This window comes from Clostridium sp. 001 (assembly GCF_019056555.1).
Lineage (GTDB): Bacteria > Bacillota > Clostridia > Clostridiales > Clostridiaceae > Clostridium_B > Clostridium_B ragsdalei.
The window spans coordinates 3,344,233-3,459,575 of record NZ_CP020473.1 but is presented as its reverse complement, the minus strand read 5'-3'; the positions used below and the strand labels follow the sequence as shown (position 1 = coordinate 3,459,575).

The 115,343-nt window shown below is 31.1% G+C and carries 93 protein-coding genes, 1 other RNA gene, 2 pseudogenes, 5 riboswitches and 3 other annotated features (1 of these 104 running past the window's edge); of the genes and pseudogenes, 27 read left to right on the top strand and 69 right to left on the bottom strand.

The window, feature by feature from the left end; genetic code table 11:
- Positions 1 to 629 precede the first annotated feature (629 nt).
- The 8 genes from B5S50_RS16090 to B5S50_RS16055 form a co-directional block, all read right to left on the bottom strand.
- A complete protein-coding gene (locus tag B5S50_RS16090; protein WP_217302327.1) occupies positions 630 to 3,494 on the bottom strand; it encodes a DNA topoisomerase IV subunit A in 2,865 nt (954 codons plus the stop codon).
- Positions 3,495 to 3,571: 77 nt separating this feature from the next.
- A complete protein-coding gene (locus B5S50_RS16085; RefSeq protein WP_065077696.1) occupies positions 3,572 to 5,521 on the bottom strand; it encodes a type IIA DNA topoisomerase subunit B in 1,950 nt (649 codons plus the stop codon).
- 165 nt (positions 5,522 to 5,686) lie between these two features.
- Complete coding sequence (locus B5S50_RS16080; RefSeq protein ID WP_065077697.1) at positions 5,687 to 7,060, bottom strand: sensor histidine kinase KdpD; 1,374 nt, start codon at positions 7,058 to 7,060, stop codon at positions 5,687 to 5,689.
- Positions 7,051 to 7,710 carry a response regulator transcription factor gene (locus B5S50_RS16075; RefSeq protein WP_065077698.1) on the bottom strand — a complete coding sequence of 220 codons (660 nt, stop codon included), beginning with the start codon at positions 7,708 to 7,710 and terminating at the stop codon, positions 7,051 to 7,053. Before B5S50_RS16075 ends, B5S50_RS16080 begins: the two co-directional genes overlap by 10 nt.
- 190 nt (positions 7,711 to 7,900) lie before the next feature.
- On the bottom strand, positions 7,901 to 8,674 hold the full coding sequence (locus B5S50_RS16070; RefSeq protein WP_065077699.1) for a lantibiotic immunity ABC transporter MutG family permease subunit: 774 nt from the start codon (positions 8,672 to 8,674) through the stop codon (positions 7,901 to 7,903).
- Position 8,675: 1 nt separating this feature from the next.
- Positions 8,676 to 9,437 (bottom strand): lantibiotic immunity ABC transporter MutE/EpiE family permease subunit, encoded by a 762-nt coding sequence (locus B5S50_RS16065; RefSeq protein WP_065077700.1) that lies wholly within the window; start codon positions 9,435 to 9,437, stop codon positions 8,676 to 8,678.
- Positions 9,438 to 9,442: 5 nt separating this feature from the next.
- Positions 9,443 to 10,150: a lantibiotic protection ABC transporter ATP-binding protein gene (locus tag B5S50_RS16060; protein ID WP_217302326.1), complete on the bottom strand. Its 708-nt coding sequence runs from the start codon at positions 10,148 to 10,150 to the stop codon at positions 9,443 to 9,445.
- 145 nt (positions 10,151 to 10,295) lie between these two features.
- The gene (locus B5S50_RS16055) at positions 10,296 to 11,444 is read right to left on the bottom strand and encodes a DEAD/DEAH box helicase (protein WP_065077702.1); all 1,149 of its coding nucleotides are present in this window, start codon (positions 11,442 to 11,444) and stop codon (positions 10,296 to 10,298) included.
- Between the two features lie 337 nt (positions 11,445 to 11,781).
- Between B5S50_RS16055 and cooS the strand changes: the two genes are divergently transcribed.
- Genes cooS through B5S50_RS16040 form a run of 3 tightly spaced genes read left to right on the top strand, consistent with a single transcriptional unit; the run spans position 11,782 to position 15,395 of the window.
- Positions 11,782 to 13,662, top strand: a complete 1,881-nt coding sequence (gene cooS, locus B5S50_RS16050; RefSeq protein ID WP_065077703.1) for an anaerobic carbon-monoxide dehydrogenase catalytic subunit — start codon at positions 11,782 to 11,784, stop codon at positions 13,660 to 13,662.
- Between the two features lie 18 nt (positions 13,663 to 13,680).
- Positions 13,681 to 14,136, top strand: coding sequence for a 4Fe-4S dicluster domain-containing protein (locus tag B5S50_RS16045; protein WP_217302325.1), 456 nt, complete (start codon positions 13,681 to 13,683; stop codon positions 14,134 to 14,136).
- Positions 14,133 to 15,395, top strand: coding sequence for an NAD(P)/FAD-dependent oxidoreductase (locus B5S50_RS16040; RefSeq protein WP_217302324.1), 1,263 nt, complete (start codon positions 14,133 to 14,135; stop codon positions 15,393 to 15,395). Before B5S50_RS16045 ends, B5S50_RS16040 begins: the two co-directional genes overlap by 4 nt.
- A gap of 790 nt (positions 15,396 to 16,185) precedes the next feature.
- Here the strand turns inward: B5S50_RS16040 and leuB are convergent.
- From leuB to B5S50_RS16020, 4 genes are read right to left on the bottom strand one after another with little or no spacing between them, the layout of a single operon-like run.
- Positions 16,186 to 17,250 (bottom strand): 3-isopropylmalate dehydrogenase, encoded by a 1,065-nt coding sequence (leuB, locus tag B5S50_RS16035; protein ID WP_217302323.1) that lies wholly within the window; start codon positions 17,248 to 17,250, stop codon positions 16,186 to 16,188.
- Complete coding sequence (gene leuD, locus B5S50_RS16030) at positions 17,247 to 17,741, bottom strand: 3-isopropylmalate dehydratase small subunit (RefSeq protein ID WP_023162956.1); 495 nt, start codon at positions 17,739 to 17,741, stop codon at positions 17,247 to 17,249. Before leuD ends, leuB begins: the two co-directional genes overlap by 4 nt.
- The gene (gene leuC, locus B5S50_RS16025) at positions 17,741 to 19,006 is read right to left on the bottom strand and encodes a 3-isopropylmalate dehydratase large subunit (RefSeq protein ID WP_217302322.1); all 1,266 of its coding nucleotides are present in this window, start codon (positions 19,004 to 19,006) and stop codon (positions 17,741 to 17,743) included. The genes leuD and leuC overlap by 1 nt, the downstream gene beginning before the upstream one ends.
- A gap of 28 nt (positions 19,007 to 19,034) precedes the next feature.
- Complete coding sequence (locus B5S50_RS16020; RefSeq protein ID WP_154104948.1) at positions 19,035 to 20,570, bottom strand: 2-isopropylmalate synthase; 1,536 nt, start codon at positions 20,568 to 20,570, stop codon at positions 19,035 to 19,037.
- Positions 20,571 to 20,669: 99 nt separating this feature from the next.
- Positions 20,670 to 20,868: a binding site (T-box leader), on the bottom strand.
- Between the two features lie 50 nt (positions 20,869 to 20,918).
- Positions 20,919 to 21,112: a binding site (T-box leader), on the bottom strand.
- Between the two features lie 265 nt (positions 21,113 to 21,377).
- Here B5S50_RS16020 and B5S50_RS16015 point away from each other — a divergent pair.
- The gene (locus tag B5S50_RS16015; RefSeq protein WP_065077711.1) at positions 21,378 to 23,492 is read left to right on the top strand and encodes a methyl-accepting chemotaxis protein; all 2,115 of its coding nucleotides are present in this window, start codon (positions 21,378 to 21,380) and stop codon (positions 23,490 to 23,492) included.
- Between the two features lie 41 nt (positions 23,493 to 23,533).
- On the opposite strand, the gene cutA is transcribed toward B5S50_RS16015, so the two are convergent.
- The 10 genes from cutA to B5S50_RS15965 all read right to left on the bottom strand — a co-directional run bounded on the left by cutA (position 23,534) and on the right by B5S50_RS15965 (position 36,059).
- The gene (gene cutA / locus B5S50_RS16010; RefSeq protein ID WP_065077712.1) at positions 23,534 to 23,869 is read right to left on the bottom strand and encodes a divalent cation tolerance protein CutA; all 336 of its coding nucleotides are present in this window, start codon (positions 23,867 to 23,869) and stop codon (positions 23,534 to 23,536) included.
- Positions 23,870 to 23,958: 89 nt separating this feature from the next.
- Positions 23,959 to 24,828 carry a DUF1002 domain-containing protein gene (locus B5S50_RS16005; RefSeq protein ID WP_065077713.1) on the bottom strand — a complete coding sequence of 290 codons (870 nt, stop codon included), beginning with the start codon at positions 24,826 to 24,828 and terminating at the stop codon, positions 23,959 to 23,961.
- A gap of 442 nt (positions 24,829 to 25,270) precedes the next feature.
- Complete coding sequence (locus B5S50_RS16000; RefSeq protein ID WP_217302321.1) at positions 25,271 to 25,795, bottom strand: FmdE family protein; 525 nt, start codon at positions 25,793 to 25,795, stop codon at positions 25,271 to 25,273.
- A 410-nt stretch (positions 25,796 to 26,205) separates the two neighbouring features.
- Positions 26,206 to 27,633 (bottom strand): transglutaminase domain-containing protein, encoded by a 1,428-nt coding sequence (locus B5S50_RS15995; RefSeq protein WP_217302320.1) that lies wholly within the window; start codon positions 27,631 to 27,633, stop codon positions 26,206 to 26,208.
- A 21-nt stretch (positions 27,634 to 27,654) separates the two neighbouring features.
- On the bottom strand, positions 27,655 to 28,098 hold the full coding sequence (locus tag B5S50_RS15990) for a GNAT family N-acetyltransferase (protein ID WP_023162949.1): 444 nt from the start codon (positions 28,096 to 28,098) through the stop codon (positions 27,655 to 27,657).
- Between the two features lie 44 nt (positions 28,099 to 28,142).
- Entirely contained in the window at positions 28,143 to 29,333 is a 1,191-nt protein-coding gene (locus B5S50_RS15985) for a cation:proton antiporter (protein WP_217302319.1), read from the bottom strand.
- A gap of 46 nt (positions 29,334 to 29,379) precedes the next feature.
- Positions 29,380 to 29,438, bottom strand: a sequence feature (sodium ion sensor (DUF1646 type); this cis-regulatory element may regulate processes involved in with the transportation of sodium ions).
- A gap of 78 nt (positions 29,439 to 29,516) precedes the next feature.
- On the bottom strand, positions 29,517 to 31,220 hold the full coding sequence (locus B5S50_RS15980; RefSeq protein ID WP_065077145.1) for a methyl-accepting chemotaxis protein: 1,704 nt from the start codon (positions 31,218 to 31,220) through the stop codon (positions 29,517 to 29,519).
- 21 nt (positions 31,221 to 31,241) lie between these two features.
- Positions 31,242 to 32,252 carry a galactose ABC transporter substrate-binding protein gene (locus tag B5S50_RS15975; protein ID WP_254306611.1) on the bottom strand — a complete coding sequence of 337 codons (1,011 nt, stop codon included), beginning with the start codon at positions 32,250 to 32,252 and terminating at the stop codon, positions 31,242 to 31,244.
- A gap of 70 nt (positions 32,253 to 32,322) precedes the next feature.
- A riboswitch (cyclic di-GMP riboswitch) is annotated at positions 32,323 to 32,406 on the bottom strand.
- A gap of 96 nt (positions 32,407 to 32,502) precedes the next feature.
- Positions 32,503 to 34,344, bottom strand: a complete 1,842-nt coding sequence (locus tag B5S50_RS15970) for an ABC transporter ATP-binding protein (RefSeq protein WP_065077147.1) — start codon at positions 34,342 to 34,344, stop codon at positions 32,503 to 32,505.
- Between the two features lie 5 nt (positions 34,345 to 34,349).
- Positions 34,350 to 36,059 carry an ABC transporter ATP-binding protein gene (locus B5S50_RS15965; RefSeq protein ID WP_242872087.1) on the bottom strand — a complete coding sequence of 570 codons (1,710 nt, stop codon included), beginning with the start codon at positions 36,057 to 36,059 and terminating at the stop codon, positions 34,350 to 34,352.
- A gap of 203 nt (positions 36,060 to 36,262) precedes the next feature.
- On the opposite strand from B5S50_RS15965, the gene B5S50_RS15960 reads away from it, so the two are divergent.
- Both B5S50_RS15960 and cls read left to right on the top strand, forming a co-directional pair.
- The gene (locus tag B5S50_RS15960; protein ID WP_065077149.1) at positions 36,263 to 36,649 is read left to right on the top strand and encodes a hypothetical protein; all 387 of its coding nucleotides are present in this window, start codon (positions 36,263 to 36,265) and stop codon (positions 36,647 to 36,649) included.
- Positions 36,650 to 36,711: 62 nt separating this feature from the next.
- Complete coding sequence (gene cls / locus B5S50_RS15955; protein WP_023162942.1) at positions 36,712 to 38,235, top strand: cardiolipin synthase; 1,524 nt, start codon at positions 36,712 to 36,714, stop codon at positions 38,233 to 38,235.
- Positions 38,236 to 38,243: 8 nt separating this feature from the next.
- Here the strand turns inward: cls and B5S50_RS15950 are convergent, their stop codons facing one another.
- The 3 genes from B5S50_RS15950 to B5S50_RS15940 form a co-directional block, all read right to left on the bottom strand.
- Positions 38,244 to 39,605, bottom strand: coding sequence for a Na+/H+ antiporter NhaC family protein (locus tag B5S50_RS15950; protein ID WP_217302317.1), 1,362 nt, complete (start codon positions 39,603 to 39,605; stop codon positions 38,244 to 38,246).
- A 180-nt stretch (positions 39,606 to 39,785) separates the two neighbouring features.
- Positions 39,786 to 39,974 carry a hypothetical protein gene (locus B5S50_RS15945; protein WP_013237552.1) on the bottom strand — a complete coding sequence of 63 codons (189 nt, stop codon included), beginning with the start codon at positions 39,972 to 39,974 and terminating at the stop codon, positions 39,786 to 39,788.
- A gap of 46 nt (positions 39,975 to 40,020) precedes the next feature.
- Positions 40,021 to 41,202 (bottom strand): MFS transporter, encoded by a 1,182-nt coding sequence (locus B5S50_RS15940; RefSeq protein ID WP_217302316.1) that lies wholly within the window; start codon positions 41,200 to 41,202, stop codon positions 40,021 to 40,023.
- Positions 41,203 to 41,314: 112 nt separating this feature from the next.
- On the opposite strand from B5S50_RS15940, the gene B5S50_RS15935 reads away from it, so the two are divergent.
- On the top strand, positions 41,315 to 42,640 hold the full coding sequence (locus B5S50_RS15935) for a PLP-dependent aminotransferase family protein (protein WP_217302315.1): 1,326 nt from the start codon (positions 41,315 to 41,317) through the stop codon (positions 42,638 to 42,640).
- Between the two features lie 177 nt (positions 42,641 to 42,817).
- Entirely contained in the window at positions 42,818 to 44,635 is a 1,818-nt protein-coding gene (locus B5S50_RS15930) for a serine hydrolase (protein ID WP_217302314.1), read from the top strand.
- 325 nt (positions 44,636 to 44,960) lie between these two features.
- Here B5S50_RS15930 and B5S50_RS15925 read toward each other — a convergent pair.
- Both B5S50_RS15925 and B5S50_RS15920 read right to left on the bottom strand, forming a co-directional pair.
- Positions 44,961 to 45,248: pseudogene (locus tag B5S50_RS15925) on the bottom strand (sensor histidine kinase); the annotation flags it as partial.
- A gap of 22 nt (positions 45,249 to 45,270) precedes the next feature.
- Positions 45,271 to 45,951, bottom strand: coding sequence for a response regulator transcription factor (locus B5S50_RS15920; protein ID WP_217302312.1), 681 nt, complete (start codon positions 45,949 to 45,951; stop codon positions 45,271 to 45,273).
- 232 nt (positions 45,952 to 46,183) lie between these two features.
- Between B5S50_RS15920 and B5S50_RS15915 the strand changes: the two genes are divergently transcribed.
- Complete coding sequence (locus B5S50_RS15915) at positions 46,184 to 46,672, top strand: DUF6803 family protein (RefSeq protein ID WP_065077157.1); 489 nt, start codon at positions 46,184 to 46,186, stop codon at positions 46,670 to 46,672.
- 84 nt (positions 46,673 to 46,756) lie between these two features.
- Here B5S50_RS15915 and B5S50_RS15910 read toward each other — a convergent pair whose 3' ends face one another.
- From B5S50_RS15910 to B5S50_RS15890, 5 genes are all read right to left on the bottom strand, one after another.
- Positions 46,757 to 47,494, bottom strand: a complete 738-nt coding sequence (locus B5S50_RS15910; protein WP_065077218.1) for an ABC transporter ATP-binding protein — start codon at positions 47,492 to 47,494, stop codon at positions 46,757 to 46,759.
- Entirely contained in the window at positions 47,475 to 48,479 is a 1,005-nt protein-coding gene (locus B5S50_RS15905; RefSeq protein ID WP_217302311.1) for an ABC transporter substrate-binding protein, read from the bottom strand. Before B5S50_RS15905 ends, B5S50_RS15910 begins: the two co-directional genes overlap by 20 nt.
- Before the next feature lie 11 nt (positions 48,480 to 48,490).
- Positions 48,491 to 49,243, bottom strand: coding sequence for an ABC transporter permease (locus B5S50_RS15900; RefSeq protein WP_217302310.1), 753 nt, complete (start codon positions 49,241 to 49,243; stop codon positions 48,491 to 48,493).
- A 17-nt stretch (positions 49,244 to 49,260) separates the two neighbouring features.
- Positions 49,261 to 49,995 (bottom strand): TatD family hydrolase, encoded by a 735-nt coding sequence (locus B5S50_RS15895; protein ID WP_217302309.1) that lies wholly within the window; start codon positions 49,993 to 49,995, stop codon positions 49,261 to 49,263.
- A gap of 62 nt (positions 49,996 to 50,057) precedes the next feature.
- A riboswitch (TPP riboswitch) is annotated at positions 50,058 to 50,160 on the bottom strand.
- Between the two features lie 58 nt (positions 50,161 to 50,218).
- The gene (locus B5S50_RS15890) at positions 50,219 to 52,069 is read right to left on the bottom strand and encodes an LTA synthase family protein (protein ID WP_217302308.1); all 1,851 of its coding nucleotides are present in this window, start codon (positions 52,067 to 52,069) and stop codon (positions 50,219 to 50,221) included.
- Positions 52,070 to 52,248: 179 nt separating this feature from the next.
- Between B5S50_RS15890 and B5S50_RS15885 the strand changes: the two genes are divergently transcribed.
- Positions 52,249 to 52,815 (top strand): hypothetical protein, encoded by a 567-nt coding sequence (locus B5S50_RS15885; RefSeq protein WP_217302307.1) that lies wholly within the window; start codon positions 52,249 to 52,251, stop codon positions 52,813 to 52,815.
- A 3-nt stretch (positions 52,816 to 52,818) separates the two neighbouring features.
- Complete coding sequence (gene rlmD / locus B5S50_RS15880) at positions 52,819 to 54,171, top strand: 23S rRNA (uracil(1939)-C(5))-methyltransferase RlmD (protein WP_217302306.1); 1,353 nt, start codon at positions 52,819 to 52,821, stop codon at positions 54,169 to 54,171.
- A 78-nt stretch (positions 54,172 to 54,249) separates the two neighbouring features.
- Here rlmD and B5S50_RS15875 read toward each other — a convergent pair whose 3' ends face one another.
- The 5 genes from B5S50_RS15875 to B5S50_RS15855 all read right to left on the bottom strand — a co-directional run bounded on the left by B5S50_RS15875 (position 54,250) and on the right by B5S50_RS15855 (position 59,608).
- Positions 54,250 to 55,329, bottom strand: a complete 1,080-nt coding sequence (locus B5S50_RS15875; protein WP_065077164.1) for a branched-chain amino acid aminotransferase — start codon at positions 55,327 to 55,329, stop codon at positions 54,250 to 54,252.
- A 17-nt stretch (positions 55,330 to 55,346) separates the two neighbouring features.
- Entirely contained in the window at positions 55,347 to 56,759 is a 1,413-nt protein-coding gene (locus B5S50_RS15870; protein WP_065077165.1) for an APC family permease, read from the bottom strand.
- A 51-nt stretch (positions 56,760 to 56,810) separates the two neighbouring features.
- Positions 56,811 to 57,737: a ketopantoate reductase family protein gene (locus B5S50_RS15865; protein WP_154104933.1), complete on the bottom strand. Its 927-nt coding sequence runs from the start codon at positions 57,735 to 57,737 to the stop codon at positions 56,811 to 56,813.
- 43 nt (positions 57,738 to 57,780) lie between these two features.
- Positions 57,781 to 58,527: a cyclase family protein gene (locus tag B5S50_RS15860; RefSeq protein ID WP_013237536.1), complete on the bottom strand. Its 747-nt coding sequence runs from the start codon at positions 58,525 to 58,527 to the stop codon at positions 57,781 to 57,783.
- A 241-nt stretch (positions 58,528 to 58,768) separates the two neighbouring features.
- Positions 58,769 to 59,608: a MerR family transcriptional regulator gene (locus B5S50_RS15855; RefSeq protein ID WP_217302305.1), complete on the bottom strand. Its 840-nt coding sequence runs from the start codon at positions 59,606 to 59,608 to the stop codon at positions 58,769 to 58,771.
- A 188-nt stretch (positions 59,609 to 59,796) separates the two neighbouring features.
- On the opposite strand from B5S50_RS15855, the gene B5S50_RS15850 reads away from it, so the two are divergent.
- The 6 genes from B5S50_RS15850 (at position 59,797) to B5S50_RS15825 (ending at position 68,848) form a co-directional block, all read left to right on the top strand.
- A complete protein-coding gene (locus tag B5S50_RS15850) occupies positions 59,797 to 61,911 on the top strand; it encodes an FAD-dependent oxidoreductase (RefSeq protein ID WP_217302304.1) in 2,115 nt (704 codons plus the stop codon).
- Positions 61,912 to 61,927: 16 nt separating this feature from the next.
- Positions 61,928 to 62,617, top strand: a complete 690-nt coding sequence (locus tag B5S50_RS15845; RefSeq protein WP_065077168.1) for an NADH-ubiquinone oxidoreductase-F iron-sulfur binding region domain-containing protein — start codon at positions 61,928 to 61,930, stop codon at positions 62,615 to 62,617.
- A 48-nt stretch (positions 62,618 to 62,665) separates the two neighbouring features.
- On the top strand, positions 62,666 to 64,126 hold the full coding sequence (locus B5S50_RS15840) for an FAD-dependent oxidoreductase (protein ID WP_065077169.1): 1,461 nt from the start codon (positions 62,666 to 62,668) through the stop codon (positions 64,124 to 64,126).
- A gap of 312 nt (positions 64,127 to 64,438) precedes the next feature.
- Positions 64,439 to 65,692 (top strand): transposase, encoded by a 1,254-nt coding sequence (locus B5S50_RS21670; RefSeq protein ID WP_254306610.1) that lies wholly within the window; start codon positions 64,439 to 64,441, stop codon positions 65,690 to 65,692.
- Between the two features lie 283 nt (positions 65,693 to 65,975).
- A complete protein-coding gene (locus B5S50_RS15830) occupies positions 65,976 to 68,186 on the top strand; it encodes a cell wall-binding repeat-containing protein (RefSeq protein ID WP_083985532.1) in 2,211 nt (736 codons plus the stop codon).
- Positions 68,187 to 68,212: 26 nt separating this feature from the next.
- The gene (locus B5S50_RS15825; protein WP_065077170.1) at positions 68,213 to 68,848 is read left to right on the top strand and encodes a 5-methyltetrahydrofolate--homocysteine methyltransferase; all 636 of its coding nucleotides are present in this window, start codon (positions 68,213 to 68,215) and stop codon (positions 68,846 to 68,848) included.
- Positions 68,849 to 68,896: 48 nt separating this feature from the next.
- Here the strand turns inward: B5S50_RS15825 and B5S50_RS15820 are convergent, their stop codons facing one another.
- A complete protein-coding gene (locus B5S50_RS15820) occupies positions 68,897 to 69,217 on the bottom strand; it encodes a hypothetical protein (protein ID WP_065077171.1) in 321 nt (106 codons plus the stop codon).
- A 181-nt stretch (positions 69,218 to 69,398) separates the two neighbouring features.
- Here B5S50_RS15820 and B5S50_RS15815 point away from each other — a divergent pair, with 181 nt between their 5' ends.
- On the top strand, positions 69,399 to 70,292 hold the full coding sequence (locus B5S50_RS15815) for an MBL fold metallo-hydrolase (RefSeq protein ID WP_217302303.1): 894 nt from the start codon (positions 69,399 to 69,401) through the stop codon (positions 70,290 to 70,292).
- Positions 70,293 to 70,345: 53 nt separating this feature from the next.
- Here the strand turns inward: B5S50_RS15815 and B5S50_RS15810 are convergent, their stop codons facing one another.
- From B5S50_RS15810 to purE, 9 genes are all read right to left on the bottom strand, one after another.
- Positions 70,346 to 71,398, bottom strand: a complete 1,053-nt coding sequence (locus B5S50_RS15810) for a hypothetical protein (protein WP_065077173.1) — start codon at positions 71,396 to 71,398, stop codon at positions 70,346 to 70,348.
- Positions 71,399 to 71,413: 15 nt separating this feature from the next.
- A complete protein-coding gene (locus B5S50_RS15805; RefSeq protein ID WP_065077174.1) occupies positions 71,414 to 72,427 on the bottom strand; it encodes a phosphodiester glycosidase family protein in 1,014 nt (337 codons plus the stop codon).
- Between the two features lie 156 nt (positions 72,428 to 72,583).
- A complete protein-coding gene (purD, locus tag B5S50_RS15800) occupies positions 72,584 to 73,825 on the bottom strand; it encodes a phosphoribosylamine--glycine ligase (protein ID WP_065077175.1) in 1,242 nt (413 codons plus the stop codon).
- Positions 73,826 to 74,016: 191 nt separating this feature from the next.
- A complete protein-coding gene (purH, locus tag B5S50_RS15795; RefSeq protein WP_065077176.1) occupies positions 74,017 to 75,516 on the bottom strand; it encodes a bifunctional phosphoribosylaminoimidazolecarboxamide formyltransferase/IMP cyclohydrolase in 1,500 nt (499 codons plus the stop codon).
- A 20-nt stretch (positions 75,517 to 75,536) separates the two neighbouring features.
- The gene (purN, locus tag B5S50_RS15790) at positions 75,537 to 76,151 is read right to left on the bottom strand and encodes a phosphoribosylglycinamide formyltransferase (RefSeq protein ID WP_065077177.1); all 615 of its coding nucleotides are present in this window, start codon (positions 76,149 to 76,151) and stop codon (positions 75,537 to 75,539) included.
- Positions 76,139 to 77,134, bottom strand: a complete 996-nt coding sequence (purM, locus tag B5S50_RS15785) for a phosphoribosylformylglycinamidine cyclo-ligase (RefSeq protein ID WP_217302302.1) — start codon at positions 77,132 to 77,134, stop codon at positions 76,139 to 76,141. The genes purN and purM overlap by 13 nt, the downstream gene beginning before the upstream one ends.
- Before the next feature lie 13 nt (positions 77,135 to 77,147).
- The gene (gene purF / locus B5S50_RS15780; protein ID WP_065077179.1) at positions 77,148 to 78,593 is read right to left on the bottom strand and encodes an amidophosphoribosyltransferase; all 1,446 of its coding nucleotides are present in this window, start codon (positions 78,591 to 78,593) and stop codon (positions 77,148 to 77,150) included.
- Between the two features lie 40 nt (positions 78,594 to 78,633).
- Entirely contained in the window at positions 78,634 to 79,341 is a 708-nt protein-coding gene (gene purC / locus B5S50_RS15775) for a phosphoribosylaminoimidazolesuccinocarboxamide synthase (protein ID WP_065077180.1), read from the bottom strand.
- Between the two features lies 1 nt (position 79,342).
- A complete protein-coding gene (gene purE / locus B5S50_RS15770; RefSeq protein ID WP_063600740.1) occupies positions 79,343 to 79,822 on the bottom strand; it encodes a 5-(carboxyamino)imidazole ribonucleotide mutase in 480 nt (159 codons plus the stop codon).
- Between the two features lie 139 nt (positions 79,823 to 79,961).
- A riboswitch (purine riboswitch) is annotated at positions 79,962 to 80,064 on the bottom strand.
- A 167-nt stretch (positions 80,065 to 80,231) separates the two neighbouring features.
- On the opposite strand from purE, the gene B5S50_RS15765 reads away from it, so the two are divergent.
- Together B5S50_RS15765 and B5S50_RS15760 are read left to right on the top strand one after the other, a co-directional pair.
- Positions 80,232 to 80,864: a GDSL-type esterase/lipase family protein gene (locus tag B5S50_RS15765; protein ID WP_065077181.1), complete on the top strand. Its 633-nt coding sequence runs from the start codon at positions 80,232 to 80,234 to the stop codon at positions 80,862 to 80,864.
- A 147-nt stretch (positions 80,865 to 81,011) separates the two neighbouring features.
- Entirely contained in the window at positions 81,012 to 81,203 is a 192-nt protein-coding gene (locus B5S50_RS15760) for a hydrolase (protein WP_065077182.1), read from the top strand.
- A gap of 293 nt (positions 81,204 to 81,496) precedes the next feature.
- Here the strand turns inward: B5S50_RS15760 and B5S50_RS15755 are convergent, their stop codons facing one another.
- The 5 genes from B5S50_RS15755 to B5S50_RS15735 form a co-directional block, all read right to left on the bottom strand.
- The gene (locus tag B5S50_RS15755) at positions 81,497 to 82,933 is read right to left on the bottom strand and encodes an NCS2 family permease (protein WP_065077183.1); all 1,437 of its coding nucleotides are present in this window, start codon (positions 82,931 to 82,933) and stop codon (positions 81,497 to 81,499) included.
- Positions 82,934 to 83,011: 78 nt separating this feature from the next.
- A riboswitch (purine riboswitch) is annotated at positions 83,012 to 83,112 on the bottom strand.
- Positions 83,113 to 83,169: 57 nt separating this feature from the next.
- Positions 83,170 to 83,379 (bottom strand): hypothetical protein, encoded by a 210-nt coding sequence (locus B5S50_RS15750; RefSeq protein ID WP_065077184.1) that lies wholly within the window; start codon positions 83,377 to 83,379, stop codon positions 83,170 to 83,172.
- 413 nt (positions 83,380 to 83,792) lie between these two features.
- Positions 83,793 to 85,466 (bottom strand): TaqI-like C-terminal specificity domain-containing protein, encoded by a 1,674-nt coding sequence (locus B5S50_RS15745; RefSeq protein WP_065077185.1) that lies wholly within the window; start codon positions 85,464 to 85,466, stop codon positions 83,793 to 83,795.
- A gap of 61 nt (positions 85,467 to 85,527) precedes the next feature.
- Complete coding sequence (locus B5S50_RS15740; RefSeq protein WP_065077186.1) at positions 85,528 to 86,916, bottom strand: MATE family efflux transporter; 1,389 nt, start codon at positions 86,914 to 86,916, stop codon at positions 85,528 to 85,530.
- 80 nt (positions 86,917 to 86,996) lie between these two features.
- Entirely contained in the window at positions 86,997 to 87,407 is a 411-nt protein-coding gene (locus B5S50_RS15735) for a MarR family winged helix-turn-helix transcriptional regulator (protein ID WP_217302301.1), read from the bottom strand.
- A 508-nt stretch (positions 87,408 to 87,915) separates the two neighbouring features.
- On the opposite strand from B5S50_RS15735, the gene B5S50_RS15730 reads away from it, so the two are divergent.
- The gene (locus B5S50_RS15730) at positions 87,916 to 89,154 is read left to right on the top strand and encodes a S1C family serine protease (protein WP_065077188.1); all 1,239 of its coding nucleotides are present in this window, start codon (positions 87,916 to 87,918) and stop codon (positions 89,152 to 89,154) included.
- Positions 89,155 to 89,710: 556 nt separating this feature from the next.
- On the opposite strand, the gene lgt is transcribed toward B5S50_RS15730, so the two are convergent.
- The gene (gene lgt, locus B5S50_RS15725; protein WP_217302300.1) at positions 89,711 to 90,481 is read right to left on the bottom strand and encodes a prolipoprotein diacylglyceryl transferase; all 771 of its coding nucleotides are present in this window, start codon (positions 90,479 to 90,481) and stop codon (positions 89,711 to 89,713) included.
- Positions 90,482 to 90,841: 360 nt separating this feature from the next.
- Between lgt and B5S50_RS15720 the strand changes: the two genes are divergently transcribed.
- On the top strand, positions 90,842 to 91,615 hold the full coding sequence (locus B5S50_RS15720) for a GDSL-type esterase/lipase family protein (RefSeq protein ID WP_065077190.1): 774 nt from the start codon (positions 90,842 to 90,844) through the stop codon (positions 91,613 to 91,615).
- Positions 91,616 to 91,722: 107 nt separating this feature from the next.
- Positions 91,723 to 93,642 (top strand): ABC-F family ATP-binding cassette domain-containing protein, encoded by a 1,920-nt coding sequence (locus B5S50_RS15715; RefSeq protein WP_065077191.1) that lies wholly within the window; start codon positions 91,723 to 91,725, stop codon positions 93,640 to 93,642.
- A 29-nt stretch (positions 93,643 to 93,671) separates the two neighbouring features.
- Here B5S50_RS15715 and budA read toward each other — a convergent pair whose 3' ends face one another.
- The 4 genes from budA to B5S50_RS15695 all read right to left on the bottom strand — a co-directional run bounded on the left by budA (position 93,672) and on the right by B5S50_RS15695 (position 97,913).
- Positions 93,672 to 94,391, bottom strand: a complete 720-nt coding sequence (gene budA, locus B5S50_RS15710) for an acetolactate decarboxylase (RefSeq protein ID WP_065077192.1) — start codon at positions 94,389 to 94,391, stop codon at positions 93,672 to 93,674.
- A gap of 171 nt (positions 94,392 to 94,562) precedes the next feature.
- A complete protein-coding gene (locus tag B5S50_RS15705) occupies positions 94,563 to 95,957 on the bottom strand; it encodes an amino acid permease (protein WP_065077193.1) in 1,395 nt (464 codons plus the stop codon).
- Positions 95,958 to 96,097: 140 nt separating this feature from the next.
- Positions 96,098 to 96,184: riboswitch (glycine riboswitch) on the bottom strand.
- A 259-nt stretch (positions 96,185 to 96,443) separates the two neighbouring features.
- Entirely contained in the window at positions 96,444 to 96,698 is a 255-nt protein-coding gene (locus B5S50_RS15700; RefSeq protein WP_254306609.1) for a DUF1653 domain-containing protein, read from the bottom strand.
- 453 nt (positions 96,699 to 97,151) lie between these two features.
- Positions 97,152 to 97,913, bottom strand: coding sequence for a TSUP family transporter (locus tag B5S50_RS15695; RefSeq protein WP_065077195.1), 762 nt, complete (start codon positions 97,911 to 97,913; stop codon positions 97,152 to 97,154).
- A gap of 125 nt (positions 97,914 to 98,038) precedes the next feature.
- On the opposite strand from B5S50_RS15695, the gene B5S50_RS21665 reads away from it, so the two are divergent.
- The 3 genes and pseudogenes from B5S50_RS21665 to B5S50_RS15685 all read left to right on the top strand — a co-directional run bounded on the left by B5S50_RS21665 (position 98,039) and on the right by B5S50_RS15685 (position 100,212).
- Positions 98,039 to 98,242: a LysR family transcriptional regulator gene (locus B5S50_RS21665; protein WP_254306766.1), complete on the top strand. Its 204-nt coding sequence runs from the start codon at positions 98,039 to 98,041 to the stop codon at positions 98,240 to 98,242.
- A gap of 43 nt (positions 98,243 to 98,285) precedes the next feature.
- Positions 98,286 to 98,609, top strand: a pseudogene (locus B5S50_RS21660) (LysR family transcriptional regulator substrate-binding protein); the annotation flags it as partial.
- Between the two features lie 115 nt (positions 98,610 to 98,724).
- Positions 98,725 to 100,212: a pyridoxal-phosphate dependent enzyme gene (locus tag B5S50_RS15685; protein WP_217302299.1), complete on the top strand. Its 1,488-nt coding sequence runs from the start codon at positions 98,725 to 98,727 to the stop codon at positions 100,210 to 100,212.
- A 245-nt stretch (positions 100,213 to 100,457) separates the two neighbouring features.
- On the opposite strand, the gene rnpB is transcribed toward B5S50_RS15685, so the two are convergent.
- The 7 genes from rnpB to dnaG all read right to left on the bottom strand — a co-directional run bounded on the left by rnpB (position 100,458) and on the right by dnaG (position 107,229).
- An RNA gene (rnpB, locus tag B5S50_RS15680) (RNase P RNA component class A) lies at positions 100,458 to 100,803 on the bottom strand.
- A gap of 63 nt (positions 100,804 to 100,866) precedes the next feature.
- Positions 100,867 to 101,580 carry a zinc ribbon domain-containing protein gene (locus B5S50_RS15675; RefSeq protein WP_065077197.1) on the bottom strand — a complete coding sequence of 238 codons (714 nt, stop codon included), beginning with the start codon at positions 101,578 to 101,580 and terminating at the stop codon, positions 100,867 to 100,869.
- Between the two features lie 121 nt (positions 101,581 to 101,701).
- Complete coding sequence (locus B5S50_RS15670) at positions 101,702 to 102,517, bottom strand: Nif3-like dinuclear metal center hexameric protein (RefSeq protein WP_065077198.1); 816 nt, start codon at positions 102,515 to 102,517, stop codon at positions 101,702 to 101,704.
- Positions 102,508 to 103,197, bottom strand: a complete 690-nt coding sequence (locus B5S50_RS15665; protein WP_065077199.1) for a class I SAM-dependent methyltransferase — start codon at positions 103,195 to 103,197, stop codon at positions 102,508 to 102,510. Before B5S50_RS15665 ends, B5S50_RS15670 begins: the two co-directional genes overlap by 10 nt.
- Positions 103,198 to 103,221: 24 nt before the next feature.
- A complete protein-coding gene (locus tag B5S50_RS15660; RefSeq protein ID WP_065077200.1) occupies positions 103,222 to 104,112 on the bottom strand; it encodes a PH domain-containing protein in 891 nt (296 codons plus the stop codon).
- 259 nt (positions 104,113 to 104,371) lie between these two features.
- On the bottom strand, positions 104,372 to 105,457 hold the full coding sequence (gene rpoD / locus B5S50_RS15655; protein ID WP_065077201.1) for an RNA polymerase sigma factor RpoD: 1,086 nt from the start codon (positions 105,455 to 105,457) through the stop codon (positions 104,372 to 104,374).
- Positions 105,457 to 107,229, bottom strand: coding sequence for a DNA primase (dnaG, locus tag B5S50_RS15650; RefSeq protein ID WP_217302298.1), 1,773 nt, complete (start codon positions 107,227 to 107,229; stop codon positions 105,457 to 105,459). The genes rpoD and dnaG overlap by 1 nt, the downstream gene beginning before the upstream one ends.
- 402 nt (positions 107,230 to 107,631) lie before the next feature.
- Between dnaG and B5S50_RS15645 the strand changes: the two genes are divergently transcribed.
- Positions 107,632 to 108,669: a CotS family spore coat protein gene (locus B5S50_RS15645; RefSeq protein WP_065077203.1), complete on the top strand. Its 1,038-nt coding sequence runs from the start codon at positions 107,632 to 107,634 to the stop codon at positions 108,667 to 108,669.
- A 42-nt stretch (positions 108,670 to 108,711) separates the two neighbouring features.
- Here the strand turns inward: B5S50_RS15645 and B5S50_RS15640 are convergent, their stop codons facing one another.
- The 5 genes from B5S50_RS15640 to recO form a co-directional block, all read right to left on the bottom strand.
- Positions 108,712 to 110,709 (bottom strand): FAD-dependent oxidoreductase, encoded by a 1,998-nt coding sequence (locus tag B5S50_RS15640; protein ID WP_217302297.1) that lies wholly within the window; start codon positions 110,707 to 110,709, stop codon positions 108,712 to 108,714.
- A 216-nt stretch (positions 110,710 to 110,925) separates the two neighbouring features.
- Positions 110,926 to 113,559 carry a pyruvate, phosphate dikinase gene (gene ppdK / locus B5S50_RS15635; protein WP_065077205.1) on the bottom strand — a complete coding sequence of 878 codons (2,634 nt, stop codon included), beginning with the start codon at positions 113,557 to 113,559 and terminating at the stop codon, positions 110,926 to 110,928.
- A 67-nt stretch (positions 113,560 to 113,626) separates the two neighbouring features.
- Entirely contained in the window at positions 113,627 to 114,271 is a 645-nt protein-coding gene (locus tag B5S50_RS15630) for a helix-turn-helix transcriptional regulator (protein WP_065077206.1), read from the bottom strand.
- Positions 114,272 to 114,478: 207 nt separating this feature from the next.
- Complete coding sequence (locus B5S50_RS15625) at positions 114,479 to 115,084, bottom strand: DUF4342 domain-containing protein (protein WP_065077207.1); 606 nt, start codon at positions 115,082 to 115,084, stop codon at positions 114,479 to 114,481.
- Positions 115,085 to 115,099: 15 nt separating this feature from the next.
- On the bottom strand, positions 115,100 to 115,343 hold the end of the coding sequence (gene recO, locus B5S50_RS15620) for a DNA repair protein RecO (protein ID WP_065077208.1). The gene runs 530 nt beyond the window's last position; only the last 244 of its 774 coding nucleotides appear in the window; its start codon lies off the right edge, out of view; the stop codon is at positions 115,100 to 115,102.

Below are 115,343 nucleotides of genomic sequence, written 5' to 3'. Positions count from 1 at the left end.
AGTAATTTATTCTCCGAATATTTTTACAACCTTCAGCCCGTTAAATATTTTGATAAGTCTAAGTAAAAAATTCTAAGCTTTTTACAAATTTTTTACTAAGGCTTATATACAAAATATTTAAATGTGCTTCATTATTGTAAAAATATATCTACGCATAAATTTACTTTTAAATAGAATACCTATTTAATATTTTTTTACTATAACTCAATTATACTATATATAGTTTATTAGTGAAAAGTTGAGTATTTAATATTTTATTTTAAAACTCACAGAAAAGAGCCATACTTTAAAAGAACCAGTTATGTTAGTTTAAAGTAAGACTCTCTTTAAATTTGGCAGTTTAAAAATATTGCAAAGCAATATTTTCAATTAATAGTTAAGAATGAAGAATTAATAGTTAATGTGGATTTTTTTTCGTTACACTACAAAAAATCTTTGATTAAGATTTTCACCATTTGTTTTGCTAAACCAAAACATTACTAAGAGCTGACTTATATAATTTAAAGATTTTTTGCGATAGCTAAAAATCATCCTTCACTATTAATTTTTCATTATTAATTCTTAACTTGCGAAGCTTTGCTTCGCATTATTTTTATATTAAGTTAATTTCATGTTCGAAAGTTAAGTAATTAATAAACCTTTTTAACCTTATCATCCATAACTATGAGCATAATGCTTTTGCCCCTTCCTGCTCTATTTTGAAGGACCACATCTTTTAAATTTATCTGCTCTTTGTTTCCTTTTTCAGAAATTAGGTTTAGCTTATAATCTTTGCTATCATTACCATCTATAAGAAAACAATATGATACCTTATCATCTTCCTTTAAACTTATAGCTGTAACACCTGCAGCTAATTTTCCCATAGTATTTACGGTGTTTGCTTTAAACTTTATTCCCATTCCTCTTTCAGTTATTAAAAATATTTCTATTTCTTCCTTGTCACTGTATTCTACATTTACAAGAGAATCTTTTTTATCCTTAAATTTATAAGCAGTAGAACATCCAGCAACCTGTTTAAATTCCATTAATGCTGTCTTTTTTACCATACCATATTGGGTAAAAAAGTATACATATCCACAATCAAAGTTTTCCACAGAAATTATCTTTAATATGTTACCTACGTCTATATTCTTCATAAATACCTTAATATCTATGCCACTATTATCTACATTCTGAAGCATAAAAGCAGGTATAGAAAAAACTTCTCCATCTAATGTAAATATCAATATGTAACTTGAAGAATTAGTAAACACACTTTTAGAAGATTTTCCTGAATTTAAAACTTTAATTATTCCAGACTTATTTACGTTTATATAAAACTCTTTATATTCTGGCTCTGTTGAAAAATCCATCTTTACTGCAAAATCTTCTCCTTGTAATGTAACAAGTGGTGTAGTAACTATATTTCTATCTTCTAAATTAAGTTCTGGACTTCTTACAGTAAACTCAAGTCCGGATTTAGTTTCTACTTTTATAAATTCTACATTTGCACTTCTATCAACAAGTTCTACCCCTATAAGTTTTTCCTCATTTTTTAATTTTAATGCCATAAGTTTTGTATAATTTGTGACGAATGACTCAATTCCTGTTCTCTTTATTCCACCAATGCTAGTAAAAAATACAAAATCCTTTTGCAAATTAAAATCTTTTATACTATATACTGAAGTTATATGATTTTCTTCTAAATTAATTCCCTTTATTAAATTATCCAGCTTTTCTCCTTTTTCCTTCCACTTAAACTCAGGAATATCCATTCCTCTAATCCTATACATATCACCGGAATCTGTAAAGAACATAAGGGTATCTTTTGTGCTGGAATTTATAAAATACTCGTTAAAATCTCCTTCTCTATATTCTATATCTTCGACTTTTCCACTAGATCGATTATAACTTTTTAAAGAGGTCCTCTTTATGTATCCCTCTTTTGACATAGTGATAACTATATCTTCATCTATTATAATTTCATCTACATCTATTTTTGCCTTTTCATCTTCTTCAACGATAGCAGTTCTTCTATCGTCCCCATACTTTTCTCTAACTTCAATAAGTTCCTTTTTTATAACTTTAAGAATTTCCTTCTCACTTTCCAATATTTTAGTAAGTTTTTTTATAACTTTCAAAAGTTTCTCATGTTCTTTTTCAAAAGAGTCTATTTCAAGTCCAGTAAGCCTGTACAGCATAAGCTCCAATATAGCCTCCGCCTGCGGGTATGTAAAATCAAACTGTTCCATAAGATTTGAAGCGGCATCTTTTTTCGATTTAGAACTTCTAATAGTCTTTATAATTTCATCCATTATACCTAGAGCTTTTATAAATCCCTCTACAATATGAAATCTCTTTTTTGCTTCTTCCAACTCCATTTTAGTTCTCTTTGTTATGATTTCCTTTTGGTATTCCACATAATATTTCAATATGAGTTTTAACCCCATAGTTATTGGCTTTCCATCTCCTAATGCTACCATGTTAAAAGATATATTGCATTGAAGATCCGTTTTCTTCAGTAAATATTTTAAAATCTTCTGAGCCAATTTCATATCTGTAGATTTTTTAAATTCTATTACTGCTCTTATACCACTTCTATCAGATTCATCTCTTATGTCTGATATAGGCTCTAGTGCCCTTGCATACCTTTTGTCTGCAGTCATTTCAGAAATTACCTGAAGTAATTTTGCCTTACTCCTTCTATAAGGGAACTCTGTAATAACTATTCCAAGTCTTCCGCTGTCCAATTTTTCTATGGAAGTCTTAGCTCTTAGTGTAACTTTTCCTTCACCCGTTTCATAGGCTGAAATCATAGACTTCTTACCTATAATTATTCCTCCTGTAGGTAAATCCGGTCCTTTTATGTAATTCATAAGTTCTTCTACAGTTATATCTCTATTATCAATATATGCTACAGTCGCATCTATTACTTCTTTTAAATTATGTGGGGGTATGTTAGTGGCAAGACCTACTGCTATTCCAAAAGCTCCATTTACAAGTAAGTTGGGATATCTTGCAGGAAGAACTTCCGGTTCCTTTTCAGATCCAGAATAATTGTCCACCATATTTACTACACCCTTTTCTATGTCTCTTATCATTTCCATAGCAATAGGTGTAAGTCTTGCTTCTGTATAACGCATAGCAGCTGCATTATCTCCATCCTGACTTCCCCAATTTCCATGACCATCTATAATTGGCATCCTAGTTGTAAAATCCTGGGCTAGTATTACCATGGCGTCATATACGGAAGTATCTCCATGAGGATGATATTTTCCAAGAATGTCTCCTACTATCCTGGCAGACTTATAATACGGTTTGTCTGGAAACGCTTTTAACATATATGAACCATATATTATCCTTCTATGTACAGGTTTTAAACCATCCCTGACATCAGGAAGTGCCCTATCCTTTGCCACTTCTACTGCATAAGGAAGATAATTGTCCGGCATAGCTTCTTCTATAGGAATTTTTATTATATTATTATCTTTTGGAATTACTGTGTTCTTAACCAAATCCATTTCCTCCGATTCTTTCACTTTAGGCTATAGGCTATCTAATAAAATTTCATTAACTGCGAATTGTGCATAATCTAAAATTGTGCATATTTATACATATATTTTTTCCTAGGTGCAACTACATCTCCCATTAAAAGTGATACCATCTTTTCAGCTTTAGCAGCATCATCTATAGTTATTTGCTGCAGTGTTCTCGTTTCAGGATTTAAAGTAGTTTCCCAGAGCTGGTCTGGATTCATTTCACCAAGTCCTTTGTATCTCTGTACAAGCACACCTTTTCCTATTTGCTTTTTTGCATCTGGCAGTTTCTCATCACTATATGCATACTTAATTACCTCTTTACCTTTATTCTGCTTATATACTTTATAAAGGGGCGGCAGTGCTATATAAAGGTGGCCATTTGAAATGAGCTGTCTCATATATCTATATATATAAGTCATCCAAAGGGATCTTATATGATATCCATCTACATCTGCATCACTTAAAATTATAATTTTATCATATCTTAAATCACTTTCATTATAATTTTCAAGTATTCCAGTACCTATAGCAGTATTAAATATCTTAAGTTCTTCACTTCCAAGGACGTTTTCAAGCTTCTGTTTTTCCGTATTCATAATTTTACCCTTAGAAGGCATTATAGTCTGAAATCTTCTATCTCTAGCCTGTTTTGCAGAGCCTCCGGCAGAATCACCTTCAACTACTATAAATTCACATTTTGAAGAATCCTTTAATGTGCATACAGCAACTTTTCCTGCAAGAGGAGCTGCACCTTTACCTATCTTTTTCTTTTCCGCATCATTTATCTTTTTTATCTTCTCTCTTCTTGCCGCAGCATGAAGAGCATTATTTATTATAGCAGATGCTATTTCTTTATTATCTTCTATCCATTCTGAAAGCTTTGTATAGGCAAGATCATTCATCATAGTATAGGCTTCCGTATTTCCAAGCTTTGTCTTGGTTTGACCTTCAAATATAGGATTAGTTATTTTTATCTTAACTATAGCTGTCATCCCTTCTCTTAAGTCGTCCCCTTCAAATTCCTTATCTTTTTCTTTCAGTAAATTTAATTTTTTAGCCCACTCTTTGAAAGCCCTGGTCATACCTGTTTTAAATCCACTTTCATGAGTTCCTGATTCTGTAGTAGGAATATTATTTACATAACTTGCTATATGGTAGGTAGTAGAATCCGTAAACTGCATGCACACCTCTCCATACATACTTAAATCATTTATCTTTCTTTCTCCTTCAAATAATATTGGATCTTTATGAATAGGTGTTTTACTCTCATTTAAATAATCTATAAAATCTAGAAGTCCCCTTTCCGAATGGTACTCCCTTTCTATACTTTCTTCTCCAGTATTATCAATTAATTTTAAAGTTATACCTTTATTTTGGAAGGCCAACTCTTTTAACCTTTCATCTATTACATCAATTTTAAAATCAATTGTAGAAAATACTTTGTTGTCAGGCATAAAGGTTACTTTTGTACCAGTATCACTTGTATCTCCTATTACTTTAATAGCTGTTACTGGTGTACCTGGCATATTTTTTTTCACTGATTTATCATAGGCATATTCAAATCTTTGTTTATATATATGTCCATTTTGCTTGACTTCTACTTCCATCCAAGTAGACAGAGCATTCACTACTGCTGCCCCTACACCATGGAGACCTCCTGAAGTCTTGTATACTGAATTATTGAATTTTCCTCCTGTATGAAGTTCGGTAAACACCATTTCCACTCCATTTTTTTTCTTTACAGGATGAAGTCCAGTAGGTATTCCTCTTCCATTATCCTGCACAGACACGCTGCCATCCTTGTTTAAGGTAACATATGACCTATCTCCAAATCCATTGGAAATTTCATCTATAGCATTGTCCAAAAGCTCCCATATGCAATGATGGAGACCTTTACTGCCAGTTGATCCTATGTACATTCCCGGTCTAACACGTACTGGTTCAAGTTTCTCCAATGAAGTTAAGGAGTTTACATCATAGACATTTCTTTCTTTGCCCTCCATAAAATTTCCCCTTTCAAATATTTATATTCATAATTAATAATTCTATATTTCCATCATATTTACGAAAAAAAACCTTCTCGAAAAAGAAGGTAGTTAACTTCAAAATTATTATATAAGTAATATTTAAATTATGCAAATTTATTTTCAAAAAATGTCATATAAATTTCATTCTAGTGGAACTTGAAGAGTGATTTGCCCTCCTCCTGTAATAGGTGAATTTCCTATATACATATCTCCTTTATGTTGCTTTAATATAGAATAGGCAATAAATAATCCCATGCCATAATGTGTTTTAGAGGTTCTACTGTTATCACCCATATAAAATTGTGCTGCAGCAAATTTAATGTCTTTATTTGAAAAGCCATTACCACTATCAGTAACGGTAAAGCATATGTTATCCTGAAAACCTGCGGCTTTAAAATAAATTTTACTATTATCTGGTGAGTAATCCACGCCATTAGAAATGACATTCATAATTGCTCTATATAGTAAACTTTCATCAATTATAATTTCTTGCGGCAAACACTCTTCCTCAAATTCAACTTGTAACTTTTTTGTACATGCAAGTGCATTTAATTGATTATGAATATTTTCTACAAACTTTCCTGTATTCACTTTACTTAGCTGTATGCAAAAGCCTTCTTCTGCTCTAGATAATTCAATAAGTGTTTTTATATATTTCTCAATTTGATTAGAATTTTTATGAATAAATGCTGTATATTCCTTCTGTTCCTCATTTAAAGGTGAATCTATTAATAATTCTGCATTGCCCTTAATAACCGCAAGGGGTGTTTTTATATCATGGGCAAGAGCTGAAATCTGCTTTCTTTTATCCTGTTCAATATGCCACTGCTCTTTTAGGGATTTTTTTAATTCCTCTTTCATATCTGACAGTGACAATAAAACACTGTCAAATTCTTTTATCCTTGAATGAGTTATCTCAAAATCCAAATCCTGTTCTTTAATTTTTTCTGATACTTCAAGTAAGGGATTTAACTGCTTTTTTAGCTTTCGTGCATAAAGCGTTGAAATTATAAAAATAATGGTAACAAATAAAAAAATATACACCAAAACAAACATTCCTTGAGGATTAGGTAAATTACTATTTAAAAAGTCAGAACTGTACCTCATTATGATATAATACTGAAGTATGCATAAACCATCTTTTCTTTGTATGATATAATACTGTTTCGTCGCCCAATGGTTATTATACCCCTGCCCCCTTGCATACCTTTTTGCTTCGTCTAAATCTTTAGAATTTAAATCTGTTTTAACTACTCTATAACTTTTATCGAAAACAACAAATTTGCATCCTTTAGGGATCATATTTTCTGTTATAGTCTGTGCTGATTGAAGTTTAGATTTTACATTTGAGGCTAGATTTTCACTATAATTTGCAGGTAAAAATACGTTAGCCTTTATAAGCAAAAAAACAAATTCAAGATACAATGCTGAAACAATAATAAATGTAATAGCTAACGTTATTAGATATCTAAAAAAAATTCTTCTCATTGTAACTGGTTTTTTATTTATTCCCATCTATAGCCAATCCCCCAAACCGTTTTAATTGGAGATAAATCAAAAATAGCAAGCTTTGCCCTTATATTTTTTATATGCTCTGCAATACCTGAGCTGTCACTTTCCCTTTCATATCCGTATACAGCTTCGTAAATTTGCTCTTTTGTAAAAACCTGTCCCTTACTGCGTACAAGAAATTCACAAATAGCATATTCACTTTTTGTCATAGGCACCTTTTTATCTTCTATAATAATTTCCTTACTTGCCAAATTGAATTTCATACCAGAGATAGAAATCATATTGTGCTTTTCTCTTTTTTCTCTTCTCAGATGGGCATTTACTCTAGCACGAAGTTCTCCTGTACTAAAAGGTTTTTTTATATAATCATCCCCACCTATTCCAAATCCAAACATTACGTCATTTTCCATAGTTTTAGCAGTTAAAAACAAGATTGGACAGTCTACTATATCACGAATTTTCTCACATAATTCAAAGCCATCTATATCTGGCATCATAACATCCAATAAAATAAGATCATATTTTGCGTACTCATTAAGCAGAATTTTTTTTGGATTATTGACAATTGTAACAACATGTCCATCTTTCGCAAGAACATTTTTTACAAGTACTAAAATGTCCTCTTCATCATCTATTACAAGAATCTTGGCCATAGCTATCCCCCTCAAATTAGTTAAGAATTAATAATGAAAAGTTAATAGTGAAGGATGATTTTTAGCTATCGCAAAAAATCTTTAAATTTATATAAATCAGCAAAAGCTTAATCAAAGATTTTTTGTAGTGTAACGAAAAAAAATCCACATTAACTATTAATTCTTCATTCTTAACTATTAATTAAAAATATTATTCATCACACTTGCGTCCTTCCCAAAAATTAAACCATAAAAGTTGCAGCATCAATATTCCCAAAGTATATGCACCTGTAATACACGATGCTTTTTGAATATTATATAAAAGATAAGGAATTTCTTTATGCATAGCTGCAGACATAAAATTCAAAGTAGCAAAATCACAAAACCTTACACCCCATGCCCAGGGAAGATACATCCAGCATCTATCTCCCAGTCCTGTAATCATTAGCGCAGCAATGAGCATACCTGCAATTCCTAGAAAAATAGATGCTCCTCTGCCAAACTTTAAACTGACAAAAAAACTTAATACATAAATAAATATATTACTAAAAATAAGCCATCCAAACGCCTGAAAATATAATAAATAAGGAATGTTGGATACATGTAAAAACAATTTTAATCCAAAAAGTACTATAGCAAGAGCTAAAAATAGTGAAAGCATTCCCATAAAAATTAAGGTAATCAGCTTACTTAAACATGAAATACTTCTTGACTTTGTGCTGCCGAGCAGCACTTGAAATTGACCTGCTTGTTCTTCCTGTGAAACAACCATGCTGCAAATTATTCCAATTAGAAGTGGAAAAACCATGCCAAGTAATTCAAAATAAAGTACGTGCTTCTCAATAGTCTCTACCTTGTTAAATAAATTGTAACAGACCAGAAAAAATAATGCACCTATTATCGGAATTACAATGTGAATCCAAAATATTTGAGTATGTTTTAACTTTTGAAAGTCAGCCCGTAAAGCTCTAAATAATGATAACATTTTATACTACCTCCTGATTTTTAAACCAACTTGATGTAATAGTAAGCAGCACAATAAATAGTAGAATAGATAACACAATTCCTACAGGAATAACACCCGGGTTAAGCATTGTATCTTTTCCTACTGGCAGCTGTCCATTTGGAAGTATACCAAGTATAGGACACATAAGACGACTCGTCCAACTATACGGACATATCCACCAGATGGATTTCACAGCCATTGCTCCATTAAGGCCTATACCTACTGCAACATTTAAAATAACCGGTACAAAAAATCCAAATTTCTTAGCTAAAAATAGACAAAGTGGAATTTGCCATAGTGACGTTATTGCAATAACAATAGCTGCTGTAATTGCATTTATACCTGGAATAGTAACTATAGAACTTAAAGCAAAACTTGAAATAACTTTTGGCAAAACATATTTTCCTACTATACCAACTCCTAACACCAAAAGAATACAAGAAAATAAAACATAAACAGCTATAAGAATAACTTTTGAAACCCAAACTTTTTTTAAATCAATAGGCATAGAGAAAATAGCTCTATATTTAATTTTCTTCTCTTCTTTTTGATTTACAAGTGCGCAAAAAAGTGAAACACCTCCCGGCAGCATAAGCATGTACCACCAATTAAATGTATTTAATTGATAATAAACTCCTGTCATAAAGCCAAAAAAAAGTGTGACAATTGGGAAAATCAAAACAAGTTTTTTAGTCATTGTCCTTTTTAACTTTAAGTTCTCTGCCTTCAAATATGAACTCATTTTAATTACCTCATTTCCCTTTTAGATTTTTTAACTACTTCCATGAAGAGTGATTCTAGATCCTCACCCGGATTAATTTTTGCTTCATATCCTAAAATTCCATTACTAATAATTCCAATGTGATCTGCAATAAGCTCTACCTCAGACAATATGTGGCTAGATAAAATAACTGTTATACCCTGCTCTGGAAAAGAACGAATAAGATTTCTCAAATCTTGAATACCAATAGGATCTAGTCCGTTAGTAGGCTCATCTAAAATTAAAAGCTTAGGGTGATTAAGTAGTGCAATGGCAATTCCAAGTCTCTGCTTCATACCCATGGAAAATTGACCTGCACGCTTTTTCCCTGTATCTGTTAAATCAACCGTTTGGAGTACTTCATCAATACGTGATTCCTTAAGTCCAAGTAGTGTAGTTCTGACCTTTAGATTTTCCCTTGCAGTTAAATTCTCATATAGTGGAGGAGCTTCAATTAGTGCCCCAATATCCTTTAAATCTTTTCTGCTCCAGGGATGTCCTTCAAAAATAATTTTACCTGAAGTTTTCTTAAGTATCCCTGTAATCATTTTTAATGTAGTAGATTTTCCAGCACCATTAGGGCCAAGCAATCCATAAACGGAATTTTCTTTTATTGCAAGTGAGATATTATTTGCCGCTAGCTGTCCTTTAAAATTTTTACATAAATTTTTTGTTTGTAAAATATATCTTTCCATCTTTATAAATCCTCCCTTATCAATTCATGCTAATTGTAAATACTAATTTTAAGGATTTTATAAGGATTTAAAAAAATGATCCCAGCAATTTTTTATCACTGAGATCATTTTTTGCAAGCTTTAATATACTTAATAACCCTTTTTCTTATATATGCTCTATTATTTTCCCTTTGTACATATCTTTTAAAGCTATTTTTATATTAAATGCCTTTTCATACTGTTTTAATAATTTCTGCTCTTTATTTGTAATTATGCATATAGACGTACCTTCCTTGCCAGCTCTTGCTGTTCTCCCTGATCTATGTAAATAATTGTCGGCATCTTCTGGTATATCATAACTGAAAACATAATCTACATCCTCTATATCAAGTCCTCTTGCTGCTATATCTGAAGCCACTAATAAATTAATTTTACCTAATTTAAAGCTTTCTAAAGCTCTTTTACGCACTTTCTTGTCTTCTGCTCCATATATAGCTTCTGCTCTTAATTTATGATATTTTAATTTTTCTGTAAGCATTTCTATTTCATCTGGCTTATTTACAAATACAATGGCCCTCTTTGGATTTAATATATGTACAAGTTTCCTTAGAATTAATATTTTATCTCTTCTTTCACACATAAAACACATATGCTTTATGTTTTCATTCATAGAAGTTGTTTGTTCTGCCTTTATAAATTTGTAATCTTTCATTAAGTCCCTTGCTATATCTAAAGTTCTATCATCTATTGTAGCTGAAAAAAACATTAATTGTCTTTCTCTTAATGTAGTTTTTATTATAGCTTTAACATCGTTTATGTTGTTCTTATCTAGAAGTTTATCTGCTTCATCTACTACAATGGTCTTGATATTATGCGATTTTAGTTTTTTCATTTTAATAAGTTGAAGTATTCTTCCTGTAGAACCCACTACTATATGCGGCTTTTCACTTTTTAAAATTTCCACCTGTCTTTTTATATTTACATTTCCTATTATAGCTGCAGACCTAACTGGAATACCTGAATTGTTAGCTAAATTTTTTATTACATTATGTATTTGAATTGCAAGTTCATGTGTGGGTGCAAGTATATATGCCTGAACATCTTTACTTTCAAAATCAATTTTTTGAAATATAGGAACAATATAAGCTAACGTTTTTCCGCTGCCTGTTTCTGATTCTCCTACTACATCTTTACCTAAAAGAGCTTCTGGAATGGCCTTATACTGTATTTCTGCAGCATATTCAATGCCTTCTTTTTTTAGTCCTTCTGTTATTTCTCCATTTATACCTAATTCATTAAACAAAACTTTTGTCATATGTTTTTCTCCTTAATTTTTAATACTTCTATTCTTCTATTATATCAATATAGAATAATTTTCAATCAAATAAGAATTATTTTATATTTTATATTGACAAGGAAACCGAAAAGGTTTATATTATTGTTATTGGATAACAATTATTTTTTAGTTAGTTGTACTTGTAAATAAATAGTATTAATTAATACTATTAAACTATTACAGTTTTTGATTCTTAGTATAAGTATTCTTAGTATCTTTAGCACTTAGAATACGTTATCCTTTAGGAGAATAATCCTAATCAGTAATTTTAATAATTTAATAGTATACTTAAATAGTATAGTTTGGAGGTTTTATTATGTCAAATAACAAAATTTGTAAGTCAGCAGATAAGGTACTTGAAAAGTTTATAGGTTCTCTAGATGGTGTAGAAACTTCTCATCATAGGGTAGAAAGCCAAAGTGTTAAATGTGGTTTTGGTCAGCTAGGAGTCTGCTGTAGACTCTGTGCAAACGGTCCCTGCAGAATAACACCTAAAGCTCCAAGAGGAGTATGTGGTGCTAGTGCTGATACCATGGTTGCAAGAAACTTTCTTAGAGCTGTAGCTGCCGGCAGTGGATGTTATATCCATATAGTCGAAAATACAGCTAGAAACGTAAAATCAGTAGGTGAAACCGGCGGAGAGATAAAAGGAATGAATGCTCTCAACACCCTAGCAGAAAAACTTGGTATAACAGAATCTGACCCACATAAAAAAGCTGTACTAGTAGCTGATGCCGTATTAAAGGACTTATACAAACCAAAATTCGAAAAAATGGAAGTTATAAATAAATTAGCTTATGCACCTAGACTAGAAAATTGGAACAAATTAAATATAATGCCTGGCGGTGCAAAATCAGAAGTTTTTGATGGTGTAGTAAAAACTTCTACAAATCTAAACAGCGACCCTGTAGATATGCTTCTAAATTGTTTAAAACTTGGAATATCCACTGGGATTTACGGACTTACCCTTACAAATTTATTAAATGACATAATTTTAGGTGAACCTGCTATAAGACCTGCAAAAGTTGGTTTTAAAGTTGTAGATACGGATTATATAAATTTGATGATAACAGGCCACCAGCACTCCATGATTGCCCACCTTCAAGAAGAACTTGTAAAACCTGAAGCTGTAAAAAAAGCCCAAGCAGTTGGTGCTAAAGGATTCAAACTAGTTGGATGTACCTGTGTCGGACAGGATTTACAGTTAAGAGGTAAATACTATACTGATGTTTTCTCCGGTCATGCAGGAAATAACTTTACAAGTGAAGCCTTAATAGCAACTGGAGGTATAGATGCAATAGTATCTGAATTTAACTGTACTCTTCCTGGCATCGAGCCAATAGCTGATAAGTTCATGGTTAAAATGATATGCCTAGATGACGTTTCTAAAAAATCAAATGCAGAATATGTAGAATACTCTTTTAAAGATAGAGAAAAAATAAGCAACCATGTTATAGATACGGCTATTGAAAGTTATAAGGAAAGAAGATCTAAAGTTACAATGAATATTCCTAAAAACCATGGCTTTGATGACGTCATAACAGGTGTAAGTGAAGGTTCCTTAAAATCCTTCTTAGGCGGAAGTTGGAAACCTCTTGTAGACTTAATTGCTGCTGGAAAAATTAAAGGTGTTGCTGGAATAGTAGGTTGTTCAAACTTAACTGCCAAAGGTCACGATGTATTTACAGTAGAACTTACAAAAGAACTCATAAAGAGAAATATAATTGTACTTTCTGCAGGTTGTTCAAGTGGTGGACTTGAAAATGTAGGACTTATGTCTCCAGGAGCTGCTGAACTTGCAGGAGATAGCTTAAAAGAAGTATGTAAGAGCCTAGGTATACCACCTGTACTAAATTTTGGTCCATGTCTTGCTATTGGAAGATTGGAAATTGTAGCAAAAGAACTAGCAGAATACCTAAAAATAGATATTCCACAGCTTCCACTTGTGCTTTCTGCACCTCAATGGCTTGAAGAACAAGCATTGGCAGATGGAAGTTTTGGTCTTGCCCTTGGATTACCACTTCACCTTGCTATATCTCCTTTCATTGGTGGAAGCAAAGTGGTAACAAAAGTTTTATGTGAAGATATGGAAAATCTAACAGGCGGCAAGCTTATAATAGAAGACGATGTAATAAAAGCTGCAGATAAATTAGAAGAAACCATACTTGCAAGAAGGAAAAGCTTAGGTCTTAATTAAAATTTAGAGGGTGATCTCATGAAAAGAATAATGATAAATAAGGATTTATGTACCGGATGCTTAAATTGTACTTTAGCTTGTATGGCAGAACACAATGAAAATGGGAAATCTTTTTATGATCTGGATCTCAGCAATAAATTTCTTGAAAGTAGAAATCATATATCTAAAGATGATAATGGAAACAAGCTTCCTATATTTTGCCGTCACTGTGACGAACCTGAGTGCGTAATGACATGTATGAGCGGTGCCATGACTAAAGATCCTGAAACTGGTATAGTATCCTATGATGAGCATAAATGTGCCAGCTGCTTTATGTGCGTCATGTCCTGTCCTTATGGAGTATTGAAACCAGATACTCAGACCAAAAGTAAAGTAGTTAAATGTGACCTGTGTGGTGACAGAGATACACCTAGATGCGTTGAAAATTGTCCAACAGGAGCAATTTATATTGAAAAGGAGGCAGATCTCCTATGAGTGGTTTAACAATAAAAATATTTTTTCACACAAAATATGTAATAATAGGAGCCAGTGCTGCTGGAATAAATGCTGCTAAAACTTTAAGAAAGTTAGATAAATCCTCCAAAATAACTATTATTTCAAAGGATAATGCAGTTTATTCAAGATGTATACTCCACAAAGTACTTGAGGGAAGTAGAAATTTAGATACCATAAATTTTGTAGATTCTGATTTCTTTGAAAAAAATAATATAGAATGGATAAAAGATGCAGATGTAAGCAATATTGATATTGACAAGAAAAAAGTCTTACTTCAAGACAACAGCAGCTTCAAATTTGACAAGCTCCTTATAGCTTCTGGTGCTTCCTCCTTTATTCCCCCAGTTAAAAAATTAAGAGAAGCTAAAGGAGTGTACTCCCTTAGAAATTTTGAAGATGTAACTGCTATACAAGACAAACTTAAAAACGCAAAACAAGTGGTAATACTTGGTGCAGGTCTTGTAGGAATTGATGCACTTTTAGGTCTTATGGTGAAAAATATAAAGATTTCAGTTGTAGAAATGGGAGATAGGATTCTCCCCCTTCAACTGGACAAAACTGCATCCACTATATATGAAAAGTTGTTAAAAGAAAAAGGTATAGATGTCTTTACTTCAGTTAAATTGGAAGAGGTAGTTTTAAATAAAGACGGAACTGTAAGTAAAGCAGTACTATCAAATTCAACTTCTATAGATTGCGATATGATAATAGTTGCTGCTGGTGTTAGACCAAATGTAAGCTTTATAAAAGACAGCAGGATAAAAGTTGAAAAAGGCATTGTCATAGACAAACATTGTAAAACCACTGTAGATAATATATATGCTGCAGGAGATGTTACTTTTACTGCTCCTATATGGCCTATAGCTGTAAAGCAGGGAATAACTGCTGCTTACAACATGGTAGGTATAAATAGAGAATTACATGACACTTTTGGCATGAAGAACTCAATGAATTTATTTAACCTTCCATGCGTATCCCTTGGTAATGTAAATATAGCAGATGAAAGTTATGCTGTTGATACATTAGAAGGAGATGGAGTTTATCAAAAAATAGTTCACAAAGATGGAGTAATCTACGGTGCACTTCTAGTTGGAGATATATCTTACTGCGGCGTACTAGGATATCTCATAAAAAATAAAGTAAATATAAGCAATATCCATAAAAATATTTTTGACATAGATTATTCTGATTTCTACAATGTTGAAGAAGATGGACAGTATAGTTATCAATTGAGGTAAATTACCTTATAGAGTTTCTAAGCAAAAAATAAAACTTATACTCCGAATATTTTTACAACCACAAACACGGTTAAATATTTTGATAAGTCTAAGAAGAAAATTTATAAAAACTAAGGCCTTTTGAAAACTCGTACCTCAGACAATTCAAAAGGTCTAAGTTTTTTTACAAATTTTCTACTAAGACTTATACACAAAATATTTAAATGTGTTTGTTTATTGTAAAATATTTCTACGTATAAGTTTTATTTTTAAGTTAGAAACGCTATAGATCATAAAATTAAAAATTAAATTCATAATTACTCAAAATTGTTAATTATAAATCTCGGATGAATTGATACATTTAGCATTTAAATCAAATTGGCAATTTGGCTAAGTTTAATTGTAGAGCTAACTACCTATTTAAATAATTTTCATACTGTTAATGATATTTATTCTTTCCAGTATACAATAACATCGTGAAAAATTAAATCACACATAGAATATTTAATATACATTTATTTTAATAATTGGAACATAATTTATAAATTCTATAGTAATTCTAATAAAATTTTAACTTATACATAAAATATACTAACAAAATTGAAATCACACTTAAAAACTTTTTTTATAAGTCTTAGTGAGGTATTTTAGAAAATCTTAGAAGCTTATATGTGTCTGAGGTACGAGTTTATATAATCTTCTTTAGATTTTCAAAATACCGAACTTTAGACTTATAAAAAGTTTTTAGTGTGATGATTTTTGTTAGTATATGGCTGGTATAAGTAAACTTTTTACTTAGAAACTCTATGACCTATAAATTCTTAACTATTAAGTCTCCCATTTCTTCTGTACCAACTAATTTTGAACTTTCTTTTGCTATATCACCTGTTCTATAACCTTCTTTAAGCACTTTTGATATAGCATTTTTTATATCTACATAGGCCTGTTCCATATCAAAACTGTACTTAAGCATCATAGCAACACTCATAATTGTTCCAATTGGATTTGCCTTATTTTGTCCTGCAATATCTGGTGCAGAGCCATGTACAGGTTCATATAATCCAAAGGAATCTCCCCTTACACTTGCAGAAGGCAGCATTCCAAGAGAACCCGTAAGCATTGAAGCTTCATCACTTAAAATGTCTCCAAACATATTTTCAGTTAAAATTACATCAAATTGTTTAGGATCTCTTATAAGCTGCATAGAAGCGTTATCCACATACATATAGTTTATTTCTACATCTTCATATTCCTTTGCTATGTTTCCCACTACTTCTCTCCACAGCTTGGAACTTTCAAGTACATTGGCCTTATCTACTAAAGTAAGTATGTTATTTCTCTTTCTTGCAATTTCAAAAGCCTTTCTGGTAATTCTATCTATTTCAAAGCTGGTATAACTTATAGTATCCCAGGCTTTTTTTCCACCTTCAATATCTATTCTGTTTTTCTCTCCAAAATACGCCCCACCTATTAATTCTCTTACTATCATAATATCTAGACCGCCGCCAAGTACTTCTGGCTTCAAATTTGAAGCTGCTATAAGTTCTGGAAATAGTATGGCAGGCCTTAAATTTGCAAATACCCCAAGGGCTTTTCTTATACCCAAAAGACCAGCTTCTGGTCTAAGTTTGCTAGGCAAACTATCCCATTTAGGTCCACCTACTGCACCTAAAAGTACAGCATCACTTTTTTTGCAAACTTCAACAGTCTTATCTGGAAGAGGAACTCCTGTGGCATCCACTGCTGCACCGCCTAAAAGTACCTCCTCACATTCAAAATCAAAATTATATTTTGCAGAGGCTGCCTTTAATACTTTTTTTGCCTGTTCAATTATCTCTTTTCCAATTCCGTCTCCTGGTATTATAGCTATCTTCACTTGTTTTCCACCTCTTCTTTTATATAGTTTATAAGTCCCTCTGATTTTATAATCTTATGCATAAATTCAGGGAAAGGAACAGCTTTATAAGTTTTATTTTTAGTTATATTTGTTATTACTCCAGAAACTGTATCTACAGATACTTCATCTTTTTCATCTATGTCCTTTGCAGCTTCTTCACATTCCATTATAGGAAGTCCTATATTTATGGAATTTCTAAAGAATATCCTAGCAAAAGTTTCAGCAATAATGCAGCTTATTCCAGAAGCCTTAATAGCTATAGGTGCATGTTCTCTAGAAGAACCACATCCAAAATTTTTACCAGCTATCATTATATCCCCTTTACTTATTTTCTTTGAGAAATCTTTATCTATATCCTCCATACAGTGAGAAGCAAGTTCCTTATGGTCACTGGTGTTTAGATATCTAGCTGGAATTATAACATCCGTATCTACATTATCTCCATACTTAATTGCCTTTCCTTTTATCATTATTTTACTACCTCCTCTGGTGATGAAATTTTACCTGTTACTGCTGAAGCTGCTGCTACTTCTGGACTTGCCAGGTATACTTCACTCTTTACATGTCCCATTCTACCTACAAAGTTTCTATTAGTAGTGGAAACTGCCCTCTCTCCTTCTGCCAGTATTCCCATATGTCCACCAAGACAAGGTCCACAGGTAGGAGTACTTACCACTGCCCCTGCTTCTATGAATATTTCAATAAGTCCTTCTTTCATTGCCTGAAGATATATAGCTTGAGTAGCAGGGAAAATAATAGCTCTTACATTTTCATTAACTTTTCTTCCTTTTAAAATACTAGCGGCTGCCCTTAAATCTCCTATTCTGCCATTAGTACAGGAACCTATGACAACTTGATCTATTCTTATGTCTCCTACCTCATCAATGGTCTTTGTATTTTCAGGTATATGTGGAAATGCCACTGTAGGACGAATTTTTGATAGATCTATTTCTATAACCTGGCTATACTCAGCATCACTATCTGCTTCATATACAGTATAATTTTTCTTTGAATGTTCTTTTACATAATTTATAGTATTTTCATCTACAGGGAAAATTCCGTTTTTAGCTCCTGCTTCAATGGCCATATTACATATAGTAAAACGATCATCCATAGTAAGTGAGCTTACTCCTTCACCTGTAAATTCCATGGATTTATAAAGTGCCCCATCTACTCCTATCATGCCAATAATATGAAGTATTAAGTCTTTTCCACTTACCCATTTAGTAAGCTTTCCCTTAAGAACAAATTTTATAGCTTCTGGCACCTTAAACCAAGCTTCCCCTGTAGCCATACCTGCTGCCATATCTGTACTACCAATTCCTGTAGAAAATGCACCTAAAGCTCCATAGGTACAGGTATGAGAATCCGCACCTATTACTACATCTCCACAGACTGCAAGGCCTTTTTCAGGAATTAAAGCATGCTCAATTCCCATTCTTCCAACTTCAAAGTAATTTTTGATTTCCATCTTCTTTACAAATTCTCTAACATATTTACACTGCTCTGCAGATTTTATATCCTTATTTGGTGTAAAGTGGTCAGGGACAATTGCTATTTTATTTTTGTCAAAAACATTGTTAAGACCAATTTTATTAAATTCATTTATAGCTACTGGCGTAGTTATATCATTTCCAAGTACCAAATCCAATTTAACCTTTATTAATTGTCCAGCCTTTACTTCATCCATTTTCGCATGGTGAGCTAGTATTTTTTGCGTCATGGTCATGCCCATGTTTATCAACTCCTATCAAAATTTTATTTTAACATTCTGCAGCTTTCTTTAAAGAATTTTCATAATGAATCTTGTTCATGGCATTTATAAAAGCTTTGCCACTCGCCTCTACTATGTCTGTACTTACTCCTTTTGCTGAAAAAACTTTACCTTCTTTTTCAACCTTTACAGTAGCTTCTCCTAATGCATCTTTTCCATATCCTACAGATTTTATAAAATAGTCATTTAAAGTAACATCAATTCCTATAGCTTTTTCAATGGCTTTAAAAGTAGCATCTACAGGTCCATCTCCACAGGAAGCTTCCTTTATACTTTTGCCATTGTACTCTATTTCTACAGTAGAAGTGGACATTACAGCATTTCCTGTAGAAACCTGATAATATTTTAAATTAAATACTTCTGGTACCTGGAAAATTTCATTTTTTACTAAACTTTCTATATCTTCATCTGATACATGCTTCTTTTTGTCAGCCAAGTCTTTGAATTCTTTGAATATTTCATCTATTTTTTCTTTACTTAAATTTTTATATCCCAATTCTTCAATACGTTCTATAAAAGCATGTCTTCCCGAATGCTTTCCAAGTACTATGAGACTTTTCTTAAGTCCTACAGATTCAGGAGTCATAATTTCATAGGTTTCTCTACAATTTAAAACTCCATGTTGGTGTATACCTGATTCATGAGCAAAAGCATTTGCACCTACTACAGCTTTGTTATTTTGAACCTGCATTCCAGTTATATGGCTTACAAGTTTGCTGGTCCTCGTTATTTCTTCTGTTATAATTCCTGTTTCACAGTTAAAACAATCAGATCTAGTTTTAATTGCCATTACTATTTCCTCAAGTGCTGCATTTCCTGCTCTCTCCCCTAAGCCGTTTACTGCACATTCAACCTGCTGTGCTCCATTTTCAATAGCTGCCAGGGAGTTTGCCACGGCAAGACCTAAATCATTATGACAGTGAACACTTATTATGGCTTTGTTTATATTTGGCACATTATCTTTAATTCCTTTTATTAATGCTCCATATTCACTTGGAGTAGTATACCCTACTGTATCTGGTATATTCACCACATCTGCTCCTGCATCTATAACAGCTTCCACTACTTTATATAAAAATTCAGGTCTTGTTCTTGTAGCATCTTCTGGAGAAAATTCTATGCTAGGGCATAAGCTTCTAGCGTAAGTTACCATTTCAACTGCCTCTTTTAAAACCTCATCAGGTTCCATTTTAAGTTTATATTTCATATGCAAATCCGATGTTGCAATGAAAACATGTATTCTAGGCTTTTTAGAGTATTTAATAGCTTCCCATGCTCTAGATATATCATTCTTTACAGCTCTTGCAAGGCCTACTATAACAGGTCCTTCTATATTTTGTGCAATAGCCTTAACTGCTTCAAAGTCTCCTTCTGAAGCTATTGGAAATCCAGCTTCTATTACATCTACAGATAACTTTTGAAGTTGTTTTGCAATAGTGAGTTTATCATTTATGTTTAAACTGACATTTGGTGTCTGCTCTCCATCCCTAAGTGTAGTATCAAATATATTTATCTTACTCATAATTAAATCCTCCTAAATTTATTTTTATATAACACAAGTTTTTTATTGGCCAGTAAAAAAACTACTATCTGAATATTTAGGGGTATAAAAAAAACAGGCCTCTCTTGGGGCGAGAAGTCTGTTCGCGGTACCACCCAAATTATTACTCAATTCAATAACGGCATTTTGCCGATACAGCTTACTGTAATTTCAGCCTATAACTCAAGGATGAGTTCAATGTACAACATCTATGGGTTTTCACCTTTTACCCACTCTCTTTAAAATATAAATTACATTTACTATTTCCTATCACAGTTTTCTTATTTTCAGTTTTTTATATACCGCAAAATTATAATATAAAAAACAGGCTTCTCTTGGAGCGAGAAGTCTGTCGCGGTACCATCCAAATTTATACTTAATTTAATAACGGCTTTCGCCGGCTCAGCTTACTGTAATTCAGCCTACAACTCCAGGGCGAGTTCAAAATATACTATATGTGGATTTACACCTTACACCACTCTCTTAAAATATAATACAAATCTACTGATCCCTATCTAAGTTTTTATCTAAAAATTATTATGTTGTAAGTATAGTACAATTCATTTTTGTTGTCAACTGTTAATTTTATTTTTATGTTCATTATATTTTTTTAGTATATACAATACATAAAATATAAATTATCTACAAAATTTTACACAAAATTTAGTATTTGCACTAATTTTTTCACTCATACATAACGAATAAATAAAAGTAAAGGAAAATGATGAAGAATGCAGAAGCATAGGATAATTATGTTACTAATTATCCTACAAAATTTGAAAGGAGACACAGATGTTTAAAAAATTAAATTTAGCAGTGAAATTAAGTATTATACTTGGCATAGTAGTACTTTTAGGAATTGTTATTATTGAAGGAGTTACACTTAAAAAAGTTCAACAAAGTTCTTATAACCAAGCCAACGAACAAGCAAAGCAGGTATCAGATGCTTTCGCAAAAGATATACAGGGGGACTTTAAAGTATCACAGGCCACCGTGGAAGGAATAAAAAATACTGTCTTATATTGTAAAAAATCAGGAAGTTTAAGCAGAGAACAGGTAATTGAGATTTTAAAAACTACACTAGAAAAAAATAGCGATATACTAGGATTATACACAGCCTGGGAACCTAATACATTTGATGGGAAAGATAGTTCCTATATAAATAAAGATGGTTATGATGCTACTGGTAGATTTGTTCCCTATCTCGTACGAGAAAATGGAAGTATAAAACTAGAACCTTGCTCAGGTTATAATGACGAAAGTAGTGGAAGTTATTATTTTCTTCCAAAGGAAACGAAAAAAACTTGTTTAATAGAACCATATACATATAAAATAGATGGCAAAAGCACTTTAATTACTTCACTAACAATGCCTATACTTGATGATAGTGGAAATTTTTTAGGAGTGGTAGGAGCAGATATTAAACTCCAAAATCTACAACAAACTGTCAACAAAGCAAAACCTATGGGTGGTTATGCATCAATAGTTACAAATACAGGTAAAATTGTTGCAAATGGTAAAAATCAAGAATTAGTGAATAATAATGTAGTTGATTTGGATAAAAGTGAAAAAGATACTTTGGATAAAATTTCTAATGGTGAAAGTTTCCAAACGCACAAAAAAGCCATAGCAACAGGAACTTTATCACTAAAAGCATACTCTCCAATAGTTTTAAATGGAGTAGCTAACAAATGGGCCTTTGTCTCAATAATTTCAGATAAACAAATGTATGTTGAATATACCCAACTTTTCAGAATAATAATGCTTATGGCTATAATTATTACCCTAGCAGTAATTGCATTAATGTTTATGCTTATTAAAAGAAATATTTATCCTGTAACTGTAGCATGTAATCATCTGGAAGTACTTTCAAATGCTGATTTTACTGAAAAAATGCCAGAAGAGTTTTTACATAAGGAAGATGAAATAGGTATACTTGCAAAATCCATTGATAAAATGCAAGGTTCTATTGGTGAGCTTGTTCTAGGGGTCAAAGATGAGTCCTCAAATGTAGAAGGTGCAGTTATAGATACTGTAAAACATATGGAAGAATTAAATTCAAATATAGAAGATGTTGCTTCAACTACTGAAGAGTTATCAGCAACTATGGAAGAAACAGCAGCATCTACAGAAGAAATGAATGCTACATCAAATGAAATAGAGAAATCAGTGGAAGTTATAGCTAACAAGGCTAAAGAAGGTGCAGTATCAGCTAAAGAAATTGATGATACTGCTAAAAAATTGAAGGCAAACTTTTTAGAATCAGAGAAAAAAAGACTTGAAATTTATGAAGAAACAAGTGAAAAACTTAAAAATGCCTTAGAACAATCAAAATCTGTTGATGAAATTACTGTTCTTTCAAACACTATAATGGAAATAACCGAACAAACTAGTCTTCTAGCTCTTAATGCAGCAATAGAAGCAGCAAGAGCCGGAGAAGCCGGTAAAGGTTTTTCAGTAGTTGCAGATGAAATAGCAAAACTTGCAGATGATTCTTCTAATGCAGTTTCAAAAATTAAACAAATAACAGAAAAAGTAATAGCCTCAGTAAATAATCTTGCACAAAGTGCAAATGGTATGATGGATTATATGACAAATAACGTTAAACTAGATTACCAAACTATGCTCAACGCAACAGATAAGTATAGTTTAGATGCAAATTTTATTAAAAACATGGTTTCAGAATTTGATGATGCATCAAACCAAATTCTTGATTCAATTAAAAATTTATCGGAAATAATAAATGGTGTAACAACTGCTGCAAATGAAGGTGCAAATGGAACTACTACTATTGCTGAGAAAACTAATACAATAGTGGAAAAATCAGAGAAAGCTAAGCATCTTTCAGAATATGCTAAAGAAAGAAATGAAAAGCTTAAAGGATTAGTTTCAAAATTAAAAATATAATATATATTAAAAAGCATGAAGTTACTAGAGCTTCATGCTTTTTAATATTTTACAAAATTCGAAATGGGTATTACGTTTATAACCGGTTCTTCATAAGGATGAACCTTTCTTATAGTGCTTATAGCTTTTTCTACTATTTCACTTTTACAGCAAAACTCTACTTTACATTCCTCTTCTCTACTTACTTCACCCTTTTCTCCTTTAAATGGATTTGCTCCTGAAAGTGGTCTCCAGTACCCTGTAACTTTAGAAACTGACATACAGTTATCATAATTTCCGCCTATAGTCAATGCTCCTATATCATTCAAACTCTCTCGAAGTTTTGTCACATATTCCTCAGGTATAAAAGTTTCCATCTTATAATTTTTATATTCCAAAATTATTCCTCCAATTATATTTAAGTTTAAAGTGGATAATTGAAAGTAAATAATAACTTTCAATTATCCACTCTCAATTCTGAACTATACTAAAATAGATTAGAAAAAAAGTTTTTAACTGCATTAATAATTTTAGCAAAAAATCCCTGAGTCTGTTCGCTAGATAAAGTACCCTTTAACTGATCTGCAACACTACCTAACTGACTTTTTATATCTCCAAAATTCAAATTTAAACCATTTATTTTATTCATAACATTGGTTATTTTATCAATATCTCCAGTACTCAAATTTAAGTTATAGTTATTAGTTACATTTTCAACTATCTTTCTTACCCCAGCTTCAGTTGTAGGCTTATCTTTAACTACTTGTGTTTTTATATCATTCATTACACCCGCAGCTTTGTCTTTTCCTATCTTATCTCCTAACTCTCCTGTAGTAACCAATTCATCATTGGCAGCTTTCTTTTTATTTTCATCAATTTTGCCGCCATTTGCACTATTTTCAAACCCCTTTAAAATTCCAGTAAGAGCTGCTGTTCCAGATACATTAAAAGGAGCTGCTGCCTTAACATTTGCATTTTTTATTCCTGCAGTAATCAGTGCATTTTTTATCATGCTGCTGCTTACCCAATATATGTTATTTGTAGATACATTTAATCCACCACTTGATGTTGGTTCTACATAAGCACAGGATATAGATTTTGTACCTATTTTATCACTGCTTGCAACATCTCCTAAATACTTTTTTTCTTCATCTATATTGACATCTATTACATTAGCATCCTGTTTGGTAACTCCAAAATACTTAAGCATTTCTTGTTTTTGGCTATCTGTTAGATCTCCTCCTAAGGTTACAACTTTATAGGCATCTGCATAAACTCTATTCCCTGAAATAGGTGAAACTACAGTTATAGCCATAAGCACTATCAATAATTTACTAAAAATTGTTTTTAATTTCATGTGTTTAAACTCCTTTTTAATTTAGTTTTATAAATACTCAACTTTCGCACATATAAAATTTTGACTTAATATAAAAAATTACGAAGCAATTTTTTAATTAATAGTTAAGAATGAAGAATTAATAGTTAATGTAGATTTTTTTCCGTTACACTACAAAAAATCTTTAATTAAGTTTTTGAATGCTCGTTTTGCTAAAGCAAAACATTACTAGACACTGACTTATATAAATTTAAAGATTTTTTGCGACAGCTAAAAATCATCCTTCACTATTAATTATTAACTATTAATTATTAACTTGCGAAGCTTTGCTTCACAAAGTTTTTAAACTGCGAAAGTTGAGATAAATATTAATACATATTATAAATATAATATACTATATTTATGAATAAAAGAAGTATAAAATTATAACCAAATATAAAATTTTAATATATTATTAAGATATTTATTCTTTCCTTGAATACTCTTTAAAACAATCTAAACATACCTTTTTTCCATTCATTATTCTAATTCTATGTTCAGCTGTATCTTCTCCACAATTTTCACATACTATGTTATTAAATGACCTAGCCTTTTCCGGCACAGAAAATCCTGGTTTTTTATAATAAAATAATTTTTCACAAGGACAGTTTAGCAAATAATCAATATCTTTTTGTCTGTCCCCACTTCTCGGCCAATTTTTTAATACCACTCTCAGGGCATCACCATTTTTTCTATTAAAAAAACTAAATGCCATTTTACCGCGGTCTCTATAAATTAAGTTTCCCTTTCCCATGGTACACCCTGTTATCACCTGAACCGCATCTACTCCACAGGCATCGTTTTCAGTTATGCACACTATCTCCTCATCTTTTGAAAAAGAAATTCCCATTTTTTCTTTAGCCGCCTCACTGGCTTTATAGCCTATTGCAAGTCCAGGACATAAATGTCCGTGAAATTCAACACATTTTTCCCATAATTTTTTATCCATTTTGTTCCCTCCTGACTAAATCGTTTATATAAATTATACGTCATTTATCCGATGGCTACCAGCCATAATACCCCCATCGCACTCTGTGAAAGCGACTAGCACCAAATCAAAAATTTGGGATATCTGCTTTTCTTATAAAGTGGGGGATATTAGAACTCTTGAGCTTTAGCGATTTAGAGTTCTTATGCTGTGCATAACGGCTGCTACGCCCCTGGATAACGATTTCTCCTAAAGGATAACGCCTTCTAAGTGCTGAAGCACTAAGAATCCTGTTAATAAGTTTCAGATGGAGAAAAAACTCCACCTGAAACCAAGAACTCTGTTTATATAAAACTTTACAATAATATAATTCATTTCAAGTATATGTAACAATTAAGTAATGGGATCAGCGACCCCCTTACTTTCTTTAATTAAGATTTTACTATTGTGAAAACTTCTGCACCTGATATTTCATCTGAATAGTAGGTCAAATTATAGTCTCCATAAATATTATATTTAGTAACTATTTGCTTCAAGTTTTTTGGCACATTGTAATTTGTAGAATTGTAATTTAATATTTTAATACTAAAAGATTGCCTCTGACTAATTACATAATTTTTTAATGCATTGTAAAAGTCATTATAATTATCTACAACCTTTATATCATTGCCATATTTGTCTTTCTCAGTTACACCTAGTTTAGAAAAACTATAGTCAGTACTATTACATTCAGGGTAATCTGATTTATCCCACTCGTGATTTTTGGCAATCTGAGAATCAGTTATATTAAAATAAGAATGTGAAAGAAGCTTGGATCCATCATTTGTAACAGGATCATCCCAGGTAGAGTCCACCTGATAATACTGCCCCTGTATTTTTACTATATTCCAGGCATGGCTTATCCATCCATCTCCATCATTTCCCTGTCCTATTACCATTTTACATTCTATATCAGCAGCTGCAAGAAGCCTGTCCATAGCATCTGCATAACCCTGACAAACTGCTGTTTTATTCACTAAAACTCCATAAGCAGTATAGGAATCATTAGGCATATTTCCTGTAACTGCCCTTTGATCATATTCTGTATTGTTTACCACATAATCATGAAGCGCCAATTCTTTTTCATAGTCTTTCATTTGAGGTGTTGTGACACTGTTTACTACCTGATCGACTTTTTGCTGTATTGCATTTTCCTTAGCTATTAAATTTTGCTTAGTATCGTCATACTTAAAATTTATAGTCATTTTAGTAGAACTGGAACTCTCAACATTACTTCCTGCACTTGAATACCAATCTCTTAAATTTGGATTGTCTTTCAAAATCTTATCTATGACACCCAAATTATAAGTACTTCTATCATAGTTTGTTATGTTTAAAACTAAAGTATCCTTATAATTAGAAAGTGCATCCTTTACAGCATTGTAATACTGAGTATAATTTTGTATTGAAATTTCACCATTGGATCCATTTTGCCCATTTACTGTAAAATTATATTTTACTCCTTCATTTAATTGCTTGCCATCAGTAGATTTTAAGTTATTATCTATTACCAAAACGTATTTTTCGCCAGAAGTGTAGGGATTTTCAGGTGAAACCTGCACAACATCTGATTTTGAACTCACTACATTAACTGCTACTGATTGATTATTGTCCTGCTCATATACTTTAATAGAGTTTTTTGCTGAATTTATATCAATATTTTTATTAAAACTTATTGTCCATGTCTTGTTATTGGCTACATTAGAGGTGGCATCGTTATTCCAAATTTTATAATTTTCTGCAGCATAGCAATCTTTACCCACAAATAGAAATCCACACACCACAGCTACCACAATAAATTTACCTATTTTCTTAAACACAATACCATCTCCCAACAACAATTATTTTTTAATTTCATACATTAGATAATGCGTTTCTTTCATTCCTTTGGACTTATAAGTATCTTTAGCTCTTTCATTTTTCTTTTCTACATATAATCTCAAACTGCACACATTATTGCTGCGTTCAGCAAGATATTTCACATAATCAAACAATTGTGTAAATATTCCTTGTCCTCTATAATCTTTGTTTACATATACACTCTGTATCCACCAATAATCTCCGTTTCTCCAATCACTCCATTCTTTAGTTATCATGATCTGTCCCACTACCATGTCGTCCTTTTCATATACAAAATAAATTCCATTTCCATTGTCTTCTAGTGCAGTTCTTACACCTTTTTTCAATATTTCTTTATCTAATTCCAGATTTTCTGTTTCTTTAGCTAAATTATAATTGTATTTTACTATAGTGTCCAGATCTTTTATATTTCCTCTTCTTATCATTACAACATCTCCTAATATCATAATCAATTCACAATTTGTGAATTTTAAATATCTAGCTTAGACAAAGATTCACTTTTATGAGAAAAAGCCACTTTTAAAAGCACAGGAGTTATAATTGTCGTAAGTATTACAACCATTAAAGTTGGAAGAAATATTTCCTCCGATATAATATTTTTTTGTAATCCTATATTTGCAGTAATTATAGCAACTTCTCCTCTAGAGATCATACCTACTCCAATTTGTAAAGACTCACTTTTACTCATTTTAAGAACTCTAGCCGCACCACCACATCCAATTATTTTTCCAACAACTGCAATAACAAACATAACTAAAGTAATAATTAGTACTTCTAGATTGAGACCCTTTAAATTTGCTTCAATGCCCACACTTGCAAAAAATATAAGTGATAAAAATCCAGAAGAAATTGCTTTGATATTTCTTTCTAAATACTTTTTATGCTCAATAGAAGAAAGTACAAGTCCACATATATATGCTCCTGTAATAGCCGCTATTCCAAGATACTCTGCAACACATGCTATTAAAAGTGCAAATGCTAGTGAAAAAGTAAGCATCTCTTTACCTGGCTTTACATCCCTGGTAAATTTATTTATATACTTAGGTAAATACACTATACCCAATATAGAAAATCCACAAAATAAAATTATTTTTACAAACACAAAAACAAGTGACATCATCCCGGAAGCTGAGGCTCCAGAGCCAGAGCTTTGGGCTACTGCAAGTACTATAGATATGAGAATAAGCCCTAAAACATCATCTATTACAGCAGCTCCCAAAATATTTATACCAGCTCTTGTATTTAGCTTACCAAGTTCCTTAAGAGTTTCCACACTAATACTTACACTAGTGGCCGTTAAAATAACTCCAACAAATACATTTTCTAGGAAATTATTAAAAAATATATATGCACTTAAAGTTCCTAAAACAAGAGGTAAAATAATACCACACATGGCAATGATAAAAGAAGATAATCCTGCTTTTTTAAATTCTTCAATATTAGTCTCAAGACCTGCAAGAAACATGAGCATAATTACTCCTAAGTTTGAGAGAAGTTTTATATTATCATCATACTGAACAACATTTAAAATAACAGGACCAAGTATTACACCTGCAATAAGTGCCCCTAAAACCTCCGGCATCTTCAACTTTCTACTAATGATTCCGCCTATCTTTGTACATATAAGAATTAATACTATATCTAATAAAGTTTTTTCCATTATATCCTCCTTATTTTAGCTTAAAAAAGTAGAAAGCCCCCTAAAGGACTTTCCACCCCAAAAGTCATATTATCATCTTGAAAACAAATAAATATTTGTCCAACCGAAATACAAATTATTTTTAATTTTAATATGGACATAATATCACAATTATGTCAATTATTCAACATATAAATTGTTTCACTAAATTTTAAATTTATTTACAGCTCGTTTAAGCTGTTCAGATAAATTGGCTAAATTCTGACTAGAAGAAGTTATTTCCTCCATAGATGCATATAATTCTTCAGTTTCTCCAGATACTGTTTGACTTTGAGATGCAGTGTCCTTTGATATCTTATCAATTGCCCCTACATTTAAAACAATTTGTTCACTACCTTCTGCAAGCTGCTGCAAAGTTTCCGAAGTACTCTGAATTTGCAAAGAAACATCATTTACAAGCTTTAATATTTCATTAAATGAATTTCCCGCATTGTTCACTACTTTCATCCCATCATTTACATTGTCCATACTGCTTTTCATAGAAACAGTAGCTCCTTGAATATTTTCTTTAACTTGCTGAATAAGTTTTGCAATTTTATCTGCAGATTCACCTGATTCCTCTGCAAGTTCACGTACTTCTTCTGCTACAACTGAAAATCCTTTTCCCTGTTCTCCAGCACGCGCAGCCTCGATAGATGCATTTAAAGCCAATAAATTAGTTTGATCTGCAATATCTGAAATAGTATTTACAATTTCTCCAATAGCCATAGAATCACAATTAAGCTTTTCCACTGAATCTTTTACTATTTCCGTTGAATTTTTAATAGATTCCATCTGGCTAACAGCCTGCAATATAACATCACTGCCTTTTTTAGCTGCCGAAGATGCATTACTTGCAGCATTTGCTACTTCCTGAGAATTAGCTGCCACTTCCTGAGAACTTGCGGAAATTTGCTCAACTACTGCAGATGCTTCTCCTGAAGATTTAGATTGATTTTCAGCTCCTTCAGCCACCTTGTTAATGGCATCATTCACATGTCCTACAGTATCATTTAACTGATGGGCGTTATTATAAAGTTCTTCTGAAGATTCAGTTACCTCATTAGAAACATTTAGGACCAGTCTTACAATATTTTTTAAATTTTGTGCCATTATATTAATTGAAGTAGCCAGTTCTCCTATTTCGTCCTTTTCTTCTATTTTTATAGGTTCAACTACCAAATTTCCATCAGCTATCTGTCCCAGGGAATCTACACACTTATCAAGTCTTACTACAATTTTATTAGAAATTTTCATTGCTGCAAAAATGCTAGCTGCAATACTTATTAAAAATATAATACCCATAATCCATTTTGCTCTAGATCCTGCATTTCTAGTCTGTGCCCATGCATTACTTGTAATTTCATTTATCATATTACTAAGTTTAGTATACACATATTTATAATCATCCATATATACTTTTCCATCTTGTAGTCTATCCCTTGCTATTTGAATTTTTCCCGACTTAACTAAGTTTATTTGATCTTTAAAATAGTTATCTATTACCTGAATATTTGGTATAACTTCATTTTTTATAGTAATAGCTAAATTATCATCTACGTAATAATAATTTTTTATATTTTCTATATCCTTTTGAATATTTTCTTCACTTAAATTATAGGACTCTAAAAATCTGTTATCTCCATCGCTTGCAATATAACCTCTGACTCCTGACTCTTCATTTATCAGTTCACTGCTAATTTGGGACATAATATTGCCTATTGGAATAACATCTTTTGAAACCCTGTCTGTAGATTTTTCAATACGGTTAAAATTATAAAAGGCGCCTATTGTAGCAAAAAACATCATTATCAAAATAATACTAAATCCTGCGAAAATTTTAGTTTTAACTTTTACATCCTTTATCACAATACTCTCCCCCAATTAATCCTATTTTGCATCCTGCACATTTTCTTTTGTAATCATTTTGTAATCAATCCAGATGTATTTTCCATCTGTAATCTTATACTTAAAATTACTTTCATCAGGAGTTTTCCCCTTGGAAAGCATATATGATAAATCAAAAACAGCATCACCCTGTTTTGCAGCATCGTTTAAAACAGTCCCGAGAAGGGTGCCATCTTCAACAGCTTTAACTGCCGGTGCCGTAGCATCTACACCTACTACAGGTACATATTTTCCTCCATTAAAATATCCAGCTGCTTTTAGGGCATCAACAGCTCCAAGGGCCATGTCATCATTGTTTGCTATTACACAGTCAAAATTTGGGCCATATGACGAAATAAACGAGGTCATTTTTTCCTGAGCCTTTGTACGATCCCACATGGCAGTATCTTCTGCCACCTTTTGCACCTTAAAGCCTGAATCTTCAAGAGCTTTTATAGAATATTGTGTTCTCTCTTCAGCATCTTGATTTCCCGTTTCCCCTTTTAGCATAATATATCTAATAGTGCCATCTTGAGTAGGATGGTCTTTAAAATAATTTGTAAGCATCTGCCCCTGTATTGTTCCGGATTGCTCCGCTTTAGCACCTACATAGTAAACTTTATTCCATTTTTCCATGTCTTCTTTTTTAGGTTGACGATTTACAAATACTGCAGATATATTTGCTTTTTTACATTTTTCAATAATCTGTCCTGCAGCATTAACATCCACTGGATTTATATCAAGCACATTTACTTTTCTATTTATAAAGAGATTTATCTTGTCATTTTCAACTGTTTGAATATTATCTCCACTCCAAATATCAACTCTAGCTTTTCCATTAGATACCTTATAAATCTCATTCTTAAGTTCAGTTATCCATGTGTTATTAAATTCATAGGCAACAAAACCAATTACAGGTTCATTTTCATTTGAAGATAAAGAATTTGAACAGCCTGTCCCTAAAATAATAGCTAATAAACCAATAACAGCAATTGATTTCATACATTTCTTCACAATCAAAACCCCCTAAAAATATCTAAATTTTCCCCTTATATGCAACCTGCCAATAATCGATTAAAATTAATCGATTATTGGCAGGTTGCACCACTAACTCCAAACTCTCCAGGTGCCCAATTATAGAGAATTTTTCATTGTTTCCAACTTTTAAAAACATACTAAATTATTATCTAATTTTACTGCTAAAATTGAAAATAATCAATAAAATAGAGCCAAAAGTGCAAAATTTACACTTTTGGCTCTATTTTTATAGTGGCTCTTTTCTGTAAAATTGATTATGATACATATTGTAGTACATACTCTTCTTTTTAATTAAATCTCTATGACTTCCTTTCTCTACTATTTCTCCATTATCTATTACCATTATGACGTCTGAATTTTTAATAGTGCTTAATCTATGGGCAATAATAAAACTAGTTCTTCCCCTCATAAGTTTATTCATGGCATCCTCTATCTTAAGTTCTGTTAGTGTATCCACATTACTAGTAGCTTCGTCTAAAACAAGTATTGCTGGATTTGAAAGTATTGCCCTTGATATAGCTATAAGCTGCCTTTCACCTTGGCTTAAGTTATTTCCTCCTTCATGAATTAAAGTATTGTATTTTTGCGGGAGTCTTTCAATAAATGCTTCTGCATTAGCAAACTTAACTGCCTGCTTAATTTCAGTAAAATCTGCATCTAATTTACCATACCTAATATTTTCAAGTATTGTCCCTGCAAAAAGATACGTATCCTGAAGAACTATACCAAAACATTTTCTAAGACTATCTCTCTTATAATTTCTTATATCCTCTCCATCAATTAAAATTTTACCATCCGATACATCATAAAATCTGGTGACCAAATTCACAATAGTTGTTTTACCAGCTCCTGTAGGTCCAACAAGGGCGACTTTTGTACCAGGATTTATATCAAAACTTATGTTTTTTAGTATTTTAACATCTTTTCTATAGCAAAAGCTTACATTTTCAAAAGTAACCTGCCCTTTTACATGATCAAATACTTTTGCATGAGAAATATCTTCCAACTCCTCTTTTTCATCCAGCACTTCAAATACTCTTTCTGCACCTGCTGCTGCTGATTGAAGTGTATTAAATATACTAGCTATATCATTTAATGGTCTTGCAAATTGCCTTGAATAACTTAAAAAACTAGCTATAATTCCCACTGTTATAATATTTTTTAAAGCTAAAATCCCACCTACACCTGCTACAGCTGCAAAACCTATATTGTTTATTACATTCATAATTGGCATTAAAAATCCTGACCAAACTTGAGCTTTTAATCCTACTTCACATAGGGAATAATTTATTTTATTAAACTCCTCTACACTCTTTTCGCCATGATTAAAAGCTTTTACTACTTGAAACCCGGATATTGTTTCTTCTATATGTCCATTAAGTTTTCCAAGTTCTATTTGTTGGTTTTTAAACAGCGGATTTGTTTTTTTTGCTATACTTTTAGTTAATAAAAAGACCATAGGCACTGTAATTAAAGTCACAACAGTAAGAAACGGACTTAATATAAGCATCATTACAAACGATCCTAAAACTGTTATTACACCTGACATAAGCTGAACAGTAGATTGTGATATAGTACTACTTACGTTTTCTACATCATTTGTAAGTCTACTCATAATTTCTCCATGAGTATTCATATCAAAAAAAGATAGTGGAAGATTTTGAAGTTTACCAAATAAGTTTTTTCTAAGACCCATTATTATCCGCTGGGCTACCCCTGACATAATCCATCCCTGAAAAAAAGTTAAAATAGCATCCACTACATAAGTTAATAAAAGCAACATAATTATTACCCAAAGCATATGAAAGTTTACTTTTCCATAGGATTCTGACATGGCATCAATAGCTTTTCCTATAAGATAAGGTCCTATAAGTCCTACTAGAGAATCTATTATTACAGATATGAGTATTATAACTAACAATTTTCTTTCACTTCCAAAATATTTCCACAGTCTTAGAAGCGTTTTTCTTAAATTTTTTGGTTTTTCTACAGGTCCAAGTCTTCTTCCCCTTCCTCTCTTTCTAGACCCTAAAGGCACTGATATGTTATTTCTATCATACTTTCCCATATCCTCTATATGTTCTCCTTTCCAAACTGAGATATGAATATATCTTCATAAGTTTTACAGGTTTTCACAAGTTCATCGTGTTTTCCAATACCTACTAACTTTCCATCATCAATTACAAGTATTTTATCTGCCCATATTATAGAAGATATTTTCTGTGAAATTATGATACACGTTAAATTTATTAAATTTTTTCTCAAATTTTCTTTTATCTTAGCTTCTGTAACTGCATCTAATGCACTTGTACAGTCATCAAATATAAGTACTTCAGGCCTTTTAATAAGTGCACGTGCTATGGAAATTCTCTGTTTTTGACCACCTGAAAAATTAATTCCTTCTTGTCCAATTTTAGTATCATATTTTTCAGGAAATCTATCTATAAATTCATTAATTTCTGCAATTTCACAAACTTTTTTTACTTCTTCTAGAGAAGCATTTTCTTTACCCCATCTTATATTCTCCAAAACAGTTCCAGTAAACAATGTTGTTTTTTGAGGCACTAACGCTATTTTATCCATCAAAGCTTTTTCATCTACATTCTGTACATTCACTCCATCAATTTTTATCGTTCCAGAAGTTACATTATAAAATCTAGGTATTAAATTCACCAAACTGCTTTTACCTGAACCTGTAGGTCCGACAATACCAATTGTTTCTCCTGGCATACAGGTAAAACTAATATTATTTATAACTTGATGTCCATCTGAATAGGAAAAGCATACATTATCAAAATCTATTCTTCCTTTTTCCGTAAAATTTATAGAGGCTCCATTAAATTCCATGTCATCCTCTTCATCCAATACTTCAAAAATCCTAACTGCTGAAGCTTTAGATCTAGCAAATACATTGAATACAACAGATATCATCATAATAGAAAAAAGTATTTGTGTCATATAATTAGTAAAAGCAATTATTTTTCCTACCTGAATGTCTCCTGTCTCTACATACTTTCCACCAATCCACAAAACACATATTATTCCTATATTTATAATCAAATTTCTTCCTGGAGAAAATAAGGACATGATACGCATTGCAGTCGTAGTTAATTTTCCTAAATTTTCATTTGCAATTTTAAATTTTTCACTTTCATAATTAAATCTATTAAATGCCTTTACCACCCTTACTCCGGATAAATATTCCCTCATAACAGAATTTATTTTATCAAGTGATACTTGAACCTTCATAAAATAGGGATATCCTATTTTCATATTTAACAATATAAGTAAAACTATAATTGGTATTATAATAAACAAAATGACTGCTAAATGTAAATTCAGTTTGGACGCCATAATAATACTTCCAACACAAACAATAGGAGCCTTTACAAATATCCTCATAAGTCCATTTACAAAATTTTGAACTTGAGTTACATCATTGGTAAGACGTGTTATAAGTGAACTGCTTTTAAATTTATCAATACTATTAAAGGAAAAGCTTTGAATTTTTTTAAATAAATCTTCCCTCAAATCCCTACTAAATTTTTGAGATACACTTCCAGATAATATATTACGTCCTGATGCACCTAAAGCACCTAATCCAGTAATTATCAGCATTATAAATCCATGTTTAACTATATAATTCATATTCTTATTTGCTACACCTATATCTACTATTTTTGACATTATAGTAGGCTGCATCAAATCACACATTGCTTCCACAGCAAGACAAAATATAGCAAGACAAAAACCTTTCCAGTATTTATGTATATATTTTTTCATATATTTCAATGGACACACTCCCAAAATTTTATCTTATTCATTGATAATATTACTTTTTAATTGTAATTTCAATTATGAACATAAGATTAATTAAGCTTCTTGTCTAATGCAAAAATACTAATTATACTGTATAATTATCTAGAAGTTAAATAGAATATTATGTAAACCTATGAATATCAATCTAATTTAAAGAGGCGATTACTTTGAGAAATTTTTTAAATAAACTTTCCTATTATTTTAGAGGAAGTTATGGCATTGATAAACTTTCTACTCACCTTTACATTGGCGGAATTGTTCTATCTTTATTTAGACGTACAGCTACACTAGGATTTGTATTTTTCATATACAGTACCTGGAGGTGCCTTTCAAGGAATAAATACAGAAGATACAAGGAACTTGAGGCTTATGAAAATTTCATCTCACCTATAGCTGAAAGATTTAGTGGATTTACCTATTCTATGAACAATCATAAACAGTATAAAATATTTAAGTGTCCAAACTGCTCCCAAAAATTAAGAGTTCCTAGACACAAAGGAAAGATAACCATAACATGTAAAAATTGTGGTACTTCTTTTAAAAGGAAATCTTAATCTTTTTCATTAACATAGTTTATGATAAAATAGAATAAAAACTTGAAAAGTAGGTGCTGCTATTGGGTGAAAGAAGAATATTTGTGGCAGTTTTTAAATTTGTAATTTTAATATTTTGGACAATGTTTCAATTTGTAGCTATTGCACTAGTTTTCAATTCATTTAATATATCCTTAATATATTACTTTGTCTTTTTTGAAATCATAAGTGTCATTTTCGTAATTCATTTAAACTATAAGGATAAAAATACTTCTTATAAAATAAGCTGGATAGTTTTAATTCTTCTCATTCCAGTAGTGGGAGCACTTATTTATATTTTTTCCATGATTGGAATAAAACGTAACTTTAATAAGATAAACAAAATAGAATTGGATAAAGACGTATTTCCAAAAGAAGACCAAGATATGCTTTCTTCTTTTAAAAATGAAAATAAAATGAGATACAATGAAACAAGACTTATAAAAAATATTAGTGACTATGGATGCTATATAAATACAAAAGTTGATTACTTCTCGTCAGGGGAAGACATGTATAAAAAACTTTTAGAAGAATTGAAAAATGCCAAGAAGTTTATTTTTTTAGAGTACTTCATAATCTCAAAAAGTAAAATGTGGGATGAAATTTTTGAGATTTTAAAAGAAAAAGCCAATAATGGTGTAGAAGTAAGAGTACTAGTAGACTATGTTGGTTCTCTTGTTGTTTTACCAAAAAATTTTAAAAGGTCTCTTAAAGTCAATAATATAAAATTAAAAATATTTAATCCATTTAAAATAATTTTAAATTTTATGCTAAATTACAGAGATCACAGAAAGATAACTGTAATTGATGGAACTGTTGCTTTTACTGGTGGAATTAATATAGGCGATGAGTATATAAATGAATATAAAAAATATGGTTACTGGAAAGACATGGCTGTATGCTTAAAAGGAGAAGCAGTTTATAGTTTTACAATTATGTTCTTAAGAATGTGGCAATCAATATCAAAAAAGAAAGAGGACTTTTCAAAATATAAGACTTCATTCAAACTAGAAAAAAGTCAGGGTATTGTAATGCCTTATAACAGTGGACCCATAAAACCTGATGGCGCAGCAGAATACGTGTATTTAAACATTATAAACAGTGCTAAAAATTACATTTATATTACTACCCCCTACTTGGTAATAGGATATGAAATGACACTGGCACTTTGCCTCGCAGCAAAAAGGGGAGTAGATGTGAGAATAATAACCCCTTTTATTCCAGATAAAAAAATCGTACAGATTCTCACTAGATCTCATTATGACAACTTATTAGATTCAGGAGTAAAAATATACGAATATACACCAGGATTTATCCATGGAAAAACTTTTGTATCTGATGGGGAATGTGCAGTAGTTGGAACTATAAACTTAGATTACAGAAGTTTATATTTGCATTTTGAATGTGCAACCTACCTGTACAATGTCCCCATAATAGATAATATTTACAAAGATTTTTTAAGAACTATAGAAGTATCAAAAAAGATAAACAAAGATGTATGGGAAAAAAGAAGTCTTTCAAAAAAAATTGTAGAATCAATTTTAAGAATGTTTGCTCCATTAGTATAATAATTACATTATCCTGCTTTTTTGACTTTGCAAATGCAAGCTGCAAGTATGGTAACTATAGGTAGTGTATAACACAGCAAAGCATAGGGTGCATACTTAATGGTAGAAATACCTGTAACTGCTAAAATTAATAAGGAATTCACATTCCATGGAACTAATGGAGCAATAACAGTTCCAGTATCAGATATTGTTCTAGCTAATATCTTATTTTCCACACCTAATTCCTCGTACTTGTGTCTCAAAAGTTGTCCTGGTAATATTATGCCAACAGTTTGATCACAAGCTATTGTGGACATTCCGCTTATAGCACAAGTCTTTATAACCAATTCTTCCTTTGATTTTATAGTTGAAATTACTTTATCCACTATAGGTTTTATAAGTCCTGTTCCTTGAAAAATACTATTTAACGAAATAGCTCCTGCCATTATAAGTAAAACCTCAACCATAGAAGTTATTCCACCACCAGTTAATACCTTATTCAAATACTCATATTTCGTATTTCCCACATAACCCGTAGTTATTTCCATGACAACACCCCAAATGCTAGTCTTTTGTACTGTCATAGATAAAATCACACTGGCCACTAATCCAAGTGAAAGTGAGTTAACTATTTTTACACCTAAAAAAGACACTATAAAAATTACTGCAGGTATTAGTAAAAAAAGTGGTGAAATTACAAAACTCTTTTTAATGGCGGTAGTATATCTATTTATATTTGAAGAATTAGAACCCAAACTATACCTTTGTCCAATGTAAAAATATACAGAACCAGCTATCAAATATGCAGGAAATAATATCTTAACCATAGATGACAACATATTTTTATAGGATGTTTTTACAGTGGTTAATGTAAGATTTACAAGTCCTGAAATTGGAGACATTTTATCTGCTAAAAATGCACCTGAAACAATTACTCCTAAAATAATATAATCTGGAATTCCAAAAGCCTTTGCCAACCCTAAGCTTGCAATTCCAATAGTACTTATAGTTGCAAAAGCAGACCCTATAAACACTGCTACAGCAGACGTAAGTATAAAAATCGTAAATAAAATATTCATGTGCTGCATATATTTGAAGCCATAGTACATTATTGTAGGTATAACTCCAGATGAAAACCATACAGGGATTAAAGCCCCTATCAATAAAATTAAAGTAAGCAATTGTCTACAGTCAAGAAGGCTATTGTTTACCATAACTAATAGCTCCGTAATACTAAACCCACTTTTTACAAAAACACAGGTTGAAAAAATTATACTTATAGTAAATGCGTAAAATAATGATGCCTTAAAAACTATAGAGCTGAGTATGGCCATAAATGTAAAAATTAAAACGATGTACCTATGCCTTTCCTTGATGTTCTTATTGCACATAATACGCCTCCAAAACAATTAATAATTATCTTAACTTGCAAAGTTTTTAAACTGTGAAAGTTGAGCAAATATTTAAAAAACTCCCACATTTTATATTATATTATCTTTGTTAAAAAAGTCTAGTAATTTTTATAAAAAATAGAAGGTCATAATAACCTTCTATGAGATAATTCTATATAGTTATCTTTCAAATTTATTAAGCAGTCTTTCTAGTTCCCGTGCTTGCAGGGCAGATTCTTCTGCAAATTTTTTAAACACCTGATTTATTTCTTTATTCTCTATCTTACCAGAATACTCCTGGTAATCTCTAACGCTCTCCTGCTCATCAAGAAGTTTTTGCTTTATCATATCTTCAACTGTTAATTTCATCCTTATCTCTCCTTTCTACCAATAGTTTTTGTTACATAAAAAGGTTTTATTCATTATTAATCTGTTTATATGTTACAAAAATAAAGATTGAAATAAAAATAAAAAATATTATCCATAATAGCTGATAGCTTATTTTAGCAATGACAAAGCCACTAAAAGCACTACCCAATCCACCACCACAAAATAAACCAAATCCAATTAATCCTGAAGGTAATCCTTTAGAATCAGATGCCACATCAAAAGCCATAGTAGCCAATGTAGATTGAACAAAAATATATCCAATACCCAAACTGATAGTGGCAACCAAGCCCATTTCCCAGCAGTGAAAATTTATTAAAAATAAAGTCGTGATTAATGCAAATATTTCACCTAATATGATCACATCTTTATATCTCATTTTTACATTTAACTTTCCCATGATAGAACCTGCACCAAGACAGGCAAATCCATAAAACATTACAATTATTCCACATTCCATATAATTTAACTTTAAGGCATAGTGAAAATAGGCACCCAAATAACTATACAAACCCAAAAATAAAAATCCAGCTATAAATGCCATAGGAAAAATTATTTTCCCATTTGGTGTTAAAGTAACACATTTAACTTCAGTAAAAAACTTCTTATTTACAGGAACAATATTACCTTTAGGTATGGTAAACAAAAGAAATACCGTGCATATTGCAGCTGCCACAAAAAAAATAAATAATACACGCCAGCTGACGTATCTGGCTAATGTTCCACCTAATCCAGCGCTAAAACCTTGTCCTAAAAAAACAATTCCCATAAATTTCCCAACATATTTTGATCGCTTTGAAACTGGAACAGTATCTCCAATCAAAGCCAAAGATACAGCTATAATACCTGCAGCAAAAAATCCTGTTACTGTCCTCCATACACTCAGCACAAATAAAGATCTAGCAAATGCGCACCCACAAGTTCCTAAAGCAAATCCACATATAATCAATTTAAGTATTCTAACCTTACTGTAACGATCACTAAAATATCCATAAACAGGCTGCATTATTCCATAAGGTATCATATATAATGTCAATATAATACCAGTTTTAGAAATCGATGCATTAAATTCTGAAGCTATAGCCGGAAGTATTGGAGACACAAACCAATTATCAGCAGCAGAAATAAATCCTCCAATTCCTAAAATTACAATTAATATATCATATTTTAAGCTTACTTGTTCTTTATTTTTACAAATTAAATGCTTCATATTTTATATCTCCTTATATAGTATAATTAAAGTATAGGAAATATATATTTTCTATACAATGCAAAAAATACTAATGTGGCCTAGTACAGATTCATAGGAAGTAGGTAGTTTTATGAAATATGACGTTATTTACACATATATAAAAGAACAAATATTTAAAGGATATATTAAACCGGGTAAAAAATTGCCTTCTATAAGAAACATATGTAAAAAATTTGAATGCAGTAAAATAACTGCTGCCAAAGCATATGACTTATTGATAAAAGATCACATAATATACTCTGTACCTAAAAGCGGATACTACCTTATTGAAAATAGTCTAAATATGAATAATAATTTTGATAATAAAAGTATAGATTTTTCAACATCTGCTCCAGATGAACGTATTTTGCCTTATAAAGAATTTCAGGATTGTTTAAATCAAGCATTGAATTTATATAAAAAAAATCTTATCTCTCCTCCTAGTATGCAGGGAGTTGAAAACTTAATTTGTACCATACAAAAGCAGCTTCAAAATTATCAAATTTTTACTGACAAGCAGTATATATTTATAACAGCAGGCTCTCAACAAGCTATAAATATACTCACTATGATGGATTTCCCAAATGATAAAAAAAATGTGCTTATTGAAGAACCTACTTATTATGGGGTTATAGAATCTTTAAAACTTAATAATGTAAATATTATAGGTATAAATAGGACTTCAAAAGGAATAAACCTTTATGAACTTGAAAATATATTTAAACACAAAGATATAAAATTTTTTTATATTATCCCGCGTTTTCACAATCCTACAGGATTTTCATATTCAAATAGTGAAAAAAAGCAAATATTAAAACTTTGCCAAAAATATAATGTATATATAGTTGAAGATGACTATTTAGCTGACTTGGATATTGAAAAAAAGTCTAATCCTATATATGCTTTAGATCCTTACTCAAAAGTTATATATATAAAAACTTATTCTAAAGTATTATTGCCTGGATTGAGAATTTCTGCAATTGTACTTCCAAAAGAGATACTAAAAACTTTTGGGAAATATAAAAAATGGAATGATTTAAGCACATCTGTACTTTCACAGGGAGCCTTAGAAATTTATATAAAAAGTGGTATGTTTGACATACATGCCAAAAAGCTTAGGGGGGTATATTCTAAAAGAATGGCCTGTCTTAATAAATGTGTAAAAACTTGTTACAACTCTAATATAATTTGGCACGTTCCCCCTTCAGGTTTTTTTGCCAGTTTTGAGGTCGTTAACAGTACACATATAGACTATATAATTAATGGGTTAAAGTCAAAAAACATTCTTCTCACCGATCCAAATATATTTTATTTAAATACTAATGTACCAAAGAAATTAGTAAGACTGAGTGTTAGTAGAACTAATAGTATTGAAATTAAAAAAGGTATAAACAAAATTTGCACTATGGTTAAGTAACTTGAAATCATCTTAATTAACTTCAATTTTTAAATTATTGTTGAGTTTTCCATTTTTTATGTTATCATTATATTCATAAAAGTTACTATTAAGATTATTTTTACTATGTTGGCCTTTATATCATTAAGTGACGTATTGTCGTTATATTAGATAAACTATAGAGGGGATGATTATTCAATGATTAAAAAAATTTTTTCTTGCATTCTAATATCAACTTTTCTCATATTTTCAAATGCAGCCATTGTAAGTGTAAATGCAAGTCCCATAAAAGCTACCAAATCAGCTTCAGATGTAATTACTGTAAGTATAGATGGAAACAATATTTCTTCAAAAGATGGACAGCCTTATCAAGATTCAAATTCAATAGTTATGGTACCTCTTAATGCAGTAATGCAAAAGCTTAGCAATAATTCAAATATCCAAATAAAAGATGATTCTGCTACACTTAGCACGTCTAATTACACTATAAAGCTTGAAAACAATAATAAAAAGGTAGTTATAAACAATGAAATTTTTAGCTTATCCACGGCACCTATTATTAAAAACAGTACTATTTTTGTGCCACTGGAGTTTTTCAGTCAATTCCTTGGTAAGACAATAGATTGGGATAGCAGCACAAAAACAGCTAAAATTCTTACTCCTGTAAAAAATACAGAAGAATATTTTCAAAGTGCATTAAATTCCAGCAGATATTTAGATACTGCACAAAAATTAGACAACTATTTAAACTTACTCCAAAGTGCAGATAACTTCCACGGAAGTGTACTTGTAGCTCAAGATGGAAATATACTTATTGATAACGGTTATGGTAAATCAGATGCAGAACAAAACATCAAAAATACGCCCCAAACTGAATTTCCAATGGGCTCCATGACAAAGCAATTTACTGCAATGGCAATACTGCAGCTAGTTGAAAAGGGATTAATCAATGAAAATGATCCCCTATCCAAGTATGTACCTGATTTTCCTAAAGGTAACACTATAACAATAAAAAATCTTCTTACCCATACGTCAGGAATTCAAAATTGCACTAACTTTCCTGAGTTTTGGTCTATGAAACTTGACTCTTTTAAAGATATAAACAATGTAATCAACTTATTTAAAAATAAACCTTTAGAGTTCACTCCAGGAACTGATTTTGACTATACCAACTCCGGATATATCTTACTTGGATATATAGTTACAAAGGTAAGTGGAATGAGTTACATTGACTACCTTCAAAAAAATATATTTGATCCTCTTAATATGAAAAGTACAGGACTAGGTTATAATGGTGCTGATAAAATGTATACATCTACAGGCTACAGTGGTTATTTAGACCAGTATCCTATAAGTGACGAAATAACTTTAAATGGTGCTTATGGTGAAGGTGCTCTATATTCAACTACAGAAGATTTATACAAATGGGACAGGGCGTTATATACTGAAAAATTAGTAAAACAGCCCACTTTAAAAAGGATATTTACAAATTATGTGCAGATGAGTAAAAATGGTCCTTATTACGGCTATGGATGGATGTTAACTGACGGCAAATATGGAAGAGAAATATATCATGGTGGAAATGTTCTAGGTTTTACAGGAAATATAGCAAGATATCCAGATAAAGATTTAACCATAATCATGCTTACAAATGTAGGATATTATAATGTAAATTCCCTCAATGATGCTTTATCAAATATCTGTATGGGTGGAAGTTATGAGCTTCCAAGTGCAAAACAAGTAGTAAAAGTGGACAGTAAAACTTTAGATAAATATGCCGGAAACTATGCTATTCCAGGAGGGCTAAATATATCTATAACAAGTAATGGAAGTCATCTTTATTATGAACAGGATGGCAGTAAAGCAAAATACCAACTCTTTCCAGAATCACAGAATAAATTTTTTCTCAGAGTATCCAATGTAGAAATTAAATTTAATGTAAATGTTAAAGACCAGACTACGGGATTAGATTTATATCAGTTAGGTGAAGATATCCAAATAGATAAATCCAAATAAATATAGAGTTTCTAAGTGGAAAGTTTACTTATAACAGCCATATACTAACAAATTTCATTACACTAAAAACTTTTAATAAGTCTAAAGCTTGGTATTTTGAAAACCTAAAGGTACTTAGATAAACTCGTACCTCAAACACATCTAAGTACCTAAGGTTTTCTAAAATACCAAGCTAAGACTTATTTATAAAAGTTTTTAAATGTAATTTCAATTTTGTTAGTATATTTTATGTATAAGGTAAATTTTCAATTAGAATCACTATGTAGGCTTTTTCTAACTAAAGCATTACATAAATTGTAAAGTCGCAGCTTAAAATCCCTGTAATTTATTTTACTCTATTAAAATTTAAAATAAAGCAGGTACCCTTGCCTTCTTCACTTTTTACATCAATACTTGCAGAATGGAGAATCAATATGTTTTTCACAATAGTTAGTCCTATACCGCTGCCCTCAACTTCATTTCTACTTTTATCTCCTCTATAAAGTCTCTCAAAAATAAATGGCAAATCTTCTTTTTTTATACCTATTCCACTGTCTTTTATACTTACAATTACATGTTGTCTGTCAAAGCTTAAATTAACATATATCTTGCCTCCAGGCAAAGTAAACTTAACCTTTTTCTTATACTTTGCATTTCTATTCACCACCAAATTTGTAACCTAATTTTATTACAGTTATAATATACTTTGGAAATCGCGTATCCCTTTCTATTTTTTTTCTAATATTTTTTATATGCACATCTATAGTTCTATCCGAACCTTCAAAATCAATACCAAATACCTGCTCAATCAACTGATCACGGCTTAAAACCCTGCCTCTATTTTTAGCAAGGACGTATAAAATATTAAACCCATTAGGTGTCATAGGTATTTCTTCTCCCTTTAGCTTTACACATCTTTTGTCATGGTTTATTACTAATAATCCATCTCTAGAAATAATTTCAGGTTCTTCAGCAGAAGATAGTCTTCTAAATAGTGCATTTACTCTAGCTGTAAGTTCCCTTGGACTGCAGGGTTTAGTTAAGTATTCATCTGCTCCCATATTTAAGCCTTGTAATTTATCTGATAAAGTTGCCTTAGCTGTCAGCATAAATATATGTACATTAGATATTCTTCTAATTGTACTGCATACCTCCTCGCCATCAATATCTGGAAGCATTAGGTCAAGTATTACTAATTTAAATTCAATTTTATTGAATAATTTTATTCCTTCAAGACCCGTGGTAGCACAATAAACCTTATATCCTTCTCTTTCAAGATAAGCTTTTATAACATCTGATACTTTTATTTCATCCTCAATAACTAAAATAGAATTCATAACATACCTCCAATATTATTGAAACAGAGTTTTAAACATGTTCTAATACTTATACACTTATATTTGTTAGATTTTGTTGTTACTATATGTCTTATTCTATGCTATCAAAAAATTATGTTGAACTTATAAAGATGATTTAAATATCTACATAATATCTACACATTTTCTTGATATATTGTACAGGAAGATGTGATTATAATTTATCAATAAAACTTTTAGGAGGTACTTAATTATGGATATGACTCATTACATGTCACTACTTGCAGCCAATCAACCTTGGAATTTAATAATTTTTATGGCTATACCTGTAATATGTGCTGAAACTCTCACCATTACAGAATTCTTTATAATTTTCAATAGGATAGAAAATGGTGGCATTAAAACTTTAAATAAAATCGTTGGTATTTTCGATGGGTTTTACTTTACCGGTATATTTATCTACCTATTATTTAATGCCGTAATACCTTTAACTAATACTGGAGGATGGCATACATGGGTTGATGTGGTAGCAGTTGGTTTTTATTTAAGCGGCGTTGTGTTTCTTTTACCTATAGCATTGATGGAACTTAATATAATATTTAAGAATAAAACTCCAGAATCAAAAATGAAGATCCATTTTATTCTTGTAGGAGGATTTCTTGTAGTAGCACATGTAGCAATGATTTTTGGCATGGTAAATCCTGAAATTATAAGCAGTATGCCAACCATGCACAATATGTAGCTTATAATTTAAAGAACACAATTCAACTTTTTAATTAAAAATAGACTTATACTCTGTATAAGTCTATTTTTACTATTATTCTTTTTAAAGCAATTTTAAAATATCTGCTTTCATTTCTAAAAGTTTTTTAGAAAATATTCTGTTTTTCTTGTTCTCACTTTCAAAATCTACGTTAATTTCTTTTTTAATCATTCCAGGTTTAGAGGATAGCACATATATCCTATCGGAGAGCAAAATGGCTTCTTCTATATCATGAGTTACAAAGAGTATGCTTCTTTTCAATTCCTGTTTCATATCAAGAATCCATCTTTGCATTTTACCTCTAGTTATAGAATCCAATGCACCAAAGGGTTCATCAAGCAACATTATTTCCTCAGAAGATAGAAAAGTCCTTAAAAAACTTGCCCTCTGTCTCATGCCTCCTGAAAGTTCATAGGGATATTTCTTTTCATAGCCCTTAAGACCAACTATTTCAATATACTTAACTGCCCTTTCTCTCGATTCTCTTTTATTACTACCTCTTATATCAAGTGGAAGTACTACATTTTCCATTACAGTTTTCCAGGGCAAAAGCAAATCCTTCTGCTGCATATACCCTAGATCCCCTTTTACTGAAACCTCTCCACTATCTTCTTTAATAATACCAGTTATTATATTAAACAAAGTACTCTTTCCGCATCCACTTGGCCCTAAAATAGAAACGAATTCTCCCTTTTTTAAGTTAATGGATATATCTTTTAGTATAAGATTTTCCTCAAAACTTCTACTCACATTTTTAACTTTTATAATGGAATCATCCTGTTTATTTTGGTAAAAATTCATTTGTGAAAGCATCGCTTGTTTTTAGCTCCTTTTTAATCAACCCTTTACTTTGCAAAAATTTAGCATATCTACTCCATACATCAGATTTCATTACACCCCATCTAGGTGCATCTGCTATGTACTGTTTTGCCATATATTTCTGACTTTCTACAGCCAATTTCCTATCTATTTCTGGTGCATGTTTGACAAGTATTTTTGCACTTTCATCAGGATTTTTTATAGCATATTCATATCCCTTTGCTGTAGCTTTTAAAAATTTTCTAACTTTATCTGGATTTTGACTAATATTTTTATTACTAGTTATTAAAATAGGTGTATAGTAATCAAGTGCAGGATCTAAATCTTTGACAGGTATAAAATTTAAGTCAATACCTTTTAGTTTTGCTTCAACTCCAGTCCATCCTTGGTAAATCCATGCAAAATCAACATTTTTCTTCGTAGATGCAAAGAAATCATCAGTTCCCATATTCACAATTTTAAGTTTACTGAAATCTGCTCCATTTTTCTCCATAACAGCTTTAATTACAGCTTCTTCTGAAGGAGATCCCCATCCTCCATAAACTTTTCCTTCAAAGTCCTTTACACTTTTTATGTTTTTGGTTTTAGGTGACGCAAAACCTGAAGTGTTATGCTGTATTATTGTGGCAATAGATTTTATAGGAAGCGGATCTTTGTTTGTAACTGCATAGGTTACATCTTCCTGATAACTTACACCAAAATCTCCTTTGCCTGCAGCTACAAGATTTGTCACATTACCTTGCGAAGGTTGAACTATCTTCACATCCAGTCCTTCCTCCTTATAATATCCTTTATCTAGTGCTACATATAATCCTGTATGATCTGTGTTTGGAGTCCAGTCAAGTATTACTGTAGTTTTATCTAAAGAAGCAGCTGCCTGTTTCTTTTCACCCGTTCCACATCCTGCGAATACTAAGCTTACAATAAACACAGTTAATACTAAAAATATAATTTTATTTTTTTTCATATTCGTCCCCTCTATTTCCAATGTATTATTTTTTTACCTATAAAATCTATAATATAGATTATTATAATGCTTACGATAACAATGACTAAAATTGAAGCAAAAACCTTGTCCAATTGATAGGCATTTTTTGCCCTTACCATATATACCCCAATGCCATTATCTCCTCCAAGCCATTCACCTATAATTGCAGACATTATCATATAAGTTGCTGCTATTTTTAAGCCTGAAAAAAAATTCACCATAGCATAGGGAAGCTTTAAGTGATAAAATGTCTGTAACTTTGAGGCTTTCATAGTGCTAAATAAATTTATATAATCCCTGTCTACTTTCTCAAAGCCATCTACGAGGCTTACAACTATCGGGAAAAAGCATACCATTACCACTACTATTATTTTAGGAAGTACCCCAAATCCAAACCATATTATAAACAAAGGCGCAATTGCTATAGTTGGAATAGTTTGAGATATTAGTAAAATAGGATATATTGACTTTCTCACAATTTCAAAACTATCCATTATTACAGCTAATATAAAGGAAAATATTATAGATATAAAAAAACCTATAAAAGACTCGTACAATGTAGTTTGAGTATTTTCCATTATATTTTGAAAATCTGATACAAGAGTTTTTAAAATATCCAGCGGAGAAGGAATAATATACTGAGGAACATGGGCAAAGTTTATTGTTAACTGCCATATAAGTACAACTATTACTATTGTAGCTATAGGATATATTTTACTTTGAATGTTTTTTGTTTTTTCCATATACAAGCACCTTCAGTCTATAATTTTAATTTATTAAAATTGTCATAAATTTTTTCTCTAACTTCTTCAAACTGGAGATTCTTTATTAAAGAAATTTTTCTTACAATATTTATAACTTCAGATGGATATCCATATTTTTTATTCACCCATTCAAGTGAATTAGGACCATCAGTTTCTGTTAAAATTCTGCCTAGAGGAAGAATCTTTACTATCTCATCTGTAAGTTTAGAATATCCTATATCAACACTTATTGTAAAATAACACCCATACTCCAAAAGCTTTTTTAGTATATTCAAATCTCCACTATACCAATGAATTATAGGTGTTCTTAAATCATATTTTCTTATATAATCCAATACCTCCTTTTCTGCTCCTTTAGTATGAATGTTTGTTATTTTGTCATATTTCTTAGCTTTACCTAAAAAGTATTCAAATACTAGATTCATATAAGGATATTTTTCTTTCTCCAAAACCCAATAGTAGTCAAGCCCTATTTCTCCAACAATTTTACATTCCTTTACATAATCATCGAACTTATCTAAATCCTTGTAGTTTTTATGTGCCTCCCAGGGATGTATTCCAAAACATGGAGTTATATTTTTATTATCTTTACTTAATTTTTTTGTAAATATATAACTCTCTAAATCCATAGAACATCCCAAGGTTTTGATATTGCTGTAATTTATACTATCAATTGCATTACTTAAATTGTCTTTATAAAAATCCATATGATTATGCGCATCTACAAACATTTTATTCTCTCCCTATACTTTAACAAAAATAAAAAGCACTATTATAAAAACAGTGCTTTGAATCCAATATTAAAGTAGCTTTCCTACGTCGGCGTTACCCGAATCAGGTTCAAAGGGTTAAAGTTTTCACTTTTCTCAGCACAAATGGCACCCCTGGCACTATAAATAATTTTAGATTAATTACATTTTTATACTAACACTTATCCAAATAAATGTAAATATATTATTTGCTCTTGTCCAAATTTAGTTTTTTAATTAAATTATGTCTCAAAATATAATCTGAATAACCAAGCTGATTCAATATGTAATCTTCTTCTTTTTGAAGTTTATCACTTTTAGAAATTTTATTTCCCGTATTTACATCATAATAAATATCATCTTGTGAAGAATAGTAACAATCTTTATCTATAAAAGAACCATTTCTAAATGTAACTCTTTCGCTCTCAGGATTAAAGAGGTCTTTACCAAGCATGTCTTCTTCCTTAAGTTTAAATAAATTGCATACCGTAGGATATATGTCCATCTGACCTCCATAAACATGGTTTACTCCTTTCACAGATTCATCAGGGAAATGAATAAACATAGGAACCTTTTGAAGCTTTTCCCACTCTAAATCAGATTTAGGACTCGTCTTCAAAAAGTTAAAAAGCTGATCTTGTTTATCTTTAGGTATTGCATAATGATCTCCATATAGTACAACTATTGAATTTTTTAAAGTACCATTTTTATCTAGTTCATCTAAGAACATTCCAAGCTGTTCATCTGTATAATGTACTGCCTTCATGTAATTTCCAATAAGACTTCCTTTATAATCTCCTACATCAAAGTCCCCATATTTATTTACATCATCATAAGGGAAATGACTTGTTAGAGTTATTAAAAAAGCATAGTATGGGCTTTTCATCTTTTTTAACTTCTCCACAGATTGAGTTAAAAAAGATTTATCACTTAAACCAAGTCCTATAGACTCATTTTGCTTATAACTTTTTTCACCATAAAAATTATCAAAGCCAAATTTTCTATACATTACATTCCTATTCCAAAAGCTTTCCCTAAATCCGTGTAAAGCTGCAGTGTAATAACCTTTACCCTTAAAATTTTTCGGCATTGCATTGTATTCATTGCCAGAGTAAAGCAAATAAGCTGCACCTGCTGATGCAGGATAAAGTGAATTGTTTGTCATAAATTCCGCATCAGAAGTTCCTCCAGCTGCCACCTGATAGTAAAAATTATCAAAATATTCTGAACGTGATATCCATCTATTTAAATTCGGGGTTATCTCCTTTCCATTTACAGAAGAATTTATAACAAATCCTTGAAGTGCTTCTACCTGTATCATTATCAAGTTTTTACCTTGTCCGATTCCATTTAAATTCTCATGACTGGACTTGCTTTTATCTATAAAATACTCTATAGCCTGAAACTTGTCCTTAGACACGGGAGTTAGTCTATTTATATTAGCAGAAACACAATTATAAATATCCAGGCAGTGATAATTTACTGTACCCAATTTTTTTGCTATATACACTTTATTATACATAGTTGTAAGAAGTCTTGGTTGTTCTTTTGATAAAACGTAAAAGCTTTTGAAATCAATAAAAATACCTACTAAAATAAATACTAAAAACATTGATATTCTAACTTTTGTAGAAAGCTTCCTATTGTGGCCTGCCAAATACCTATTTATAAATGGAATTATAAATACAATATCAAAAAGATATAAAAAATCTTTAAAGTCCAGTAGATTAGCAACACTAGATTTTACTGCATTTAATTGAAATCCGCTTATCAGAACAGATACAGATATGATATCTTTAAAATACTTATAATAGATCAGGTCACTAACTATGAATATACTTATAATACAATTACATATATACAAAAATCTAGCACGACCTCTGGTTTTAAAAATGCAGGCAATGGATACCAAGACAAATACTGAAGCTAATGCTGGAATAAATGAGCTTTTAAATGAACTCATATGTTTTCCATATACTAATATTTTAAACATTACTACAATTACAAAAAAAATTACATCTATAAAATTTGTAAAAAAAGATTTAATTTTATCCACATTACTTTCCCCCTATGGACATTTGTAATCCTAAAATTAATGAAACTAATATGTATAATTATAAAACAATATGTTAACAAAATGAAAGTATTTTTTCGTACCTATTTACATAAATGCCATAGTGTAGCATAATATATTTATTACGAAGAAGTTAAAAGAATTAGGAGGTTGTATTTTTAATGGGAGAAAAAGAAGATAACATAGAAGATAATATAGAAGAACTCTCAGTAAATGAAGAAGACAAAAAACAATTTTTGGAAGAACTTAAAAATAAAAATTTAGAAGAAGAGAAAAAACTTGAAGAGCTTAAAAATAAAAAATTAGAAGAACAAAAAAGGCTTGAGGACGAAAAAGCAAGATTTGAAGAAGAACAGAAAAAGAAGGAATTAGAAGAACAAAATAAACAAGTAGAACATATTGAAGAACATATTAATGAAGAAGTTCCAAATAAAATTGAACCTAGTGAGGATAAGTCAAGTGAGAAAAAAGGAACTCTGATGCGAAATTTTAAAGCTTCTTTCATAGACACAGCTGTATCAGCTGTAATTTCAATAGCAGCTTTATATTTATTTGACTTGATATTAAGACTCATATTTGGATACTATGTTTCGGATATGAAGGGAGTATTTATTATACTATTTGTAGTAATACTAATTCTATATCCTATTATAATGAAAAGTTCCAAATTAAATAAAACATTAGGTGAAAAGTTCGTCAAAACGACATCCATAGAAAGGAAAGATTAAAAGTTGAAAAAAGGCAGCGAATATGAATTTTTCATAGAAGAACTACAATTTCCAGCTATAGGAATAGCAAAAAAAGATGATATGGACGTACTTATAAAAAATACTGTTCCAGGTCAAAAGGTAAAAGCTAGAATTACAAAGAAAACAAAACACTATTTAGAAGCGAAAGTTACAGAAATACTTGAAAATGTAGATTATGCCATAGATCCGTTTTGTCCTCATTTTAATTTATGCGGTGGATGTACATCTCAGTTTATACCTTATGACAAGCAATTAGAACTAAAAGAAAAACAAGTCTTAGATTTATTTGAAAAGGCATCCATTTGTGGCTTTGAATTTCTAGGCATAGAAAAAAGTCCTGAAAAAATAGAATATAGGAATAAGATGGAATTTTCCTTTGGTGATGAACAAAGGGGAGGACAGCTCACCCTTGGAATGCATATAAAGGGAAGATCTTTTGGCGTTGTAAATGTAGATAATTGCAGCCTAGTAGATGCAGATTTTACACTTATTTTAGATAAAGTTGTGACTTATTTCAGAGAAAAAAATTTACCATATTATAAAATAAAAAACCACGAGGGATATCTGAGAAATTTAGTATTGAGAAAAGGCAGAAATACTGGAGAAATACTTATAAACATTGTGACAACTTCTCAAATACAATTTGATTTAGATGGTTTTAATAAGTTATTGCAAGATCTCAACTATAAAGGCACTTTAGTTGGGATACTTCATACTGTAAACGACAATCTATCAGACATGGTAAAAGCAGATAAAGTAGAAATACTATATGGTAGAGATTATATTATAGAAGAAATTTTAGGATTGAAATTTAAAATATCTCCTGAATCTTTCTTTCAGACTAATTCAAGGGGTACAGAAAAACTATATGCTATAATTAAAGATTTTCTTGGAGATGCTTCCTCAAAAACAGTTTTTGACTTGTACTGCGGTACGGGAACTATAGGTCAAGTCTTAGCTTCCAGTGTAAATAAAGTAATAGGAGTAGAACTTATAGAAAAGGCTGTTGCTTCTGCCAATAAAAATGCCAAGTTAAATAATATAAAAAACTGTAGCTTCATAGCCGGAGATGTAAAGGATGTTTTAAATACTTTAGAGGATAAACCAGATGTAATAATACTTGATCCACCAAGGCCAGGGGTTCATCCTAAAGCATTAAAATATGTAATTGATTTTAATGCACCTGAAATAATTTACGTATCCTGTAATCCTAAAACTTTAGTTCAAGATTTAAATGTATTAATTGATGCAGGTTACAATGTAGATAAAGTAAAACTTATGGATATGTTTCCTCATACTCCCCACGTTGAAACCGTGGTTAAACTAAGTAAGTAAAATTTAAAGTGTACCTTAAATTTTAGTTAATTTTCTAACATTTAAGGTACACTTCATTCATAATTTTTTTCACTAAAACTATATTGTATCCACTGTTTCTACCCAACCAAAAATATCTTCATCTTCACCATATTGGATGTTTACAAGTTTATTATAAAGTTCTTCTGTTATTTTTCCTACCTTGTTATCACCAGCATAAACAGTTTCTCCTTTATAACATAAACCACCAACAGGAGCTATAACTGCTGCCGTACCTGTTCCAAACATTTCAGTAATTTCTTTATCTTTAATTCCTTTCACAACTTCATCTATTGATATATTTCTTTCTTCAACCTCATATCCTAAATGAGCTGCCAATTTTATTACAGAATCTCTAGTTATACCAGGAAGTATTGAACCTGTAAGCTTTGGTGTTACAAGCTTATTTCCATAAACGAAGAAAATGTTCATAGAACCTGCTTCTTCTATATATTTATTTTCTTTAGCGTCTAACCAAAGTACCTGAGAAAATCCCTCCTTCTCTGCCTTTAAGCCTGCTAGAAGGCTTGCAGCATAATTTCCTCCTGTTTTTGCATCTCCAACTCCACCTACAACTGCACGAACAAGTTTATCCTCTACATATAAGCTAACAGTATTGAAACCACTGCTAAAATATGCTCCGACAGCAGTTATAAAAATGCAAAAATTATATTCTGGTGAAGGATGAACACCTAAAGCCACTCCTGTTCCCATGAGCGTAGGCCTTATATAAAGAGATGTTCCCTTTTCCTTTGGAAGCCACCTTTTATCTATTTTAACAAGTTCCTTTACAGCTTCTACAAAAACATCCTCTGGAACTGGTGTCATACACAATCTTTCAGCAGACTTATACATTCTTTTAGCATTATCAAATGGTCTAAATAAAAGCACTCTTCCATCTTCTGAATAATATGCCTTCATTCCTTCAAAAACTTCTTGAGAATACTGTATTACCACTGATGCAGGATCAAAGGACATTGGCTCATATTTTTTAAGTTCCCCCTTTTCCCATCCCTTTTCCTTAGTCCATTTCATAGTAAACATATAATCCGTATAAATCATACCAAATCCCAAGCTATCATAATCTTTATACATTAGTTTTAATTCATTATCTGGAATTTTCTTTGTCAAAAAATCCATTATACTCACTCCTATCACTATATCGCATTTTCTTCATTTTCTTCATATAAATCTTCATGTAATAACTCTTCATGTGAAACTTCATGGCTTTTTCTATAAATTTGACTAAACACAAATCCTACAATTGTCCATCCTAATACTATATAAGGAAAGAGATTTGCCGGATAGCTTGGTACAGGATAAATATTAGAATAGAAAGCAAAAGCAAGTCCAAATAATCCTACTGTGGGAAGTATCAAATTATGAATTTTCCATATATTTTTAGCTTTAAAATATATTATAGCCCCAAGACATGTTAGTAAATAAGATATCAATAAAGCTAACGCACCAATTGTCCCTAAATATCCAAAAGTAGTTATTCCATCATTTTTAAACATTAAACAAATTACAACTACTGCTGCTGCTAGCATTACATTAAGTGCTATATAAGGCGTACTGTGCTTATGATGAACTTTTGTAAATACATTTGGGACGTTGCCATCTCTGCTCATTGTAAAAAGAATTCTTGCACCTGCTGTTAACGCACCTAATGCTGATGAAAAAGCCGATAAGCTTGCTCCAAATGTTAGTACTATAGCAAATGATTTTCCTATATATTTTTGGGATAAATCTACAGTAGTTGAAGAAGACTTTGTAAGAGCCTCTAATCCGCCTTTAGTAATTCCAAATCCTATAACCTGAGCATAGCTTACAAAAATAAAGAACAATCCAGTTACTATAACCGTACTTGCAAGAGCAAAGGGTATTACTTTTTTAGGATCTTTACTTTCCTCTCCTAAACTTGATGCTCCTTCAAAACCACCAAAACATAAAAGTGCAACAACTCCAGCACTACCTATACTTCCAATGCTATTTCCATTAAGTTTAAAAGGTGCCAAACTTAAACCTGTAGTCATGGCAGTTTTTGCAATTATTACAACAGAAAGCACAAGTATCATTAATATTGTTATGCCTTCAAATGCTAACATTACCCTTGTACTTATTGCTACTTCGTTAATTGAAATGTACCACATAGTAATGCCACATATTATTGCAACTGGTATCCATGGGAGGTTAACTCCGCTAATTTGATTTATAAATTCTGTAAAAAGGCCAGAAAAGGCACAACAGCATCCAGTAAAGAACATAAAATATGCCAAAAATAGTATCCATCCCGAAGCTGTTCCTGCTTTCTTACCCAAGGATTTTTGAACAAAAGTATAAACAGAACCTGCAGTTGAAATATACTGATTAAATTTTACAAAAGCTATAGCTACACATCCTATCACAAGTGTGCTTACAAAAAACACCAATCCAGTTGAATATGAAGCAATACTAGCCATTAAAGTTACATTCATAGACATAGCAAAGGTTGGCGCTATAATAGCAACAGATAGTGCTATTACCTCAAGATAATTCAATTGGTTTTTCTTTAATTCATTCTTAGCCAATGCAATTCCCCCCTCAAATTTAATATCTTAATTGCCTAACATTGGATTTCATTAGTACAAGGATTCTGTAACCTTAATAATATTGGTAAGTGTACTATTTATAGGTGTTAAAACATTGTACTTTTTGCCAAGTTCTACTACTGTCCCACCAAAAATCTCAATCTCTGTTTTTCTCTTAGCCAGTATATCCTGGCACATTGAAGTTTTTCCCTCAGGTGACAGTTTATTTAAAACCTTCACCCAATCTTCTATATCTTCTTCTGTGAGATTAACTCCTGCCTTTTGAGATACTAAAATAACTTCTTCCATAGCATTTCTCATTATATTTATGGCAGCTTGTTCTCTTTGAAATACACCATAATTTGCCTTTAAAACAGCTGATGTTTGGTTAATACCTACATTAACCATGAATTTCCACCACAATGATCTAAGCATATCCTTTGGAATCTTGTTTTCAATTTTAGCCTTATTGAAAAATTCTTTAAGGGTTTTGACCTTGTCCGTTAATGTATCATTGCTTTCCTCACCAAAATCTATATATCCAATATTTTTAAAGTTTACATTTTGATGCCCTTCCCTTACAGCATCTATTCCTGCTGATATTGAATAAAGCACTTTATCCTTTCCATAAACTTCTCCAAGTATTTCTTCACTGGTAATTCCATTTAACAGAGACATTATAATGGTATTATCACCTACATGATTTTTAATCTGAGTAACTGCTTCTTTTAATTGATTATACTTTACCGCAACTATTATTAAATCTGCAGCCTCACATTTTTCATCTGGTTCTGCAACATCATAAAAATATTTCTCTCCATTTATTACAAAGCCATCTTTTCTATACCTCTCAGCTCTTTTTCCTTCGGCAATTATCTTTACGTTAATATCTTGTATATTTTTAAAAATTTGGCTTGAATAAGCACATCCCATTGCACCCATTCCAATTATAGATACATTTTTTATTTCTCTAATCATTACAATAGGAACTCCTTTTACTTATTTATTTGAAAATGCCTTATTACTCATTAACTATTGCAAAAGCACGTACTGGAAAACCTGGTGCATTCTTAGCTTTTGGAACCACACAGAAAATTATTGATCCTACTGGCGGAACCTTATCCAAATTCGTCATTACTTCGATTTGATATTTATCTTGATTTAATATATAATTTTCACCTTTAAAGCCATATTCAGCTTGTCTTATTGGAGCATCTGTATCAAATGGTTCATGTCCACTTGCTGCTATCTTTCGTGTTTCATATAAAAATTCCAATGTTTCATATGCCCATCCTGGATAATGAAGATTTCCTTCACTGTCTGCATTTGAACATTTTTCTTGATCTGGCCAATTTTTACCCCAATCCGTTCTCATTGCTACAAAAGAACCTTCTGGAATAATACCGTACTCAGCTTCAAATGCAAGCAAATCTTCAAGCGTAAGCTCATAATCAGGATTTTCTTTAAACTTTTCTGAACAATCAATAACTACAAGAGGAAGAACCATTTCTTTAAGTTCTATATCCTCAATAAGTCTTTTACCTGCTGCAAAGTGTCCTGGGGCATCCATATGTGTTCCATACTGTCCTGGAAAAGTATATTGATTGACAAATATACCATCCTTCTCAATTGTAAAAAGAGTTTCAATTTTTTCAGCCTTAAAGCCAGACCACTTTGGTGTATCTGAACCAAAGGCATGTGTTAAATCAACCCATTTGCATTTTTTTAAATCAATTAATGTTTTCCACAAATCTACATTTATTGTCATTTTTCATCTCTCCTCTGCATTTTTATTCATATTTTGTAAAATATTCGCGAATCGTAAATCTTTATTATAATATATATCCATTTATCAAAATAGTCAATACTTTTTTGATAAATTATCATCATTAACTCACGCAAATTTTCTTATTATTAAAAAACACATAGTTACATTGATAATTAGTCAATATAACTATGCGTTATAAATTAATATATACAACTATATTTTATATGATTTTTTAAGCATACTAAAATGATACTGAATTGATTCCAAGTTCCAGCACTTGTATTTCCATTTCATACTCATATTTGGTTTTTGCCCTTAAGTCAAAACGCTCAAAAATCTGTATAGCCGTATCAGATAAATTAATTCCATTATTACTTGCAAATTTAATAAGTTCATATATAACCTGACAGGAAAGTTTCTCTGAATATCTAAATTTACAACATAAATAGCGACCTTCAGGTAAAATGAGATATTCTATATTTTTAAGACGTTTATCTGTAAAGTATCCAATCTGTGATACTAGTAAATCATGCATCTCAGGTTTATAATCTTTTTTCTTGTAGATATAGCACATTGTATTTCCTTCGGCTGAAATAGCACTTTCAAATAAGTCTTCATTTCTTCTACAATATAAATCGATATCATAAATTGAAACATTGACATTTTTAACTGCAACATGACGTGACATAAGATATTGCTCATATATTTTCAAATCCATAGCACTGTTATCTCTATTTTTAAGGTTATTAATTGCCTCTGTAATAACTTCACTTGAATATTGCAGTTCTTGAATTTTTTTCTCAACAGATACTTTATGATTGGATAGACACTCTAGAAGGATTTCATAATCATCAGAAGAATTCAACATAAATTTAATCTCTTCTAACGATACTTTTAAACCTTTATTCATATAGCGAATCAAATCAATATAAAAGAACTGATCATAGACATAGTAACGATAATGTGTATTTTCATCAATATGAAAAGGTTTTAATATACCCATTGAATCATAAAGACGTAATGCTTTAATAGGTATACTCATTAGCTTAGATACCTCACCTGTAGTATATAAATCTTTCAATTCAGATACCTCCCCCTGAAATCAAATTCATCTAATCTTTATTATATAATGCTTTATTTTCTTAATCAAACCATTTGAAAAATATATAAAAGGCTATTGACTCTTCCCCTGGGGCAGACTATATAGTTTAATTGTTAAAACAATAACTTAACAACTTGATGAAATACTATGAAAATGGAGTGAAAATAATGAATACAGTATCAATTACAATTGATGGTTATACGTTACAAGTAGATTCAGGAAAAAGCATTTTAAGTGCATCACTAGAAGCAGACATATACATTCCTCATTTATGTCATCATCCAGATCTACCTGATATTGGTGCATGTAGATTGTGTGTTGTTGAAATTGAGGGATGTAACGAAATAAAAACAGCATGTACTACTAAGGTAGAAGACGGAATGATAATACATACAAAAACAGAAAAATTAAATGCAATGAGAAGATTATCCATGGAATTAATGTTAGCCAATCATGTTGACGATTGCACTACTTGTCCTAAATATCTAAAATGTGAATTACAATCATTAATTCAATATTTAGGAGTAAGTACTTCTCGTCTAAGAAGAACACTAAACAGTGTACCTGTAAACACATCTAATCCGCTTATTGTAAGAGATCTAAATAGATGTATATCCTGTGGACGATGCGTAAGAATGTGTAAAGAGGTTCGAGGAGTAAACGTTCTTAACTATGAAATAACAGAAGATGATAGAATCATGGTTGATATTCGTAGTCACAATTCTTTAAAAGAAGAAAACTGCCGTTTCTGTGGAGCTTGCGTAGAAGTATGTCCTACAGGTGCACTTCAGGACAAAGAAGGAGTATTCAAGAAAAATTTAAATCGTGAACTAAATCTTATCCCATGTAAAGCAGAATGCCCAGCAAATATTGATGTTCCAAAATATATTCGATACATTAAAGAAGGAAAATATCAGGATGCCATTGCAGTTATTCGTGAAAAAGCACCCTTTCCACATTCATTAGGGTATGTGTGCATGGCATTTTGCGAAAATGCATGTAGAAGAAAAGAAATCAATAAAGCTTTATCCATTAGAGAATTAAAAAGATTTGCAGCAGAGCATGATGAAGGTCTATGGCGTGATAAAGTTACTTTTAAACCTAAAACTAATAAAAAGATTGCCGTTGTAGGTGCTGGACCAGCAGGTTTAACATCAGCATATTATTTAGCAAAATGCGGACATAAAGTTACAGTATTTGAAAAATCACCAGTAGCTGGAGGAATGATGACAACTGGTATTCCAGAATATCGTCTTCCAAGAAAAGCTGTTCAGGATGAAATTGCAGAAATAGAGCGTGCAGGAGTTACTATATTGACCAATACAGAAGTAACTTCACTTGAGAATTTAAAATCTAAAGGTTTTGATAAGATTTTACTGGCAATAGGAACAGGGAAAGGTGTACGATTACCAATTCCAGGAGCTAACTATAAAAATGTATATGAAAATATAGAATTTTTACAAAGCGTTTCTCTTAAAAGGCCATTAACTGTAGGTGAAAAAGTAGTAGTTTTAGGCGGCGGAAATGTCGCATTTGACTGTGCAAGAGTAGCAAAAAGGTTAGGAGCAAAAGATATTACAATGGCTTGTTTAGAAAATAGAAAAGCTATGACTGCAAGCGATGATGAGATAAAAGAAGGATTAGAAGAAGGAATTAAAATTCTTAATTCAAGAACTTTTATTTCCATAGAAGGCAGCTGCAATATTGCTGCAGGAGTAAAGTGCCAGAAAGTAGCATCCTTTAGTTTTGATGAAAATAAAAGATTGAAACTTGAAATAGCACCAGATTCAGAACATATAATACCGGCAGATACAGTTATTTTTGCTACAGGTCAAAGAGCAGAAATACCAGAAAAGTGGAATATACCTACTGGACGTGGGAATTCAATTATTACTGAAGATGGAATGAAGATCAGTGATAGTGATATGTATGCAGTTGGTGATGCAGTATATGGAACGAATTCTATAATTAGGGCAATTGCAGCTGGACGTAAAGTTGCATCTGCTATAGATATCGAACTAGGTGGAGATGGAGTAATTGAAGATAAATTAACAGAAGATATTGTTCCTAATCCATATATAGGTAAAGATGAAAATTTTTTATCCATAGAAAGGGCAAAAAATGAATGTGAAAATATTCAAAGTCGTATTAAAAATTTCAAGGAAGTAAATCATTGTTTAAGTGAAACTTCAGCTTGCAAAGAATCAAATAGATGTTTACAGTGTGATTTACGTACACAAATTAGAAAGCCAAAATTATGGGCTCAGTATAAAGTTAAATAGAAAGGAGTGGAAAAGTATGGCATTAATGCAAAGAAAGTTATGGAAACAGGCATCTTTAGAAGAAATAAAAAATTTTATAATTGAAGAATATAAAAAACAGTCAGAAAATCCATGTCCTGTTGATAAAATGAGAGTATTTACTGATAGTACAAGACGTACAAGCTGTGGAGAATGTGTAATCTGCCGAGAAGGAATATTACAGCTTAATGTAATAACAGAAGCAATTTCTCAAGGTAAGGGTCGTGATGGAGACATTGAAATTCTAACTGAAATATCAGACGATTTAATACTAGGATCATGCTGCAGTTATGGTAAAGAGGTTGGAAAAATTACTAAGAAAATAATTGAAGAAAGCAAAGAAGAGTTTGAGAAGCATATAAAAAGAAAAAGATGTGATGCTTTAGTATGTAAGAAATTTTTCAGTTATTATGTTTCACCAGAAAAATGCAGTGGCTGTAATAAGTGTGTGGAAGAATGCCCTCAAAAAGCAATTGCTGGAGATAATAATTTGATTCATGTAATAAATTTAGATATTTGCGATAGATGTGGAAAATGTACAGTAATATGTGAAAACGCAGCAATTCAAAAGGCAGGCACAGTTGTACCTAAGCTTCCACAAGAGCCAGTACCAGTTGGAAGTTTTAAGGCTGAACCACAAAATGGTGGAGGATTAATGGCTGGCAGACGAAGACGCAGACGAAGCTAATAATACAAATTTCATATATCAATAATATTATTAAAGGAGGAAAAAGTAATGAGAGAGTTTGAAACAGATGTTGTTGTTGTTGGAGGAGGAGCATCAGGGCTTGCTGCAGCAGTTACTGCTGCTGAAAATGGTGCAAAAGTAATGGTGCTTGAAAAAGCTAATACTACAGGTGGATGTGCTAATATGGCAATGGGCCCTCTAGGTGTTGAAACAAGAATGCAAAGAGAAAGGCTTATAGATATATCTGTAGATAGAGCATTTAATAAGTTCATGGAATATTCTCACTGGAGATCAGATGCAAGATTGATAAGAAGATATTTAGAGCAGTCAGCAGGAACTATTGAATGGTTAGAAAATATGGGAGTAGAATTCGCATTACCTTCAAAATATTTTCCAGCTTCAGAAGCAACTTGGCATATTGTTAAACCTAAAACTGGAAAACCAGGACTCCGTGCAGCTGCTACTATGATTAAAATCATGACAGAAAGAGCAGAAGAATTAGGCGTTAAAATATTATTAGAAACACCTGTAAAGAGTATTATTAAAGATCAAGGAGAGATAATTGGCGTAACAGCTAGCGATAAAGATGGTGAATTAGAAGTATATGCTGGAGCAGTTATCATCGGTACAGGCGGATTTGGTGATAATCCAGATTTTATTAAGAAGTATGTTGGACTTGAATGGGGAAAAGATTTGTTCTCATATAGAATTCCTGGATTAACTGGAGATGGAATCCAGATGGCTTGGGATGCTGGCGCTTCAAAAGATTTTATGACTATGGAAATGGTATTCTTTGCTCCTAACACTGGTGGATATGCTCCTATAGAGTTACCCTTCCGTCAACCTAACCTTTTAGTTAACCTGGATGGTGAAAGATTTATAAATGAAGAAGTTATAGAAAATCCTGTATTTACCGCAAATGCTATTGAAAAACAAAAAAAGAAAGTTGCATATTCTATAATAGATGAAGAGTTAATCAAGCATTATGAAGAAAAAGGATTAGATCTTATAAATGTAGTTACTTCTAGTATGGATATGAGTTATTTTAGACAAGAAGAAGAAGAAGCAAAGAAAAATGGAAGTGATGTATTATTTATTGCTGATTCTATAGAAGAGTTAGCTAAAAAAACCGGCATTGATGCAGAAAACTTAAAAAATACCATTGATACTTATAATTCTTATTGTGATTCAAAGGATGAGTTATTCCATAAAAATCCTAAATACTTATTACCAATCAAAGGCCCTAAATATTATGCATTAAAACTTGGTTTAAGTGCATATGGAAGTGCTGGCGGTATAAAAATAAACTATAATACTGAAGTTCTTAATGATGATTTAAATGTTATAAAGGGACTTTATGCTGCTGGAACTGATGCTAATTCACTATACAATCCTGATTATGCTTTTGTACTACCTGGAAATTCACTAGGTTTTGCTTTGAACAGCGGAAGAATAGCAGGAGCTAGTGCTGTTGAATATATTAAAGCAAATCTTATGGAAGAACAATAAACTTCATATAAAATATGCATATTTAACCTATAATCCAAATTTATGAGCGAATAATATCCGTCTATTGCCAGTTAAGGCTTAGTATGATGTTATTCGCGTTTTTTACTACTTATTAAAATTAACGGCAGAAGTTTAGCACTTAAAAAATTTTTAGGACGGTAGTCCTTTGGATTATAAAGTCTTATGAATATTTACAGTAGAAGTAATAGATTCCGATTTTTACTGGAAATTATACGGAAAAAATTTGCATAATAAAAGCATCCTTTTTATAATGGTTTTGCTGAAAACTAAAAATAAAAGGATGCTGATAAAATGAGTAAAAGTTATTTAAAACAATTACTTACTTATATTAATAAAGTATATGATATAGGTGAAAAAATCAATAGTTTAAAAGATAAAAGAGTAAAATCTCCAGTAAAAGTTTCAACAATAGTTTTCGTAGTGTTATTTGGATTCATGCTTCAAATAAGAAGTTTCAATAGATTAGAACATTGGATTGAAAAGAATAAATTTAAAAAAGTGTTACCTAAAAATACTAAAATGCTGCACATTGACGCAGTCAGGCGGTGTTTAAGTAACTTTGATATGGATGGCTTGAAAAACATTCATATCAGCATAATAAAAACAACTATAAAAAACAAAGTATTTCGAAATGGTACTATTGATGGTTTAAAAGTAGCTGCCATAGATGGTGTAGAGTTATTTGAAAGTACTAAAAAATGTTGCAATAAATGCCTTTCTCGAGAGAATAGAGATGGAACTACCCATTATTTTCATAGATCTGTAGTGTGTGCAACAGTAGGATCAGACCCACATATTATTTTAGGTCAAGAGATGCTTGAACCTAAAAAAGATAGTTCAAGTAAAGATGAAGGTGAAATTACGGGTAGTAAACGACTAATTAAGAAGTTATATAAGAAGTATCATCATTTCGCTGACATCATAGTGGCTGATGCTCTTTACTGTAAATCTACTTGGATAAAAGAAGTTCTTTCTATAGGAATGGATGCATTGGTAAGAGTAAAAGATGAAAGGCTGCACATTGTAAAAGATGCATTAGCCCTATTTAAATGCCGGGAGGCAGATAAAGATTGGACTGTAAAGGAAAATGTAAATACCTATAGAAAGATTAAAGCGTGGGATGATGATAATTTTCAAATGTCTGATTCAAGTATAGAAGTAAGATTCATAAAATTTATAGAAGAAATTCATACTGGAGATAAAGCAGAAATTAAAGAAGAATGGATCATAACAACAGATAAATTTATATCAGTAGAAACTTTATGGAAAATAATGCATAAAAGATGGGATATTGAAAATAATGTATTTCATCAGTTGAAAACTGAATGGCATTTAGATCATTGTTTTCTTCACAGTTCTACAGGGGTAGAGACAGTTTTAATGTTTATGATACTAGCATTTAATTTAATGCAGTTATATTTTTTTAGGTGTATCAGAGGTTTTAGGAAGAAAAAAATGCTCCAAATAGATATTATTGAAGATATAAAAGATGAAAGATTTACTATAGAAGATGATTGGGATAATCCACTATTCATAAAGACGTAATTTTAAAATAAAAACTGGAAACTTTGCATTAAGATTTTTAGGGGTAGGGGAGTGTATAACAATTTTTACGATCTACCGGTTTAAGGGCTTACCAGACCTTTAAATAAGTGTAAAAAAATATAATTCCAGTAAAAATAAAATTTTCACTGGAATTTAGGTGCTAAATCTCTGAATTAACGGCACTAACGTTGTTATTATTGATAATGTAATGATATAATGATATGATTTATATGGATTTCAATTCTGTTTTCTAGTAAAGATCTAACTAAATCGGAGGAAATTTATGTTATCTAAAAAAGTTATAACTACTTTAATAATTTCTACAGCACTAATTTTTTCAAAAACTACTGTAATCAATGCTCAGTCTCAAGGTCCAACTATAACAAGATTATCTGGTCCAAATAGATACTCAACTAATATGAAAATAGCTGACTATGGCTGGAGCGGTCATTCTGATTCTGCAATTATTGTTTCAGGTGAAAATTTCCCAGATGCAATTTGTGCAGCACCTTTAAGTGCTAAGTACAATGCACCTTTATTGATGACAGATGGAAACACTTTAAGTCCTGAAATGCAAAATAAGTTGACAAGCCTAGGTGTTAAAAATATATTTTTAATAGGTGGTACAGGTGCTGTTTCAAATGAAATAGAAAATGAATTAACACAAAAAAATTTAAATGTAAAAAGATTAGGTGGAGCTACGAGAATTGAAACCTCCATTGAAATTGCAAAAGAAGTTGGAGGTAACCAATTATTTGTTGTTTCATCTGAAAGTTTTGCAGATGCACTATCAATTTCATCTTATGCTTCAAGTAAAGTTGCACCTATTGTTTTAACTCCTAAAAGTGGTGTTCCTGATGTACTTAAAGACTATATAAGTACTTTAAAATCTTCGAAAACCTATGTAATTGGTGGACAAGGTGTTATTCCTGACGATACAGCTTCTTACTTTGGTGATTATGAAAGACTAAGTGGTCAAACCAGATATGATACAAATGCAAATGTAATTAAAGAATTTTATGATCTTTCAAAAGCATCAAAAATATATGTAGCAGCAGGAATAAATTATCCAGATGGACTATCTATTTCTCCTCTAGCTGCCAAGAATAACTCACCCGTAGTACTTGTAAATGACAGCATGTCTTTCGACCAGATTAGAATGGTTAGAAGCAACAAGGCTACACTAAAAGAATGTATAGTAGTAGGCGGAGAAGATGTTACTCCAAACTATCTATTAAATAGATTTTTCACAGATTCAGAAAATATTACGCCTAATGACTTCATAGATTCTTATAATAAACAAGCTTCTTCTGATGAACTAGCTGCTTTTAAGAATATAGTTTTAGGTATTTCATTATATCCTAACGATTATAATTTAAAGATGGCTTTTGACCATGATGCCTACAACTTATTAGATACTGCAGTAAACATTCATAATCAGGGAAATTATGATTCAGCTTTAAACATCTATAATTATTTGCTTCAATTGCCAGTTCCTGAAAATATTAAAATTAATGCTACTATATATAAAAATGTTGCACTATCAAAAAATCCTATAATAAGTAAATATATCTATAAGGAAAGTTCTAAAGCAATAGTTCAAGATGCTGTGGAATATTATAGTAAACTTAATTTTAATTTTGATAATACAATTAAGTACGACCCTACTCAGGAATATTTAAATATTTACAAGGATAATCATTTTAATTTGCCTATATTCACTTTTGATGAAAATGGTATTCCAATGGTAACCTATGTAGAATTCGGAACCCAGTATAATTATGTTAGTATATGTAATTATGCACTTTATTTACATGCCAAATATTTACATGGAGATACATCTGTATTAAGTCAATTTATAAAGTGTAGCGATTTTCTTCTGGATCACATGGATAGTGATGGAAGTTTTAGATATAAGTTCCCATTTTACTCTTATGAATCCCTTGGAACTAATTGGACTTCAAGTATGTCTCAAGGTGAAGCATTAAATGTTTTTTCTCGTGCTTACGAAATAACTCACAATCACAAATATATAGATGCGGGAAATAAAGTATTTAATTACTTAATAACACCAATAAGTCAGGGTGGAGTTATGGATACCCTTGGAAGTCTGGAACCTAGATTCAAAAATGACATATTTTTTCAGGAGTATGTAAATACAACACCTACCTATACATTAAATGGATATATGTTTACATTATTAGGTATATACGATTGGAATCAACTTTCAAAAACAGTATCTAGCATAAGCGGTGATCAAACAAGTTATTATTTCAATGAAGGAATTAAAACCTTGAAAATAGTATTACCTTACTATGACATAGGTGGTTTCACCAGTTATGATTTAAGCCATCTAATGACATCTAGGGATGCTAATCCTGCTTTAGATTATCATAAGGTTCATATAGATTTATTAGAAGCAATTTACTCTATAACAGGTGATAATTACTTTATGGATATTAGAAATCAGTGGGTTAACTACATTAAACATTAATTAACCTAACTTTGGGGGTAATAAGAATGGATGTAATACTGGACTTTGATTTTAAATTAAACAAGGATCAAGTAATACAAACTTTAAAGTCCTATGGCAGTATACTAAAAGATGAAGAAATAGAAGGTTTATACGAGAAACTTCTTCCTATTTTATATGAAAATATAGAACCAACAGGAATATTTGAAATAGAAAAAAGGGAAGATAACTTTAACTTTGAAGCTGTAAAAAATTATGAATATATCGTGTATTGTATTATAACTATGGGTGATAATTGTACAAGTAAAGTAAATGAATTCTTTTCCTATGGAAATATGAAGGAAGGTATGATGCTTGATGCTATGGCTTCATCTTACTTGTTTGAACTCAGCTCTCAACTCTTTAGCCACATATACGCTAAAGTTAAAGAGTTGCATTTAGGATTGAGTTGTAGAATATCTCCTGGAGATGGGGAAATTCCTCTTAAATGTCAAAAGTATATACTAGATAAGCTAGATGCGGAGAATTTTTTAAATTTGACTGTAAATGAAGACTATATGCTTTCTTCCATGCGTTCTATGGCGTATATATATGGAGCTGATAAAAATATAAAATTAAGTAAAAAAGATCATGACTGTTCCAGATGCCCAAATAGGAATTTGTGCAATATGAGAAAAAGTTAATGCTAAAAGGTCTGTACATAAATTATACAGACCTTTTAGCATTAACTTTTACTTTTTCTTATCATTATGTTTAAATCTCGTTTTTTTATATATAAAATCCCAGGTAATACCTACAAGTAAAACTGCTGGTAACATTATTTCTAGTCTATTACCAAATGTAGGATTTATAAAAATAATTAATTGAAATATTAATATTATTCCTCCCAGTATAATTAAAAAATTAGCCTTAAAATTAACATATTTTTTATCTACACCTTCTGCATCTAATTTAAATTTTGTCCTCACAGCTTTGCTATGTTTCATTCCAAGTCCCTGCATAACACCCATGAATCCCATAAACATAAGTAACCCTGTCATAGCTGAATCCATTTAAAATACCTCCATTTAAAATTATCTTAACGTAAAAATACCTATTAAAAATTATATCATTATAAATCCTTAATTTCAAAATTTCATTTCATATTGGGAACTATATTTGTTTTAAAGATAAAATATGTTATCATCTATGTATGCAAAATAATAATTCAAATATTTCAAGGAAGTGTTTTTAATGACTTTAAATAAGATAAAAGGAAATACCTATTACATAGATGCCCCCACTAACTGTGGAGTATTCATATTTAAAAATAAAAACTGCCTAATTGTAGATACAGGCATAAACAACACTGAAGCAAAAAAAATAGAAAACTTGCTTATAGAAAACAGCCTACATCCCAAGTACATAATAAACACACACAGCCACTTAGACCACTGTGGTGGAAATTTATACTTTAAGAAAAACTATCCAGGCTGTCTAGTATATACATCTAAATTAGAAAAATTATTTATGGAAAATACAGAGATCTTTTCCTCTATTCTTTCCTCATCCTACCCTTCAAGAGCATTTAACCGGAGTAATAAACCTCTAGAGGTAGATTTCATTTTAGAATATGGCATAAATAAATTGAATGACGAGAAATTTAACATTATTGCACTTCCTGGACATTCAATAGAGCAAATAGGAATAGTAACTCCTGAAAAGGTATGTTTCCTTGGAGATTCCATATTCAGCAGTGAGATACTAGATAAATACTCCTTCCCATACTTATATAATATAGAAGATAGTCTCCTGTCATTGAATAAAATTAAAGACATAGATGCAGATTACTTTGTAATAAGCCACTCCAAAAAGGTACTGGATAAAAGCGAAATAAATTCTTTAGTTGACAAAAACATTAAAAATATAGATAAATATAAAAATCAAATTCTAGATCTTTTAGATCAACCGCTGACTAGGGAAAACATATTAGAAGACATAACTATTTTAAACAATTTATCTTTAAACTTTCATGAATATCATTTGAATTTTGGAGGAATATCTGCATTCATATCCTATTTATACAATGAAAAGCTCATAGACTATTCTATAGAAGACGGTAACTTATACTATTTTAAATCCAACTAAGGCATTTTCAAAGAAATAACTAGCATAGCCGCTAGTTATTTTCTTTCAAATGCCTAAAATAGACTGTTTGTTAGCTTTTTGCCGTCCTGGCTTATTACTCCATATTTATATACAGATACAAAATTTCCTGAATACTTGGTAACTTTGCCTGTAGTAATATCTTTTACCTGACTATTTTTTGAATCATTTATATATATATTACCACTTCTTGTAACATATATATTGTTTTTATTCACAGAGCCTTGAAGTGTATATTCCTTCCAGCTGTTTTTATTTGTTTTAAGATTTGCCACAAATACTTTATTAACTTTATTGTCTTCCCCATTTCCTATGTAAATATTGTCATTGTTGTCTGTATTCAACAAATAATGCATAGCATTTTCACCAGTAGCTATTATTCCACCCCTGCTAGTTCTTATTCTATTAGAAGTTCTATCTTCATATATAAGTTCATCACCATTTGTGCCATTTATAGCAGCCATGTTTCCAAGCTGGCATCTTACAAAATTGACCAAATTCATCCTAATCATTACATCAATTCTATATATTCTACTACTGCCTTCTCCATTAGTATCACTGCTAACATAGATTACATTGCTAGCTCCAGAAAAAGCTATATGTTTTACATCATAAGAATTATCTGGAAGTAATATTGAAAGTTCCTGCTTCTTCTCCTCATTCTTCAATGGATAAGTTGAATCACGTTTTGCATCATAAGTCTCAAATTTTAAATTTCTTGATTCTGATCCACCACTTGTCTTTTCTGCTACAAGTATGTTATCTGTATCCAAGTTCCAGGTATAATAGGATAAATCATTTTGTAAGTCCACTTCTTTTTTGCTATTTTTTAATGTATCAATTACTTGTAAAGATTGGCCATCATAATATGATATGTAATTTCCACTGTAGGATACTTTTACCATCTTTGCATCTTCAGGTATTTTTACACTAATTTTGTTGGCTGTCTGTTTTGAAGTAGTATCTACTTTTTTTATATTGAAATTGGAGTCGCCACCAAAATAAAACTTATCTACTAATAAAAGGCCTGCTAATTCCATAACTATAGGAATCATTGTCCACACAATTATTCTCTTAAGTTTTTTCATCTACCACACTCTCCTCTAAGGTTTTACATATATAGCTGTAGCTACAGTTCTCTCACCATTCCAATCACAAGGATTATTTATTACTTCTCCATTAAAGTACATTGTAGTGGATGAACCTCCATCTAAATTGCTTGCATTAATTACACCTTGCTGCAAAAGTATATTTTGTACTTCTTTTAATGAAGCTCCCATTTTCAATCCTTTTCTACCATCTATAGCCAGCATGACTATTGTTCCATCTGCCTTCTGTCCTATAGCTGTTCTAGGATTTAAACCTTCATTTTCTACTGATACAGTCTTGCCATTTATTATAAGTGAGTTTCTAAAGGAAATTGCCTCTGTTACACCATCGGCAAGGAGTTCCTTAAGTGTGTGGTCTCCAACTATAAGTCTTCCAGTTGGAGTAAAAGCTGTAACATTTATTTTCTCATTAGATTTTACATCACTGTATATTACCTTACCACCAGATATTATAATTCCCTCTGGATAGCCTCCTGTTCCTACCCAATACTTCCCTCCAGATTTATCTGTAAATCCACCTCCATTTATAGCTGCAACAGCTCCATTTCTCTGTGCTATTTCACTTGTTCTTTCTCCAACTTCTCTTAATTTACTAGTATATCCTATACGTATTCTCTTAGGATCTTTTATCTCTAAAATATAACCATCAAATCTTGTGCTCGGTATATCATACCTTTTTATGTCCTTATCACCTACATGATTTATATTTACATCATTTAAATCTTCAGCTTCCTGGCTAGTAGTTTGGCCACTCTTACCTTCTTGGAGTATTTTATTTATTTCATCCTTTGACAAAAAAAGAGTAGCTATGTATTGATGAGTAAAGGTAGCCATAGCCGTGCTTACTATCTGGTTTTTTACATTTTTAAATGGCCCATAAAATACTAGCAAAGGACTAGTAACTACAACTACTATAAGCTCATAAATTATAAACAAAAAGAACAGTCTAGGAGAAAACTTTTTCTTTCTCTTTATATTTTTCCTTCGTCTATTTCTCGAATCATTCATTTAAATTAACCTCCATACAGTATAGAACTATTTTACTATTATTTTTAAATTATTTCCACTGAAAAATCTTTTACATTCTGTTAATTTAAAAAACTGACCTGCCTTATGAAAATTAAGACAAATCAGTTTTTCTAAATTTTACACTAAAATTATAATTTACTTTCCTATATCTGTTCTAAAATACATACCCGGAAAACTTATTTTTTTCAAATTACAGTAAGCAGCTTCCACAGCAGAATTTAAATCATTTCCAACTCCATAAGTTACTAAAACCCTTCCACCAGATGTTTTAAACTGTCCATTTTCTTTTTTAACCCCTGCAGCAAAAACATTACTGGACTTTTCCATCCCTTCTATTTTTAAACCAGTATCATACTTTAAAGGATACCCTTTAGACGCAGCTACAACACAGCAGGAAGCTCCCTCTTTCCATTGCAAATTAAATTTATCAAGTTTTCTATCTATAGCATTTTCTACAAGTTCCACAAAATCACTTTTCATAAGTGGAAGTACAGCTTGAGTTTCAGGATCACCCATTCTAACATTATACTCTAACAAATAAACTCCTTTTTTTGTTATCATAATGCCGAAGAAGATTATTCCCACATAATCTAAGTTTTCCTGCTGTATTCCTCTTAAAGTAGGTTCCATTATATTTTTCTCAAAATCTTTTAAAACTTCCTCCGTGCAGTATGGATTTGGAGCTATAGCTCCCATTCCACCTGTATTTGGTCCTAGACCCCCATCATATATTTGCTTATGATCCTTTGAAGATATAAAAGGAAGAATAATATTTCCATCTGTTATTGTAAGTATTGAAGCCTCTACTCCCTCTAGAAATTCTTCAATAACTACATTTTTTCCTGCCCCTTTAAATACGTCCTTTACCATAAAATCATTTAATGCAGTACTTGCTTCCTCATAATTCTGACATATAGAAACACCTTTTCCTGCCGCTAATCCGTCAGCCTTTATAACTACAGGATACCTACAATTTTCTATGTATTTTAAAGCACTGTCTTTATCATCAAAAGTGCAATATTCAGCAGTTTTAATTCCATACTTTTTCATAAAATCCTTAGAATAGATTTTACTTCCCTCAAGCTGAGCAGCTTTTAAACTTGGTCCAAATATTTTAAGTCCCTTGCTTTTAAATTTATCCACTATGCCTTCTGTAAGTGGTCCTTCAGGGCCTACCACAGTTAAATCTATATTTTCTTTAGATGCAAAATCTATAAGTCCATCTATGTCTGTTATATTCAGATTACTGCATTTATCTACTATATCCGTTCCTCCATTTCCTGGAGCACAAAATATTTTATCCACCTTGGAACTTTGAGATATTTTCCAGCAAATAGCATGTTCTCTTCCACCGGAACCTATTACAAGTACCTTCATTATATAAAATCCCCCTTTTCATAGTAGACATTTTCAAAGAAATAACCAATCAAGATGCTAGCCTATTTTTTATCATACTGCGTCGGTAGAACCCTTAGATAGGATTCACTATCTGCGGAACCTACCTCCTTGTCTGATAAAAAATATCCGTCGCATCTTTAACTTGTTACTTCTTTTAAACGTCTTAAGAATTAATGTTTAAAATGTCTTACCCCTGTAAACACCATGGAAATTCCATTTTTATTACATTCAGCTATAGAATCCTCATCCTTTATGGAACCTCCTGGTTGTATTATGGATTTTATTCCATGCTTTGCTGCTTCACATACTACATCGTTAAATGGGAAAAATGCATCTGAGGCAAGTACTACCCCATCTCCTGCCCTATCAAGTGCCTGGCATGCAGGCCATATTCTATTTACCTGTCCTCCACCAATTCCTTTAGCCATGAAGTCTTTAACTACTACAATAGCATTTGATTTTACGTATTTACAAACCTTCATTCCAAATATCAAATTGTCCATTTCTTCTTTTGAAGGTTTCTTTTCCGTAACTACTTTAGTCTCATCTACCAATTTATCATCAGCAGATTGTACAAGTATCCCACCATCTAATTTTGATATTTCAAAATCATTAGTAGGTTTTACATCACACTTAATTATCCTTAGATTTTTCTTTGCCTTTAATATTTCAACTGCATCCTTATCAAAATCCGGTGCTATGACTATTTCAACAAAAATCTTAGCTATTTCTTCCGCAGTTTTTGCATCTAATTTTCTATTTACAGCTATAATACCTCCAAAAATAGAAGTAGAATCACACTCATAAGCTTTTACATAAGCCTCATGTAGGTCTTTTCCAAGGGCTACACCACAAGGAGTATTGTGCTTAACTGCAACACAGCATATTTCCTCAAATTCACTTACTGCCTTCCATGCCATATCCATATCTCTCATATTATTATATGAAAGTGTTTTACCACTTAACTGCTCAAAATCTTTCATAGGAGCTTTTCCTACAGTTTCTGTGTAATAAGCTGCACTTTGATGTGGATTTTCTCCGTATCTTAAGCTTTCAGATTTTTTATAGGACAAGCTTAAGTATTCTGGATATTCATCTTCAAGTAGGAAATTACTTATAGCTCCATCATAGGCAGACATCAAATTAAATACTTTACCTGCAAGTTTTCTTCTAAATTCATATTTTACGTCTCCAGAGGTTTCTATCTCCTTAATTATTTGTGAATAATCATTTACATCTGTAACAACTATTACATCTTGAAAATTTTTGGCTGCAGCTCTTATCATAGTTGGACCGCCAATGTCTATAAATTCTATTTTTTCATCAAAAGTTATATTATCACATACCTTGTCGAAAAAAGGATATAAATTTACGACTACCATATCTATTGGTTTTATGTTCTTACTCTTTATAGTATCCATATGTTCTTTATTATCTCTTTTGGCAAGTATACCACCATGTATAACTGGATGAAGTGTCTTTACTCTGCCATCTAATATCTCATCAAATCCAGTAACTTTAGATACTTCTGTAACCTTTATATTATTTTCCACAAGGTATCTATAAGTTCCACCTGTAGATATTATTTCAACTCCCCTATTTATCAAAAACTTTGCTAAATCCAATAATCCATTTTTGTTATAAACACTTATTAATGCACGATCTATCATAATTTGCGCCTCCAATTATTTTAATTACAAACTTTTACTATTCTGTTCTCCACCACTATTTTGTTTTCAGAAATAAGTTTGATAACTTCAGGAAGGGCTTTATGCTCTTCTTCTAATATTCTCTTTTGAAGCATTTCTGGAGTATCTTGAAAATATACAGGAACTGTCTTTTGAATTATTATAGGACCACTGTCTGTACCCTCATCTACAAAGTGTACAGTACAGCCTGATACTTTAACTCCATACTCAATTGCCTTTTCATGAACCTTTATGCCATACATACCATCTCCGCAAAAGGATGGTATTAAAGAAGGGTGTATATTTACTATTTTATTTCTAAATTCTGAAATCAGCTCTCCTTTAAGTATGGAAAGCCAACCTGCACATACTATTAAGTCAACTTTGCCTTTAAGCATCTTTAATATTTCCTGAGAAATATTAGACTTATGTATTTTCTTATCTAATACATAGGATTTTATATTATGCTTTTCAGCTCTTTCTAAAGCATAAATTCCAGGTCTGTCACCTATTACAGCTTCTATACTGCAACTTTTTATATATCCGCTCTCAACTGCATCTATTATAGACTGAAGGTCAGTACCTCCTCCAGAAACCAAAACTGCTATTTTAAACATACTGATTTTTCCCCTTTTTTTACACTTCCTATTATATATGCCTTTTCGCCCATTTTATTTAATTCTTCCACTACGTTTTTAGCATCTTTATTATCTACACATAGTACAAATCCTATTCCCATATTATAAGTGTTGTACATCTGCTTTTCTTCTACCCCTAGTTCCATTAAATGCTTAAATATAGGTGGCACTTCAAAGCTTTTCTTATCTATAACTGCAGTAAAATCATCTTTAAACATTCTAGGTATGTTTTCAAAGAATCCCCCTCCAGTTATATGGGCCATAGCCTTAATTTTAAATTTATCCAAAAGTTTAAGTACAGGTTTTACATATATCTTTGTAGGTGTCAAAAGTACTTTTCCTATAGGTGTACCTAAAAAGTCCTCATCAAAATCTTTTACAACTTTTCTTACTAATGAATATCCATTACTGTGAACTCCACTAGATGCTATTCCTACAAGGACATCTCCTTCTTCTACTGTGCTTCCATTTATTATATTGTCTTTTTCCACAACTCCTACGGTGAATCCTGCCATATCGTAGTCTCCCTTGGAATAAAAGCCAGGCATTTCAGCAGTTTCTCCTCCAATTAGAGCACAACCTGCCTGAATACATCCATCTGATACACCTTTAACCAAATCTGCCGCAACTTCTGCTTCCAAATTAGAGCAAGCTAGGTAGTCTAAAAAAAACAGGGGTTTTGCACCATGGCATAAAACATCATTTACACACATAGCCACACAATCTATTCCCACTGTATCATAAGTTTTCATTTGAAATGCTATTTTTAACTTTGTTCCTACTCCATCTGTTCCAGATACAAGTACTGGATTTTTATATTTACCAAGTTCAAACATACCTGCAAAACTTCCAAGTCCATTTAAAACCCCTTGGGTAAAAGTCTTAGATGAATATTCTTTCATAAGTTTTACTGACTTATATCCTTCTTCAATATTTACACCGGAATCTTTATATGTTACCACAGCAAACCACCTCTTACTCTAAATAATTTTTATCTTTTTCTATAGGTACAGATATTGGGTATATTCCATTAAAACACCCTAAACAATATCCTTTTGACTCAGTACATTCAAGAGATTTTAAAATTCCATCTATACTTATATAGCCTAAACTATCTGCTCCTATTTTATCCCTTATTTCCTCTATTTTTGCATTAGAACCTATAAGTTGAGACCTATAAGGTGTGTCAATTCCAAAATAACAAGGATACTTAACTACAGGAGATGAAACTCTAAAGTGCACTTCAGTAGCTCCAGCTTTTCTAAGTATTTCTACAAGTTTTCCACTGGTAGTTCCTCTAACTATGGAATCATCAACAATTACCACTCTTTTTCCTTCTACATTTACCTTTAAAGGGTTTAACTTTACAGCTACTGCTTTAGACCTAAGTTCTTGGGATGGAGCAATAAATGTTCTTCCTACATATTTATTTTTTATAAATCCTATAGCATAAGGTATTCCCGATTCTTCTGAATATCCAAGAGCTGCTGGTATTCCAGAATCAGGGACACCTATAACCACATCTGCCTCTACTGGGTTTTCTCTATAAAGTATTCTTCCTGCTTTAACTCTTGATGTATATACGTTTATATCATCTATAGTACTGTCTGGTCTTGCAAAGTATATATATTCAAAAGAGCAGGTTTCACATTTTGTCTTTTCTGCAAAATTTATAGATTTAATTCCATCATCGTTTATAATTACAATTTCTCCAGGCTTTACATCTCTTATAAAATTTGCTCCTATAGAATCCAGGGCACAGCTTTCAGAACAGAGTATATAATCTCCGTTTAATTCACCTATACAAAGCGGTCTTATCCCATTTGGATCTCTTACACCTATAAGTTCATTTTCCGTTAAAATAGTAATGGCATAAGAACCTTTCACTGCTTGAACTGTATCTACTACAGCTTTACCTATATCTCTCCTAGCCTCTCTTGCAATAAGACTTAAGATAACTTCTGAATCTACAGATGTCTGAAAAATATATCCTGCATCTTCTAAAAGTCCTCTTATGACATCTGCATTGACCAAAGTACCATTGTGTGCTATAGCAATAGATCCAAGTTTATATTTCACCATAAGTGGCTGAGCATTGTTTAAAGTACTTGAACCTGCTGTAGAATACCTTACATGACCTATAGCACTTTTTCCTTTAAGTCCTTCTAATATATCCTTATTAAATACATCTGCTACAAGCCCCATACCTTTATGATACTTAAATTCACTTCCATCAGAAACTACAATACCTGCACTTTCCTGCCCCCTATGCTGGAGAGCATATAGTCCATAATAAGTTAAAGATGCTACATCTATATTGTTCTTAGAAAATATTCCAAATACACCGCATTCATCCTTGAATTTATCTTCCTCCAAATCAATACAGGAGCAAGTATTAAATTTATCATTTAAAGTGCACATCAAAAATTCTCTCCTTTTAACCATAAAATTAAGGCAGCTGCTAATTTTTACTTATTCTCTTCAATATTTCTACATAGGCTTCTTTTACATTTCCCATATCTCTTCTAAATCTATCTTTATCTAATTTTTCATTAGTCTTTGCATCCCATAGTCTGCATGTATCTGGTGATATCTCATCAGCTAAAACTATTTTTCCATTGAATTTACCAAATTCCAATTTAAAATCTATTAGTTTTATTCCCTGTTTCAAGAAAAATTCTTTTAAGATATTGTTTATGGATTCCGTCATATTATATATAGTTTTAAGCTCATCAAAAGTAGCAGCTCCAATCGCAACTGCATGATAATCATTTATAAGAGGATCTCCAAGTTCATCATTTTTGTAGCTTATTTCATATACTGTAGTCTTTAATGGTGTACCTTCTTCTAAGCCTAATCTCTTTGCCATACTTCCTGCTGCTACATTTCTAACAATTACTTCTAGAGGAACTATTTCTACCTTTTTACAAAGTTGTTCTCTATCATTTAATTTTTCCTCAAAGTGAGTTTCTATACCATGTTTTTCAAGTAACTCAAAGAGCATTGAAGTAATTGTATTATTTAATACTCCTTTATCTGATATCTGTCCTTTTTTCTCTCCGTTAAAAGCTGTAGCATCATCTTTATAATAAATTATTACCTTGTCTTTATCTTCTGTTTCATATACCTTTTTTGCTTTTCCTTCATATATCATTTTTCCTTTTTCCATATTATAATTCCACTCCTTTTCCATTTTCATTTATAAACTTTTCTTTCATATTTTTTCTATATTCAATTAATTTCTTTTTAATTTCAGAATATTTAAGTGCTAAAATCTCTACTGCCAGCATGCCTGCATTGTAACTGTTATTTATTCCAACTGTAGCTACAGGTATGGATTTTGGCATCTGTACTATTGAAAAGAGAGAATCCAATCCAGAAATAGCTGCATTAAGTGGAACTCCTATAACTGGAATAGTTGTATTAGCTGCAATAACTCCTGGAAGATGTGCTGCAAGACCAGCACCTGAAATAATACATTCACAGCCTTCTTCTTCCAATTTTTTTACAGTTTCTAAAAGTTTTTCCGGAACCCTGTGGGCTGATAAAATATATGCCTCATATTGAATGTCAAATTCTTTTAAGGCTTTGGCAGCTCCTTTCATCTTGTCAATGTCGGAACTACTTCCAAATATAATTGCTACTTTCATATTCGTCCTCCTTAAACAACAAATGTTAGATTATATCACCAAAAGTATAATAAAAAGGTTTCAATAAAATCTACAATTGAGAATCTATGTGAAACCTTAAGCTAGTCACCTTAACTAAAACTTGGTATAAAAATATCCAGCTTTAAATAAAGTTATCCATAGCTATGAGAATTTTACGGTTCCCTGTAGATACTCCTAAACCTCATTATTAGGATTATATGGATATTCTATTCATTTATTTATGATATACTTATATTATCATATCAAATTATATAATTCAATACGTTTATGCTAATTTACTACATAATATTCGTATATTTTGAGATTGTAAGAAAATATATGGTGGTAATGTTCATACCATATCGAACATTATTTTACGTTTCAAAAATTGAAAGGAGATTGTTTAACTATGAAAATGGTATGTATAGGAGACAGCTTAACTGCTGGATATGGTGTTTCTAACAGTGAATGTTTTGTATCCATTCTAAGAGAAAAACTTCAAATAGATATTTTAAACAAAGGAGTATGTGGAGATACGGCTTCGGGATTGTTGTCACGTTCTTATAAAGATGTAATTCAAAATAACCCTAGTCATGTACTCATTATGGTCGGATGTAACGACTTTATGACTGGAAGATCTCTAAAACTAGTAACAGACAATTTAAAAGAGATTGTAAAAGAAGCCTTATCTGCAAAAATAATTACAATAATAGGCATAGAACCTCTCGTATACAAAAAATTAGCTAAGGAAAAGTGGGATAGTACCTTAGATTATGAGAAAATAAGTGAGCTAGAAAGTGAATACAGAAATTGGATAATAGATTTTTGCACTAAAAACAGTCTTTTTTATGCAGACTTTTATAGCCGCTTCCAGGAAAAATTAGAAACAAACACCAATGACGATTTGTTTATAGATGGAATTCATCCTACAGCACTAGGCCATAAATTAATGGCAGAATGTATACAAAAAACACTTACTCTGATAGAAGCACAAAATGTATATAAAAAAATACTTGCTTTCAAAGAAGTACATAAAAAATAATATGTTTATAGACTACTCTTTATTGAATTTTTTTGCATATAATGCTATACTAAAAGTAGAGATTCAGCGTATATATTACACTTAAAAAGTTATATATCATATAATATATTAAATGTTAGTACTATATTATAAGGGGGATTTGTTAAAATGAATACTACCTACTGTTTTTCTAAAATACCAGAGGACTTACAAAAACAAATTGAAGGTTTAATAGAAAAATCCGGAATGCCTGCAAAAGAATTCATAAATGCATTAGCTGAACACTATGATGTAAAATACTCCAATATATCACCTGTAGCAATTGATTATTCAAATTACTGGAATAGTTTTGTAGACTAAAGACAATACAATATATAAAAATAATGCGAATCAAAGCTTCGCAAGTTAAGAATTAATAATGAAAAATTAATAGTGAAGGATGATTTTTAGCTGTCGCAAAAAATCTTTAAATTTATATGAATCAGTAATGTTTGGCTTTAGTGAAACGAGTGATAAAAAGCTTAATCGAACATTTTTTGTAGTGTAACGTAAAAAAATCCACATTAACTATTAATTCTTCATTCTTAACTATTAATTAAAAAAAATAACTGGTTAGAAAATAAATTTTCTAACCAGTTATTTTTTATCTCTAATTATGAAAGCATAGCAAATCTAAATATAAATAAAGCTGCAAGTACATATACTATTGGATGAACTTCCTTATATTTTCCTGTAACTATTTTAACTATTGGATAAAATATTATTGCTGCTGCTATACCATTTGCTATACTGTAACTAAAAGGCATAAATGCTATAGCAAAGAAAGCTGGAAGTCCTTCTGTAAAATCACTAAAGTCTATTTTAGTAACTACTCCAATCATAAGTGCCCCTACAATTATAAGTGCTGGAGCTGTAGCTTGGGTAGGAACTATTCCGACTAGTCCACTAAAGAATAATGAAAGTATAAATAATATTCCAACAACACATGATGTAAGTCCTGTCCTACCTCCTGCAGATACACCTGAAGTAGATTCTACATATGTATTAACAGTACTTGTTCCTAGCATTGAACCAATAGTAGTTGCAAGGGAATCTGCAAAAAGAGCTTTGTGCATATTTTTAACTCTTCCATTTTCATCAACCATACCAGCTTTTTCAGCTGTTCCAACAAGTGTTCCTATAGTATCAAACAAATCTACTAAAGTAAATGTTATGACTACCATAATTATGCTAGTTAAACCTCCAACTACACCTGCTTTTCCAATTCCTAAAAGGCCTTTAAAATCAAAAGCAAAGAATGTAGGTGCAAGTGATGGTGGTGCACTTACAACTTTTATTCCTGTAAGGTGTGTCACTCCTAAAGGTATACCAACTATAGTAGTTAATATTATTCCTATTAAAATTGATCCTTTAACATTTCTTGCCATAAGTATAACTGTAATTAAAATACCTATAATTGATAGCAAAACAGGTGCACTAGTTAGTTTTCCAAAAGCAACCAGCGTAGAAGGATCTGATATTACAATTCCTGCATTTTTTAATCCTATAAGAGCTATAAAAAGTCCGATACCTCCTGATATAGCAAGTTTTAAGTTAAATGGAAGAGCATCTACAATTTTTTCTCTTATAGAAGTTACCGTTATTATAATAAAAATTATTCCTGAAACTAAAACTGCTGCCAGTGCTTGATGCCATGTATAGTGCATACCTAAGCAAACACTGTAAGTAAAAAATGCATTAAGTCCCATTCCTGGTGCCTGTGCAAAAGGTAAATTTGCGTAAAGTGCCATTATGAAAGTTCCAACAGCCGCTGCTATACAAGTTGCCGTAAATATAGAGCCTACAATAGGATCGTTTATTGCAGATAACCCAGCTTTAACCGCTGCATCTCCCATAAGCCCATGTACATTCATTCCTGCCTGCATAAGTATAGTTGGATTTACAAAGATTATATAGGCCATAGTAATAAAAGTAGTAACCCCTGCTAAAATCTCCGTCCTTACAGTAGTATTGTTTTCCGGCAATTTAAAAAATGATTCTAAAAAAGATAAATTGCCACCGTCATTTTTGTTCGCTTTTTCAACATTCATGTAATTCCCTCCAAAATTAAAAAATTTCTAACATGAATTATAGGATAATTCAAGTTAGAAAATAGCTAAAAAAATACCATTTTCACGGAATTCACCCATAGTCAAGGATTTTTGGTACCTTGGTAGATACTCTTGAACCATATTATCAAGATTATACGAATGTTCTGTTAAAAAAATTATTTAATGTACGTTTTTATATTATCATCTTGTTCATAATAAGTCAACATTTTTATAAACTATCTCTTGCTAAAATGTAAAAATCCAAGTATAACAACGAATATTAAAAAAGGTAGTGAAAATACTATTTTAAAAGCAAATCCTATAATGGCCATTATAAAAGCTAGAAATATAACTATGCCTACAAGTGGAAGTACTATAATCCCTAACAAAGAAAATACAATATATATAGCAAAAATTGCAAACAAAATGCCAAATAATGTAATCATAAATTGTCCCCCCTTATCAACTATTTTATTTGGATACTTATCAAATCTGAAATACATTAAAGCTTAAAATTTTTCATATTCTTCACCATCCTTAATAATTATATTAGGGAGAACATAGCTAAAAATCAAGTACTTTTTTGTATGCAGAATGTGAAACAGCACATATAAAATTTTTAATTAATAGTTAAGAATGAAGAATTAATAGTTAATGTGAATTTTTTTCCGTTACACTACAAAAAATCTTTGATTAAGCTTTTCATCACTCATTTCGCTAAAGCGAAATATTGATTAGTTATATAAATTTAAAGATTTTTTGCGACAGCTAAAAATCATCCTTCACTATTAATTTTTCATTATTAATTCTTAACTTGTGAAGCTTTGCTTCGCAATATTTTTAAACTGCAAAAGTTGAGTTAATTTTTTTCAATATCACTTAATATAATACTTCTATAATTATGATCAATATTATATAATTCAAATATCTCATCATCTAATATTTTCTTCAACATATTTCTTTCATCATTATCATCCATAATTTTGTAAACTAATTTTTCTATATCTTCTTTAGTTTGTCTGCTGCAGTGCCTTATTGGTATTTCATCTAAATTACATTTTTTAATTTGTGGAATAGAATTAGAGTTGGTAATTAAAAAATTTAAATAATACCACTGAATTAGCTCCGAATTCAATATTGCCAAAATATACTGGGGTGAAAATTCCTCATTTGTACTTATTATTCCATATAGGGATTGTTCTATTATACGTCCCTTATCATCCAAAGCTGCTATTAAATTTTTTCCAGTTTTCCTTATTACTAATTTATTCTTAAAAGTAAGCTTTTCTATATTTTTAGTTCCACCTATTATGTTTTCAGGTACAAAATCATAATAGTAATTGTTTAAAACTTTAAATTTTTTTATGTTTTCCCCTTTTAATACTTCAACCTGATGTTCATTTTTTTTAACAGGGGTTATTTTTTTACTATAACCTATAAATCCTGTAAAAGTCTTGCAAATGCTTTCTAATTTGCTACTATTTTTCTCTATACAATCCTTTATGTTTAAGTTTTGATTATAACAACAATATGTAAACTTAAATTTTGAATTTCTCAGATATTCATGCTGATACATTTCATATGTCCTCTTCTTATAAATATCTATTTTTATTTTATTTACTTTTTTATGTTTATTTTCTGCTATTATAATCATAGAATCTGTGTTTATTTCCGGAAAATCTATCTCAAACACAAGATTTAATATGGTGTACTTTTCAAGTAAACTCTTTCTAAGTTCACTGTATTGAAGATTTCGGGACAGCCTATCAGGAACTACAAATCCAAATCTTCCTCCAGATTTTAATATTTCCATAGACCTTTTTATAAAATACTCATACAAATTAGGTAAATATGTATTTCCATTATAATTTTCACTATAATACTGTAATAATCCATCCTCTATATTCATCTTATTCTTTCGACTTAAAGATACCCAGGGAGGATTCCCCAGTACATAATCATATTTTCTGTTCCAAAACTTAACAACAGATTGAATATTAGATTTCTTATATTCTTCTATATTATCAATTTCATTCCACTTTATAAGACTGTTGCAGCATATGATATTGTCCTCTATGTTAATGTTTATGCCGCTAACTTTACTTAAATTAATTTTTGTAAGTCCTACAGCTGTACTGTCTATATCTGCGCCATATATACACTTCTTTAATATATGAAAACTTAAATTTTCCTGCTGCCAATAGTGAACCCCATCTATTCTCTTTAATCCATCTTCAGTTTCAATGGTATAAGTTTTATCTTTAAAAGTATTTCTAATGTGATCTAAATTTTCACTGAACTTTTCCATTAAAATCTCATATACTCTTACTAGAAAATATCCACTTCCACAAGAAGGATCTAATACTTTTATACAAGGATTTTTTTCAAGATCTAAATTTGACATAATGTTCTTCACTATATAGTCAACTATATAATGGGGAGTATAAAAACTCCCCTTCCGTTTTCTCTCTTCCTTTTCCATTGATTTTTCATACATTTCTCCAAGTATAGATGAATCACGCCACTTATGCATACCATACCTCTTTTTTTAATTCACAATTCACAGTTCACAATGCACAATTACTGTAAATTGATTACTTTGCGCATTCTGCAGATACTTCTGGTGAATGCACATTTTCTTTTGCATTTAAATTTAACTTCTTAATTTCAAAATATAAAAACAAAGCCGTCAATATGGAAGCTACAGCATCGGATACAGGAGCTGCCATCCACACTCCATTTAGCTTAAATATTCTTGGGAGTATAAGAAGCATAGGAATAAGAACTATTACCTGTCTTAAAAGTGCTAAAAACATAGATATTTTAGCTTTTCCTATAGCTTGAAAAAAGTTAGAGCTTACTATTTGAAATCCTATTATAGGAAACATAACCATAAATATTTTTATTCCATTTACAGTTATATTAGTCAAATTCATATCAGACTTATTAAACATATTTACTAAAGCTGTAGGGAAAATTTGAACTGCAATTCCTCCTGCAGCAGATATAACAGTTGCGGCTGTAATTGCAAGTAGTAATGCTTTCTTTACACGTCTATGCAATCTAGCTCCATAATTAAATCCAATTACTGGCTGTGACCCTTGATTTATTCCAAATATAGGCATAAGTATAATAGTAGCTATACCATTTATTATGCCCATAGCACCTATAGCTAAATCCCCGCCATATATTCCTAAGCTCTTGTTCAATATCACATTTACTAAACTTGCAGCAATCTGCATTGCAAAGGGAGACATTCCTATGGAAAAAATACTTGTAACTATATCTTTATTTAAACGAAGATACTTCTTTTTTATTCTAAGCATACTATTTCCCTTTAAGAAATAATAAAGTACCCATATCATATTTATACCTTGGGAAATTGAAGTAGCTATAGCCGCTCCTCTTATTCCAAAATGAAGTATATATATAAATAGGAAGTCCAATATTATATTACATATACCACCTATAAGCATTGTATTCATTGCCGTCTTAGGATCGCCTTCTGAACGTATTACATTATTTAATCCAAAACCTACAGTTTGAAATATAGAAACAGAAATTAAAATAGTTATAAACTGCCTAGCATAACCTATCGTGTTATCACTAGCTCCAAAACCCCTCAACATAGGGTCCACAAAAATAAGTCCCAAAATTGTAATTGCTATAGAAACTATAATCAAAAGTACAAATGCATTTCCTAATATGTGCTCTGCTTCATCTTTATTGTTTTCTCCCAGTTTTATAGATATTCTTGCTGCAGCACCTATTCCTACAAGCATACCAAAAGCCATTATAAGTATGGATATAGGGAAAGTCAAACTTACACCTGATATAGCCATAGCTCCAACAACTCTTCCTATAAATATCCTGTCTATTACAATATAAAGTGAGTTAACTAGCATGCCAATTATAGCTGGTATAGAAAATTCCAATAGTAATTTACCAACCTTTTCATCTCTTAATTTTACCGATCGTTCCAAATTAATTCCTCCTATAGAAATAGTTAATAGCCTAAATATTTTAGGCTGTCCTACAATAAATTCTTATTCAATTTTTTCAGTCAGCAAAGCATGAGCTCCTTTTCTTCTTTTGAAAACCCGTTACTTAATATTTCCTCTATTTCATCATTTGCTGACATACATTTAATCCTTATGTTTTTTCCTTCTTCTGTAAGATAAATTCTATTTATTCTAGCATCTTTAGTGTCCTCTCTTCTATCTATCCATCCCTTTGATACTAAAGTATTTACAAGCCCTGTAATGGAAGCTGGTCTTAATTGAAGTTCTTCGGCTATTTCCTTCTGAGTTAACCCATCTTCTATCCATAAGTGTACAAGTACTCCTACTTGTGATGTAGTCAAACCATATTTAGCAAGTTTACTATTATGTAAATTTGTCATATTTCTATAAATTACCCTAAGCCAATATGTTATAAATTTATCACAGGGTTCACATTTTACTTTGCTTTCCATTTAGTTAGCCTCCTAATTAATTGCACAACCTATGTTATAATAATAAATAAGTATTGTCAATACTCTTTAGTAAAATTTCAAGCAAAATTGTCACAACTCATTAACACTTCTGTCATACAACTGTAACAAAACAACTATACTATATATACATAAAATAAATAATTAAGAGATTCAACTTTTGCAGTTTAATAATATTGCGAAGCAAGGCTTCGCAAGTTAAGAATTAATAATGAAAAATTAATAGTGAAGGATGATTTTTAGCTATCGCAAAAAATATTTAAATTTATATAAGTCAGTGCTTAGTAATGTTTTGCTTTAGCAAAACGAGCCTTCAAAAATTTTTTAATTAAAGATTTTTTGTAGTGTAGCGAAAAAAAATCCACATTAACTATTAATTCTTCATTCTTAACTATTAATTAAAAATATTGCTTCGCAAAGTTTTTATATTAAGTGAAAATTTTATATATGCGAAAGTTGAGTTAAGATATTATTATAAGGAGGTACTTACATGGGTAATTTCAACAACGAATATGATACTTCAAAAATAAGTTTAAAAACTAAGTTCAAAGACAACCTTAAAAGAAGTAAAAAATTTATGTCTTATATAGCTGTAGGATTAATATGCAGTATATTAGGTGGAAGTATTTCAATTGCAGGTGCCTTATATTTCGTACCAAAATTAGGTATGTTTAAGAGCACCCCATTATATCAAAATCTAGCTTTTCAAAATACAGGAAGTGAAAAATCTTCTACTATAAATGCTTCCCCTATATCAACTGCGAAAGGTGGCCTTACTGTATCTGAAATAGCAAAGAAAGTAGGTCCTGCTGTAGTTGGAGTATCTATAAAAACTGCTTCACAGTCATCCGACATATTTGGATTTTCTGGTAACAGCCAATCTAATGAAAGTCAATCAAACGGAGGCAGTAGTGACAGCCAGGATGATGGCATGGGCTCAGGTATAATAATAAATGAGGATGGATATATACTTACAAATTATCATGTTATAGAGTCTGCTGAAAAAGTAAGTGTAATATTTAACAATAAAAAAGAAGTAACTGCAAAAGTAGTAAATTATGATGCAGGCCTGGATCTAGCCATAATTAAAGTAACTACCAATGAAAAAATGCCAGCTGTAGCAGAATTAGGTGATTCAAAGAATCTTCAGGTAGGTGATTCTGTAGTAGCTATAGGAAATCCTCTTGGTAAAGAATTATTAGGTACTGTAACTACTGGTGTTATAAGTGCAACAAACAGACAAATTAGTGTTGGCAATACTACTCAGTCCTATCTTCAAACAGATGCTGCCATAAACCCAGGGAACAGCGGCGGTGCACTTGTAAATTCTGCAGGTCAAGTAATAGGTATAAATTCTGCTAAAATAGGTGGAAGTGGAGTAGAAGGAATTGGATTTGCAATACCAATAGACACTGTAAAACCTAAATTAAGCGGTCTTTTGAAACCTATTTTAAAGATAGGTATTGCAGGTAGAGATATAAATTCACAGCTTTCCCAAGCATATAATGTACCTGAAGGTGTATATGTAGCAGAAGTGCAAGAATTTAGTGCCGCAGAAAAATGTGGACTTAAGGTTGGAGATGTTATTCAAAAATTTGACGGTAAATCTGTAAAGTCTATAAGTGAAATAAATGATATAAAAGCTACTCACAAATCTGGAGATACAGTGGAAATTGTAGTAAACAGAAACGGAAGTACCAAAAAACTGAATCTAACATTGACAGAATAAAACCTGTAAATCAAAAATAAATATTCTAAACAAAAATAAGATTATGCTCCGAATGTTTTTTACACCATTCAGCTCGTTAAATATTTTGATAAGTCTAAGTAAAACATTTTGAAAAAACTAAGGACTTTTGAAAACTCGTACCTCAAACAATTCAAAGGTCCTAAGTTTTCAAAAACTTTTTACTAAGACTTATATACAAAATATTTAAATGTGCTTCATTATTGTAAAAAATATATTTGCGCATAATCTTATTTTTAAGTTAGAATGTATCTTTATAATACAGTAAATGTTAAACGTCTAAAATAGAATTTATGACTAAAAGTTTACTTATACTTGGGAAATATGCTGACAAAATTGAAATCACGTTTAAAAACTTTTTTTATAAGTCTTAACTTGTATTTCAGAAAATCTTAGGGACTTAGATATGTTTGAGGTACGAGTTTATCTAAGTCCCTTTAGATTTTCAAAATACAAGTTTTAGACTTATTAAAAGTTTTTATGGTGATGAAATTTGTCAGCATATGACCGATTATAAGTAAACTTCAGTGATAAATATCTATAATGAGTTTGTATTTTTCTTGTGCTTTAAATATATGAAAAAGCCTATGCTAAATATAACTCCTGTAAGACTAACTAACTGTGCTATTCTTATACTTCCAAGCATTAAACTGTCAGTTCTAAGTCCTTCTATAAAAAATCTTCCTAATGAGTACAAACCTATGTATGCTGCTATTACAAAACCTCTATCATGCTTTCTTCTCAAAATATATACGAGAATTATACACACAGTTAAATTCCACAGAGATTCATACAAAAATGTAGGGTGATAATAAGTTCCATCTATAAACATTCCCTTTTGTATAAACAACGGAAATTTACTTATAAATTGATAACTTACAGGTCCACCATGAGCCTCTCCATTAAAAAAGTTCCCCCACCTTCCTATTGCCTGAGCAAGTATTATAGAAGGTGCTACACAATCAGCTAATTTTATAAAATCTATTTTTTTATGTCTGGTATATATGTACGCAGCTGTAAGCCCAAATATAAGTCCTCCATGAATAGCAAGACCTCCCAGCCTTATATTGAACACATCTATAATATTATCCTTATAATCTTGAAACTGAAAAATAACATAATAGGCCCTAGCTCCTATTATAGCAAAGGGAAAAGATATTAAAAAAGTATCTACTATATTATCAAAATTGTAGTTTTTGTTTTTACAATTGAATTTAGCTAAAAAAAGTGCTGCCATAACTCCTAAAGCTATCATTATACCATACCATCTTATTTGAAAGCCATTAATAGAAAATGCTACTGGGTTCATAAAACATTACAACCTTTCTAAAATATAATTTTGTTATTATAATCTTATATCCAATTGTACCAATGTTTTTAATTAAATACAATTTATTCACAAAAAATAAGCACTGCCAATTATCAGTGCCTATTTGAATAATAGAGGGGACTATTATTTTACTATTATTAAACTTTACCTAAGTACATTTATTATTTTATACAATTGATGTGACAGCAATATGTCACATATATTAAATAATTGTTTAGTTTCTTAATATTGTATTAACTTTTAACTTAATTTTACCTTTACTCAGGATTTATCCTACATACTTTTTATCATAATAAGTAAAGATAGATATATATATTTTAAAATTTAAGGAGGATGTCCATGCAAACTAAAAATTTACAAAAGCTGTTACTAATAACAAGTACCATAGCAATATTTTCAATTATATTGTATTCAAATAATTGTTTAAAATCATCCTTAAATTCTCCACCACCTCAAACCACAAGTTTTTCAAGCAATACTGTCATCTCTGAAGATACAGATATACTGAAAAATATAAATTTGGATCCCAAAATTTATTCTGAGTATTACATTGAAAAGGTTACAACTTATGTAAATTCATACAGAGAACAAGGTAAAATAGTATTTTTAGGAGACAGTCTTACAGATATTGGGCAGTGGAATGAGCTATTAGATAATCCTGATATATTAAACCGCGGTATTAGTTCTGATACTACTTCTGGAGCTTTAAACAGATTAAGTGAAATTACAAAATTAAAACCCCGAAAAGTTTTTATTATGCTTGGAATAAATGACATTGACAAAGGATTATCTATAGGAGTGATTATTAAAAATTATTCCAGGATACTACAAAATATAAAAACTGATTCTCCTAACACTTTAATATATGTAGAAAGTGTTCTTCCTATAAATAAAGATATATATAAAACCAGAACAAAAGATAATCAGATAATAAATTTAAATGCATCCTTAAATAACCTTTGTAAAAACTCAAATGTACAATATATAAATCTGTATCCCCTCTTTACTCTGCCAAACCAAAACAAACTTTATAAGGAATACACTATAGGCGGATTGCATGTAAATGGGAAAGGCTATAAAGTATGGAGAGATGCTATAAAATCCTATTTATAAAAAAAATTCCAATAGATTTAATTTATATAAACTAAATCTATTGGAATTTTTTATATTTGGGTCTAGCGCAAATACATGATATGATAAAATAAAGGATGTGTAAAAAAATGAACTTGTTAACTGCAGAAAATATAAGTAAAAGTTACAGTGAAAAAATATTATTTAAAAATATATGTCTAGGTATAAATGAAGGAGATAAAATAGGTGTTATAGGTGTAAATGGTACAGGAAAATCTACACTTTTAAAGGTAATTGCAGGATGTGAAACTTCAGATGGAGGTAAAATTACTAAATCAAAGGAAGCTTCTATAGGATACCTTCCCCAAAATTCTGATTTTACAAGCAGTAATCTAACAGTTCTTGAGCAGATTTTTAGGGGCACTTCTCCTGTTATGAACCTTTTACGAGAATATGAAAAAACTCTTAAGCTTATTGAAAAAAATCCAGAAGACAAGAGTCTTCAAGCTAAAATTGGAATCTTAAATTCCAAAATGGATGCACAAAATGTGTGGGAAATTGAAAGTCAGGCTAAAACTATTTTAACCAAACTTGGAATAAATGATTTTAATGAAAAAATATCTGTGCTCTCTGGAGGTCAGAAAAAGAGAGTAGCCCTTGCATCTGCTCTTATAACCACTTCAAATATTTTAATACTTGATGAGCCTACAAACCACCTTGACGATGAAACCATAGAATGGTTAGAAGATTTCTTAACAAAACGAAGTGGTGCCCTGCTTATGGTAACCCATGATAGATTTTTTTTGGACAAAATAACTAATAGAATGTTTGAACTTGATAGGGGAAAACTCTATAGTTATATGGGAAACTATAGTAATTTTCTTGAAGAAAAAGCTGAAAGACTTGAAACTGAAAATGCCAATGAAAGAAAAAGGCAAAATCTTATAAGGAAAGAACTTTCCTGGATAAGAAGGGGTGCAAAAGCAAGAAGTACAAAACAAAAAGCCCGAATAGAAAGATTTGAACAATTAACTACAGAAGGTACATCTTTAAATAAATCAAAACTTAATATTAGCCTTCAGAGTACAAGAATCGGTAAAAAAGTCATAAACCTGGATAACATAAGCAAAAGTTTTGGTGAAAAAACATTAATTAAAAATTTCACTTATAACGTACTAAATAATGATAGAATAGGTATTATTGGACCTAATGGAAGTGGTAAATCCACTCTTATGAATATTTTAACTCAAAAAATTCTGCCGGACAGCGGTACTATAGATATAGGTGAAACAGTAAAAATAGGATACTATTCTCAGGGAATTTCTGATATGGATATGAACGAAAGGGTAATTGAATACATACGTGGGACATCAGAATATGCCTCAACTTCATCGGGTGAAAAAATAAGTGCTTCTGCTGTACTTGAAAATTTTCTATTTGAACCTTCAGTTCAATGGACTCCCCTTGGAAAACTTTCAGGAGGGGAACGAAGAAGATTATACCTTCTAAAAATACTGATGAATTATCCTAATGTACTTTTGCTGGACGAACCAACAAATGATCTGGATATAGAAACACTTACAATCCTAGAGGATTATATTAATGATTTTGAAGGAACTGTTATAGCTGTATCCCATGACAGATACTTCCTTGACAAAACAGTTGATAAAATATTTTCTTTTGAAGGAAATGGTAAAATCGCTCAATATACAGGAAACTACTCCCATTTTCACGAAACTGCAAAAATACCACAAGAAAAAATAACCACTAAGAACAATACAGCTAAAAACAATTATAGGTTGCAAAAAGAAAAGCCTTTAAAATTTACCTATGCAGAACAAATGGAGTTTGACAAAATAGATGAGGTAATTGAAAATCTAGAAAAATCTATATCTGAAAAGAAAATAGAAATGGAAGCTGCTTCATCTGATTATGCACTTCTTGAAGATCTCTTATCTGAAAAGAATTCACTGGAAAAAGAATTAGAAGAAAAGATGGACAGGTGGACTTACCTAAATGAACTCAATGAAAAAATTGAACAAGAGAAAAACACTAGACATTGTTATTAACACTGTCTAGTGTTTTTTCTATCAATACTTTATTTTTCAACACTTGTTATCTCATCGTTTCTATCTTTCACTTCCATATTGTAAAAATTTTCATTTTTAGGAAGTTCCATTCTAAAGCAAGAGCAATTCTGTACATAAGCCTTTACACTTTCAATAGAAAATTCGCTTACATGTCCACCAAATTTCTTATCTTTATTTATAAAATGGAAGTGGTATCCAGGGACATTAAGACCTTCAACATAATCGGGACATCTAAATCCAACCACATATCCATCAACATCATTATATTCAAACATAGGTTGATTTTTAACAGCTTCAGCCATAGGCTTATAAGGCATATTCTGTTTTACAACAGTACGTGTTTTTACATAATTAAATTTACCTTCCATATAGAAAGCATAAAATATATTTTTACTTTCTATAAAGCTGTCCAATTCTTTTCTTATATCTTCATAAGAAGTACAATTTTGAATATTATAAGTGTTATAATTCTCCATTTCAGTGACTACAGCAAAAGGAACGGATACGTTTTTGGAACATACGTATACACTGCCATCAGGTTTAGTCCTATAAAAAGTTCCATTTAAGAGAGTTAGTTCACCATCTAGACCTTTAAAAGTACCTATACCAAAATTTCCTTTTTTTAGAAGTTTAGATAATGAAACACAGCCATCATATAGTCCCGAAACAAGTGCATTTATTGTAGACATTTGATATATATGGTTTGGGACTTTCACCTCATCATCCATATTACATTCACCTCTATGTCATTATAGCATAGCAAATTCCTACTTTCTACTCTTAGAATCTGTCACTACAATTAAACACATTTGCTTAAACCATTTAGAAGGTTGATCAAATTTACAAATCTGCAAAATTTAAATTCATAACATTTAGGAATAAATTTCTTTAATGTTAACCTATGCTAAATTTCTTTTGCTGTCTTCTCCAGTTTCCTTTTTTGATTTAAATATCTTGTAAATCACCCCAAGCATTATAAACCATACAGGTGTTACAAATAGAGCTACACGAGTTTCATTATTAAGTGCCAATGTAACTATAACAAAAGCAAAGAATGCTAGAATTATATAGTTCATGATTGGATAAAGTGGCATTCTAAATTTATTCTTGGCAGCAAGTTCAGGTTTAGTTTTACGATATTTCATGTGGCAGATAACTATAATTGCCCAAACATATATATAGCAAAATGTTGATATACTTGTAATTAGTACAAATACTTCACCTGGCATGATATAGTTTAAAATAACTGCAATTAATATAACGGCTGCAGAAAATATTGCAGCATTGCAAGGTATATGGTTAGAAGTTAATTTTTTCATTGAATCAGGTGCATTTTTTTCTTGAGCAAGAGAGTAAACCATACGGCTTGTACTGAAAATACCACTGTTACAAGCAGATGCAGCTGATGTTAGTACAACAAAATTTACAATGCTTGCCGCTGCTGCAATTCCAACTGAGGCAAATACCTGTACAAATGGGCTTTTAGCCGGATTAATTGAGTTCCATGGATATATGCCCATAATAACAGCAAGTGCTCCTACATAGAAAATAATAATTCTAATTGGAATGTTATTAATAGCCCTTGGAATAACATGCTCTGGATTTTCAGTTTCACCAGCTGTTAAACCAACCAATTCGATTCCAGTGAAAGCAAACACAACCATTTGAAATGAAAGTATAAAACCATTTACCCCATTTGGTAACCAACCGCCATGTCTCCAAAGGTTTGAAAAGCTAGATGCACCAGCACTTGTAGAAAATCCTTTAATAATCATAAATGTACCAACTATAATAAGTGCTAAAATTGCAACAACTTTAATTAATGCAAACCAGAATTCCATTTCACCAAACAATTTCACCGCAGTAAGGTTCATAATTAGTAAAATTACAAGAACTATAAGGCTTGGCACCCATCGAGGTATATTGGGAATCCAGTATTGTACATATAGTCCAGTGGCAGCTACATCGGCCATAGCAAGTGAAATCCAGCAGAACCAGTATGTCCATCCAGTAATAAATGCTGCTCCTTCTCCTAAATAATCGTACACAAACTCTACAAAAGAATGGTAGTTTAAATTAGAAAGCAATAATTCGCCAAGGGCACGCATTACAAAAAATAAAATAATTCCTGTTATAGTATATGCAAATAAAATAGATGGACCAGCCAAGTGAATAGACCTGCCTGAACCAAGAAATAATCCAGTACCAATTGCACCTCCAATTGCAAGTAATTGGACATGACGATTTTTTAGTCCTCTCGATAAATTTTGATTTTCTGATGTTAATTGATCCATTTTATCCCTCCATCTTAGTTAAAAAGCATGTACTAAAAATGCCTTTTCCTATATAAATATTTTATGATTGGAGATACAAATGGGAATAGATAAGATCCAAATGAAGTAATTGATTATGTATTACTTTTTATAAGATATGTTACCTTTCCCCTGTCCTTTTACCTGAGAGTTTCGCCCTGCGACTTTCTCCTTCGGTGCTCAATAAGAGTCTCTCCAAGGATTCATCCAATAGCGGTCATCTCTATAATTAAATAGGTACCTGAAAGATTTACTTCTTCGGTGAATGGCAAAAGCCATAACTCTCCCACTATCTTCATCTGAATTATTAATTTTATTATATACTAATACATATTTAATAAAATTGCAACAACTTCTTCACTTTTAATAAATAAAAATTATATTTAGTCATAATTTCTAAAAGTATTTATACTAAAGTGACCATATTAAGTTAAAACTAAATAAAATTAGAGAAATGAAAATGCTTTTCTATTTAATTAATTCAAATCTCCACTTTTGGCTTACTTCAGGATACTTTTCATGATCTACTTCACTAACAAACATGTCTATTGGTCTTGCGAATACACCGCAGTTACCGTAAAGAGCTTTATATATAACTAATTCTTCTTCTGTCTCAGTATGTGTTGCAAAATCTAATATTAAGTAATTTTTATTTTTAAAGTGTCTAACCATCTTTCCTTTATGATTTCGTAATTCTATTTTTCTTTTTTCTAATTCGTCCATATATTTCACACTCCTTAAATTTCTTGGTATTCACATAAAAATTAATAGCAAAGAAAAAAGTAATCCATCTGGCAAAGACTAGCACCTTTTTCCTACTAATATATTAATTACTCAACTTTCGCAGTTTTAAAACTTTGCGAAGCAAAGCTTCGCAAGTTAAGAATTAATAATGAAAAATTAATAGTAAAGGATGATTTTTAGCTGTCGCAAAAAATCTTTTAATTTATATAAATCAGCAATGTTTCGTTTTAGAGAAACGAGTGGTGAAAAGCTTAATCAAAGATTTTTTGTAGTGTAACGGAAAAAAATTCACATTAACTATTAATTCTTCATTCTTAACTATTAATTAAAAAAGTTTATATGTGCGAAAGTTGAGTTAATTAGAATCCAATATTCCTAAAACAAAATAAACATTCTAGGATTGATTAGTGTTATCGGCACTTTCAATTGGAATTATAATTGCTTGGATAATATCTCAACTAATATTTTAATGAAAAAAATCGTAAGTACAATTATAATTACAGGACGTACTACTTTTGATCCGCTTTTTGTAAAATAACCAGAGCCAATGTAATTTCCAGCAATACTAAATAAGCCTGCGACTAAACCCAAAACTAAAAATACCTTTGCATTTATAATGAATGTTACTAAACTAGCTACATTTGATGATAAATTTATAGCCTTTGTAATTCCTGCAGAAGTATTCATACTCAAATTTGCAATGCTCGTCAATAATAACAATAAAAATGTTCCTGTTCCTGGGCCATAAAACCCATCATAGACTCCTAAAAAAAATGCAATTAGCATACATGTTATGTAAGTTTTATAACTAATTGATGTTTCCTGTTTATTATCTTCAAGATTATGCTTATGTAAAACATAAAATGCTGTTATAGGCAAAATGAACAACATTAAAATTTTAAAATAGAAGTCTTCTATTCTTAAGGAAATAAGAGCTCCAAGTGGCGACCCAATCAAAGCACAGACTGCACTGCAAATTCCTAGTTTCAGCTTTATATATCCATTTTTAGCATAGCGACATGTAGCTATAATTGTCCCCATACAAGAACTCATTTTATTTGTACCAATAGCAAAATGAACCGGAATACCTGAAATCATATATGCCGGAAGTGATATAAGTCCTCCTCCGCCTGCAATTGCATCTACAAAACCCGCAATAAAAACTAGTGGGCATACTATAATATATGTAATCATTTCTAACCTCCCCATAAATTCATACAATATTGATATTACCAACTTTTTAATATATAATCAAATTTATATATTTTACTTATCATATAAATTCAATTTATACTGAGGTGAAAAGTTTGTTTGAAAATATGAATTATGTTTACGATATATATAAATCCGGAAGTTTCTCCAAGGCAGCAGAGAATTTATATATAACACAGCCTGCCTTAAGTATTGCAATCCGCAAATTGGAACATAACCTTGGCCAATCTTTATTTGAAATAGGTAAAAAAATTTCTAAATGCAGCATGATCTCTGCTCAAATAAAAAAACAATCAGCATCTTTCTGCTAGTCAATCTGCAGTTGACTTATATGAGCTAAAAGATCTTCCATTTCTTTTATTAGAACCAAGCAATGAAATTTTTAGAAGAACTAAAGCAATTTTTAATTATTATCAAATTACACCTTTTGTAAAAATGTCATTTAATCAACAGATGACTTCATTTGAATTTGCTTCAAAAGGTCTTGGAGCTGTTTTTATTTCAGATACGCTGGTTAAATATTCGCCAAATGCGCAAAATTTTCGCTTTTACAAACTAAATTGTCCTATGCTAAAACGAGGAGTTTCTATTGCCTATAACAAAAATCAATATCTTTCTAATGCCTCTAAGAGATTTATCGATTACACTATTAAATTTTATAAAAGTAAATTTCATTAATCAATCTCTATGGTTATTTTTGACATATACTAAAAAATATTATATACTAAAGAATAGAATATGTTGACTAACTAGTTAGTCTAATTTTAACTTGTATAAATAGGAGGTAAAAAGGATGCATAAATTGATCGATTTAACAATCAATGAAGAACAATTGAAAAAAACAGCAGCCAGTGCCAAAGAAAAAAATATCATTATTCCAACACTAGCACAAATGAAAGATTCCAGCAAGGTGCCTGCAAAAATTAAATCTAGATTAAAAGAAACAGGATTATGGGACATAGATCCCATTAATTTATTTAGAATTTCCTGGTATAATGAGCCTGTAGCAAAAGGTGGTTTGTACAACAAATTACCAAACTATATTGAAATTCCTCCTGAAATTTCAGGTGTTAAAGCTAGAATTTTTGCTATGGCAGGAAAGTTCTTTCCAACAGGAGCTCACAAAGTTGGGGCAAGCTTTGCTTGTCTAGTTCCACGTTTAGTAACTGGTCAATTTGATCCTACTTACCATCAGGCAGTATGGCCTTCAACTGGTAACTTCTGCCGTGGGGGAGCTTATAACTCAGCATTACTAGGCTGCAGTTCAATTGCTATCTTACCGGAAAATATGAGTAAAGAGCGTTTTGATTGGCTCAAAAAAGTAGCTGGAGAAGTTATTGCTACTCCTGGTTCCGAAAGTAACGTAAAAGAAATCTATGATAAAACATGGGAACTAAGAAGAACAAGAGATAATGTTGTTATATTTAATCAGTTTGGTGAACTTGGTAACCATTTATGGCATTATGAAGTTACTGGCAGTGCTATGGAATCAGTCATTAAAGCTGAAGCTGGTGAAAAGGGAAAATTTGCTGGCGTATGTTTAACATCAGGATCAGCTGGAACTTTAGGCAGTGCAGACTATCTAAAGGATCAATATCCAAATGCTAAATTTGCAGTTGGCGAAGCATTACAATGTCCGACTCTGCTTAACAATGGTTTTGGCGAACATAGAATTGAAGGTATTGGAGACAAACATGTGCCGTGGATTCATAATATAAAGAATACAGACATGGTCATTGCAATAGATGATAATGATAGTTTAGCTCTGTTCCGTCTATTTAATGAACCTGCTGGACAAGAATATCTAAGGTCTACAGGAGTTAAAGAAGATGTAATTAAAAAGCTTTCATGGGTTGGTATATCAGGCGCAGCAAATATACTTTCATGTATAAAATTCGCAAAATATTATGAATTAAATGAAAATGATATGGTAATAACAGTACTTACTGATTCAGCAGAAATGTATCAATCAAGATTACAAGAAATGACTGCTGAAAGAGGAAGAGATTATGAAGTTGTTGATGGTGCTATAGATCATAATAGAAATGTTTTAGGCGTTAGAACTGATAGTATGGAAGAATTAACATATCAAAGTAAAAAGCGTATTCATAATCTTAAATACTATACATGGATTGAACAGCAGCAATATGATTTAGAAGAATTAAATGCACAATGGTATGATTATGATAATTATTGGGGTAAGCTGCACCAAATGGGACCAGAACTTGATAAATACATTGAGGCCTTTAATGAGAGAACTGGTTTAACAAAGAATCTATAATGCTTAGTAATAAAAGTTGTATGTTAAGGGGTATATTGTACATATATCCCTTTTCTTGTCTCCTAAATTAACCATTCATAATAATTCTAAAGACATTTCTACTACCGCAAATATATAATCCCATGTAAATAAAAAAATGCAAAACGTACTGCAAACAAATTAGTAAATTTGTTTGTGAAGAACGGCACGGCGGAAGAATGTAGGCAAAATAAAAAAGCACCAGGTCAAAACCTAGTGTTTTCTAGTGGGTAAGCAAATCTATAAGCCGAGTTCTGTATTAGACAATCATCTATCTAGGCCCATTGTTACCAGTGGGCTCAAGCGATACTACCCGAAAGCAAAGCGGGCCGCTTTTATATGCTTTCCTATTCGATCTTGCTTCAGATGGGGTTTACATAGCCGCAAAGTCACCAATGCGCTGGTGAGCTCTTACCTCGCCTTTCCAACCTTACCGAAATAAAATTTCGGCGGTATATTTCTGTTGCACTTTCCTTCAGGTCACCCTGACTGGGTGTTACCCAGCACCCTGCCCTATGAAGCCCGGACTTTCCTCTCCTGTATTTCTACAGCAGCGATTGTCTGACTTACTTACGAGTTACATAATATCATAACTAATAAAATATTACAACAAAAATTTTAATTTTTTAATGTAAGTTATTCAATTGAATGGTTATAATGTACTATTCTACCGCAATTATCGCAATAAACTATATGCTTATTCTTTTTGATATCATCTACAGTAACAGCAGATACCTTCATTTTACACCCAGAACAGACTCCTTTTGAAATTACGGCAGCTCCTGTCCCCTTAACAGAACATAGTTCATTAAACTCATCCAAAAGTTTTTTAGGAATACGTTGTTCAAATTCCTTAATATTACCTTCTGCCTTAACTATATTTTCTTTAGCTCTAACTCTGTTCTCACTGCTACTTTCCTTACAATTATAAAACTTTTCTTTTAAATCCATCAACTTTTTTCTACTTTTAGACTTTTCTTTTGATGTATTCTCTTCTTCATACATAAGATTTAAACTATCTTCTTCCAGTTTCTTCATATCATTTTCTTTCAATTTAATGGACTTCTCCAGTGTTTCCATAAACTTTAAATCATACTTCATGTCTCCATATAACTTATTCTCATCTATCTTTATATCCCCTTTTAGCTTACTTATTTTTTCTTCTAGTTCTTTCATATCCTCTTCTATCTTTTTAAATTTATTATCTATATTTTTGTAATTTAGCTTTTCTGCCTCAAATTCTTTTTTCATCTCTTTCAATAAGCTAACATTTGAATCTTCTTTTATATCTTTCTTATTTTTCTTTATAATCCCCATATTTTTCTGAATTTCAATAAGTAAATTTATCATATCTTCCTCCCATTAATTTAAATAAATTTTTTAAATATAATTCTAGAGTAAATAACACCATACTGTGAAATACTTTCCATATTTATTTTAAAAAAAGTAGAAATGAATTCAATTTTCATTTCTACTTATATTTATACGGACTTTTATTTACTTTTGATAAAATTACAGTATTCTCAAATCCTCTTACTTTTATTTCATGTCTTAAAAAATCAGCTATAATTTCCATAGCAGGCCATTCTGTTCCGAAATGTCCTGCATCAATTACAGCTATACCTTGTTCTTGAAAATCACTTACATAATGATAAGTAGTATCACCTGTAATAACACAATCTGCACCTAATGCTTTAGCTGCATCAAAATAATCCTGGCCACTTCCGTTTACAAGAGCCACTTTACTTATAATTTTAAGTTCATTTCCTGAATATCTAATTGAAGAGATATTCAAACATTTCTTTACCTCATTACAAAACTTAGCTAAAGTCATAGGTTCGGTAAGGCTTGCAATTCTTCCTATACCACAATCATTTTCGCCATAATTCTTAATTCTAGAAGGTTCAATAACCTTATAATTGGTAAGTCCAAGCTTTTCCATAATAATATCATTTATTCCACCTTTTACAGAATCCAGATTAGTATGACTGGAATATACATTTATATTATTTCTTATTAACTCTATTATTTTTTTTCCTATTAGAGTATCAGTAGTTATGCTGTACGGTCTTTTAAAAAGTAGTGGGTGATGGGTAAATATAAGATTACAATTATTCTTTACAGCTTCTTCTATTACTTCTAGTGTGCAATCTAAAGCCACAAGTATAGATCCTACTTCAGATTTCATATCTCCTACCATAAGCCCTACATTATCATAGCTTTCTTTAAGTATAGAAGGTGCTCTTTTTTCCAATATATCATGTACATCCTGTACTCTTAAATACATTCTATCAACTCCTGCAGCTTCTTTATTTTATTACATAAATCTTCTTTCCTTCTTCTCGCTAGCTCTGTATTGTCTTTTATATTTAAAATTATTTTATTATAGGATTCAATCTTACTTTTTACAAATTTTAAAAGAAGCTTATGCTTTTTATCTATCAAAGCCTTTCCCACTTCATAGAATATACTATCTACTTCTTGTTTTTCATTATCATATCTTATTTTTATTATCTCATAAAATCTGTTTTCGTCAATACATAATTCTTCATCTATTATTTTAAAACCACTTTTGTATATATATTCTCTAAGAACTTCAGAATTTCTCATAGGTTGAAGTATTAAAGCATCTGCCCTTTTAAACACTTCCATACCGTCAATAATTATGTCTCTTATAAGATTGCCTCCCATACCTGCAATTATCACATACTGAACTTCTCCAGGCTTTATAGAGGCAAGTCCACTACCGAGTCTTACATCTATTTTATTTTCCAATCCATGAAGTTTTATATTAAATCTGGCTTTTTCTACAGGTCCTTTATTTATATCTGAAGCTATAGCCCTTTTACACACCTTACTTTCTACTAGATAGATAGGGACATATCCGTGATCTGTACCTATATCCGCTGCACATTCACAATTGTCTACCATACTTGATACAGTTTTAAGCCTTAAACTAATTTCCATATAATCCTCCATTCCAAAATAATATTATTTAAATGTACAAAGTATTCTTATCTGCATAATTAAAAAAAATGCTGCCACTACCAATGCAGTATATATAAACTTATAAAAAACCTTTTTATCATATTTAGAAAAAATATATGCGGCATAGTACATACAAAACAGAAGTCCCATATTCAAAAGTCCATATGTCATTTGTTTAAATGCAAACTGCTTTCCTGTTCCAAATTCTACAGCTATAAAATTGGGATTAAAGCTTAAAGGCATTCTATCTGGCAAGTTTCCATAAAGATACATGATTATAGGGTTTAATGTAAGCATTAGGACTGTAAGTGCTGCAATTATAAATGGTACAAGAAACTTGGGTTCTTTTCTTAATTCAATACCCTTATTTAATTTATTTTCCCACTGTAAATTTTCTATATGTCTTTCTTTTATTTTTAATTCAAATTCTTGAAAGTTTTCTGGTGATATTCCATAAGTTATATCATCTGTCTTTAAGTATATAACATTTTTAGTTGAAGTAACAAACATATATGTTCTACCTACTTTATGAATAAACGACCTTCCTATGGCAAATTTACTTTTTCCATATCCTGATAGCTTTACTCCTTTAATGTATCCATTAGATTTTTGATACATTCTTATATCTTTAAAAGGAATTTTTTCATTCTTAAATTTAAACATACTGGTTATATACAAATTTTCTTCATCTATAGAGTATTTTAAAGTTCCACAAATTATAATATAATAAATTTGGTATGCATTTATAGCTATAAATGCTAGTTTAAAAAGATTAAATATTTCGTAGGAATTTATAAAATTTATAAGAACTATCATAAATACATTGTATATAACTGTTATGCCTGCTATAGCCCATACTCCTACTCCTTTTGCAGATTTATAAGTAGTTTTCATATTTGCTCACCTTCTTTATTAAATATTATATCATAAACAGAGTCCTTGGCGTCAGATGGAGTTTTGACTCCACCTGATGCTTAGGAATCGTTATCCAGGGACGTAGCTGCTCGCAACGTAAACTTGGAGAAAAGCGACTATCACAGAGTGCGTTGGAGTATTAGAGCAGGTAGTCATCGGATAAAGTTATATTCTGCTCCTATTTGAAAGTTTGCAAATTAGTTTTTCAGACAAGTAAAAGCACCTTGGAAGGGGTGCCTTAATCTAAATAATCTTTTAATTTTTTACTTCTACTTGGATGCCTTAGCTTTCTAAGAGCCTTGGCCTCTATCTGCCTTATTCTCTCTCTAGTTACATTAAACTCTTTTCCAACTTCTTCTAGAGTTCTAGCTCTTCCGTCATCTAGCCCAAACCTAAGTCTTAAAACTTTTTCTTCCCTTGGAGTTAAGGTATCCAATACATTTATAAGCTGTTCCTTAAGCATTGTAAAAGCTGCGGCCTCTGCAGGTGCTGGCGCCTCATCATCTGGTATAAAGTCTCCAAGGTGACTGTCTTCCTCTTCTCCAATAGGGGTTTCAAGAGATACAGGTTCCTGTGCTATTTTCATAATCTCTCTTACTTTATCTACAGGCATCTCCATTATTTGCGCTACTTCTTCTGGATGAGGTTCTCTTCCAAGTTCTTGAAGTAACTGTCTTGAAACTCTTACAAGTTTATTTATGGTTTCTACCATGTGAACAGGTATTCTTATTGTTCTTGCCTGATCTGCTATTGCCCTTGTAATTGCCTGCCTTATCCACCATGTAGCATAGGTACTAAATTTATATCCCTTTCTGTAGTCAAACTTTTCTACTGCCTTTATAAGTCCAAGATTCCCTTCTTGAATTAAATCTAAGAAAAGCATTCCTCTACCTACATATCTTTTAGCTATGCTAACTACTAACCTCAAATTAGCTTCTGCTAACTTTTTCTTTGCAACTATGTCTCCCTCTTCTATTCTTTTTGCAAGAGATATTTCTTCTTCTGGTAAAAGCAGCGGAACTTTTCCTATTTCTTTTAAATACATTCTTACAGGATCATCTATTGCAATTCCATCAGGAACCGATAAATCTAAGGTTTTCTCATTTGATTCTGTTCCATGTTCATCGCCAGTTACTTCTATTCCCATGGATTCAAGAGCTTCATATATTTTTTCTATTTGCTCGGGACTTAAGTCCACCTCTTCTAATTCGTCCATTATTTCTTTATAAGTTAAGGTGCCATTTTTTTTACCTTTTTCTATGATTTTTTTAACTAACTGTAGTTTTGCACTCTTACTTTTCATTTTATTGCCTCCTTTTACCATTACTGCATTTCACCAATCCTTTTTTGTATTTTAATTAATTCTTGTGCCAGTTTTAGAGATTCATTCAAATTTCCCTGAGCTTCACATTCTTTTATTTTATTTATAATGTGTTCCTTGGATTTTTCCAATCTATGTCTTTTTATTTTATCTATATAATTATCTATCATATCTTTATAATTGCTGCTGTCATATCCGATTTTAGTTTCCATAATGTTAACCCACTCTTTAGAGGTATCTACGTCATGGCAATTTAACTCTATAATTTTTTTTCTTTTTTCTATATCATATTTCACATTTTCCACTATATAACTATATATTTTTTTATGACTTTCTAATATAATATTATCAATTTCTATTTTATCTAACGCATATTTAAACACTTCTTCATTTTCTAAAATAAGTTTTAAAAGAGCTCTCTCAGCCTTTAAATATGCTGGCTCTAAATATAATTTTTGTCCAAAACCATCATCTATATTCACTTTTTCATTTTTTTTTACATTTTTTTGAATATTATCATTCAACATATCATATAGTACTTGATCCCTTATTCCCGTTTCTTCCGATATCTTTTTTATGTATATTTCTCTTTCTATAGGATCTAATTGAGACAATATTTTTAGTGCTTTTTCTACATATTTTATAGTATCTTCAGAATCATTAAAATTCATGTTATTTTTTATACTTTGAATTCTATACTCTATAAGTGGAAGAGCTTTATCTACAAGTTCTAAAAAAGCATCTTTTCCATTATTTCTAATAAATTCATCAGGATCTTTTCCTTGTGGCACTACTAAAACCCTTACTTCCAATCCTACACTTTTTAGTATATCTAGGCCTCTAACCGTAGCTATTTGACCTGCTGCATCTGCATCATAAGATATTATAACTTTATCAACATACCTAGCCATAAGTTTTGCCTGATTTATAGTAAGAGCTGTACCTAGAGAAGCCACTGCATTAGTTATACCATATTGATGAAGAGATATACAGTCCATGTATCCTTCCACAATTATAAACATTCTAGAAGTATTATTTTTTATGGCAAAATTTAATCCATAGAGATTAATACCTTTTTTAAATAGATGAGTTTCTGGAGAATTTAAATACTTTGGTTTAGAATCATCTAATACTCTACCTCCAAATCCTATTACTTTTCCTCTAAAATCAAATACGGGAAAAATTATTCTGTTTCTAAATCTGTCATAGTAATTTCCCTTTTTACCTTTAATTATAAGTCCATCTGATAGCATATCCAGTTCAGTAAATCCTTTTTTCTTTAAGAAAATCAACATATCATTCCAACTATCAACAGAATATCCGATACCAAATTTGTTCATGGTTTTTTCTGTTATTCCTCTATTTAACATGTAGGATTTAGCTATTTTATTTTTATTTAAACAATTATAAAAATATCTGGCAGCTTCTATGTTTAGTCTATAAAGTTTTTCATAAGTATTTTTTCTATTACTGTTTCCATTACCGGTTTCATCCAGATCTATATTTGCTCGATCAGCTAAAATCTTCAATGCTTCGGGAAAAGTTAACTTTTTCAGTTTCATAACAAACGTTATTACATTTCCTGCCTCACCACAACCGAAACATTTATATATTTGCTTATCCACAGATACACTAAAAGATGGGGTCTTTTCTTGATGAAAAGGACATAATCCTAAATAATTTCTACCTGCCCTTTTTAGCTTTACACTTTCAGATATGATATCTACTATATCACTTGCATCTTTTATTTTTTGAATGACATCTTCCGATATCACTAACGAATCCCCACCTATCTTAAATTATTATGTTCAAGAATAAATATATTCGACATAAATTACTATATTCCTTCTTCAAAAATAAATATTTTTTTTCTCAAATAAGGAATATACTATATATATTCTTTACAAAAATTAAATATCCTTCAATAAAAAAAATTTTTAATTTTAAAACTGCATAATTTTACTTATAAATATATAATATATAATATAATTCTGTAACTTTACTGTAAATGCTATATATTTATTCCTATTTTACCCACATACTAGTAAAAATTATTCTTCTCTATATGAGAAATTTGTTACATTTTATTTTCTGAAACTTCTTTTTTTAAGAATAATGTATATTATAAAAGGTACCTTAATATTATTATAGAGGAACAACTTTTGAGGAGTTTTTGTATGGATTTGTTATCTGAAAAAACTGTAAAAAAATATGTACTTCCCTATTACAATATGAATGATGCATCTATAGATAGAATCAAATTTAAAAATACAGATAAGCAGAGGGCAGTATATAAAATAAGTCATCTAAATGAAAATTACTGTTTAAAGAAAGTATATTTCGATGAAGCAAATTTACTTTTTGTATATTCTGCCATAGAGTGGTTTTTTAGAAATAACATTAGAGTTCCTAGAATATTACCTACAATTTATGGAGGTCGATATGTAAAATATAACGACATGCTTTTTATGCTTACTCCCTGGATAACGGGTACTAAATGTAATTACAACATTAAAGATCATCTTTTAGTGTCCATCTCTAATTTAGCAAAAATGCATAAAGTAAGCAAAAACTTCACCCCCATTAAAGGTAGTATTGAAAGGATTAATTTTGAAAAAACATATATATCCTTTGAAAAACATTTTAAGCAGCTGTTAAACTGCTCAAATTTAGCAGCTAAATATAAAGATAAATTCTCACAATTATTTCTACAATATTTTGAAATCAACCTTATATTGGCACAAATGTCCTCTAGAATATCTTCTTCTATAAACTATGATAATTTAAATACCTGCCTATGCCATCTAGATTATGTAAATAAAAATATAATATTTGATGATAACAATAAAATTTGGATAATAGATTTTGATAAATGCAGCATAGACTATTGTGCTCATGATATCTCCTATTTCTTAAGAAGATTTCTAAAGCGAAATTCTACTAATTGGCAGCTAGATATAACATTAGAATGTTTAAATTTATACGAAAAAACTTTTCCGTTAACATTAGATGATTATAAATATATAATATCTTATTTAGCTTTTCCTCAAAAATTTTGGAAAATATCTAGAGATTATTATAAAAACATATCAAAATGTAATCATAATTCTTTTTACTATTTACTAAAAAAGTGTTCTAATAATATTGATCAGCTTAAATTTATTATAAGTTTGGGGAAATACGTAGAAAAAAAGTTTCATACTATTATTATTTAATAGTATGAAATTTTATATTCAGTTTAATCAACTATTTATTCACTACAAATTTGATGCAACCTCATAAGCATCCCAAATAGCATACATGATGTTTGAAACCTTCCTGGCATCGCCTAAAAGTCGTATATCAGGTATTTCATATTTAAGGGAATTATAAAGTTCTTTATTGGAATTATATCCTATGGCAAAAACTATTGAATCTGCTTCAATCTCCCGCTTACCACTACCCTCTGTATTTACAAGAACACCTTTATCCGTAGTTTTTACAGCCTTTGACGAAGTTAGAACATCAATATGGTTGTATGGAATAAGAGCCAAAAGCATTCCCATGTTAGCAAAACAGCTTGGACCATTTAAAGCGAGCAAACTATCCATAGCCTCAACAATAGTAACTTTTTTACCAATTTTTTTTAGATAAAGAGCTGTTTCACAACCAACAAGGCCCCCACCTAAAACTACAACTTTATCACCTATTTGCTTCCTGCCACAAAGTACATCTGCAGCAGCAAATACTTTGCTGTTATCTCCTAGGTTAAAAATCTTAGGTTTTGAGCCTGTAGCAATTATTACTACATCTACACTACTATTTCTGACGACTTCTGGTGTAACCTTAGTATTAAGTTTTATTTCCACACCCAAATCTTTTAAAGTATTTTCATACCATGCAATAAGTGCTCTGTCATCTTCTTTAAAGTCAGGAACTCCACCTGGAATTAAGTTTCCTCCAAGTCTTCCCGTTTCTTCATAAATTACTGGTTCATGCCCACGAAGTTTAAGAACTCTCGCTGCTTCACAACCTGCTACGCCCCCACCTACTATCAACACTTTTTTTGGTTTAAGTGCTGGAGTAAGAAAATTAATACCTTCTCGGCAAGCTTCAGGATTAACAGCACAGTTAAGGGATCCATTTTTTACCATACGTCCTAGACATCCTTCATGGCATGAAAGGCATGGTCGTATCAACGCAGTTTTACCCAAATGCAACTTATTTACATAATCAGGATCTGCAAGAAGAGGTCTTCCAAGTCCTATCATATCACAAGCACCTTCATCTAAAGCAGAAAGTGCAAGATCAGGATTGTCCATACGTCCTGCACATATTATTGGGACATCAACTGCTTGTTTCATCATTTTTGCATAAGGAATATATAATCCCTTCTTTTGGTACATAGGTGGATGATTCCACCACCATGCATCATAGCATCCAACATCTACATCCAATGCATCATAACCATATTGTACAAGCAGCTTTGCTCCTTGAATACTTTCGTCAACATCTCTTCCTTTTTCCTCAAATTCTTCACCCGGCAGTCCTCCCTCTCGCCAGTTTTTTATAAAACTCTTAGGACTGTAACGCAGTATAACAGGAAAATCATTACCACAACATTTCTTTATTTCTTCAACAACTTCACGAGCAAAACGCAGACGATTTTCGATGCATCCACCGTACTCATCAGTACGATGATTAAAAAATGAAATGGCAAACTGATCCAGCAGATAACCTTCATGTACAGCATGAATCTGTATACCGTCAAAACCGGCACGTTTTGCATTTACTGCTCCTTCACCAAACATTTTAACAATATGATGTATTTCGTCTTTAGTTATTTCTCTGCAGGTTACATCAACCCATCGATTGGGAATAGGAGAAGGTGCTATTGGTGATACATTTTCATTTAATGGTGGAGCCACTCTCCCAAATCCTGCACTCATTTGAAGAAAAACCTTTGAATCATAGGCATGAATACGTTCGGTCATTTCACTAGCTGTTCTTATAAAGTGAATTGAATTATATGTAGAACAAGGTACACCAGGCATTTCATGTTTTTCTACTTCGTTTTCAACAAATGTTACACCTGTAATAATGAGACCAGTGCCTCCGCTAGCACGTTTTACATAATAATCTACGCCACGCTGATTAAATCCACCCTCGGCATCACCAAGTCCTTGTGGGCCCATAGGTGCCATGGCAAAACGATTTCTAATTTCAACGTTTCCAATTTTAACAGGTTCAAATAATTTTTTATATTTATAAACCATACATAAACCTCCTTGTTAAATTAATATATTTCACTTACTTACCTAAGGCCCTAAATCTTTTGGCCTTGTAAAAGCTATTACTAGAAATATGAGTTTTTCAATAAAAACATGGCATTGTACTTAAAATCAATGGTGAAATTAAGTTACAATGCCATAGTACAGATAGCTTCAAATTGCCCTTTTATAAGGTTTTTTAAGCTATTACTATACTTTTAATTACTTTCTTGGATTCTTTATTTGAGCTTGAGCTGCAGCAAGTCTTGCCACAGGTACCCTAAATGGTGAACAAGATACATAGTCAAGTCCTACATTGTGGAAAAATTCTACAGAAGATGGATCCCCTCCATGTTCTCCACATATTCCAAGATGAATGTCAGGTCTAGTCTTTTTACCTAATTTTACAGCAGTCTCTACAAGTTTTCCTACTCCAATCTGATCTAACTTTTGGAATGGATCAAACTCATATACTTTTTTATCATAATAATCATTTAAAAATTTACCTGCATCATCTCTTGAAAATCCAAAAGTCATTTGAGTTAAATCATTAGTTCCAAATGAGAAGAACTCAGCTTCTTTTGCTATTTCATCAGCTGTAATAGCCGCTCTTGGAATTTCTATCATAGTTCCTACTTCATATTTTAAATTGACTCCCTCTTTTTGTATTATTTCATCTGCTACCTTTACAACTACATCTTTAACATATTTTAATTCTTTTACTTCTCCTACAAGAGGTATCATAATTTCTGGAACTATATCATACCCTTTTCTCTTCTTAACATCTATAGCTGCTTCTATAATAGCCCTTGTTTGCATTTCAGCTATTTCTGGATATGAAACAGTAAGCCTGCATCCTCTATGTCCCATCATAGGATTAAATTCATGTAGAGAATCTATAGTATCTTTCAATTCTTGAAAACTTACTCCCACTTCCTTTGCTAAAGCCTCTATATCCTCAGTTTCAGTAGGTAAGAATTCATGAAGTGGTGGATCCAAAAATCTAATTGTGACAGGTTTTCCTTCCATTGCCTCATATATTCCAATAAAATCTTTCTTTTGTCTTGGTAGCAATTTATCTAAAGCTTTTCTTCTCTGCTCTTCCGTTTTTGAAACTATCATTTCTCTCATTTCTGGTATTCTATCTTCATCGAAGAACATATGCTCTGTTCTACAAAGTCCTATTCCTTCGGCACCAAAACTAATAGCCTGGTTTGCATCTCTTGGTGTATCTGCATTGGTTCTAACTCCTAATTTTCTTATATTATCAGCCCATCCCATGAAGATTCCAAAATCTCCCGATATTTCTGGTGCTACAGTCTTTATAGGCTCTCCATAAACATTTCCAGTACTTCCATCTAAAGATATGTAATCTCCTTCTTTATAAACCTTATCTAATCTTTTGAAAAGCTTTTCCTTTTCACTTACTATAAGATCACCACATCCAGCTACACAGCATGTTCCCATACCTCTTGCTACAACAGCTGCATGAGATGTCATACCTCCTCTAACTGTAAGTATTCCTTCAGAAGCTGCCATTCCTTCTATATCTTCTGGGGAAGTCTCTAACCTTACAAGTATTACCTTTTCACCTTGATCATGATGTTTCTTAGCATCATCTGCTGTAAAATATATCTTACCACAAGCTGCTCCTGGTGATGCAGGAAGTCCATTTGCTATTACAGCTGCCCGTTTCAATTCATCACTGTCAAAGTTTGGATGCAATAGTGTGTCAAGCTGTTTAGGCTCAACTTTAAGTATGGCCTCTTCTTTAGTGATGAGACCTTCATCTACCATATTTACTGCTATTCTAAGTGCAGCCTGAGCTGTTCTCTTACCGTTTCTCGTCTGAAGGAAATATAATTTCCCCTGCTCTATAGTAAACTCCATATCCTGCATATCTTTATAATGATTTTCGAGTTTATTCGCTATACTCATAAATTGAGAATAACATTTTGGAAGGTCTTCTTTTAGCTTTGTTATAGGTTGAGGTGTTCTTATCCCTGCAACTACATCCTCTCCTTGAGCGTTTATGAGATATTCACCAAATATGGACTTTTCCCCTGTAGATGGGTTTCTAGTAAATGCAACTCCTGTTCCTGAAGTCTCTCCCATATTTCCAAATACCATTGATTGAACATTTACTGCAGTTCCCCAATCACCTGATATATCGTTTAACCTTCTGTAAATTATTGCTCTAGGGTTTTCCCAAGATCTAAACACTGCAGTAACTGACTGAATTAACTGTTCCTTAGGATCTTGAGGAAAGTCTTCCTTTACTTCTTTTTTGTAAATATCTTTAAATTTCTGGATTATATCCTTTAAATCGGATTCATCTAAATCTGTATCGTATTTTACTCCTTTAGCATTTTTTACGTCATCCAGCACATCTTCAAATTCTCTCTTTTCAATTCCCATAACTACATCTGAAAACATTTGAATAAATCTTCTATAAGAATCATACGCAAATCTTTCATTTCCTGTTAGCTTTTTAAGTCCTATTACAGTATCATCATTTAATCCCAAATTTAATATAGTATCCATCATTCCTGGCATAGAAACTCTGGCTCCTGACCTTACTGAAACTAACAGTGGATTCTCTATACTTCCAAACTTTTTTCCTGTTGTCTCTTCCACATTTTTAAGTGCATCATAAATTTGATCTATAACTTGCTGTGATATGGATTTACCATCTTCATAATATTTGGTACATGCCTCTGTGGATATAGTAAATCCACCAGGAACGGGTATGCCAAGATTGGTCATTTCTGCAAGATTAGCTCCCTTGCCTCCAAGTAAATTTCTCATGCCAGCATTTCCTTCATTGAAAAGATAAACGTACTTCTTACCATTCATACAAACATCTCCCTTATAAAGTTTTTAACATTTTTGTATATTAACAGGATTTACCTGAATAATCGGTTTATTTACTTTCTCCTATCTTTACAAAAAGTCTTGTTATGTTGGTTTTGGATACTTTTCCTATAATTTTAAATGTTTCGTTTTTAGATTTATCATAAGATTTTTCTACTACTGGAAGACTATCTACTTCATGCTCCATTATTTTTTGAGCTGCTAAATATGCGGGATCATCCTTCTGCACACATACTATATTGGGCATTCTTGTCATTATTACACCTACAGGTATTTTATGCATATCTGTACTGCCCATAGCTATTTTTATAAAATCTTTTCTAGAAACAGCTCCTATCAAAACACCATTGTTTTCTATAAACAAAGTTCCCACATCATTTAAAAACAAGTATAATATTGCATCATATACAGTAGTATTTTCATCTACCATTACTGGTTTTGACATTATATCTTTTACTTTTATTTCCATTATATAATCATATAATAAACTGTAAGAAGGTTTTTGAGAATATATATATCCAACCTTTGGTTTTGCCTCTAATATGCCTGTCATTGTAAGTATGGCTAAATCAGGTCTTAAAGCTGCCCTCGTAACACTCAATTTGGACGCAAGCTGTTCACTTGTTATTGGTGCATGTTCTTTTACTAATTCTATTATTTTTTCTTGCCTTGGTGATAATTTTATGATGTCCACCCTCTCTCTTCATAGTAAACCAATCAATTGTAAAAATATTTACTAAGAGGAATCTACAGTCCATAACTGTATTCTTAAAGCTATTATACCACATATATACAAATTAATAATATACTCTTCTTTGTTTTATTCAAAATTGTCAATATATTTTAAATTGTATATGAGTTGCACCTAAAATATCTTTCAAATACAACTTAATAATAAAATTTATTGCTTATCACTACTTTTTTCATCATTTTCTCCATATCCTTTTTCATCCTCATCAATGTCATCAAATTTTACAGTATACTTGTATGAGTTTTTATCTTCATCATCATTTTTATTAGAAAATTTATCTTTTACAGAAGACGCTGCATTAAAAACTTTATCTTTTACATCACTTACAGTGCTCTTTACTCCACTTTTTATTATCTTATCTACTACTTCTACACTTCCATCATCTTTTATTATCTCTATGCTCAGTTTTGTAAACACAGCAGTCAATATGCCTATAGCTATAAGTGGCGGCCATACAAGTGCTGTTAATGTAGCTGCAATACCTGCATTTACTGGAATATCAAGTACAGTTCTATCCTCTCTTCTTATTTTTATCCTAGTTACATTTCCCTTTCTAACCAAATCTTTTAACCAATCAAGAAATTCGTCCTTTGTAGTATACATACTATCCTTAGTTGATTTTTCAGTTTCTTCTATATATATAAGTGCATCAACCACATTTCCTTCACAATTTTCTAAAGCTTCCTTTGCTTCGGCATAAGTTACTCCAGTTCTCTCTCTTATAATATCAATTTTTTCTAATGTTATTTCGCTCATAATTTTCTCTCCTTTTCAATTTTTATTTTTTTCAAAACTTTGAAGGCAATTCAAAACGTCTAAACTTTTAGGTTTTCTAAAATAGTTTTGAGAAATAATTAATGTCAAAATTTTATATAGTTCTTTTTTTACATCTTCTGATAATATAACCTTATACACATTTTCTAAAGGAATTTTAGACAAATATTTGAGGGCACTTGAAGTAGCATATTTTATAGGTATACCATTTACCTTTTCACATTCACTGCAAACACCGCCC

Coding starts and splice junctions, on each gene's coding strand:
- B5S50_RS15820 (WP_065077171.1), bottom strand. CDS start 69,217: ATGGATTCAGCTATGACAGGGTTACTTATGTTTATGGGATTCATGGGT.
- B5S50_RS15730 (WP_065077188.1), top strand. CDS start 87,916: ATGGGTAATTTCAACAACGAATATGATACTTCAAAAATAAGTTTAAAA.
- B5S50_RS16065 (WP_065077700.1), bottom strand. CDS start 9,437: ATGAGTTCATATTTGAAGGCAGAGAACTTAAAGTTAAAAAGGACAATG.
- leuC (WP_217302322.1), bottom strand. CDS start 19,006: ATGGGCATGACCATGACGCAAAAAATACTAGCTCACCATGCGAAAATG.
- B5S50_RS15895 (WP_217302309.1), bottom strand. CDS start 49,995: ATGTTTGTAGATGCGCATAATCATATGGATTTTTATAAAGACAATTTA.
- B5S50_RS15915 (WP_065077157.1), top strand. CDS start 46,184: ATGGATATGACTCATTACATGTCACTACTTGCAGCCAATCAACCTTGG.
- B5S50_RS15860 (WP_013237536.1), bottom strand. CDS start 58,527: ATGACAATAAATGTAGATTTGTGGAAAACATTAATTGATTTAAAAAAA.
- B5S50_RS16075 (WP_065077698.1), bottom strand. CDS start 7,710: ATGGCCAAGATTCTTGTAATAGATGATGAAGAGGACATTTTAGTACTT.
- B5S50_RS15645 (WP_065077203.1), top strand. CDS start 107,632: ATGGATTTGTTATCTGAAAAAACTGTAAAAAAATATGTACTTCCCTAT.
- B5S50_RS15715 (WP_065077191.1), top strand. CDS start 91,723: ATGAACTTGTTAACTGCAGAAAATATAAGTAAAAGTTACAGTGAAAAA.
- B5S50_RS15830 (WP_083985532.1), top strand. CDS start 65,976: ATGTTATCTAAAAAAGTTATAACTACTTTAATAATTTCTACAGCACTA.
- B5S50_RS15665 (WP_065077199.1), bottom strand. CDS start 103,197: ATGGAAATTAGTTTAAGGCTTAAAACTGTATCAAGTATGGTAGACAAT.
- purN (WP_065077177.1), bottom strand. CDS start 76,151: ATGTTTAAAATAGCAGTTTTGGTTTCTGGAGGAGGTACTGACCTTCAG.
- B5S50_RS15755 (WP_065077183.1), bottom strand. CDS start 82,933: ATGAATGTTGAAAAAGCGAACAAAAATGACGGTGGCAATTTATCTTTT.
- ppdK (WP_065077205.1), bottom strand. CDS start 113,559: ATGAATGGTAAGAAGTACGTTTATCTTTTCAATGAAGGAAATGCTGGC.
- purH (WP_065077176.1), bottom strand. CDS start 75,516: ATGATAGATCGTGCATTAATAAGTGTTTATAACAAAAATGGATTATTG.
- B5S50_RS21665 (WP_254306766.1), top strand. CDS start 98,039: ATGAATTATGTTTACGATATATATAAATCCGGAAGTTTCTCCAAGGCA.
- B5S50_RS15850 (WP_217302304.1), top strand. CDS start 59,797: ATGAATACAGTATCAATTACAATTGATGGTTATACGTTACAAGTAGAT.
- B5S50_RS16015 (WP_065077711.1), top strand. CDS start 21,378: ATGTTTAAAAAATTAAATTTAGCAGTGAAATTAAGTATTATACTTGGC.
- B5S50_RS16000 (WP_217302321.1), bottom strand. CDS start 25,795: ATGGATAAAAAATTATGGGAAAAATGTGTTGAATTTCACGGACATTTA.
- B5S50_RS15745 (WP_065077185.1), bottom strand. CDS start 85,466: ATGCATAAGTGGCGTGATTCATCTATACTTGGAGAAATGTATGAAAAA.
- B5S50_RS15735 (WP_217302301.1), bottom strand. CDS start 87,407: ATGGAAAGCAAAGTAAAATGTGAACCCTGTGATAAATTTATAACATAT.
- B5S50_RS21670 (WP_254306610.1), top strand. CDS start 64,439: ATGAGTAAAAGTTATTTAAAACAATTACTTACTTATATTAATAAAGTA.
- B5S50_RS15675 (WP_065077197.1), bottom strand. CDS start 101,580: ATGATAAATTTACTTATTGAAATTCAGAAAAATATGGGGATTATAAAG.
- lgt (WP_217302300.1), bottom strand. CDS start 90,481: ATGAACCCAGTAGCATTTTCTATTAATGGCTTTCAAATAAGATGGTAT.
- B5S50_RS16060 (WP_217302326.1), bottom strand. CDS start 10,150: ATGGAAAGATATATTTTACAAACAAAAAATTTATGTAAAAATTTTAAA.
- budA (WP_065077192.1), bottom strand. CDS start 94,391: ATGGATGATGAGGTGAAAGTCCCAAACCATATATATCAAATGTCTACA.
- B5S50_RS15670 (WP_065077198.1), bottom strand. CDS start 102,517: ATGTATTTAAGAGTACAGGATGTACATGATATATTGGAAAAAAGAGCA.
- purF (WP_065077179.1), bottom strand. CDS start 78,593: ATGTGCACTTTAAATGATAAATTTAATACTTGCTCCTGTATTGATTTG.
- purE (WP_063600740.1), bottom strand. CDS start 79,822: ATGAAAGTAGCAATTATATTTGGAAGTAGTTCCGACATTGACAAGATG.
- B5S50_RS15905 (WP_217302311.1), bottom strand. CDS start 48,479: ATGAAAAAAAATAAAATTATATTTTTAGTATTAACTGTGTTTATTGTA.
- B5S50_RS16005 (WP_065077713.1), bottom strand. CDS start 24,828: ATGAAATTAAAAACAATTTTTAGTAAATTATTGATAGTGCTTATGGCT.
- B5S50_RS15625 (WP_065077207.1), bottom strand. CDS start 115,084: ATGAGCGAAATAACATTAGAAAAAATTGATATTATAAGAGAGAGAACT.
- B5S50_RS15970 (WP_065077147.1), bottom strand. CDS start 34,344: ATGGGAAAGTATGATAGAAATAACATATCAGTGCCTTTAGGGTCTAGA.
- B5S50_RS15685 (WP_217302299.1), top strand. CDS start 98,725: ATGCATAAATTGATCGATTTAACAATCAATGAAGAACAATTGAAAAAA.
- B5S50_RS16070 (WP_065077699.1), bottom strand. CDS start 8,674: ATGTTATCATTATTTAGAGCTTTACGGGCTGACTTTCAAAAGTTAAAA.
- leuD (WP_023162956.1), bottom strand. CDS start 17,741: ATGATAAAAGGAAAGGCAATTAAGTATGGAGATAATGTAGATACGGAT.
- rpoD (WP_065077201.1), bottom strand. CDS start 105,457: ATGGTAAAAGGAGGCAATAAAATGAAAAGTAAGAGTGCAAAACTACAG.
- B5S50_RS15825 (WP_065077170.1), top strand. CDS start 68,213: ATGGATGTAATACTGGACTTTGATTTTAAATTAAACAAGGATCAAGTA.
- B5S50_RS15875 (WP_065077164.1), bottom strand. CDS start 55,329: ATGGATTTTTTGACAAAGAAAATTCCAGATAATGAATTAAAACTAATG.
- B5S50_RS15920 (WP_217302312.1), bottom strand. CDS start 45,951: ATGAATTCTATTTTAGTTATTGAGGATGAAATAAAAGTATCAGATGTT.
- B5S50_RS15695 (WP_065077195.1), bottom strand. CDS start 97,913: ATGATTACATATATTATAGTATGCCCACTAGTTTTTATTGCGGGTTTT.
- B5S50_RS15945 (WP_013237552.1), bottom strand. CDS start 39,974: ATGAAATTAACAGTTGAAGATATGATAAAGCAAAAACTTCTTGATGAG.
- B5S50_RS16085 (WP_065077696.1), bottom strand. CDS start 5,521: ATGGAGGGCAAAGAAAGAAATGTCTATGATGTAAACTCCTTAACTTCA.
- B5S50_RS16045 (WP_217302325.1), top strand. CDS start 13,681: ATGAAAAGAATAATGATAAATAAGGATTTATGTACCGGATGCTTAAAT.
- B5S50_RS15720 (WP_065077190.1), top strand. CDS start 90,842: ATGCAAACTAAAAATTTACAAAAGCTGTTACTAATAACAAGTACCATA.
- B5S50_RS16040 (WP_217302324.1), top strand. CDS start 14,133: ATGAGTGGTTTAACAATAAAAATATTTTTTCACACAAAATATGTAATA.
- B5S50_RS15815 (WP_217302303.1), top strand. CDS start 69,399: ATGACTTTAAATAAGATAAAAGGAAATACCTATTACATAGATGCCCCC.
- cooS (WP_065077703.1), top strand. CDS start 11,782: ATGTCAAATAACAAAATTTGTAAGTCAGCAGATAAGGTACTTGAAAAG.
- B5S50_RS15950 (WP_217302317.1), bottom strand. CDS start 39,605: ATGTGCAATAAGAACATCAAGGAAAGGCATAGGTACATCGTTTTAATT.
- B5S50_RS15845 (WP_065077168.1), top strand. CDS start 61,928: ATGGCATTAATGCAAAGAAAGTTATGGAAACAGGCATCTTTAGAAGAA.
- B5S50_RS15900 (WP_217302310.1), bottom strand. CDS start 49,243: ATGGAAAAAACAAAAAACATTCAAAGTAAAATATATCCTATAGCTACA.
- B5S50_RS15840 (WP_065077169.1), top strand. CDS start 62,666: ATGAGAGAGTTTGAAACAGATGTTGTTGTTGTTGGAGGAGGAGCATCA.
- B5S50_RS15705 (WP_065077193.1), bottom strand. CDS start 95,957: ATGGATCAATTAACATCAGAAAATCAAAATTTATCGAGAGGACTAAAA.
- B5S50_RS15990 (WP_023162949.1), bottom strand. CDS start 28,098: ATGATAAGAAGAGGAAATATAAAAGATCTGGACACTATAGTAAAATAC.
- B5S50_RS15910 (WP_065077218.1), bottom strand. CDS start 47,494: ATGAATTTTTACCAAAATAAACAGGATGATTCCATTATAAAAGTTAAA.
- B5S50_RS15750 (WP_065077184.1), bottom strand. CDS start 83,379: ATGATTACATTATTTGGCATTTTGTTTGCAATTTTTGCTATATATATT.
- B5S50_RS15640 (WP_217302297.1), bottom strand. CDS start 110,709: ATGGTTTATAAATATAAAAAATTATTTGAACCTGTTAAAATTGGAAAC.
- B5S50_RS15760 (WP_065077182.1), top strand. CDS start 81,012: ATGAATACTACCTACTGTTTTTCTAAAATACCAGAGGACTTACAAAAA.
- B5S50_RS15765 (WP_065077181.1), top strand. CDS start 80,232: ATGAAAATGGTATGTATAGGAGACAGCTTAACTGCTGGATATGGTGTT.
- B5S50_RS16080 (WP_065077697.1), bottom strand. CDS start 7,060: ATGGGAATAAATAAAAAACCAGTTACAATGAGAAGAATTTTTTTTAGA.
- B5S50_RS15700 (WP_254306609.1), bottom strand. CDS start 96,698: ATGGACGAATTAGAAAAAAGAAAAATAGAATTACGAAATCATAAAGGA.
- purC (WP_065077180.1), bottom strand. CDS start 79,341: ATGGAAAAAGGAAAAATGATATATGAAGGAAAAGCAAAAAAGGTATAT.
- B5S50_RS16055 (WP_065077702.1), bottom strand. CDS start 11,444: ATGACAAAAGTTTTGTTTAATGAATTAGGTATAAATGGAGAAATAACA.
- B5S50_RS15810 (WP_065077173.1), bottom strand. CDS start 71,398: ATGAAAAAACTTAAGAGAATAATTGTGTGGACAATGATTCCTATAGTT.
- B5S50_RS15930 (WP_217302314.1), top strand. CDS start 42,818: ATGATTAAAAAAATTTTTTCTTGCATTCTAATATCAACTTTTCTCATA.
- B5S50_RS15805 (WP_065077174.1), bottom strand. CDS start 72,427: ATGAATGATTCGAGAAATAGACGAAGGAAAAATATAAAGAGAAAGAAA.
- B5S50_RS15985 (WP_217302319.1), bottom strand. CDS start 29,333: ATGGAAAAAACTTTATTAGATATAGTATTAATTCTTATATGTACAAAG.
- B5S50_RS15940 (WP_217302316.1), bottom strand. CDS start 41,202: ATGAAGCATTTAATTTGTAAAAATAAAGAACAAGTAAGCTTAAAATAT.
- B5S50_RS15965 (WP_242872087.1), bottom strand. CDS start 36,059: ATGAAAAAATATATACATAAATACTGGAAAGGTTTTTGTCTTGCTATA.
- purD (WP_065077175.1), bottom strand. CDS start 73,825: ATGAAGGTACTTGTAATAGGTTCCGGTGGAAGAGAACATGCTATTTGC.
- B5S50_RS15935 (WP_217302315.1), top strand. CDS start 41,315: ATGAAATATGACGTTATTTACACATATATAAAAGAACAAATATTTAAA.
- B5S50_RS15660 (WP_065077200.1), bottom strand. CDS start 104,112: ATGAAAACTACTTATAAATCTGCAAAAGGAGTAGGAGTATGGGCTATA.
- B5S50_RS15865 (WP_154104933.1), bottom strand. CDS start 57,737: ATGATTAGAGAAATAAAAAATGTATCTATAATTGGAATGGGTGCAATG.
- B5S50_RS15885 (WP_217302307.1), top strand. CDS start 52,249: ATGGGAGAAAAAGAAGATAACATAGAAGATAATATAGAAGAACTCTCA.